We start from the raw sequence: 115,343 nt of genomic DNA, 5'->3' as shown, positions 1-115,343 counted from the left end.
CATCTTTCACAGGTCCTAGCACATTATCAACGTAATGTACGGACTTATAGAAACTACTTTCTGGAACTAGTGTGCAATCTTCTGCTCTCTTAGCAGGTACAACTCCATATTCAACGTACCTTTTAAAGTATCGATATACTGACATTACCCTCTCCAAATCATAAATATGCAACATAGTCAATAATGATTAAGAAATAGTTTATAATAAATATGTTTTAAGATACCTGCCTGTAACACTTTCTGGAATTTTTACCACTTCTTCTGGAGTTCCAGTAGCAATCACTTCTCCGCCTTTTATTCCGCCCTCTGGTCCGATGTCTATTATATAATCTGCAGTTTTTATAACGTACAAATTGTGCTCGATAACTATAACAGTGTTTCCCAGATCGACTAATCTATGGAGTATTTTTAGTAAGTTATTTATATCTTCAAAGTGTAATCCAGTTGTTGGTTCATCAAGAATATACAATGTTCTTCCGGTAAATCGTTTTGATAGCTCTTTAGATAGCTTTATTCGTTGTGCTTCCCCCCCAGACAACGTTGTTGACGACTGTCCGAGTTTTATATAGCCAAGTCCCACTTCCTGCAAAGAAACCAACTTTTCTTTTACCATTGGAAGGTTTTCAAAAAAAACACAAGCTTGATCTATCGTCATATCAAGCACATCAGAGATTGATTTTTCTTTATAAGTAACTTCCAATGTTTCCCGATTATACCTTCGCCCTTTACATTGCTCACACTTCACATAAACGTCCGGTAGAAAATGCATCTCTATCTTTAAGTGCCCATCACCTTTACAAGCCTCACACCTTCCCCCTCTGGTATTAAATGAAAACCGGCCTATATTATATCCCCTTGCTTTTGACTCCGAAAGACCTGCAAACCAATTTCTTATATGAGTGAACATACCAACATATGTTGCTGGATTTGACGCAGGAGTTCTACCAATTGGCGACTGATCAACTTCTATAACTTTATCTATATATTCAAGGCCTTCTATTCTATCACACTGACCATACCTTGCAGACGAATGATGTATCTTATGTGCTGAATATTTATATAACGTTTCTATGACTAAACTTGATTTTCCCCCTCCTGATATTCCAGTAACACAAATAAGATTCCCTATAGGAAATTTAACGTTCACATTTTTTAAGTTATTTTCACATGCATTTATTACTTTTATGAACTGAGTTGCTTGCTTTCTTCTCCTTGGAATTAAAATTTTTTTCTCTCCACTCAAATATTGCCCTGTTATGCTCCCCGAATTTCTTTGCACCTGGTCTGGTGTTCCTTCTGCAACAACTTTTCCACCATTTACGCCAGCTCCAGGACCAATATCAATCGCATAATCAGCAGCCATTATTGTATCTTCATCATGCTCAACAACGATTACAGTGTTACCCATGTCTCTTAAGTTTTTTAGTGTGGCAATTAACCGATCATTATCACATTGATGAAGGCCAATCGAGGGTTCATCAAGAACATATAAAACCCCCGTTAATCCTGAGCCAATTTGCGAAGCAAGTCTGATCCTCTGACTCTCGCCGCCAGAGAGAGTGCTAGATTCTCGATCAAGCGTTAGGTAATTCAACCCTACATTCTTTAAAAATGTTAGCCTCTTGATTATTTCACTTAGTATTTTATTTGAGATTTGCTTCTGTTGTTCTGTGAGCTTGTCTGGCAAATTTTCAAACCACTTAAGGGATTCATCGATACTAAGCCCTGATATTTCACCTATATGTTTGCTATCAATTTTTACTGTAAGCGCTTCTTTTCTCAATCTATAGCCAGTGCATTCTCTGCAGTGAGTAACAGAGCAATATCGCTCAACAAGCGTTTCATCATAATCCATCTGGTTTTCTAAGATACTGACCAAACCTTGAAATTTACCGAAGCCAAAGAGTATCATATCTTTTACTTCTTGATCTATGTTCTTCCACGGAACATCAAGGCTAAATTTACAATTTTCAGCCAGTGATAGAATTGCACTTTTTAAAAATCCATAACCTGTGTGCACTTGACGGAACATTGATCCCACTGGCTTTAAAGCGCCTTCAGATATTGAAAGAGTTTCATCTGGCACTATCAGCTTCACATCAATAGCCAGCTTTTTACCAAGCCCATTACACGAACCACATGCACCGTAAGGGCTGTTAAAAGAAAATAATCTTGGTTCTATTTCCTCAAGAGTGAAACCAGACTCGGGGCATGCAAAATTCTCTGAAAAAGTCAGAATTTGACCATTTTTATACTCGGAGTGATGGTTGTCAGGTAGGTTTACTATTTCTACATACATTAGACCATTACCAAGTTTTAGTGCGGATTCTATACTACTTGGCAGTCGATTTCCTATATCGCCCAATATTGATATTCTATCTGCAACCACAAAAATGTCGTGTTTCTTGTTCTTATCGAGTTTAGGCAAGTCATCTACATTGTACACTTCACCATCTATTTTGAACCTTACGTAACCTTGTCTTTTAATTTCCAATATCTCTTTAAGATGTTCTCCCTTTCTACCACGCACAACAGGGGCAAGTATATATATCTTAGTTTCTAAAGGTAACGCAATTATAGTATCTACAATTTGAGACACCGTTTGTTTTGTTATTGGTAATCCAGTTGCAGGTGAATAAGGAACTCCTATTCGTGCATATACTAAGCGCAAGTAATCGTAAATTTCGGTAACAGTTCCAACTGTTGACCTTGGATTTTTTGAGATCGATTTCTGGTTGATAGATATTGCAGGAGAGAGACCTGTAATCGACTCAACATCTGGTTTATCCTGAATGTTGAGAAATTGACGCGCGTAAGCTGACAGGCTTTCAACGTACCGGCGTTGGCCTTCTGCATAAATCGTATCAAATGCAAGGCTAGACTTGCCAGAACCACTTAGCCCAGTTATAACAACTAGCTTATTTTTCGGTATATTGACGTCTACACCTTGCAGATTATGTTCCCTTGCGCCCTTAACTCTGATAAAATCGTCCATATTATACCATATAGCGTATTAACCATTATAGCCTCAAAATACGTGAATTTATAGTGATATATTGATTTTCTATTGATTTTTTCAACTGTTACGGAGAATTAAGCAGCGTTTGATAAATCGTCATTCCGCTACTTGTTAGCGGCTGAGATACCGCGACGGTATGACGGTTAAGTAGGCCATTGCCCCTATGATGTCATCCCAGTGTCAAGCACATAGCTGTACGAACGTTGTAGTTTAGGAGCAATTCCCACCAGTGGGCCAGTGCCCAGACACTGGTTCTATGCAACTTAATTAAAAACGTTTGTTTTAGCGTAAGACAACTACCTTTAGCTCATCAGCTCAGTTATAAGCAAAATTTCTGGATTCCAGACTGGAATGACACCATTTGCTGTGCAATTTACCTTCAAAAATGAATGTTCGTACAGCTATGTGTCAAGCACTGGGATGACACCATTCTTTTTTCTGGATTCCAGTGTCTGGGCACTGGAATGACACCCCCCTGATAGGCTCAAATCATAGTGTTTGTACAGTTGTGGGTTTAGGCTACCTATAAATTCTAAACTGTTGTTACGTATTAGGACCACCAAATACACCCCCAGGACCCAAAGTCAGTTTAGCTATATCAGAAAACAGGTTATGTGGAAATCTTAAAATACTTCTTGTTCGCCAAGCAAAATAAATACATTCCTACAAACAAGCAGATGCTCAATACTGACACATAAGAAAACTTAAAAATTAAATCTCTAATGTATATTGATAAGCATTTACCTGCAGAAAATTTGTATAGTAATCCAACACATACAACGGCACTATCAACCACTGATGCTATAATTAAAGTAATGAAATTTGCCATATGAAAATTCAACTTGGACTTCAATTTTTCAAAAATAATTATGCTTGAGAGAAGAGATACTAAAATTGCAGTATATGAAATCAATATCATCAAATTAAAACTTTGCCATTTAAAAACACAACATAGCGCTATACACACTATTAAGTTGTACGTAGCTTTGCTTCTGCCATAAAATTCAACCATTGAATTTACAACTAAAGCAGCTCCCACAAATAAGGCAGCACATATCATCAATTTATTTGAAGTGTTGAGTAAAGAAAGACTGATAAACAGGAGTATCGATAAAATAGACATAATTACCTACCCAAAATTAATAACATACATTCATTCTAAATAAACATTACATATAGTAAAAGAGTTATTTAGCATAATAAGAAAAATATTTTATATTAGCATGCCACATCTTTCAGATCTACTTTTAAAACATCCTTTATGTTTAGCACCTTTTTCTCTGTTACTTTGCCAATACATGAATAAACTGCACCTTCAAACAATTCTTCAAACCTCTTCTGATTTTGTGGTGCAATAGTAACCAAAATTCTACTTTGCGATTCAGAAAACATTATTATCTTGTTTATTATGTCTGTATTTTGTATTTTTCCTATTGGCACTAGTGAAAGATCGATTTCAGCACCAAGGTCTCCTGCAATTAGCGATTTTGCCAGAGTAATAACTAATCCGCCTAAGTTTGGTGCAATTGCAGAGGCAATTATGCCATCTTTTATTGCTTGGTTGTAACGCTCATACAACTTCCTAGCGCTCTTTGCATCAACTTTTGGTACGTTGTTATTACCTATTCCACTATATAACTGATATTCAGATCTACCAAGTTCATCAAGTGTTTCTCCAAGCACGTATATTAAGTCTCCCGGCATTTTCACATCAAGCGATACCGCATTTTCAATATTTTCTATAATTCCAATTGCTGAAATGAGTAATGAAGGTGGTGCAGATATCATCACTTTCTCGCCATTTTCATCATATCCCTTAAAGTCGTTAAACATACTATCTTTTCCGGATATGAATGGTGCTTTAAATGCGGTTGCGTAATCATAACAAGCCTCTGCAGCTCTCTTTAGCTGCCATAGCCTTTCTGGATTATAAGCGTCACACCAGCAAAAGTTATCGAGCAACGCTAGATGGTCTATATTTCCTCCTGCGGCTACATAGTTACGTATGGCAGTGTCGATCGCACATGCTGCCATATGGTAAGTGTCAATTTCCCCATAACTCGAGCCAAACCCTTGCGATTTTACAACACCTTTATTTGAAGAAAGGATTGGCCTTGAAACAATAGCTTCACTGCACACTCTTCCCTTGCCCTGCAGTGGTTTCAGCACTGACGACCCTTGAACCTCATGGTCATATTGCACCACTATGAACTCTTTACTGCATATGTTTGGTCTGCTCAGCATTTCTTTTAGTTCAACATCTATTGAACTAAGTGGGAGCTCAGAAGCTCGGTCTGGTGTCATGCAAGTAGCTATCCACTCTCCAGTCCACGGCTTTGTCTGTAAATGCATTTTAGGATTACCGTCATGCAGAAATTCAGTTTCGATGTCCATTATTACTTTCCCTTCAGGACATTTAACAACAGCTTTACCACTCTCATTGAACTCTCCAATCACACAAACCTCCACATCATGTTTTTTCATAATTTGCTTAAACATAGGAAGATTTTCTTCTGGCACTGCTAAGGTCATTCTCTCTTGTGATTCTGATATCCATATTTCCCACGAAGCCATACCATCGTTTTTAAGGAGAACCTTGCTCAAATCAACTTCAAATCCGTCTTTTCCCATTTCACCAATAGACGATGATAGACCACCTGCTCCGTTATCCGTTATTGCATTATAAAGACCAAGATCTCTTGCTTTTATGACGGCATTGGATAGTTTTTTTTGTGTTATGGGGTCACCAATTTGCACAATTGTTGAAGGGCTGTTTCCCGACAAAGCCTCTGAGGAAAACGTTGCGCCGTGAATTCCGTCCCTTCCAACTCTTCCACCAATAATTACGATTTTATCGCCATTTTTTGGTCCTTTAATGTGTGAAGGTGCGTTATTTATGTTGCGCGGAATAATTCCGACACTGCCAACAAAAACCAGCGGCTTGCCACAAAATCTATCGTCAAAATATACCGATCCAAGTTGTGTTGGAATACCAGAGCAATTACCAGCAACATTAACACCATGGATCACTTTTTTCATTATATATTTTGGCGGTAAGATCTCATCAGTGCGCTCTTTATCCCTATAAAATTTGCCTTTTGCTTCTTTGGCAAAGCAAAAGTAATAGGTATTCATTATAGGCTCCGCGCCTTTCCCGAAACCAACTACATCACGATTAACTCCAAGCACTCCGGTCATTGCTCCACCAAATGGATCAAGAGCTGAAGGGCTATTGTGGGTTTCAACTTTATCTACAATCAAGTAATCGTCATCAAAAATTATTCCTCCTGCGTTGTCAGAGAAAACTGACACACATATGTCAGAATTTATCTCACGCGTTGCACGCTTGATATAATGTGCGTATAGGCCATCTTTTATTTCATCAATGGGAGAGCAAAAGATATTGTGCTTACAATGTTCAGACCAAGTCTGTGCCAGAGACTCAAGTTCAATATCATATGGATTTCTATTAAGTTTTTTAAAGTAATCCTTTATAGCTTTCATTGCTGCCAGAGAGAGCCCTAAAGTGCCATTACCATCGATTCCATCTCTGCTGATTTTCTCAAGTTCTTGGTCACTTACATTTAGGTTAACAGACTTAGCCCCATTACTACTTGATATCACTCCAGTGCTCTCTTTTGTCATTCCTGTTTCCCCCTCTGTCATTCCAGTGCTTGACACTGGAATCCAGTTTTCATTATACAATTGCTTGAAATTTTCTGGATCCAAGTAGTCAAGCACTGGGATGACGCCTTTTAACTTACCGTAATGCCTCCAATAGTAATTGCCGTTTTCTTTATAAACAAGCGTGCAATACTCAGTGATAGGGTTGAATTCTTGCTTTATATCATCTTCAGTTGCTTGACTTAGAATCAATTTTGAACTTCTTGCTTTTATACAAACATTTTCATCAATGTAGTCCTTGTTTATTAAATATTCTCTAACAATTTGTTTCGCTGTGTTGCCTACATTATCGGTCATGCCAGGTAAGAAGCTTATTTCCAAGCCCCACTTTGCTTGTGGTTCTATGAAATCATACGGAACTTCTTCAAGGTTTTCATTGTAGGAATAATAACGGCAGTCTTGTATGACTTTATTATAAAATAGCCCGCAAATTTCTTCATATAATTTGGATGGTAATCCTTTGCGTATGTAAATCGAGTAAACGTTGACTAACCATCTGCATCCAATTTGCTCGCATTTATTTAAAACTTCTATTCTAATGTTTGCCATGTAATGTTATAAAAAATTTTAATATATAATAGCATACAAGCACGTTTATATTTTGAATAATTTCTATACAATAAAATATTGTATTAATTGTTACTGTTAGTGGGAAGAGTTTTTACCGTTAATGTGGATGAATCCCTTTTTGATGTGCTGGTTCAGCACATATTTTCTGAATATGAAAGAGAAAAAATTCCCGAGATAAAGGTCATACTTCCTTGCAAGAGGGATGTGATAGCGTTACTCAATGCATTCAAGAATTATAACGCTGAAAAATGCATAATTTTGCCAGAGATAGTTTCGCTAGAGAACATTGATGAGGAAGATTTAATATTAAATCTTGATAGAGTTAAAGTTATAAGTCCAATAAAAAGGACGCTGCTACTCATTCAATTCATATTGGAATGGAATAGAAAAAATAACGACAATTTCCCAGTTGATTTAGCTTATAGCCTGCCATCACTGCTTGATAAAATTCAATCTACCCAAACAACGGATTATGATCAATTTAATGAGCATTCAAAAAAAATAGAGAATTTCATAAGCTTACTCACTGAGACTTGGAGTAAAACTTTAAAAGGTTTAGAAGTAGTAGATATATTAAAACATAAGAGTGATTACATAAACAATATGATAATCTCTTTACAAAAAGACCAATATATAATCTTTGTTGGAATTGGAAAGGATAAGTCGTTAATTAAGGCTATATATGACCTGCCATTTGGAAAAATAATTTTGCCTAACCTGAATTTGAAAATTAAAGAGAAAGACTGGAAATTGCTTGATAAAAAACACTATCAATATTGTCTGAAAGATCTGCTCGATTATTTAAATGTAGATAGAAGGGATGTTAGCTGCTTGAACACTATAGAGAATGAAATAACTAACTATGTCTTTGATACAACTGCCGATCTAAGCAAAGTTAGTAGTGGACATGTTGGCAATATTGAAGTCATCACTTGTGATTCCAGAGAGGAAGAAGCACAAGTGACATCATTAATTATAGAAAATGAAGGTTATGAAAACATTTCTTTGGTCGTCTTTGATAAATTACTTGCAGCTCGTATAGCATGTTTATCAAGGCAACACAGTGCCATACCGGAAAATTACCCTTATATAACGCTTCTGCTTTATAGTATCGAAGTTTTGACCTCAAATTGGAGCAGTGTGTCATTACTTTCGCTCCTTAAACATAGGCTAGTGACTTTTGGTTACACTCAAGAAGAGTACACTCGGATTTTATCTGAATTTGAAATAGAGGTATTACGCAACTTTAGTACAAATGGCCTGAGCGATATTATAAATGCTATCAATGCCCATAAAAAGCTAAAACATAAAGAAGATATATTACTTATTATCAGTAAGTTAGAGGTTGTATTTAATCCTTTGCTTAACATTATAAATTGCCCTATTTCTGATGTGGTGGCAACTCATTTGCAGTGTGTTAATATGCTATCTGGTATAAATTTTTCAGAGCTAAATGGTGAAATAGGTAATTTCACCTGTAATTTCTTGAATGCATGTGAGGGTGTAGAAATTAAGTGCTCCTTAGAGTTATATAACCAAATTCTGACCTTATTTTTAGAGAAAGAGTTTTTCTCTGTAGCAAATGACTTAAATAAATTCAGCTTATATCACAACAAGGTTGTAATACTCGCTGGGTTTAATGAAGCGCCAAGCTTTCAAAGTCCGCTTTTGAATGCACTTACGAGAGAAAAATTTAGTCTTCCTTCTGCGCAAGAAGAGCAGGGGTATTTTTTTTATACTTTACACAATTTGTTTTGTGCAAGTAAGGTTTATATTACAAGATCGCTAAGCCATAGAAAACCAATTCTATTGCAGCGTTTGGAAATTATGTTACAGGGGTCAAAATATCCTTATCGTGATTGGCTAAGGATATTAAATACGCCTGAATGTACTGTTCCATGTACTCAGCCTATGCCAAAACCTCAAACCGAAGTTAGAAAAGAAAAAATGCAGGTGATGTCTTGCAGTGCAATAGAAAAGCTAATTCGTAATCCTTATTCATTTTACGTTGAATATATACTGGGCCTTAAACAATTAAGAGACTTGAATTTTAAGCCATCGATGTTGGAATTTGGCACTATGGTGCACAACATTCTTGCAAGATATTTACGCAACAAAAAGTCGCCAATGAGCATTGCACGAGAAACATTCTCGACTAGTCAGTTTAATTTTTCAAATATGTGGTGGATAAGACTACAGAGGGTAATTCAATCTTTTGTCGAACTTGATGAAACTCGAAGCAACTATGTTGAGTTGGAAAAGAGCTTTTCCTGTCCGATATTTCATATTCCAGTGCGTGATGCTGGTTCTTGTGATCAGTATGAAACTGCTGGGATGACAAATAGGCCACAAGAAATTTCACTGACAGCAAGATGTGATAGAGTTGAGTATCTACCAAGTGGGCAAGTGGCAATTATAGACTATAAGCTTGGTACACCACCTTCCAATGAAGAAGTAATGTCGGGATTTTTTCTGCAATTAATTTTACAAGCCTTAGCGGTAGAACATATAACAAAAAGAGAAGTCTCAGAACTTGCTTATTGGAAACTTGATTATGATAAAATAAAAGTTATTTCTATACAAAATTATAGATACAAAATGCAAGAATTAAAAAATGATCTGCCTGGTTTTTTATCTAATTATTTAAGTAATTCCACACCCTTTATTGCCTCTCCATATTTTGATAAATTCCTGAGATTTAACAGCTATAAACAGCTAGAAAGGGTAGGAGAGTGGTTGTAAATGGTGTCATCCGAGTAGCTGACACTGGGATCACCGCGAACCGTTATACCGCCACGAACCGTCATATCAACTATGTTTTTTTTAAATTTTTTGAATTTAGTTTTATTACAACTCTTGTTTATAATTTTGTATTTTTATTCAATTAGAAAATGCATTTTTGACAATAAACACCCTAATTTATCATAGAAAAATTTTATATCAAACAACAGTTACTGCTTAGATTTTATGGTTTGTGCTTTAAGTGTGTGTGGACGCACATATTCGTTAACTTATTTCCTATGCAGATTTTTTTAATTCATATTAACTGCTTCTTTAAGCCTGGCATTAGCAATAACCATAATTTTACGCATTAGAGCTTACCATCTTCTTCTTACCACTTTCAATGAGCTTGGAATAAAATGCACCAAGTGCAGATTTGAGCAGCCATTGCAGCCGTTAGTACGAACATTGCTTCTACCGCCTGTTATTCTTCGATAACCAATAGCTTTTCCACTTTCTTTTGGATGCGCCAGCAAGACTTGCTACTTCTTTTCTGTTTAAGTAGCCAAGCTCTGGCATTAAACACAGAAAGTCTTGAGATAACTTTTCCAGGAACTGTTTTAAGGATTTTTTGACGTTGTTGTAACTCACGGCTTTCATCAATAATTTTTTGTATAGTATTATTGAGTTCATCTATTTGACTATTAAAGAATCCGATAGTTTTTTGACAACTTTCTTTTATATGGTTGTTTTCAGGTGCTTCCAGTCTACATTTTTCCTGAGTTCTCATTTGCGTAATGTCATCACGACGTTGACAAAGTGCAACCAAGGTTGATTGTTTTTCAGAAGTGGGGAGAGAGAGTTCCATGACGCATATTGAGCAAGAGCCCTTGCATCTGATTTATCGGACTTTGCTAAAGTTCCGTGTGACAAGATGAAGCTTTTTACTTTACGGGTATTAGCTCGATGTACAGCGATATTCTTGTCAATAAGAAAATGCGATAAACCAATTTCCTGTATTTTCTAAAGTTACTAAAGAATTAGGTAAGATATCTGAAAACTTTTTAAACAATTGTTGCCAACCAGAAGCATTATTATCAAATTCGACACCACTCTTCTGTGTGTGAACCGCAATAACATTTTTAAATTTTCCGATGTCAATACCAATAAAATTTTGATAAGATGTAACCATATTAATAACCTCGATAGTTTATTGATTTAAGATTGTAAACGGGTGCATACATATGTCCCATGCAACTATTCAAACGTATCGAGGGATAGCCTTGATATAAACGGTTGTCAACGCCGCGTCGGTCGCACACGCCCGCTATTCCTATAGTGAGTAGTTCCCTCTTGTTTCTTTTATAACATATTTTTAACTTACAGCCGCCGCGGTATCTCTTAGCCGCTAACACGTAGCGGGATGACGAGCTTATCGTCACGCCGCCACGAACCGTCATACCGCGATTCATTCGCGGTATCTCGGCAATAGATCCCGCTAACACGTAGCGGGATGACGGTTGTCGTTTAGCCATAAATATTAAGAAATTTACCAAATAAAAAAAAGGCAAAAGAAGCCCTGGGGTTATTATCTGCTTTAAAATATTGGCGTTTTTTATGTTTTAAACGCTTGACAAGCAAGATTTAGCTGCTTTTAATTGCAACTAACCTACGCTGCAAATGTTTAAGAAATTTACTAAGCAGAAAAAAGACAAAGAATCCCCGAGTTAGCTAGTCTTTTACTATCTCTGTCGAGTATTGGCATTTTTTGATGTCTTGTAACGCTTTATAAGCGCGTTCAGCTTATTTAGATAAAAATCTAGATGTAGATGAAGTTTTGTAAAGACATACAGTATCTATATACTGCAAAAAATTGAATATAAGACGCCGATACATTAAGTAATCCTTACCTTTTAATCTGCAGATTGGCGAAAGCAAATACAATAGCTTCAGTTTCATGATAAGGGGGCTAGCGGAGTTTGTCAAGGGATTTTTGACGAAATGATTTTGAAAGTAAAGAGCGGGAGAAGGGGTTCGAACCCTCGACCTCAACCTTGGCAAGGTTGCGCTCTACCAACTGAGCTACTCCCGCAATTAAATTAACCTAAATTTACTTAATTATAGGCATATACAGCAATTTGTAAACCCCCGTGTACACGAAAAATGTGAGAGCCCATAAACTTGTGTGGTTCCTTCTATGATCTTTTCGTATACTTAAGGCTTATTTTTGATTATCATAAGTTTTTAATTATTCCACAAAGCTTTATGGGAATATTTTTATATAAAGACGACTTGCCAGCTAGTTCAATACCAGATGATGTAAGGTCTATAGCTGTTGATACCGAGGCAATGGGGCTACTTCATAGCAGAGATAGATTATGCCTTGTGCAGCTCTCTTTTAATGATGGCAACGCTCACTTAGTTCAACTCAAGAACGATTATACAGCGCCAAATTTGAGAAAAATATTAGAGGATAAAAATATAACTAAAATATTTCACTTCGCGCGATTTGATGTGAGCATAATACGTTATTACTTGGAAACTTGGGCACTTCCGTGCTATTGCACAAAAATAGCTTCACGTTTAGTTCGCACTTACACAGATAATCATAGCTTAAAAGAGTTGTGCTTAGAGCTGCTTGATACCAAACTAAATAAGCAGCAGCAATCTTCTGATTGGGGAAATGAAAATTTAACAGACAAACAAAAAAGTTATGCTGCATCTGATGTTTTGTATCTCCACAGGATAAAGGAAAAGCTAGACTTAATGCTGGAACGTGAAAATAGAAAAGAATTGGCCCAAAAGTGCTTTGAATTTCTTCCTACTCGTATTGAGTTAGACTTAATGGGTTGGGAAAACGTGGATATCTTTAACCACCAGATGTAATAGAAGTTTTTTGTTTGTGCAAAACACTTTAGGGCAATTTTTCAAGCTCTGCGGTAAGAATTTAGTTGATTAACTGCTAATAGATATGCTATATTTTACAAAAATTTAGGTATTTTATGAGTGATGATATTACATCGGTAAATGATCAAAATTTCAAATCTGAAGTCACTGACTATAAAGGGTTTGTTCTGATAGACTTTTGGGCAGAATGGTGTGGGCCATGTAAAAGTCTAATGCCACGTATCGAACAATTGGCTAAAGACAGAAAAGGCAAGATTAAGATCTGCAAATTCGACATAGATGAAGGGACTGAAGTGCCAAGTAAGTATGGAGTGAAATCTATACCCACTTTAATCATATTTCAAGATGGTAAGGAAATTGCACGCAAAATTGGTGCAACAAATGATTTGTCAAGTTGGGTTGATAGTGAAATAAGCTAATAGACAAATTTGCTTTTGTGTGTATTATAAATATTGATAAAAGGGATTGTAGCTCAGTCGGTTAGAGCAGTTCGCTCATAACGAATTGGCCGTAGGTTCGAGTCCTACCAATCCCACCATTGTTAGCATGATCGTAACAATGAGAAAGCTGTAGTATATGAACTATATGTTGATATAATGGAGGAAATAATGAAATTTACTAAGTCTCTAAATAACAAGTTAGATGAATTGCACTTACTAAATCATCCATTTTACCAGTCATGGAATACAGGAAGCTTAAGCTTGCAAGCTTTACAAACCTATGCTAAAGAATATTATCACCACGTTGCTGCGTTTCCTCGTTACATCAGTGGTATACATTTTTTGTGCCCAGATCTAAAAATGCGACAGGTTTTACTTGGTAATTTAATAGAAGAGGAACAAGGTGATGAAAATTATCCAGAATTATGGCAACGTTTTGCTGAAGGGCTTGGCGTTGCGCGATCTGATCTTCGTGAAAGTGCACAGATTAAAGAGACACAGGAGTTAGTTGATGGTTACTTTGATATTGTAAGATCAGGTTTTGCGGCAGGTCTTGGAGCCTTATACGCTTACGAACGTCAAACTCCAGAGGTTTCTAAGTCTAAAATTGAAGGTTTAAAAAAACACTATTCAATAAGTGATGAGTGTTCTCTTCAATTTTTTACGGTTCATATGGAAGCTGATGAGTGGCATTCTGAGGAGTGTGCAAATCTTATTGAAGATCTAGATGAAAAAGAGCAAGATAAAGTTATGCAGGGTGCTCAAAAGGGAACAAAGCTCTTGTGGGGTTTTCTTGATGGGATGATAAATGCCAGTGTGTGTTAGTAGTTGTAAGTAGCTTAAACTCAGTGATGTTGGAATGCAATGTCTGCATGTAATCTTCTTATATCTGACTTACGGCTTTGGGTTCATTTAGGCTATAGTGCAGAAGAGAAGTATCATTCTCAATTAGTTAGTGTTAATATTGATTTTACCTTTAAATCCCCCCCTTTAGGACTTACAACTGACCGGCTTGAGGATACTATATGCTACTTGGAGGTAGTTCAGAGTATTCAATCTCTCGTTCAAAGCAAGCAATTCAACTTAATCGAGCATTTAACTCATGATATATACAGGACCATTAATAACCTTGTGATGCAAAAAAAGCTTATTATTTCTTCTATAGGCGTAACTATTCACAAAGTTGCACCACCTGTCCCCAGTGTGCATGGAGGTGTTTTCTTTACTTATCGTAATGCGTTGCAAGAATGATTTACATTTCTATTGGCTCAAATATGGGGAATCGCTTTTCCCATTTACAAAAGGCTGCTCAGTTACTGCAGGAACGCTATTTTAAAAATTTAAAATCTTCAATTATTCTGGAAACTAAGGCTATTTTACCAAATGATGCTCCACCTGGGTGGGACAGGCCATTTCTAAATATGGTTGTGTATGGAAGTTGTTCTTCTTCTCCTGAAGAGCTGTTAAAGGGCCTTAAACAAATTGAGTGTGACATTGGCCGCCCGCAGGTCTATGAAAAATGGGCACCTCGCGTTATTGATTTGGATATTTTGTTATGGGATAACCTGACACTTGATACATCCTACCTTAAGATTCCTCACCCAGAATTGATAAACAGACCATTTTTGCTTCACTTGATGGCAATGCTGAGTCCCATGGCAGTAGTTAACAAAACGTTTGGTACTATTAACCCTAACATTAAGGATTGCTTTTTAAGGAGTTTTACGCTTTCACCAGAGCTTGTAGGTATTGTTAATATTACTCCTGATTCATTTTCAGATGGTGGTCTTTATTATGATGCAGATCAAGCAACCAAGCAAGCAAGCACTGCAACTGGTATCAGACGGTGCAAGTATAGTTGATCTTGGTGCTCAATCAACAAGACCTGGCTCCTCAATACAAACTCCAAAAGCAGAATATGCACGCTTAAAACCAGTGCTTGATAATCTCAATCAGTATATGAAAGTTGGTGATATTAAAGTCAGCATTGATAGTTTCTGGCCAGACGTTATTTTAAATGTTTTGGAACACTACAACATTGCCTGGATAAACAATCAGAAGGGAGATCTAGATGATAATACCTTAAAAGCAGTTGCTAGTAATGGTTGCAGCATCGTTATTATGCATTCACTTTCAATACCACCACATAGAGACAACATTATTCCAGACGACACTGACCCAATTGATATCATAAATAATTGGGCAGAGAAGAGCATTAGCAGGTTACTTACCCTAGGTTTTGATCAAAGCTCGATAATTATTGATCCTGGTATTGGTTTTGGAAAATCTCTATATCAGAATATCTGGCTTTTATGCAATATAGAAGCATTGCAAAGTTTTGGCTGCAAAGTTCTGGTTGGCCATTCTAGAAAGTCATTTATTTCTTCTTTTTCTACAGAACCTGTCTTTAACCGAGATTTAGAAACAATTGCTTTATCATCTGCATTGCACAACAAGGTTGATTTCCTTCGAGTGCATAATGTGCGTGATCACATGCGATTCTTTGTAGCTCAAGCTGCTTTACAGGGATGATAGTTATCGGAATTATGGCTGTTGATCCCAAGGGGGTAATTGGAATAAATAATGGATTGCCCTGGCATTATCCAAGTGAGTTAGATCATTTTCGTCAGGTGACTGACAAACAAGTTATTGTTATGGGAAGAAAAACATTTGAAACTATGTCTCAAAACATATTAAAGGATCGTATCCCTGTTGTTTTTTCTCGTGACAAATTAAATTCTTGTTTTAACAGAGGAGTAAAATGCACTATTATTTCTTCTATGCAAGAGTTTTTGTCAATCCAAAGTAATTCTAAAGTCTTCATGATTGGTGGAGCACAAATAGCGCATCTTTTTTTGGAGTATGATCTAATCTCAGAATTTATCATAACAGAAATTCACAAACCCTATAAAGGTGATGTATATTTCAACTTAACACTTCTTGATGGATGGCATAAAACTATTCTCACCAAAACGAAAGATTATACTATATGTAGGCTAATACGTTAATATGCATGTTAAAGCAATTTATACCCACCGCATTGAATGTGGGGAAGTATTAGAGCAGGTTCTTGATCGCTATGTTTCAGAGTTGCTAGGAGAGGAAGTTGTTCTTGCTATCACATCAAAAATCATTTCTATTTGTCAAAAACAAGTGGTTTGCAAAACTGCTTGTTCTAAAGAAGAGCTAATCAAAAGAGAAGCTGATGCAATTGTTGATGTAGACCATAATTCTTACGGCATCTATTTAACAATCAAAGACAATATCTTAATTCCATCTGCTGGTATTGATGAATCAAATGGTAATGAAATGTATATTTTATACCCAAAGGATGTTCAGAAAACAGCTCTATCAATATGGAACTATCTCAAGACAAAACACTGCATAAAACATCTTGGTATTTTGATTACAGATAGTAACATAACACCTATGCGCCTTGGGGTTACGGGCGTTGCTCTTGGTTGGTGTGGATTTGAACCATTTTATTCCTATATAGGCAAGCCAGATCTTTATGATCAACCACTGCAAGTAACACAAGTCAATCTTCTTGATGCGCTGGCAACGTCTGCTGTTTTAGTTATGGGAGAAGGGGCGGAGCAAACACCAATGGCAATAATTAGTGGCGCACCAAAGATTCACTTTCTTACTCGTCTGCCAACTACAGAAGAAGAAAAAAGTGTGAAGATATCTATGGAAGAGGACCTTTACTCTCCTCTCCTCATGCGAGCCCGCTGGTTAAAGAGTTAAAGAGGAACTTAAAAATTTGCTATTAGACTTCTTATACCAATTCCTGCTACACAAGTAACGGATAGACAATAATAGAAAAAAAGCCATACTGAAGTAAGTAAAGTAGCGAGGTTTAAATGGCATTAAGATCAAAATTATTGGATGAAAAAGTGGTGGAATCAGCAAAAGAAATGCTGAAGAAAGTAAGAAATAACGCATATGTTGCAAAAAAACTAAATGCTGTAATTGCAGCAAAAAAGCACAGTATAACAGCCGTAGCAAAGATATGCTGCATTTCAAGAAAGGCACTTACTGCATGACCTAAAATTTGGCAGAGAAGAAAAATTATTTGCTCCGCCTCAACGCCGTAGAAAAACTATATTGAATCAAAGTCAACGTGAACAAGTTGAGGTGTGGATAGAGGAAAACCCCAATATTACTATAAAAGAAATGAAAATAAGAATTCAAGAAAAGTTTGGTTTGAATATCAGCAAATCTACAGTACACCGTAATATGCAAAGAATGAAATTCTCATATATCACACCAAGACCAGTGCATAACGGACAAGATAAAAGTAAACAAGAGGAATTTAAAAAAAAATCTTAATGAAACTATTGTCATGTATCCTGAAAAAGAGCTATTTTTCTTCGATGAATCGCGGTTTGGCACACATTCAAAGATTGGACACGGGTGGTTTAAAAAAGGCATTAGGACACAGGTTAAGGTAAAACTAGGTAGGCAAAATTTTTATCTCTATAGTGCAGTTAATCCCAGAAATGGAGAAAGTTCTAGCTCAAACGTCAATACTGATTGTATGAATATATTCCTTGAGCAGATGTCACAATATTTAGGAACAAGGGAGGCATTTCTTATCATGGATTGTGCTAGTTGGCATAAGTCAAAAAATTTAAAAGTACCTAAAAATATCGACATTATATACCTACCACCATACTCACCTGACCTCAATCCTGTTGAGAGGTTTTGGTTATATATAAAACAGAACATTTTGCGTAACAAAATCTACGACACAATTGCTTTGCTTGAGAGCGCTTTGTGCAAATTTATTACCTCTCTTTCTCACTCCACAATTAAAAAACTCTGCAATGCCGCTTATTTGATTCACTAGTAATGAGAATTGGTATAAACATGTTGCCGTCCACTTCCGCCTAACAAGTATAATGCGGCTTGACAAATTTATTGTCATCTCAGACCGCGGAGAGAACCATATGCTACTTTTAACTTATGTAAAATTACCAAGGATTATGGAGAAGATATGCTGTTTTGATTTGTGTGAAAATTATTGTTGACTTATGTGCAATTAGAGAACCTAAGTCACTTTAGCTATATATAAAAGGTTTAAGTGGTTGTATTGATGTATCTTTGTATTAAAAAACACCCAATAAGCAGAGTTGTAAGTGGAATAAACCACAAAATGTAAGTGCTAGATTTTATAGGCGGTACGATTATAATTGAATTGCCGTAAGAATTTTTTAACTCTGAGATTATCTCTTCATCTGTGTATCCATCATTGATTTTTTTACGAATTGCTTCTCGCATATCATACGCGATCTGAGATCCAGATTCAGACAATGATTCGCCAGAACATATTGGACACCTTATTATTTCAAATAAACTGGTTGCTCGTTTTTCCATGCTTTTATCTCTGAGTTTATTATCCAGAGTAAAAGCGTTTACGCCTGAGTGGAATATCAATATGAAAAGTAAACTAACTACTGCTCTCATCCTTGGTTAATTGGGTTATTTTACTGAGCTGGTTCATAAAATCAGTGGTGGATAACTTTCCAATAAAGCTTGACCCTACATCATCATCGTACTTTATTGAAAATTGAATGCCATCATCAGTTGTTTTTTCTGATAAGGAAGACATTAATTTTTCAAACGCATCTGAAGTTTTTGAGTCACCAATCATAAACGAGATTAATTCTTTATAATTTGATATAGCCACGTTGATTTTGTCTTTAAATGAAGACGTAACCAAATTATAATTTCGCACTCCACCATCTGCAGCAAGAGAAAAATTATTACTTTGAATTAAAAATTTCTCTATGTTGAAATTAATTCTGGAAGCTGAGATGTGGTTTACAAATTCGTAATCAAATTTAGTGTCGATACTAAGGTAACTTTCAGGACTTGCAGTATTTTTATACCGATAAGTATAAAAATCAAATCCTAGTTTAGTATTTCCACTTGGTTCTTTATCGAGGTGAAATTGAATGTAATTGCTTTTATCATTCACTTCAGTTATAACACTTTGCTGATTTTCTAAAACATCACATTTTAATCCATAATCTTCGTAACGAAGTGTATCTATATAGTCTATCACGGTACTATTTTTGTTGAATCGCAATGAAGATGGTAAATCGTTTAGTCTAACAACAAAGTGGCTGCTATCGTTTGTGTGGCATTTTATATTCTTTTTCTCATCATCATGAACAGCAATGTTGACTTCATTGCTTGGTATGTAGATATATACTGATTTATCAAACAATCTATTTTTTATCAATAAAGCATCAGATGAGATGGTTAATTGCTCATTGGAAAATTTTGGGTTTGTCACACGGAAAATTAGGTTAGAAGGAAATCCACTAAAATCATGTGAAATATCAAATTTTTCGTCGTTAATGTATAGTATTGTTTCAGCTAAAAGATTTTTTACCTTACATGCAGAAAAATACCAAAAACCACTATACGCTACAGGAATAAACAAAAGTAAAGAGATGATAATATAGATAAAAATCTTACGCATGATTCCCCTATTTATCTAATGATATGTTTCTTGTACCCCTTGGTATGGTTACACACAAGCCGTCGATATCTTTTGTGATTTTTATTTGGCATCCAAGCCTCGACGTCTCTGTTAAGCCGAAAGCTAGGTCTAACATATCATTTTCCTCATCAGATATAGGGTTATGTATTTCTACAGCATTATAAAACTTTGGATCAACAATTACATGGCATGTAGAGCAAGCAAGAGAACCTTCACATGCACCTTCAAGCAGATCTGGATCACTTCTGTGGGCTAAATTGAGCAGAGTTTCTCCCTCTGCAGCTTCATAGCTTTTCTTACTCCCATCAGGTAAAATAAAAGTAACAGATGGCATATTATTCCTATTAAAATCCTTACTAATTTCTTTATATCCTACAGGTAATAACTAATATTTGCAAACTCTTTACAATTCCAGTACCTATATTTCTTGTTATCCAAGTATCTCCTTTAGCATAGATCCCGCTAACAAGCAGCGGGATGACGATTGTCAGGGTGTCATCCCAGCGCCCCTCTGTCATCCAAGTAGCTGACACTGGTTCCTTTATGATGGTAGCGCCCCTATGATGTCATTCCAGTGCTCCTTTCTCGTCATCCCAGTGTCAGCTACTTGGATGACAGAGGGGGGTGGGATGACAGAAGATGATGGAGTGACAGGGAGTAATACAAAAAGTTTCGTCATCCCCATTGAATCGGCTTTAAAATCGATGTTCAAAGTTGAAATTTCCCTAGAAGATGCGGGGAAAATCAGAAAAGGTCAGGAAGTTGTATTAAATAACTTGCGTAATTTAAAGAATCATGATATTTGTTGTACGGTGGTGGGTAGTGTACCTATTGCAATCTGCAGTTTTATTTATGGTTGTGTGAAACCTATTCGTGTTTTTAATATTTAAAATGAGGTTTAGATGTCGATAACATCCGAAAAGAAAAAGAGTTTGATAAATATATATGCAATTAAAGAAGATGATACAGGCTCATCTTTTGTACAATGTGCAATTTTGACCGAGAGGATCAGTAACTTAACTGAGCATTTTAAAGTGCACAAGCATGACCATCACTCTAAGCGTGGTTTACTTATATTGATAGGTAGAAGACGCAAGCACTTAAATTATATAAAGCGTAAATTTGGTAATGAAGCCTATCAGGAATTAATAGAGAAGTTAGGCATTAGAAAATAATCGAGGAATTTAATATGTTTAAAATTATAAAAAAATCTATAGAGTGGGGTGGTCGTGCCTTATCTTTAGAAACAGGAAAAATAGCACGCCAAGCTCATGGTTCAGTAGTTGTAAATTACGGTGATACTTCTGTTTTAGTAACTGTTGTACGTAAAAAGAAGGAAGAAAGCGTTGATTTCCTACCTTTAAATGTGCAGTTTATCGCAAAAAGCTATGCCATGGGTAAGATCCCTGGCGGGTTTTTTAAAAGAGAAGGCAAGCCATCTGATAGAGAAACTTTAATCTCAAGAGTAATAGATAGAAGTATAAGACCACTATTCCCAGAAGGATTTCATGATGAAATTAGTGTGGTGTGCAATCTATTAACTTATGATACAGTCAATCCTCCTGAAGTGCCAGCATTGATTGGTGCTGTTGCAGCTCTTGCAATTTCTGGTGTTCCCTTTCACTTTACTATAGCTGGAGTGATGGTTGGTTGTGATGAAAATAATAACTATATACTCAACCCTTCTGTTCAAGAGATGAAAGCAAGCAGCTTGGATCTGTTTTTGTCTGGTGATGAAAATTCAATTTTAATGGTTGAATCAGAAGTGAAAGAGCTCTCTGAAGAAAATGTTTTTAATGCAATAAAATTTGGCCATGAACACCTTAAGCCTGTCATTAAGCTCATAAAAGAGTTTGCTGATACAATTGGCAATAAACCTGAGAGCTTTGCCCCTATTGATGCATCAGATATAACACAAGAGCTCGAAAAATACGGTAAAGATTTTGAAAAAGCATATTCGCAAACAGTAAAACAAGAGCGAGTTCAAGCTCTAGAAGCGATCAGAGAGAATATATTGAATACTCTTAAAGAAACTGGAAAAGACGAAAAGTTAATTACGTATGCAGTAAAAAATTTTGAAAGATCTTTAGTACGTGAAATAATTAGGAAGAAAAGTGTAAGGATAGACGGTCGTAAGCATGATGAGATACGTCAGATAGAAGTTGAAGTTGATATTCTGTCCAAAACTCACGGTTCTGCACTATTTACAAGAGGCAATACTCAGGCACTGGTTGTTACTGCTCTTGGCACCACTCAAGATGAGCAAATTGTGGATGATATTGAAGGGGATAGACGTGAGCATTTCATGTTGCATTATAACTTTCCCTCATTTGCTGTTGGAGAAACTTCTGCTGCGCGTGCACCAGGAAGAAGAGAAATCGGTCATGGCAAACTTGCTTGGAAAGCAATTCATCCTGTTTTACCCGATAAGTCTGAATTTCCTTATACAATAAGAGTAGTGTCCGAAATTTTGGAGTCTGATGGTTCTTCTTCTATGGCAACAGTTTGTGGGACTTCTCTTGCTTTAATGGATACGGGTGTGCCAATAAAGGCCCCTGTTGCTGGAATTGCTATGGGTCTCATCAAAGATAAAGACGAGTATGTAATACTTTCCGATATACTTGGTGATGAAGATTATCTTGGTGATATGGACTTTAAAGTAGCAGGAACTAGTGAAGGGGTTACGGCGCTACAAATGGACATGAAAATTTCTGGTATAAGCTTTGAAATTGTTGAAAAATCTTTAGAACAGGCAAAAGCTGGAAGATTACTTATTTTAGAAAAAATGAATGCAGTGATTTCAGAACACAGTGATGATGTCAAAGACCATGCACCAAGGATGTTATCATTTTACATAGATAAAGACAAAATTTCTGCTGCTATAGGTTCTAAGGGGAAAAATATACGCAGTGTGTGTGAAAGAAGTAATGCAAAAATTGAAATAGGAGATGATGGTAAAGTTTCTGTTTTTGCTACGAGTGGCACTGAAGCTGAAATTGCAAAGAGTATGATGATTGATTCAATAACAGAACTAGAACAAGGTTCTATAGTTGATGTCAAGGTTGCAAGAATAGAGAAGTCTATTGTAGAGCTTGAATTTCTTAATGGCAGAAAAGGAAAAATGCACATAAGTGAAGTAGCTAATGAACATATAGATTCTATAGAGAGCGTACTTAAACAAGATGATACTTTCAAAGCACTAGTAATTGACTTCGAAAAAGGTGGGTGTCCAAAGTTGTCAAGACGTCGGGTTGATCAAGAGACGGGAGAGTTTTTTGAAGGTGAGCTTTACAACGAGGAAAGGAAAGATGGTCCAAATGACAGGGATAATTATTACAATAATTCATTTAGTAGAAAACCTGGAGGAAGTCACCATAAGAGGCCTCCTCGTCCTCGTTCTGGTTTCAGCAACAGAAATAGGCCGAAATTTGGTAATAATGATTCATCATCAGGTTTTTATTAAGAGTAAACTTCTTGCGTTACCTCTCGTCATTCCAGTGCTTAATACTGGAATGACACCCTTTCTGGTGAAGGTTGTTCTCAAATCACAATGTTAGTACAATTGTGGTGTTAGCTATAGCTAACCCAAGGTATCCGTTCAGCGGAGTGGTAGAATAAGGTAGACAAAGTGATCTAAAAAGATAATCATAGAGCAAAAGTGAGGTAATGTGGTAAACCTTTTAGAACTTTGCAAAAATTTACAGCAAAAAATAGAAAAACTGAAAGCAGAGATAGAAAACTTAAAAGCAGAAAATAAAGCTTTAAAGATAGAGAACGCTGAATTAAAGGAAAGGCTTGGTTTAAACTCGAAAAATTCATCTCTACCGAGCTCTAAAGAATTGTACAAAACAAAAAAGGACAAGCCAAAAAGCGAAAGGAATGTTGGCGATCAGGTTGAGCATAAAGGAAATTTTCATGCTACAATGGAAGCGGATAAAGTAGTAAAAATAGAGTTGCCTAATATTTGCGAATGCGGAGGAGAGCTTGTAATATGCGAAAAACCTTATGTTCACCAAAAAGTTGATCTTCCGGAAATTAGGCCTTATGTAGTAATTGGAACATGGTCGTTGTTGGAGATGCAGAAAAAGAAAAAGTAGCAAGTTACCAGAAGGTGTTACGCCAGATACATTTGGTCCAAGGGTTAAGTCTATAATTGCAGCACTCAGCGGATTTTACAAAAACTCAAAGCATGAAGTGGCTAGTATCATAAATGACATTTTTAATTTGAACATAAGTGTTGGCAGCATATCAAATAGTGAACACAGAGTTGCATTAAAATGCGAAAAAACATATGAGCAAATCGAACAAGAAATAAGCAGAAGTGAGGTTTTGCATATCGATGAAACCAGTCACTATAACAAAGGAAAACTTGGCTGGTGTTGGATGTTTGCAAGCAATACGGCAAGTTTTGTAAAATTGACAGAATCAAGAGGAATGAAGGTTTTGCAAGACAGCACATTTTGCAATCGCAATAGTTTGATAGTAACTGATAGATATTCAGCCTACAACTACTTTAATGATAAGAAAAGGCAAATCTGCTGGGCTTATTTAATAAGAGATTTTGAGAGGCTGGCTCATAGCTGGAACATTGAAGTTAAGATTCTTGGCTGTTATGTAAGAGATGTCACTACTGAATTATTTGCACTAAAAAAAGCTTTACTAAAAAATGAGATAGACATTTTAAGATTTGCCAGACGTGCAAGAAAATTGCGAAAACGTACAAGGTATTATTTGAAGGAAATATCTCGCTTACCTGAAGCAATTGGAGCTTCTCGAGTTGCAAAGAATATTTTGAAATCTGAAAGAATGATGTGGAAATTTTTAGATGACCCAGAAAATATTCCGCTGACAAATAACCATGCTGAACAGCAAATTCGGCATTATGTCGTTTATCGCAAAAATTCATATTTTACCCAATCGAAGCGGGGAAATGCATTCCTTGAACGGATAATTTCATTATACTTGACATGGAAACAAAGGGGTCTCAATCCTTTCCAAAACCTCTTATCTATCATCTCTTACACCGCTTAGCTGAACGGATACACGTGAATGTTGCAATTACAAAAGCGATCTCTACTAGGAGGATGTCATTTCAGTGCCCCTGTGATGTCATTCCAGTGCTCCTTTTTTTGTCATCCCAGTGTCAGCTACTTGGATGACAGGGGAGGGAGGTGCTACCCTGACAATCGTCATCCCGCTACGTGTTAGCGGGATCTAGAGATACCGCGAATGAATCGCGGTATGACGGTCTGCGGCGGTATGACGTAGGGCTGCACTAGCTATATCATGCATTTTATTAACCGACACTATAAACAACATCCTTACAATTATGAGATTGAACCACAACTTGCTCAAGCGTTAAGCTGCTGCGTTTAGCGTCTTTACCGTGGTTTTCCCCAAGAACATTTGTTCTTTCGTGTTTTATTTCTTCAATGAATTTCTTGTTAACGCTTTCAGGGTCAATCTTTTCCTGCGAATATATAAGATTAGTGCAATTTGTTTTTCTATAATAATGTATGCCAAAACCCACAATGAGTAATGCAAGTATACCAGAACCTATAAGTAATGATAATCCTATGTTATTAGTCAAAGGGTTTTGGTAAAATTTTTGTACACCATTAACACCATGTGTTGCAAGTAGCCCTAGAGGAAACGCTATATTTGCAGCAACTACACCAGTAAATAATGCAGTAAATATTGGTCTGTCGTTAATTACTGATTTTATTTTATTAGTTCTAGTAATTACTTTTTCGTCAATGTTAGTGAAGCCTTGTTTAGCTTCCCAAGCATTAAGTACAAAATTTGAATGAGTGCCATTGCTATATTCCAGTCTTACAGATTTTATAGCTTTATCTTTTGGCTGGTGCTCCAACACCTCAGCTAAAATTTTATCCGCATCTTTTTTTTGAATGGAATGTTCTTCAGTATCTATAAATTGCCTTGTTGCAAAAAATATTGGACCAATTGCAAGCAATGCAGCAAGTGCGATAACTGGTATAGTGATATATTTTGGGCTGTTTGTAAAAAATGCAATAAATTTTGCTTTATCTTGTAAATATAATAAAGCTGCAGATATACTGAGTATAATAGCACTTGCACCAAAAATTATAAAACCCTTCTGCTGCATGGCATACTTTGCTCTTGGCAAGAATCTGTTTGTTTTTTTATTTGTTGTGCTACCTATATCAGAATTTAGTGACAAAGACTCTTCAGAGTCATCTTTGCTTTTATACGATGGTAAAGTATTTGAAGACGCACCTAAATCATCTTTTGAGTTTTGACCACCTATTCCACTGTCTAAACTCTTTTTCGAAGATTTTGCATTTGGGTCTATAGCTGCATAAATATGTTCTTCTGATCCATTACCAGATAATCCTCCTAAACCTAAACTTGCTGTTTGTGATACCCAATCATGAGTCTCACCTTTTGTTTCTTCTAGGGAAGGAGGTAGTACTTCAGTACTAAGACCAAACAAATTTTTGTCTTCTTTGTCTTGTAAACCTGGAGCTTTTGGCAAAATCGGTGGTGCTCCATCACCATCTTTTTGTCGATTTACAGATGCATAAGTAGGATCCACTTCCTCATCATCTGATTCTTCATGTGACATTCCCTGCACACGTGGTACTACATTCAGTACACTTGAGATAGCATTTCCTGCTTCTTCAGGCGATGGTGGATCTTTTAGTGTTATCTTGCTATTGTCACCTGTTTGTTCGTAAGAAGTTAATTTTACTGTTGATTTTTCGACTGACCCATGCATATTCACTCCAAAGTTAATTACTATGCTGCATTGATTACGCTATAGTTATTAAGATGTAGTAAATACCAATTTACAGATAATGTATCTGTTTAGCAGAGTGGCAAAATAAGGTAGACGAGAAAAGACAACTATAGGAACAAATGGGTGTCATCCCAGTGCCCAGACACTGGGATCCAGAAAATTTGATTGTGTACTATACAACATTTTTGATCAAAAGCTGGATTCCAGTGTCAAGCACTGGAATGACATCACAGGGACACTGGAATTTTTGTTTCAATATTTGTACATTAGCCATGTATCTGAACAGATACATTATTAGTATAGAAATTGTCTATCAAAGATTCTTTCATTCAGAGGGTAATCTTTGTCAAAAAGCAAAGTGATTGTGTTCTCATGGTCTTTTTGTATTTTTATCTGTGATATATCATGAAATTCTTTGTAATCTGATACTACAAGTGCTGGACGGTTTTTTGTGTCGTTAATGTCAATTTGTACGATTGTATCGTTTGATATTAACGCTCCATTCCAATGCCTTGGGTAATAGCTATTGATAGAGGTTAATGCAAGTAAATTTGAATTTAGCGGCAAGATTGGGCCACCGGCAGAGAAGTTATATGCAGTGCTACCTGTGGGAGTAGATAATATTACTCCGTCCCCTCTAAATTTTTCTACTTTTAGCTTATCATTAATAGTGATATTCATTTCTACTATTTGGTTTGCTTTTCTAAAAACATATACCTCGTTTACCGCTATGTAGTGATACCTCTTGCCACTTGTGTCTGTTGCTTCCATTTTTAGCAAAGTTAACTGAGTTGAAGTTGCATGTTCTATATGATCAATTAAATCTTCACTGCGGCTAAAGCATTTATTCATCAAAAACCCAACATTGCCGGTATTTACCCCATACACATGCATGTTTTTATTTTCTATAACGTAATTATGCAAGGTGCGTAGCATAAAGCCATCACCGGCAACAACTATCAATAGATCGATTTCGGACTTATTTTCTTCTGTTATATTGATAAAATTAAGTTTCTTTAATAGTTTAGATACTTCCTGCGATTTTGGTGATGGAGAAGCAACATAGCCTATATTTTTGTATTTATGCATGCTTCAGTAAACTCTCTAAAACTTAAAGAGGAGGAGAATTAGAAAATGCTTCCATATTTATCGTTAAACTTAGCTAATTTGCTAGTTTTACTTGCTAACCCGCTTGTCAAACTTCCAGTCCATGCAGGGTGAGTAAGAGGATCTCTATCAAGTTTTACCCTATCTCCCTCCTTTCCATAAGTGGAACGAGTTTCAAACTCTTGACCGTCTGTCATAACTATAATAATTTTATGATAATTCATTGTTGTTTATAAACTTTTAGTCAGTTAACATTCTAGTGAACTTAATTCACTAAGTCAATCATTATTCTAAAATATTGACAAAAAATAAATAAAATGTTATACTTAATAAGGAATAAGTAATAATTATCATGATTTTCGCTTTCCCTGGTCAGGGCTCTCAGTTTGTAGGAATGGGCAGGAGCTTATATAGTGAGTTTTCTGTTGCAAGACAAGTATTTAATGAAGTAGATAGCATATTGGATGGAAAGCTGTCTCATTTAATCTTCAACGGTCCTATTGAAGAATTAACCATTACAGAAAACGCTCAGCCAGCTATAATGGCAGTATCAATTGCAATGCTACGTGTTATGGAGCATGTGTTTGGCAAATCTCTTTTCACTGATCACAATGTTAAATATGTTTGTGGGCATTCAGTTGGCGAATATACAGCGCTGTGTGCTGCAGGAGCGTTAACGCTTGAGTCTGCAATCAAGCTGCTGAAAGTTCGCAGCGAAGCAATGCATGAAGCTTCACTGAAATGTAAAGGCGGAATGGTTGCGTTGCTTGGAGCAGAGATAAATGAAGTGGAAGATATATTGAAATCAGTTCAAATTGACGGAATTTGTGAAATTGCAAACGATAACGGTGGCGGACAAGTGGTTATAAGTGGCACTAGAGAAGCTCTTGAAATGTTACCCGATTTATTCAAAAACTCGAGTGTGAGGAAACTAATTAAATTACAGGTTAGTGGGCCTTTTCATTCATCTCTTATGAAACCTGCTGATGAAAAAGTTTTGGAGTTTTTGAAGGGTATTAAAATAACCCGTCCTATAGTTCCTTTGATATCAAATGTTACAGCTAAAGAGGAGAGTGATCCCAAAGTTATAAAAACTTTACTCGCCAAGCAAGTTGTAAGCAGAGTGAAATGGAGAGAAATGGTTTTGTATATGTCAAGCCGTGGCATTAACAAATTTGTTGAAATTGGCCCTAATAAAGTTTTATCTAATTTGGTCAAAAGAATTGACCAATCTATCAGTACAAAAAATATAGATAGTATTGGTGATATTGACAGCTTCTTTAATGAATCATTAGTACTAACAGCGAAAAATTTAAAAGTTGGATTAAGTTAAAACACATCTATTTGATGTCATTCCGGTGCATAACGCTGCCTAGCTGGAATGACAGAGGGTAATGCAAGAAATCAACGAACTGCCTGTCATTTCGTTTGGTTTTTTAATTCCAAGTAGCTGTAAAATAGTAGGGGCAATGTCAGATAACCTTCCGTCTCTTAGTTTTAGATTATCGCAAGACACAATAAATGGCACTTTATTTAGAGTGTGTGCTGTGTGAGGTGTATTATTTTCTTCATCGAACATACATTCCACATTACCGTGGTCTGCAGTGACAATTAATGCGGTGTTGCTTGACTTTTTAACAGCACTCAGCACTTTCGCAAGACAATCATCTACAGCTAGCACAGCTTTCTCGGCTGCTTTTATATTACCTGTATGCCCTACCATATCAGGATTAGCGTAATTTACAACTATCAGTGCGAATTCTTGGGAGTGAATTTTTTCTACAAGCTTTTCTGTGAGCTCGAAGGCTGACATTTCGGGCTGCAAATCGTAAGTTTGAACTTTTGGTGAGGGAATGAGTATTCTTTCTTCACCAGAGAAAGGTTCTTCTTTTCCACAATTGAAAAAGAAAGTCACATGAGCGTATTTCTCGGTTTCGGCGATACGTAATTGTTGCAATTTATTGTCTGCTATTGTTTGTCCTAGAGTATCAGCGAAAGAAGTAGGAGGAAAAATATGAGGAATTTTGAGATCTTCTTTATATTTCATCATGCTTAGAATTGAAGAGAGTTTTGCTACCTCAATATAGTCTGTTTTGCCTAGCAAAATACTTGCTAATTGTATCATTCGATCAGCACGAAAGTTAGCCAACAGCACTCCATCTTCTGGTTTTATACCTTGATAGTCACCTATTACTGCAGGCCTGACAAACTCATCAGTTATGTTATTTTGATAATTTTCATCAATCAACGATACTGCATTATCATGACGAGGTGCCTTTGCAAATGCGATAGCCTCATAAGCTTCAATTGTTCTCTCCCACCTGTTATCACGGTCCATAGCATAGTAACGCCCAGAAACAGTAGCAATTCTTATGTCATTTCCCTTTATACTCTTTATAAATTCTTGAATGCATTTTTTTCCTGAATTTGGCAATGTGTCTCTGCCATCTAAAAATGCATGTATCACCACTTTGATTCCATGCTGTGATATTTTATTTGCTAAAGTTGAAATATGCTTTTGATGCGAATGAACACCGCCATCTGACACCAATCCCACTAGATGGCATATACCATTCTTACTTTTTAGATCATTAATAAAACTTTGTAGATTTACATTGTTTTCTATTGTTCCAATCTCTTGATTAATGCGCTGAAGGCTTTGCATTACTACTCTACCACTGCCAATATTCATGTGGCCAACTTCTGAGTTACCTATCTGACCACCAGGTAACCCAACATCAGTTCCACAGGCGGATAAACTGCATTTTGGATAATTAGAGCTAATGTATTGCCAACAAGGTGGATTTGCGTTGCTAATAGCGTTGTATTTATTATTCTCTATTCCATTTCCCCAGCCATCTAGTATACATAAAACCACTGATTTAATGTTCATATAAAATCAACACTAGAATTTCACAGAGAAACGCTCCCCGGGCCGGATTCGAACCAGCGACCAATTGGTTAACAGCCAACTGCTCTACCACTGAGCTACCGAGGAATAAACCGTTTTTAATTTACCATGTTGAACGTTGGTTGTAAACGTTTTTTGTGTAGACTTTAAGTCCAACTGGTCACAGAAACGAAAAAACTTACTTGACAAACTCCGCCAGCCCCCTTATTGTAGTATTAAGAGTATTTCTGACTCAAAACTTGTTTTTGATCCGCGCGGGTTCAATAACAAAAATTCAGTAAAAAACTTGGAGTATCTATTGGCGGATTACATAAAATTATAGCGGCTGCATGTCTTTTTAATTTTTTCTACATTCAGCCAAATCGCGCTTATTTTAAGCGTTAGCACATTATTACAGCGCCAATTTAAAGTATTAGAGGGTCAAAACTCGCACCACGGGGCTTCTTTGCCTTTTTTTTTATTTGGTAAATTTTTTAACGTTTGTGGCTAAGCGACAGCCGTCATCCCGCTGCTTGTTAGCGGCTGAGATACCGCGAATGAATCGCGGTATGACGGTTCGCAGAGGCATGACGGTTCGTGGCAGCACGATAAGCTCGTCATCCCGCTGCTTGTTAGCGGGATCTCTTGTTAGCGCCGCGGCGGTATATTTGTCATCCCGCTAGCGGGATCTATGTTGAGAGATACCGCGGCGGTATGACGGTTTGTGGCGGTATGACGATAAGACACAAAGCCTAATGGAAAAAACTGCGAACGCCAGTGAAAAACATAGCAATTTTATTTTCATTTGCAGCTTTTATCACATCTTGATCTTTTAGCGAGCCACCGGGCTGAATTATAGCTGTAATTCCATGTTTTGTGCTTTCTACTATGCTATCTGGAAATGGGAAAAATGCATCTGAAGCAAGCACCGCACCTTTACATTTTTCACCTGCTTTTTTCACTGCAATGTTCACACTATCTATTCTGCTTGTTTGCCCTGCGCCGATGCCAATAGCACAACCATCTTTTGCTATAACTATTGCGTTGGATTTCACATGCTTACATATTTTCCAGGCAAAAATAAGATCTTTTTTTTCTTTGTCTGTTGCAGTGCATTCTGTTACTTGTTCTGCTTTTATTGTGTGGTCATTATTTTCTTGCACCAAAAACCCACCAACAACATTTTTAGTTTGGTATTTCACATTTTGTTGAAAAGATTTATGAATAATCACTCTTAAATTTTTCTTTCTTTGTAAAATTTTTAGTGCCTCATTGTTTACCGATGGTGCTATCACTACTTCTAAAAATATCTCGTTTAATTTTTCCGCTAGCTTTAAATCTATCTCCCGGTTTAAGGCAACTATACCACCAAAACTGCTTACTTCATCGCACGATAGAGCTTTTTCATATGCCTCCAAAGCATTATTACCAATAGCAGCGCCACATGGGTTATTATGCTTGATTATCACTGCTGCAGGTTCTTCGAATTCAGAAGTTATGTTAAGTGCGGATTCTATATCTACTATATTATTATAACTCAACTCTTTTCCATGTAGTTTTTCCAACGGATATTCTGTAAATTGATTACTATAAAATGCAGCTTTTTGATGGGGATTTTCACCATACCTGAGTTCTTGTACTTTATGCCCGTATAGAGCAAAAAACTCTGGTAACTCATTATTTTTACTCTGGGATAAAAACCAACTGTGAATATTAGAATCGTAGTGTGCAGTGAGAGCAAATGCTTTGGTTGCTAAGTGTTTTCTATATTCCAATGTTGTTTTATTGTTATTTTCTATCATCTCAGCTTTCAGTGCTTCATAGTCTTGAATGCTAGAAATAACTGAAGTAAAACGAAAGTTTTTTGCTGCAGCTCTAATTAATGCCACTCCGCCGATATCAATTTGTTCTATAATTTGCTCTTCATTTGAGCTGCTACTTACTGTCTCCCAAAATGGGTATAGGTTAGTTATAAGCAGGTCTATTGGCTCAATTTCTAGATCTTGCACTTCCTTTTTGTGCTTTTCTCGATCATAAAGTATTCCTCCATGAATTTTAGGGTGTAAAGTTTTTACTCTACCACCCAGTATCTCTGGAAATTGCGTATAATCTGATACTTCTTGCGTTTTTATTCCGGCATCAGATAGTGCTTTATAAGTATTTCCTGTTGAAAGAATTTCTATTTGTTGCTGCATTAAAAACGATGCAAGATCAATTATATTCGTTTTATCATATACCGATATTAAAGCTCTTTTGATTTTCATTTTTGTACAGAAAATTTTATAAGATTATATCTAAGAAAAGGAAATTTAGCTATTACATTTCTACACTAATTTAAAGCAGTCTATTCTATAAATTTTTTTACCATGCTTGATTTCAAGCCACGAATAAAATCTTCAATACTGCAAGGATTTCTCCCTTCCATTTGTACAACTTTAGGAATTAAAGTGCCACCTTTTAAACTTATGTGCATATTATCGTTAACAATCTTACCTTGTTCTGAAGCGAGAGCTTCAAAGTCAGCATCAAGTATCCTGATACGTTTATTTTCTATCTTAATGAATGCTTTTGGGTAAAACGCTTTAACCTTTCTATAAGCAACTTCACAGGCATCACTTGCATAAATTTTATAGTCTTCCACTTTGTTAGCGTAACATGCATCGTTATCGTTCTGTTTTAAGAGAAGCTGTTTTTCAATTTCGTTTAGCACTTCCAGCAGTAAATCACTGCCTAATTCAGACAATTTATCATGCAATGTCTTGTAATTATCGTTCTTTTCGATAAGAAATTTTTCCTGTTTTAAAATAGGGCCGGAATCTAATCCTTCATCCAGTTGCATAATGCTAACCCCGGTTTCTTGATCTCCTGCTAAAATTGTGTGCTGTATCGGGGCTGCACCACGCCACCTTGGTAGTAATGAAGGATGAATATTAATACAACCATATTTTGGAATATTCAAAATTTCTCTTGGAAGTATCAATCCATACGCAGCTACAACTGCAACGTCTGGTTTGAAATTTCTAAATTTTTCTTGCTCTGCCGAAAACTTTAGAGAGATAGGAGTACATACCTCTATGTTACTTTCTTCAGCGATAACATGTACTGGAGATTTCGTTGGCTTCTGTCCACGCCCTGAAGGTTTTGGAGCCTTGGTGTATACTGCTACTATTTTATTCTGTGATTTCAATAGTAAGTTTAGCGTACTAACAGCGAATTCTGGTGACCCCATGAAAATAATTCTCATGGTGTCTTTGCTTTAAGAATTCTCTGCTAATTTACCACTTACAGCTTCTACTAATTTGGCAAAATCATCCTTATAATTAACGGCCATCTCAGCAAGAATCTTTCTATTTAAATCAATGCCGGCAAGTGTAAGACCATGCATAAACCTACCATAAGTAAGCCCATGCTCTCTTACTGCTGCATTAATACGTATTATCCATAAACCACGAAAATCACGTTTACGATTTCTTCTGTCTCTATAAGCATATTGCAGTGCTTTTTCAACTCTTTGTAATGCAATTCTATAACAACTTTTTGCGCGCCCTCTATAACCCTTTGCCAGTTTCAATATTTTTTTATGACGAGCGTGAGTAGTGACTCCACGTTTTACCCGAGCCATTTTATTTTACCTCCATTTTATTAAATACCATAAGGCATATAAAGCTTAACTATACGCGAGTCAGATTTACCAAGAATCGTTGTACCGCGCTGATTACGAATATTAGATTTACTTCTCTTTACCATGCCATGCCTTTTGCCTGACTGAGTAGAAATGACTTTACCCTTAGCTGTAAGGTGAAAGCGCTTTTTGACAGAGGATTTGGTTTTTAATTTTATTTTCTTCATATTCTAAACAAATTTACAAGCACTACTATTGAGTTCTTTAATAGTAATTAAGTAGTAGTATAAATAATTTTATTAAAGAATCAAATTAAAATTGTATATTAAAGGAGTTTAAAAGTAATTACGCCCAATATATGTGTTATACCTTCTTTATTCCCAAGTGGCAACAATACTTGCCTCATTTTAACACTTTCACTTTCTTCCTCTTCGTTGATTGGACATTTACTCTCTATTACAGTATCAAGTTTATCAATGACTGCATCTATTTTATATAGTCGCAAAAATGGTGCATCAATTGCATACTTATTATCAATACGCGTCTTGTTCTCAAAACCATAGAATTCAACAGCCTTTTCTCCTGCATTTTCGCAAATATAACCTTGATCTTTGACTTCAATGATAAAACAATGCTGCCATGACTCCATTATTTCTGCAGTGTCTATTTCATGCCTTTCTGGCCAATCTCTGTCTGATCCTTTTATGTCATTCCAGTGTTGAGTCACCACATTTGCTATTCTTTTTTCTTTGCCTACATAAATTTCCATTCCAATTTCCACATATAAAACACAGATATGAGGTAAATTTATCGTGAATATATTGATTTTTTCTTACCACAAGGTGCATGTCACTAGAAGTTCTGAGATCTAGAGAGTGGTATTGATTTTATTTCCATTACAACTTATTATTTATAGATAACCTCAATAAAAACGATGAAGCTAAACGAAATCAGAGAAAGATTTATAAAATTTTTTGTAAATAATGACCACGAGCAGGTTTCTTCTTCTCCTTTGATTCCAGAACATGACCCAACGCTCATGTTCACAAATGCTGGTATGGTGCAGTTTAAAAATATTTTTACTGGTGCTCAAAAAACTGAAATGAAACGTGCTGTCTCAAGTCAAAAGTGCCTAAGAGCAGGCGGTAAACACAATGATCTGGAAAATGTTGGCTATACAACTCGGCATCACACATTTTTTGAAATGCTCGGAAATTTTAGCTTCGGTGATTACTTTAAGGAAACTGCGATAGAATTTGCGTGGGAATTTATCACTAAAGAGTTATCTCTTGATAAAAACAGACTATCCATAACCGTCTACCATACTGATGATGAGGCGTACGAGATTTGGCGTAAGATAAGTGGCTTTTCAAGTGATAAAATCATAAGAATTACAACGGATGATAACTTTTGGAGTATGGGAAGCACTGGTCCGTGCGGTCCATGTTCTGAAATTTTTTATGACCATGGGAGTCCTAATTTACAAGAGGGCGATAGAATTGTTGAAATCTGGAATCTGGTATTCATGGAGTTTAACAAAGATGAAGAAGGTAATTTACACAAATTGCCAAAAAAATGCATCGATACTGGAATGGGTCTTGAAAGAATAGCGGCTGTTATGCAAAACGTCCATGATAACTATGATATTGATTTATTTTCTGCTTTGATAAATAAATCTCAAGAGTATTGTGGAAGAACAGAAAATAAAATAGCGCATAAGATCGTAGCAGATCATCTTCGCGCGGCTGCATTTCTCATCGCAGAAGGAGTGCTTCCTGGAAATGAGGGCAGGAATTACGTATTACGCAGATTAATTAGGAGAGCCACACGTTATATTCACCTGCTTGGATATAATGATTCCCTACTCCATCGTATTTTTCCAGTGTTGATAGATAGCACGAGTTCGGCTTATATGGGAGCTGAATTAGTCAGAGCTAAAAGCTTAATAGAAACGACGTTAAAATCAGAGGAAGAAAACTTTAAAGACACTTTGATGAAAGGCATTAGTCTATTGGAAAAATTCACTGCAGATTTAAAACCAGGTGACACTCTGCCTGGAGAATTAGCGTTTAAGCTATATGATACTTATGGATTTCCTTTGGATATTACACTTGATATTTTAAAAGAGAAAAAAATAAATTTTGACCAGAAGGGTTTTGATGATGCAATGGGAGAACAAAAAGAGAGAGCACGTGCTAAATGGGCTGGATCTGGTGAAAAATCTGTTGAGCAAGTATGGTTTGATTTGATCGATAAATTTGGCAAAACAAAATTTGTTGGTTATGAGTTCAATGAAGTAAATGATGCGAAAATACTAGCTATAGTTTCCTCTAAAAATGAAGTAATTGATTCTGCAAAGGAGGGAGAAAAGATAACCATTATACTTGATAAAACACCTTTTTATGGCGAGTCAGGTGGACAGGTGGGAGATACTGGCAGTCTGATCAAATCTGATAGAAGTATTATTATAGTCGAGAATACCAATAAGGTTAATGACCTATATTTGCACAGATGCATAGTTAAGTTCGGTTCAATTTGTAAAGGTAACACAGTTGCAGCAAGCATTGACAAGGAAAGAAGGCAAACCTTAAGAAGAAATCATTCAGCTACACACCTTTTGCACTTTGTATTGAGAAAAATCTTGGGTGACCATGTCACTCAAAAAGGTTCCCTAGTTGCACCGGATAAGTTACGATTTGACTTTAGTCATAACACTCAAGTTACTCAGGATCAGCTATTCTTAGTAGAAGATATGGTAAACTCTCTAATCAGAGAAAACCTTTCTACGTCTACAAAAATTCAGAGCATGAATCAGGCAATAGACGAAGGAGCTATGGCGTTATTCGGTGAAAAATATGGCAACCAAGTAAGAGTAGTGAAGATTGGAGATTCAAGAGAACTGTGTGGTGGCACGCACGTTGAACATACTGGAGAAATTGGTTTATTTAAGATAGTAACAGAAAGTTCTGTTGCTTTTGGAGTGAGAAGAATTGAAGCTTTAACTGGTCAGGAAGCAATCAATTATGTACGTGATAATGAAATTAACTTAAAAAAAGTTGCAGAATTCGTAAAAGCACCAGCAAGTGAAATAATAAACCGATTAAATATTTTAAATCAAGAGCGCAAAGAATCTGAAGCTAAAATAAAAAATTTATATAAAAAACTTATAAGCGCAGAGAGCATAAAAAGCACTGAAATAAATGGAATAAATTTTGTAAGTCATGCTTTTACCAATATTCCAGCGAATATAATAAGAGAGTTTGTTTTGCAGCAACAAAAACCAAAAACGATAATAGCTTTCACGGCAACAGAAAAAGATAAAACAGTCTTGATTATTAAAGTAAGTAAAGACTTAGCTAATAAAATTAGTGCAAAAGAACTAGTATCAATAGCAGTTGAAAAAAATTGTGGTGGGAACGCTGAACTTGCACAAACAGGCTGTGATAGCAATAAAATAGATGATGCCATTACAGCCATTTGTAGCAAAATAGCAGCTTCTAAGCACTCTACGTCATACCACCACGAACCGTCATACCGCCGCGGCGCTAACAAATAGCGGGATGACGGTTGTCGTTTAGCCATAAACATTAAGAAATTTACCAAATGAAAAAAAAGGCAAAAGAAGCCCTGGGGTTATTATCCGCTTTAAAATATTGGCGTTTTTTATGTTTTAAACGCTTGAAAAGCGAAATTCAGCTGCTTTTAATTGCAACTAACTTACGCTGCAAACGTTTAAGAAATTTACTAAGCAGAAAAAAAGACAAAGAATCCCCGAGTTAGCTAGTCTTTTACTATCTCTGTCGAGTATTGGCATTTTTTGATGTCTTGTAACGCTTTATAAGCGCGTTCAGCTTATTTAGATAAAAACCTAGATGTAGATGAAGTTTTGTAAAGACATACAGTATCTATATACTGCAAAAAATTGAACATAAGACGCCGATACATTAAGTAATCCTTACCTTTTAATCTGCAGATTGGCAAAAGCAAATACAATAGCTTCAGTTTCATGATAAGGGGGCTAGCGGAGTTTGTCAAGGAATTCTTATTAAAACTAAAGAGCTCAAATGAAAGGAGGTAAACTCTAAAGTATACATTTAGTAGCGCTTTCTATGAGAGAAATCGTATTACCTATTCCGTAAAGCTTTATGAAAGATCCCATTCTTGGACCGGTTTTTTGGCCAAGTAACGTTTCATATAATAGCTGAAACCAGTCACGTAAGTTGGTGTAATCATATTTTTTTCCAATAGAAAATACCTGAGATTGAATTTCTTCAGCAGTAGCAGTTGTAGATAGAGAATGTAAAGTGTCCTTCAAATCTAGTAACGCTGCTTTTTCTTTTTCATTTGGAGTTTTATATGATTTTGTTGGCTTGATAAAATCGTGATAATACTTTACTGCGAAGTCTGAAAGTCTATCAAGCATTTTATTATTTTCTGGTGTAACGTTTGGTGCATAAGAGGATATAAAACCCCATAGGATCTCTTTGTTTTCAGCATTACAAGCTGCTGCTAGGTTTAAAAGTAGTGAGAAATTTATGCCTGAAGTTTCTATACTGGGAACATTGCCCTGGTGAATGTGCCAAGCAGGATTATTTATATCCTTTTCTTTGTTCTCATGATAACGCTTTACAAATTCTAAATATTCATCAGTTGATTTTGGTATCACATCAAAATATAAACGTTTAGCTTTTTTAGGACTCTGAAAAATGTACAATGCTAAGCTCTCTGTTGGTGCGTAAGTTAGCCACTCTTCAATTGAAATGCCATTTCCTTTTGATTTTGATATTTTCTTTCCTTCTTTATCAAGGAAAAGCTCGTAGCAAAACAGAAGTGGTGGCTTTTCTCCAAGTATTTCACATATTTGACTTGAAAGCACAGCAGATGGAGTTAAATCTTTTCCGTGAGCTTCGTAATTTACTCCAAATGCGGCCCACCTCATTCCCCAATCAGGTTTCCATTGCAGTTTACATTTTCCTTTTGTCACTGGAACTTCTATTTTTTCCCCGTTTGGGTCTTCATATGTGATTGTTCCTTTCTCTGTATTTGTTTCAATTACTGGAACTTGTAAAACTTGAGAAGTTTTTGGGCATATTGGCAAGAATGGACTATAAGTCTGCTGTCTTTCTTCCCGAAATGATGGAAGCATTACGTCCATCACTTTATCATAATTTTTCAGTAAGAGTAAAAGTTTTTCATCGTAAACGCCAGATTTATAACACTCTGTTGCACTCCTGAACTCGTATTCAAATTCAAACATATCAAGAAATTTACACAACAATGAATTCATATGATGACCATAACTCTGATGAGTGCCAAATGGATCAGGTATCATAGTCAATGGTTTATTTAAGTGCTCTCTTAGCATCTCTTGATTTGGCACATTATCTGGTATTTTTCGCAAACCATCCATATCATCTGAAACTGCAATGATTTTGGTTTTTATACCAGGAGCTATTTTTTTTAATGCATTTACAATAACTGTAGTGCGGAAAACCTCTCCAAAGGTTCCTATGTGGGGTAAACCAGAGGGTCCATAACCAGTTTCAAATATTATTTCTTTTTTATTAGGAAACTCTTGCAATATTTTTTCTGCTTCTTGAAATGGCCAACTTGTCATTATCGGGATTAAATAATGTATCTTAACTTAAAGTGCTACTAGTTTCAATGGATTTTTAATATAATGATATAGTATTAGTGTTAGAGCTATTATTAGAAGGTTAAAGATATGTCCACAGGTAGTATACAAACAGATCAATTATTTAAAGGTCTTACAAGACCTGCAATGCTCTTTGGTGTGAGTTATATGTTTGCAATATTAAACGTCCTGATTTGCATGCTAATTTTCATTAATTCAAATGATTTAAGAGTGATTCTCTTAATGTTACCAGGTATACATGGACTTGGTTATATAGCTTCTGCAAAAGAACCGTTGTTTATTGAATTATTTATGGTAAAATTGGGAAAGTGCTCGAAATGTTTAAATCGTTTTTACCATGGAGCCAATTCTTATGATATTGCTTAACGTTGTGTGATGCTGAGGTTTAGGGCTATTCAATCAAAGAATAAATCTACTCTGAACAGGGAAGTTCACGCTGCTGAATTTATTCCTTATTCTTGCTATTGGAATAGCACAACCTTGATGACAAAAGAAAATTGGTTGGTTAAGGTTATAAAATTAAGTGGTTTTGCATTTGAAACTGCCGATGACGAGGATTTAGTCATACAGAACAACATCAGGAATCAGATGCTAAGAAGCATTTCATCTCCGGCATTTAGTTTGTATTTTCATACTATCAGACGTAAGAAAAATATTTTTTCTGATGAATTTGCAAGTCAAGGTTTGCCGAATTTTTTCGCTAATCACGTAAATCTAAAATGGAGAGAAAAACACGCAACAAGGCAATCATTTATTAATGACCTATACATTACGATTATCCGTAGAGCGGACACAAAAGGAGTAGAATTTTTGTCACATCTACTAAAAAAATTCGGACATGTAACTTCAAAACATGCTTGGGAAAGTGATATACGTGCCACGTATGAAGATTTAGAGGAAACGACAAATCGTGTAGTGACAAGCCTTAGAAATTATTCGCCTAAAATTCTTGGAGTAAAAGAAACTCCAGATGGTTTGTTCTGCGAAATAATGGAGTTTCTATCTAGAATCGTAAATTGTGGCTTCGTTACAAATACGCTTTTTCCGCTAAGAACTGAAATATCAAGATACTTACCAGTACATAGGTTATTCTTTGGCCGTAAGATGATACAGGTTGTGACTCATAATGAGAGTAAATATGCTGGAATAATTAGTATCAAAGAATATGGAAATCATACTTCTGCAGGAATGCTTGATTCGTTTTTACAACTTCCTCACGAGTTTATAATTACGCAATCTTTTCAATTTATAAACAGGCAAATGGCGATTGGAAAAATGCAGATACAGCAAAATCGAATGATACAGTCTGCAGATAAAGCTATTTCTCAAATAGCAGAAATTTCTCAAGCGCTTGATGACGCAATGAGTGGTAAGATTGCGTTTGGTCAACATCACCTGACTATTTTATGTATAGAAAAAAGTCCTAAATCATTGGATAACGCTCTGTCGTTGGTAGAATCAGAGCTTTCTAATTGCGGTGTTTACCCTATACGTGAGAGAGTTAACCTTGAACCAGCATTTTGGGCGCAAATTCCTGGTAATTTCGATTATATAGTGAGAAAAGCTACAATAAGTAGTCTTAATTTGGCTGGATTTGCATCTCAACATAATTATCCTACTGGTAATAAATTCAATAACCACTGGGGAGATGCCGTTACAGTTTTTGACACGACATCTGGTACTCCATTTTTTTTCAACTTTCATATAAGGGATGTTGGACACACTATGATAATTGGCCCAACTGGTGCTGGTAAAACTGTTTTAATGAATTTCCTGTGTGCCCAAGCGATGAAGTTTTCTCCAAGGATATTCTTTTTTGATAAAGATCGCGGTGCAGAGATTTTCTTAAGAGCACTTAGTGGTATCTATACTGTAATAGAACCAAGAACTAAAACAAATTTTAATCCTTTACAACTTGATGATACCTCTGATAATAGAACATTTTTAATGGAGTGGATAAAGTCTTTAATTTCGGTATATAATGATAAATTTACTTCAGAAGATATTGCACGAATTAATGATGCAATTGAAGGAAATTTTAAATTAAGAAAAGAAGACAGATTCTTGAGAAACCTCGTACCGTTTTTAGGGCTTGCAGGTCCTGATACTCTAGCTGGGGCAATATCTATGTGGCATGATAATGGTTCTCATGCTGCAATATTTGACAATAAAGAAGATTTGCTAGATTTTTCACGAGCAAGAGTATTTGGTTTTGAGATGGCTAGCTTGCTCAAAGATCCTGTTGCTCTTGGACCGGTCTTGATTTATTTATTTCATAGGATTAGTATATCTCTTGATGGCACTCCATCTATTATCGTTCTTGATGAGGCATGGGCGTTAATAGATAATCCAGTTTTTGCACCCAAGATAAAAGACTGGTTGAAGGTACTGAGAAAACTAAATGCTTTTGTGATTTTTGCTACTCAGAGTGTTGAGGATGCAAGTAAAAGTACTATTAGCGATACGCTTGTACAACAAACAGCGACACAGATTTTTTTACCAAATCTGAAAGCTACTAGTGTCTATCGGGATGTTTTTATGTTAACTGAACGTGAATATATATTAATTAAGCACACAGATCCGAGTACTAGATTCTTTTTGGTGAAACAAGGAGTCAATGCTGTAGTAGCTAGAATAGACTTAAAAGGCCTGGATGATATAATCAACGTATCATCCGGACGTGCAGAAAGTGTCCTATTGTTACACGATATATTAAATGAAGTTGGGGACAACCCAAAAGTATGGTTGCCTATATTTTATCAGAAGGTAAAAAATGTTTAAGACTAAGCTGTCATTGCTATTAATTGCGATATTTTTACTAAATATAGACTTTTTACTCTCATATCCAGTGCTTGCAGATGGAGTAAGTGGTACTGACAAGACAGAATTTGTTAGCAGATTTAATTCCACTGGCAGTTTTAGTCGTGCCTCTAATCCTGATTGTGGAGCGTTTAAAACAGCTGCAGCACTTGCTGGAATAGCGATTGCTGTTGGCGCAATATTTACTGGCATTGTTTTGATCGTTTCTTCTGCTGGTTTGTTTACCGCTCTTGTTATTGTTGGAATGATAGCTGCAATTGTTGGAGTCTGGAAAGCTATAGGAGGACTTGTTGTTTGTGAACATAGTTTTGTTAAACACCCAGTTGCACGTGACCATGATGGAAAATACAAAAATTTTAAATTAGAAGACACAGGTTATAGTGGCTGCACCAATGAAAATTACCAAACAGAAGAGGAATATTTTTCTTGTTTGCAAAATAAAGCTCGGGAAGACGTGAACAAAAAAGATTATGACGGGAAAAGAGCAGAAAAAGAAGCCTTAAATTCTAACGTTCAGGAGAGTACAGAGAGTTATTACTGGCCAAAAAATGGTGTGCAATACAGTGAATATATAGAAGTATGTCATCGAAACCCTTTAACTTTTGGTAATCTTTTTAATAAGGTAGACTTTAATTCCAGAGGAAAACCTGGATACATAGACTTTGATGTCAGGGAGAAAGACACTGGATACGTAGATGGGTCATGGTCCTCGAAGGTTGATGGTGGTCTGGAATGTAGAGTTCTCAAAGCAGGACAGAGCGAACCCATACATGGAGCTACATTCAAAGCAGTGAGAAAAACGGGCAGATTATGTGTGGAGTTAGCCAGTGTTAGCATGCTTGGTATCGAAATGACTCCTTGGCCGCAAGGGGTTGATATGGGGTGCACGGAATTGCCACCTGACCCACTTGCTCCTATGTGTGAAAAATCTGTGATGATATTCAAAAATAAAGATGGTACAGGAGAGGAAAAAGTTACTATTGGTAATAATGATGACTATAAAACTATTATCAGATCTAAAGAAAAAGGACTCAACGGACAAGGGGGGAAAATTTTTGTAGGTTATGATAATGCTGGCTGTTTTAGCTCGTATGTTTCTGAAGCTTGTTATAACCAGGCAGGGAGTAAATCATTAGCTCCTATTCCCGTAACTTCTATGATAGTGCAATGCATTAAGGAATCATTAGATAATTTAGTTGCAGGTAAAGGTGCACCAAATGGTGAGAGTTTTATATCTGTAGCACAGAAAAGGCTGAAAAACACTGTAACTGCTGTTTTAGTTTTAGCTTTAATACTGTTCTCTATAAAAGCCATGTCTGGTGGAGTTCAGAGGCCTCAAGAAATGTATATGTTGATCATAAAATTCGCTTTAGTGATTTACTTCACAACAGGCAGTACCATGTCTCATTATTATGGAGAATTAACTCGTCTCTCAAATGGTTTGTCAGAGATAGTGCTAAAAGCATCATCTGAAAGTAAAGGCATATGTAATTATAAAGCAGGTACAGATTATGAATATACTCGTGCAGGAAAGAGGGTATCTTACAGTTATCTTGCACCTTGGGATAGGCTTGATTGTAGAATTTTATTTTATTTAGGTGCCCCTTTAGATGGAATTGGTGGCAAAATTGGTACTGGAGGTGTTGCAACGTTAGCAGTCTTGCTTGGTGCTGCTCCTGTCTTATTAGTTGCAGGTTCGGTAATCGGTATTATTTTTGCTGGTGGACAAATTTTAGTAGCTCTTGTCTGTATATTTATGGCCGTTCTGATGATGATGGTTATTTTGTGGCTGTGCTATGTATTTATTTTATCTCTAGTTGCTTTAAGTGTAATCATCATTTTATCACCTTTGTTCATTCCTATGGTTTTATTCCAACACACCAAAGGATATTTTGAAGGCTGGGTGAAAGAGTTGATTACCTATAGCTTATACCCGGTTATCCTTTTTGCGTTTTTGTCCTTTATGTTCATAGCATGTGATAAAATCTATTTTAAAAATTTAAATTTTGAACTGGACGAGTCATATAAAAATGAACAACCGGACAAGTCATATGAAAAGAAACAAGCAGAAATCTCATATAGTAAGAAAAAACAGTGGTTTAAATTGAAAGATGGGGAATGTGATAAAAATGAAACTACTCTTGCATGTATGATGCAAAATTATAGCTTTAAAAAGAGCAGCATACTTGGTCTATTCGACTTTACATACATGGAGTTTGGCAGCTCTCTCATCGGAGAATTATTAAAATTGTGTTTAGTATTATTCCTCTTTTACCACTTTTTAAACATTCTTCCTGGCATGGCTGCTGAACTTGCTGGTAACCATAGAGCAGCACTTGGCTCAGGTCAGACACCTGGACAAATGGTGGGCAAAGCTTTATCTGCTGCCAAAGCTGCTGCTGGGGGAGTTGCTGGAGTTGCTGGTGCTGCTGCTAAGAAGTTGAGTGGTGGAGACAAGAGTAAATCTCGAGGTTCTGGTTCTAGTAGCTCCGAGAGTGTTAACAAAAGCACTGAATGAGTTGGATTTATGCTAAAATTTTTGCTGATAATACCGTTTTTTTTTCTGTCAGGCTGCGGGGAACATCACTGTATTAAGCCAGAAAATTTATCAGGTTTGCGTGAAAAACTAGATATAGTGTCAATAGAGCAGAAATGGGTTGATTCTGGTGTTAATATCTCAGATAGAATAAGAGTAACAGAGATTGATATAGTGCCTAGTAAGGTTAATTTTTGTCCTAAGCAGTATGCAGATTTTGCAATTGGGCCTGGGAGAAATGACGTTGCATTACCATTTGCACTTAAAAAAGGCGATACGATAAGCTTTAGTGTGATTGGAAGTAAAGTGTGTAAAGATAAAGAGAGTGAGACAAAAATCAGGTATTTGAAAATCGACGAAAAGTGTAGCGAGCAAGAAACGGAACATTTTGCACATGTTTTAAATCAAGAGAAATGCCAAGGTGGCAAGGATGGGATATGTCCTAATAAATATATAATAGGCGATGCGCAATGGTTGAGTGGAAGAGAGTACTGGTTTTCGAAGTTAGATCAAGATGAAAGAAAAAAGGAAATTGAAAATATTATTAACTCTATAAAACAAGGAGAGAATATAGATTGCAGCAAGCTTTCAGAGAGCAGTGCAAGTAAGATAGATACGCACATTTTAAATTCACTCTGTAGACGTATATGTAAATTTTCTTCTGGTCGTAGAGGCGAGGATTGCGTGTATATTGAATATAATAATATAGAAATTGAGCTATTCAATGCTTTAAATTCTAGTGGTGAATCTGTTGTTGCTGAAATTATTAGTAACGTATTAAAGGGAAAACAGGTAAAAACTGACATTACATTTCTAAAAGTTGGTATGGATAATGAAACTCTTGAACACATTCCAGGTGGTGGTTTATGTACTAGTTGTGATCATAAGATGGAGAATGACCATCAAATACCAAGTTTAACTTTTAGTCTATGTAGCAGAAATGACAAGAGCTGCTACAATACAAATGACAAAGGCGGGTTCAACATAAGAGTAACGAAGAACCATAGTCTGGAAAATAGCTTGTATATAAGTGTTTCCGATAAATTCCCTGAGCATAAGCCTGGTGAAAATCAAGCGGATATATCTGTAGATATCAGCAAAGTTCATGACATGGAAAACTTGAAAGGAAAATTAAAAGACAAAACAGGCACCATATATTACGGAATAAGAGACCATGGCTGCGATTACAAAAATGAAGGTCAGTTTAGCATTAACCTAACAACTCAAGAGCCACCTACAAAAACTTTTAGTGCAATATATAATTTCTTTGATGAAAAAGTGAAAACTGCATTTTTCGGCTCTAATTATAAAGACCCTAACGCAATTCACTCTGATACTAGTCCTGTAAAGTCTCTTTACGAAAGTTTTATAAAATCAAGCAGAACAAATACCATTAGATCTACTATAATATCACTATTAGTACTATATATAATCTTATATACTCTTTATTACTTTTTTGGATTAACTCATATTTCTATATATGAGTTTTTAATTATATGCGTAAAGATAGGAATCATCGCTCAGCTATTGCAGGATAATAGCTGGGACTTTTTTTATAACAACGCATTCTCTATATTTATTAACACTCCAAAACAACTAATAGAAATAGCAAATTTTAGAGGCACTACTTCAAATGTTTTTGAGTTTCTTGATTTGCCGCTCAATAGGTTCTTGTCATCGCATTCAGTATTGTTAATAGTATCTCTTATATTTTCTGGCCCTTTGGGCATTGTATCTTTTTGCTTGGTGATTTGGGGTTTAATCACAGTGAGCTTATCTATTTTTAATGTCTTATTTTCTTTTATTACATCTATAGCAATAGTTGCGTTATTACTTTCTTTAGCACCTATTTTTATTATTTGTCTTTTATTTGCGTATACTAGGCAGATGTTTCAAAACTGGGTTAAAAATTTAGCAAGATTTGCAATTCATCCAGTGGTCCTTTTAATTTTTATATCACTGATAAGTCAGGTTATGGATTATATTGTGTATTCAGTATTTGATTTTGAGGTCTGCTCTACATGTATACTTAATATTAACCTAAAGATTTTTAACCCTTGTATTTTTTATGGTTATGCTTCCAAATATACACCTAATATTACCGCTATGATGGCTTTTGTTATTTTGGGACACGCTATGAAAGCTTTAGTTGAAGCTTCTTCGGCAATATCTGACTCGTTGTTTGGTGCTTATGTAGCAAGCGAACCTGGAAGACAGTATCAACAAAGCTTAATGGGAACAGTAGGGTTAGATGAACGAAGCGTTCAAAGAAGAGAAAGAGGAGATGCCTCTCAACAGTCAGGTACGTCAAGACCTCAAATACCACAAGGGACTCAAAGGTCAACGCCTCAGATACCACAACCAGGAAGACAGCAATGATAAGTAAAAGATCACTATTATTGATACTGTGTCTTGCAATCACTGGTTGTAATATGGATTGTGTCGAGCCTGGGTTGCAGAGCAAAAACACCAGCGTTAATGTGGATGTTCCAGTTCGTAAAGCCGATAAAATTCATTGGGTTGATTCTGGTCAGGTAATTAGTCAGGGTGAGAAAATCAAATTCACCCTCGATGGATCAGTAAATTTTTGCCCTTTTAAAGAAGACAAAAATCCAAGGAAAGTACTTGTGCCAGCTAGCTTTTGTGCTGATGGCTCAGAACCAAATTATAGTAAGGCTGCGGATATTAATAGTGTACCTAACAATTATGGTGTTAATGAAAGTAAAAACGAACTATGTGGTGGCAAAGGATTTGGCAGCAATAGACGTTATGTGGACACTGGAATTAAAGTAAATCCTGGTGACAAGTTAAGCTTCAGCTTAGTTCCCAGAAAAATAACAATTGATTACGACAATCCAGAAGGGAAAGGCATCAATTTTGATGACAATTGTTATAAAGCTGTAGAAAATGACCGTAAGGAAACTGTATATAAGAAAGCTACAGTGAGTGAAGTACATCAGGGGGGAGAGTTTTTTTGTGATGGTAAAGATGGTACAAAAAATAAAATACAATTTTTACCTCTTGATAAAACAAAAGCAAAGGAAAGCAAAGTGCTAGTTGGCAATGGGTATACCCCATATGATAATAAGGTGCATTTTAATAAAGGTTATATTCAAGACAACGAACCATGGGTATATGGTTCACTACTTGATTTACGCCGCGCTAAAATAGGATTGAACGAGTTATGTGATGGAAAAAACTGTAGTCTTGATGAGAGAAAAAAGTACTCCTCCTATGAGCTTAACTGTTACCATCAAAATATATGCTATACTGAGAAGGGTATATGGAACTATGGTTTAGGTCAAGCAGGAGAACGGAACTGTGTCTCCTCTATAAGGTATAAGAAGTACGATAAAGGAAATAAATGTGATATGTATTCTTATCTAGAAAAAATGGAAGGGAATGTTAAAGCAGGTAGTTTTACTGAAGATGATAAATCTTGGGCTGAGGCTCTTGTTGCAAAAATTGGTGATCCTGATGATAAAAATATCGCTAAAGGTATTCAATGTCTTCCAAAGAAAGAGGGTGCAAAAGGGGATAATATGTGTTTGCAAATTGGCGATAACAATAAATTCGAGGATTTTTCTCTGGAATTGAACAATGATTATCCAGTAAATGACGAGGTAACGCCCGGTAGTAGTGTGATGCTCGCTATCGCAGATTATGGTCATTATTGCTATAATAGAGGAGGGTACCATGTTAAGGTGACTAGATCATGTGAATATATTAATGGCGAAAAATTATATGTATATTTAGGTGATGAGCCACCTAAAGATTTGCATGGTGTGGGAACTAATGATTTTAAAGTGGTAGGAGTGAGAGAAAGAGTAAACGGAAAAGATGAGTACACCATATTAGATGTAATAAGCGGAGAACACTTTCAGAACGAAGAATCTAAGAAGATATATTTCGGCATCAATGTAAGCAACGTAGAGAGAGATGACATTACAGATAAAAATGGCAAATATTATGAAAATAATAAGTACACAGTAACTTTATTTGTTAAAAGAAAAATTAATGATTTTATTTCATCGAATGTAAACGGGGTATTTAAACTTATAAAAGAAGAAGTAATTGGGGACAGCGTTAAAGATTCATACAAAGGATATGCAAGAGGTCTTCTTCAAGGGGTAAGAGCTTTGCTTACTCTATACGTTATATTTACTGTCGTTGGCTATATGCTTGGAACAATACAGCTAAGTAAATTTGATTTCATTGTAAGAATGTTCAAGATAGCATTTATAGCTTTTGCCTTTAGCAATAGAAGCTGGGAACTTTTTGGTACAACTTTATCCAGACTTTTTATAGATGGTAGCACTTATTTAGTTGATAGTTTTTCTGGCTATGTAGGAGAAGGGGAGAGAAAATTTGCATTCTTAGACTTGACAGCAGGAGTATTATTCACAGCAGAAACTTGGCTAAAGTTTTTATCGTTGATGCTTTCTGGTCCTTTTGGCGTTATTGCATTTTTGGCAATACTCTGCGCTACTTATGCGTTTTTAAAATGCATTATTAGTGCTACATTGAAATATGTAATATCTACTGTTCTAGTAGCGTTTTTACTGTCATTAACACCTTTATTTATCGTATTTATTCTATTTCAAAAGACTAAACCCTTGTTTGATAATTGGATAAAAACGTTGGCTCATGTTTCATTAGAACCAGTCATTTTATTTTCATTTTTATCTCTTTTAAATCAGTTGATGTATTCAGTTTTATATAACCTCACAAATTTTTCTGCATGCTATCAATGTTTAATTAGCGTAAATTTCTTATCGTATGATCTGTGCTTGATGAAATCAATACTGCCTCTTGGATACAGTCCTGGCACTAGCGTTGATGTTGCACTCAGTACCAGAGAAAGGGCTGGTGGACACTTTGCAGCATTACCTATAGACCTAATCCAGGCGTTTATATACCTCATTATTGCCGGTGCAATGGAAGCTTTTGTTTCTATATCGGAAACTATGGTACAAACACTATTTAGCTCTGGTTATGGAGTTACTGGCGGTGTTGGTACAGTTGCTAAGAGCGCATCGCAAGCTATGCTGTCAACCGTTGGCCTTGATGATAAGACCCAAAGTATGATACAGAGTATCAAGCAGAAAATGAGTAAAGATCGGGGAAAAATTGAGGCTAAATTACCTAACACACCAAAGCAACCAGACAAAAAAGAAGATTCTAAAGGAAGTTCTGATAAAACAACGAGTGATAGACCTAAAACATTAAAACAATCAGATCAGCAAAAAAATTTTGATGAAACAATAAGAAGTGATCCTAGTGCTAAAGCTAAAAACAAGGAAGAAAATGGAGAGGAGTAAGATATAAATGATATTATGGAGTAACTAATTAAAAAGATATTTTAAGTAAAGTTTTAGAAATTTATTCTGTATTTGGAAAAAGTTTAGATATGCAATCACGTTTAGGCAAATGTTGGTTTAGGGTATTACTTCTTGCAGCTTATGTGCTGATCACAGGTTGTAGTAAAAACGATATGCCTTTTCCAAGGTGTATATCTGCTGACTATTTTGGTCCTAAACCTATTGCAGTAAGCGCTCATTTTTCAAGCGACCACGATGCGTTTATTCCAGGAGATGGAGAAGTTGTTGATCCTGAAACTGGTGAAATTAATTATGGTTTTCACCATAACCAAGTGGTGGAGTGGGAGGATACCGGGCTCGAAACCAATGGAGATAGTTTAAAAGTGCGAGTGAATGGTGCATGGACATCTTGGAGTAATAATAACAAGAAGGAATCTAAAAAAGGCAGTTATACCTTACAAAGCTTGGAGCAGTTAAAATATGCAACTAAATTTGAAGGCAAGTCAGGTGATAATAGTCTACCTGACTTTCACTTAGTTTGTAATGATTACAAACCTAGTGCGCCACAGAAAATTTCAAGTAAGTCTAATGCAAGTTGCACTGTAAAGTGCAAGTGCATTAATGAAGATGATAGCGCAAATACAGTATCACGTGGTGCTCCATGTTGGTTTACCAACGGTCATGGTGCTTATCTTTTGTTTCAAAGGCCTGGTGACGATAGTCCTAACAAAGATTTGAAATCTATGCGCAATCCTTCATCTCCTACTGTACATCTAGGTTACAACTCCGTGGCAGAGAATGGGAGCGGTCTTTTTGCTTTAGACAGAGATAGCACTAAATTAAAGGACAGAAATTGTGACCCGGTGAAATTAAAAAAGGGATGGAAAATATATGTAAAAATATTAGATAGATATTACTTAGATAATGTAGGTGGCTACTCTTTTGAGTTCTTAAGTGGAGTGCGGCAACCGAGTGGGGTTGAGTTTTTTGATTATATTTATAACTATCTAAAATGTGTATTATTGATTAACGAAAATTGCAAAGAACATTTTAATAGCAATGATCCTGCAGTTGCACAAGCTATGTTCGAAAATATAGCTGAAAAAAGTACGAGCTTTCACAATTTTGTTCTTTCCTTGCTTGTTCTATTTGTAATGATTTCATCGCTTCTTTATCTTTTTGGCATGATACAAGAAACTAAGCATGATATGCTCATCAGAATGATGAAAATCACTCTAGTAATAGTGCTTATATCTCCTGGAAGTTTTAGATTTTTCTATGATCATTTTCTTGTTTTATTTGTTAAAGGTCTTGAACAATTGATAAGTATAATTACTAATTTTGCTCCCAACATGAACACCGGAAGTATTGTTCAAGGAGATGAAGCTAAGTTGTTTAGCTTCATGGAGGACATGTTCAATAAGTTTTTTGCTTATTCTGTTTGGAAAAAGTTTGCAGCGTTTTTACATTACCAAATGTGGGCAAGCCTTCTTATGATACCGGCAATTTTCATAGGGATTGTGCTATACTTCTTGCTGTGCTTATATGCTTACATAATATTTCTCTCTGGTTTTATGGGTATAGCTTTTCTTATAGCCATTATGCCACTGTTTCTAATTTCTATTTTATTTTCACCGCTGAAAAGTCTATTTGAAGGTTGGATAAAATTCTGCATCAGCTTTTGTTTACAGTCGATTATGATATTTGCTCTCTTGTCATTACTGGCTTCCATTATAATGAATACCTTTTATAGGCAGTTAGGTTTTACTGTATGCTACAATAAATGGTTCGAGGTAAAGTTATGTGCTCCAAAATGGGTGTTTGGTGGTTTTTGTATCGTTGATAAGCAGTACTTTGGTTGGACCCCAGGGCAAATTTTCGTACCTTACACTCTTGGAGAAGCTTCTCCGCTGAACGTAGATAAGAACATAGAAGGTATAGAAAAGATAAGCAGAGAAGGTGGTACAATAAAATTTACTGGCGGTGCTGGGTATATCCCTCTTCCACCGGATTACATTGAAAAAGGGTTTCGTTATATAGATTATCCTTTCTTTAACCCAATTCCTGGTACTAAAGAGAATCCAGCAGACCATTATATTGCAGAAAGTGATATGGTAGTAGATAATAGCTGTAGTGTAAAAGATTTAGTGCGTTTAACAAATAGTTTATCCCATGCATCAGAAAAAGCTGATATCTTATTATTGATTAATAATATAAGTAAAAAGACAGAAATCTATTGTAAGCAGCCAGGAAATGAAAGCAGGTGTACTAATTACAAGGAAATCATAGAAAAAGTAATTCTACAGCCAAGTTTAAAAAGTGAAATAAAGTCTTTAGTGCAAGATATAATTAGACAAGATGGGAGCTGCCAATCACAGAATTTTTATAAGGTAAATAGAAACTATCAAGAAAATAGTGATTACCAAAGGGTGCAAGACATACAGAGAGGTTATTTAATCAATGCAGGGGAAATCTTTGTATTATTCCTGCTTTCATTTTTAATGTTCTCTTTACGCGAGTTCGTACAACAAATGGGCTCAAGTATCGCTGGTGGTGGATTCAGCGTTTACAATATATCTAGTATGTATCAGGCATCGCCTTTGACTGGCATAATGGAAGAATTCAAACAGCAGTGGCAAAATTTTGCTGGTAGAGGACTTGAGTCTTTAGGCAGTTGGGCTACTCATTTACCGGATAGATTAGCCGGAGGTGCAGCTAATCTGCTGGGGAGAGTACCAAGAGTTGGAGGAGTGCTGAAATACGCTATTGATGTGCCACGTAAATTTGTAGGTGCTACTATTGAAGCAACAAAATTTGCAACATCACCTAAAAATGACGTTGATAAACTTGAGGAAAAGATCTACAGGGCATTTGGAGTTGATAAGGAAGATATTACACACAGAAGGATCGGTAAATATTTAGATTATTATAAAGGATACGTAGGATCACATTTGGGCTATACAATAGAAGATGCTATGAAGTTTACTTGGGAGCATGGCCTTGATTCTATAGGAGTTAGCCGTCGTACAGGAGAAAAAGATGGTTATCCAAATAACTTACTTTTTAGAGCAAAATCGCATAGGCAAGATTTCTTGAATAAGCTTCATGATGACACCATAGGCCGTAAGAGAGAACCAGAAAAAGACAATCCTGATCAATCAAATAAGGTAGAACGAGAGTTAGGCACGGAACTAGTAAGAGATAACCATGATCAGCCACTAGAAGAAGGCGACCCTCTTCGACTACGAGGGGGAGGTCAGCCAGATAAGGTAGTACGAGAACTAAGCACAGAACAAGAAGACAAGCCTAATCAACTACAGCATGATCAGCCAACAGAAGAAGATAAGCCTGATCAATCAAATGAAGTGACACGAAATTTAGGCACGGAACCAAAAGGTTCAGATGAAATTGATGATTTTGGATCTGCTTTTGAAGGTATGGAAAAACGTGCTGAAAGAGAAGGCAGAAGAAATCAAGATAAAGTTTATAACCTCTCACCACTTTTTGAAATGAACACTCCAGAAGCTGTAGAAAAACGTGCTGAAAGAGAGGAAAAAAGAAATCGAGAAGACAGTAAAAGGAAATTACCGGAACCAATGAGGAAACCAGATGCAAAAGGAGATGAGAAGAGGATTGAAGATGAAGACTAATAAAAATTTCAAAGGCCTTGATTATTATAAATTGCAGCAAGACAAAGATGGCAACATAAAGTTAAATGACTACGACGACATTTTAAATGCGCGTAGGGCAAGGATAGACTTGTTGCGGGATAACACATCACTTGACAAGGATGTCAATTTTGCTAAATTGAATAAAGCTTTGAGTGAGAAATTTGTAGATAATCATAGTTTATTGTCTGAATTTGATAAGGAAGACAAAGAGATTGTACAAGAAAGGATTAAGGTGTTTAGTATTTTAGAAAGTCTTGAAGACCTTAAAAGCGTGAAAAGTGAAGATCTGTTAGAGGTTAGCTTACTGCTGTCAGATCTTAGCTTCATAGAGAGAAATGTTGTACTAAATACCGATCAGAATTCTGATCTAGCAGGATTTAAAAACCTATTTATTGAAAAAAAAGCATCTGGTGAAGAGTATAGTGAAGAAGAATGTAGAGGCTTTCTTGATAATATAGATAAAATCAATACTATAATTAAGTTAGAGTTAGAAAGCAGAATTGAAGGGCTAAATCATGATGAAAAAAATGATCATGATGATTTACAAGATGAGATTGGTCAAGCAATTAATGCAGCAGGCAAATCAGAAAAAGATAACTGATGAGTCTTGTGTTTGTGTTTTTCTTACAAGCGACTCGATAGCTTCTCTCTATTAAACTGCTAAAGCCATATTGACATTAATCATATAGTATAAATAATTAATTATTTTGGAGCTTATTTAATATGCTACGCATCATTGCAGGCAAATATTGCGGAAGAAAAATAACTACAGGTAAGCATTTAGCTGCACGGCCAACTATGAGTATTGTCCGAGAAGCAATATTTAATATGCTTTCCTCAAGAAAACCTATTTATAACTTGAATGTACTTGATTTATTCTGTGGTAGTGGTTCTTTTTCATTTGAAGCGCTTTCTCGCGGCGCTAAACATGCATTTATGGTAGATTCAGATTATTACAATTTGCAATTGCCTAAAAAAACAGCAGAAGATTTTGGAATTACGGACAATGTTACGCTAATTTGCTGCAGTGCTAACTGCTTACCACAACCTATTTCAAAATGTGACATAGTTTTTATAGACCCACCTTACAATAGCAATCTAGTTGAATCAACGTTGAATGGACTAGCTCACTCAGGCTGGTTAAGTGATGATGCATTGATAATTCTAGAGATTAGGAAAAACGAAGATTTTGAGTGCAATAAAAACTTCAGTATAATCTTGGAACGCACCTACGGTACAGCGAGAATAATTTTTCTTTCTCTATTAACTTGAACTTGCATATACTTTTCATTGATGAGTTCCAGTTCTATTTTCGTCAAGTTTCCGGAGAAATTACTTATTCTGTACTGCCCTAGATCAAAATTTTTATTAAATTCAGAGTCTATTAAATATTCATGTGCTTCTTCAATAAATTTATTTTCTTTTTCTTCGTAACTGGTGTATTTTGTTGTACCATTATTATCCTCACGATAAACTAAATGTTCTTTATGATCAGCATGAATATTTTTATTTTCACAAACCTTTTCAGGATCGTGCTCAAGTACTTTTCTACCAACAATCAATAGCTTATAAGAAATTTCCTATGATTCCTTTTAAGCGAGTTTTGAATTTTTGAAATGTCATGACATTGTTGATACGGTTATCAAGAAACGATAAAGTATCCACAAAATCTTCTGAATAATCATTGATAAAAAAAAGTATCGTACTTAAGTACACTCCAGCTAATATTGCTCTTTTTGTATAGTAGTTAAAATCTGTTGATTGGTCATGAATGCCATACCAAATCGCACTAATAGTTCTGTATAAAAGTTTACTAGAAAAATATGTATTTTTTGGTGATACGGAGAATGATAAAACATTTTTTAAAAGTTCTCTATAATTCGGTAGCTTAGCATAGTTTGAAAGGTGTATTTGAATAGCTAACTTTACTCGCTCTCGCACTTTCATATCTTCTAAATTAGAATTTCTTAATTCAGCTTCCATTGAGCTATTTAAGTCCTCTGCTATGTGCTCCAAAGCGCTATATATTCCATTCTGAAATTTGCAAAAGCTATTAGCTAGATTAAGGTCAGTGCACACCTTTAATAGGGTTTCATCGCTTATCCCTTCAAATGGAATAACCCTAATTAGCTTATCTATTATTAACTTTTGTTCCACGCAACATCATACTAAACAGCATGTGTGATTGTACCTGAGATTTTCAAACATTCTACAAAATGCTTCACCACGTTCCTCGAAATTTTTCCATTGATCAAAAGAAGCACACGCGGGAGAAAGTAATATTGTTACTTCTTCTGCGCTATTTAAGGCCTCTTCAAAAGCCAATCTGAATGCATCTTCTAGATTGCAACATTTAACATAATCTACTTTATTCTCCATAACATTTGCAAAAGCTTCGGTTGATTCTCCAATAAGAAAAGCTTTTCTAACCCTTGTAAAATGCTTGCTTAATGATTCTATTCCACCTTTTTTGCTTCTTCCACCAGCGATCCAATTTATGTTTTCATAAGATAAGATCGCCTTTTCGCTCGATTTTGCATTAGTTGCTTTGCTATCGTTCACGAAAAACACATTTCTTATTTTGCCAAGCAGTTCATTCCTATGCCTCAGTCCTGAAAAGGACTTGATTCCATTGATAATAGTGTTGCTATCTACTCCAAGTACCTTACATACGGCATATGTGGCTGCTATGTTTTCTGCGTTGGATATTAGGTTTATTTTCACGTCGCTTACTGATAAGCTATGATTCTCTAGTTTTAACGAGATCTTCTGGATCCCAGTGCCCCTTTTGTCATCCAAGTAGCTGACACTGGGATCCAGATAATTTCGATCTATACCAGTAATCTGTTCACTATAATCAAGCAAATTGTTACCTGCCAATGATATTAGATCTCTTGCACCACCCTCTGTCATCTGAGTAGTTGGCAATGGTTTTTCTTTTCTGGATTCCAGCGTCACGCGCTGGAATGACATCGGGGAATATGTTACTGAGATTGGAATTTTGTCTCCAGTGAATTTGTTGAATATATCAGCAGTAATCTCATTGTCACATCCTATTACGGCAACCTCACTACCGTTTATCAGTTTTAATTTAGTTGCTATGTAGTTCTCCATACTTCCATGCCTATCTATGTGATCTGGTGTAATATTGAGCAGTGCTGAAATGTCCACGTTAATTTCATTCATCAACTCCAATTGAAAAGAGGAGAGTTCGATTACATAAATTTCTGCATCTCTTTCTAGATCCAAAACAGGAACGCCTAAATTTCCACCAATAGCTACTTTTTTCCCTGCAGATTTTAATATGTGCCCTATTAGTGATGTAGTGGTTGATTTACCATTTGTTCCTGTGACGCCTATTACCTTCTGGTTCGTAGTTTTAGCTTCAAGAAATAGCTCAATGTCTGATTTTATTTTGCAATCAAATCTCCTTGCAAGTTTTACTATCCAATGTGGCTCTGTTGGCACTCCAGGGCTTAAAACCAATGCACTGATCTCATGCCAATTGTATTCCTTGGGATGAATAAAATTACATTTTTTATACATCATTTTTGTATTTGCTATTTGCTCTTCATGATCATCCCATGCATATATTCTTGCACCACTCTTTGTTAGAGCGTTAATGGCGGATAAACCAGTTTTACCAAGACCAAAAACCGCGACGTTTTGATTTTTGTATTTGTTTAGTTGCACTGCTAGATAACTTATGCGAACCATTTTATAAAGATATCGTACAAATTACAACAGACTTCTTTCGTAGGTTACAACTGTCATTCAATAGAAACAAAAAACTTCCTTGACAAACTCCGCCAGCCCCCTTATCATGAAACTGAAGCTATTTATTTATCTTCGCAATCTGTGCAGGTTAATGACAAAAAACTTAGGGTATTTGGCGTCTCATGTTTAATTTTTCGCACTACGTGCATCGCATGTCTTTAAAAATCTCTGGGTTTTTACCTATATAAGCCGAAACGCGCTTACAAAGCGTTTAAGACAGCAAAAAACGTCAAATTGACAAGGGAGAATTTGAATGCTAGCTACTACGGGGTTTCTTTGCCTTTTTTCCTGCTTAGTAAATTTCTTAAACACTTGCGGTGTAGGTTAGTTGCAAGTTAAAAGCAGCTAAATCGCTCTTAATCAAGCGTGTTAGAATAAAAAAAACGCCGATATTTTAGTACATGGTAAATAGCCAACCACCACGGGGTTTCTTTTGCCTTTTTTTTCATTTGGTAAATTTCTTAATGTTTATGGCTAAAGATTACACGAATGTTGCAATTACAAAAGCGTTTCTACTAGGAGGGTGTCATCCCAGTGCTTGACACTGGGATGGCTTTGTTGCATAGCAACTGAAAAAATCTGGTGGCTACTGACAAAATTCATTATAAAATAGCCATTTAACCTTGAAAGAAAAAATATGCCACAAAAAATGAGGGTCAGTAACCATAGCGAATATAACAAATTTCTAGAAAAAAGAGGAAATATTTTTCATTATATCAACGAAGCCATAGAAAAGTGGTACGAGAATGGTCCAAAAATACCAGGTGGCAACAATATTTATAGCGATAAAGTTGTAATTTTGGTGCACATAATAACTTGTTTATTTAGAATAGGCCTGAGGCAAACAGTTGGGTTTATAGCAGGATACCTTGAGCAAATTGGGAAAAATTTGCAAGTTATCAGCTATTCACAATCATCAAGAAGGTTTAAGAAACTCAATATTAAGATCAATGATTGCAGAAAATAATATGGAAGATATCGAAATTGCTATAGACAGTACAGGAATTAGTATATACAACAACACTCCTGGTCATAGCAAAGAAAATAGCGAAGATAGAAAGTATTGCAGCTATGAACAGACAAGAAAATTGCATGTAATGTTGAATACAAACAGCAAAAAAGCCATAGCTGTAAAATACAGTAACGGCTGATCACTATGGAGCTTGTGATTTGCTAAAAGAAGTCGATTTTCAGTATGTCATAAAAGTACTATATGCAGATAGGGCATATGACAGAGAAAAGCTCTATAAGCTGTGTAATCAATATGGTATAAAAACGAAAATTCCTCCGAAAAACAACGCAGCAGAGCATCCAAAGTTAGACTATATGGCTGAGAGAAATTCTGCAGTCAAGCTCATAAAGTCATATGATGAAGATGGTATAAAGAAGTGGAAAAAAGAGATGAGTTATGGAAAAAGATCTTATATAGAAAGTTTTTTCTCGCGACTGAAACAAACATTCGGGTTTAGTTTTAGGAATAAATCTGAGACAAATAGAGAGAAGGAACTACTTGTTAAATGCTATTTGCTCAATAAGTTCACTGATATTGGTATGGCTAAATTTGAGATAGCTTCATAAATTTATTGTGCGTTACCTACTATCCGAAGAGCGATGCAACAAAGCCATCCCAGTGTCAAGCACTGGGATGACATCGGAGAGTAAGTTGTTGTGTTTTTTTTAGTAAGTTGCTCAATTGTCACTGATTCATTTTCTCTAAAGTCACCTACCATAGTTCTTCTTAATTTTGTAATGTGTCCAAAACAATTTAATGCAATTCCAAGATCACGAGCAATTGATCTTACATATACACCACTACCGCATATCATAGAAAAATTTGCACTATTATTTATCTTACTATTACCCACAAATATAAATGTACTTATAAATAAAGTATTACAATATTAAAGTTTGCAAATATTGAGGGTATAAAAATGGCAAACGAGAGTAATGAATGGGCTAAAAATGAATTTGGAGATGCTGTACTTGGAGATAAAAGATTAACTGACCGATTAGTAAAGATTGCTGATAGTTTGATAAGTTTACCTGAAAGCTCAATTAATGAGGCATGCGGAAGTTGGTCAGAAGCAAAAGCAGCATAACGTTTTTTTCAAAATGAGAACGTAAAAGAAGTCGATATTCTAGCTTCACACATTGATAAAACAGTTGAAAGAACAAAAGCTCATAAAAGAATTCTTGTGATTCAAGATACAACTTATATTTCATACTCAAGCCATAAGCGGATTGGGAACTATTGCTGGAAAAGGAGCAGTAATGCATACAGCCCTTGCTGTTAGTACGGAAGCTGGGAATACTGGATCAAAAGATTTACTCGAGGCAACTCATTTCTGAAGAAGAAAAAAGACTAAAGAGCCATCGTAACAACGTTCATATTGAGGATAAAGAAAGTATGAAATGGCTAGAAAGTTTAAAGAAAACAAATAATATTATAGATCTGGCCCAAACCGAAGCTATAACTGTATGTGACAGAGAAGCAGATATGCATGATTTTTTTGAACTTGCACATAATCTTAACTCAGCAATTTTAGTAAGAGCTCGCCACAACAGAAATGTAAATAAAAAATTCATGCATACCAGGAACAAGCAAAAATTATGGTCATTTATCCAAGGCCTCCCTTGCGCTGGAAAAGTAGAAGTTGAAATCCCTGCTAGAGATAACAAGCAAAAAAGGACAGCGTTTTTAGAAATTAGATTCGGAAAATTTATCACATGAAGGCCATATAAAATGTAAAGAAGGTCACATAAAATATAAACCGACAGAGTCTACAACTTCACGCAATTCATGTTGTTGAAAAAAACTCTCCTCCCGAAGCAAGTCCTCTAGAGTGGATGCTTTTTTCCGGTCAGTACTTTTGAAGAAGCTGTTGAAAAAGTTAGTTGGTATTGTTTGAGATGGAAAATAGAGATATTGCATAAGATTTTAAAATCTGGTCTCAAAGTTGAGGAATGTAGACTTGGAACAGCAGAAAGATTAATGAGGTATTTAACAGTCATGAGCATTATTGCTTGGAGAATTTTCTTTATTACATCAATTGCAAGAACTAACCCAACATTACCATGTACTGCCTTATTAGCTGAGGAAGAATGGAAAGTTTTATATGTTAAAATACACAGGAAACCATGTCCAAATATAGCCCCTACTATAAAAGAAGCCGTTTCGTGAACTTGGAGGTCATTTAGCAAGAAAAAGCGACCCAAAACCAGGACCAATTACTCTTTGGAAAGGGTGGAGACGTTTCTTTGATCTAGAAGAAGGATGGCGACTTGCTCACGAACCTCATATTTGTGGGTAATAGTAAGATTTGATATGCTGCCAACACTTATGTTCAAATTAAAAATGTCATTTATGATACTAGCCACTTCACGCTTTGAGTTTTTGTAAAATCCGCTGAGTGCTGCAATTATAGACTTAACCCTTGGACCAAATGTATCTGGCGTAACACCTTCTGGTAACTTGCTACTTTTTCTTTTTCTGCATCTCCAACAACGACCATGTTCCAATTACTACATAAGGCCTAATTTCCGGAAGATCAACTTTTTGGTGAACATAAGGTTTTTCGCATATTACAAGCTCTCCTCCGCATTCGCAAATATTAGGCAACTCTATTTTTACTACTTTATCCGCTTCCATTGTGGCATGAAAATTTCCTTTATACCCAACCTGATCGCCAACATTCCTTTCGCTTTTTGGCTTGTCCTTTTTTGTTTTGTACAATTCTTTAGAGCTCGGTAGAGATGAATTTTTCGAGTTTAAACCAAGCCTTTCCTTTAATTCAGCGTTCTCTATCTTTAAAGCTTTATTTTCTGCTTTTAAGTTTTCTATCTCTGCTTCCAGTTTTTCTATTTTTTGCTGTAAATTTTTGCAAAGTTCTAAAAGGTTTACCACATTACCTCACTTTTGCTCTATGATTATCTTTTTAGATCACTTTGTCTACCTTATTCTACCACTCCGCTGAACGGATACAATTTACTAAACAGAAAAAAAGGCAAAAGAAACCCTAGGGTAGCTAGTTATTCACTATCCATTTTTTAAGTTGGCGTTTTTTAATGTTTTAAATAGCGCATTTCAGCTTATATTAGGTAAAAACCTAGAAATTTTATAAAGACATAAGGTGCACATAATGCAAAAAATTAAGCATGATTTACGCCAAATACATTAAGTTTTTTGTCATTAATCCACTGCAGAGATTGCGAAGATAAATAAATAGCCTCAGTGTTATAATAAGGGGGCTGGCGAAGCTTGTCAAGGAAGTTTTTATGATTTATCTAACGAACTTTACACTTGCTAAAGTTGTACCATCTTGGTAACTTTAACTGAAAGAAGTTATTTTTTATCCAATATGAAAAAAGCCTTTATATTCACATCCTTAATAGCAATTATATTGATAGTTATTACTTATTTATACAGAAACGACGGAACTAATGACTCACAAGTGGTAAATGTTTATTCATCGCGCAAAGAAGAATTAGTACGTACTTTGTTTGATGAATTCACGAAAAATACAGGTATTAAAGTACGTTACATCATTGATGATTATTCTCAGCTACTTTCACGAATGGAAAACGGTGGTGAAGCTGACTTATTTTTGACTGCTGATGCAATCAACTTAATTCTAGCAAAAAAAAGAGGACTTTTATCTCAAGTAGATTCAGAGGTTTTAAAAAGTGTTATACCTGCAAGATTTAGAGACAGTGAAGATTATTGGTTTGGTCTTACAAAAAGAGCTAGGATATTGGTTTACAATAAAGAGTCAGTAGACCCTAAGGACTTAAGTACTTATGAAGATTTAGCAAATGAAAAATGGAAAGGAAAAATATTAGTGCGTTCTTCTACAAGTCCATATAACAGATCGTTAATTGCTTTTATGATTGCAAATAATGGTTTTGAAAAGACGAAAGAATGGGTAAGCGGAATTGTGAGCAATATGGCAAGAAAACCAAGTGGTGGTGATACTGATCAAATTTACGCCGTAGCAGCGGGTGAGGGAGATGTTGCAATAGTAAACAGCTACTACTTTGCGAGAATTCTTTCATCAGAAAATAAAAAGAATGTTGCAGACAAGCTAGGGGCTTTTTTTCCTAATCGCAACGATCACGGTGTAATGGTAAACATCAGTGGTGCAGCAGTAACAAAAAACGCAAAAAACAGGGAAAATGCTATAGTCTTATTGGAATTTTTAGTAAGCAAGCAGGCTCAAGAGTTATACGCTAAAAAAAACCAAGAATATCCTATTATTGAAGGCGTTGAAACTTCCGATATACTAAAATCTTGGGGAAATTATTCACAAAGTGATTTGCCTCTAAGTGAACTTGAGAAGCATCTTTTTGAGGCTGTTATGATAGCGGATGAGTGTAAGTGTAAGTAATCTCCAGTGCCACTAAACATTGGGATGAAAGATTTATGCTAATGTACCTTACTCTTAACTTGCTGAACTTTTTCTTCCTTCTAACTTGATTTTGACTTTACTATCTTTTTCCGTTCTTCCACCAAAACAATTGCTGCACAAGAGGTCTATTGAAAAACGATAATAAGAAAGTAGAATTGGTTCAAGTAGTTGGATAACAATTGCATGTTAAAAGGAAATTATGAACAAGAGAAGGAATTTGTTAAACATCTCAGACCTTACAGTCGATGATGTAGAAAATATAACTAAGTTGGCCAACCAGTACCTTAAAAAAGAAGTTGCAAATAGTCATATCTTGGAAAATAAGACAGTAATAAATTTATTCTTTGAAGATTCAACGCGTACACTTGCGTCTTTTGAAATAGCAGCAAAAAGCCTTGGAGCAAATGTTGTAACTTTGCCAATAAGATCTTCTTCTATTAACAAGGGAGAAGATCTAAAAGACATGATCAAAACATTAAATGCAATGAATCCTGATTACATAATAATCAGGCATAAAAGTAGTGGTATCATTAATACACTGGCAAAGTATGTTAACTGCTCGCTAATCAATGCAGGCGATGGAAGTAGTGAACATCCAACTCAAGCTCTTGCAGACTATCTTGTAATCAGCAATCACAAAAAGCAAATAAAGGACCTCAAAGTTGTGATATGTGGAGATATTCTGCACAGTAGAGTTGCAAGATCAAATATAAGATTGCTAAAAATGTTTGGAGCAGAGATAAACTTGGTCGCACCACCAACTTTGATTTGTAAGCATTTTCCTGAAGTAGATTCAGTCCATTATTCATTAATTGAAGGTATAAAGGATGCTGACGTAATTATGCTTTTGAGATTGCAGAAAGAGCGCATGAATAATAGTTCTTCAGAGAAAGAATATTTTCATTTGTATGGACTTGATTTACAAAAGCTATCATACGCAAAACCAGATGCGATTGTTATGCACCCAGGGCCAATAAATAGAGGGATTGAGATTAGCAGCGATGTAGCAGATTGTGTTATTTTACAGCAAGTAGAATTTGGATTGGCAATACGTAAGGCAGTGTTGCACTATTATAGGCCTTGCTAATATTAAAAGATGCTACACAACTAATGCAAAAAGGGGGGGCATGAAATGACAAGGCTTGTAAATGGTTTGAGAATGGCCATTAAGATGTTAAGGCCGAGGATATGGTGTGGAAGTTTTTACGAAAGCCTGAAGTCAATCAACAACCTTGCAGAACGGCAAATTAGACGGCTATCGTAAAAACAGCTTTTTCACCTGGTCGGAACATGGAGAAAGATTTGTGGAAAGAATGTTGTCGATATTTTTGACATCACGTCTCAATGGCCAAAATCCCTTCCAAAAGTTACGACTGCTTAGTTCTTTATTCATTCTCACAATCCGTGAACGGTTACAACCTGGATTCCAGTGGGCTTTGTTGCATCGCTAGCTATGATGGATTAAAGATAAAAAAGATAGGGAATATCATTAGCTTATTATTCTGGTATTTATAACAAGAACGGTCAATGAATACCTAAATTTGAGTAAAAGAAATTTCACTACCATTTACCAATCCGGCTAAAATTCAAGAATTTCAATGCTTTAGCTATTTTCAATAGAATTAAATTTATTAATATAAATAACAAATTACTATTCTTAAATTTGATCAGATTGATTGCAAAAAAACAAGATTTTCAATAAGTTGCTTATAATCCTAACTATAGTTAGCCTTTCATAAGTAGCGATGCAACAAAGCCATTCCAGTGTCAGCTACTTTCATAACACCATATTACCTTAACAAAAGCAAATGTTCGTACAGATGTGCATCAGCTACTTTCATCTGCCACCTGCAAATTGCAATGTTCGTACAGTTATGTGTCACGCTACTTGGATGACACCGTTGAAAGAAATGAACCGCCTTTTCAAAATCGTTTTGAATAGAGGAATAACATTCACAAGTAAAATTTCATATTACCATTTTTTAATTTATGTATTATAATAAGCTTAATCTATAAGAAAAACAAAGTTGGAAGAACTAAGCAAAAACTGGGTGATAAGAACGGGAAGATTTTTATCTTCATTGTTTTTTTTACTGTTGATTGCGCTGTCAATACGTAGTTTTTTATTCGAGCCATTTCATATACCTTCTGGTTCAATGAAAAGCACCCTACTTGAAGGGGATTACATTTTTACTAGTAAATATTCATACGGTTACAGTAAACACTCATTTCCATTTTCTCCAAACATTTTTAGCGGCAGGATTTTTTATACCCCTCCAAAGCGTGGCGACATAGTAGTTTTCAAACCCACAAGAAATGACAGCATCAGGTTTGTTAAGCGAGTAATAGGAACACCAGGTGACAAAGTGCAAATGATAGAGGGAGAATTATACCTAAATGATCAGAAAGTAGAGCGAAGGCAAATTGAAAGTTTTTTTGATTATGAGTCAAATCGTAACATACCAAGATATATAGAAACGCTTTTAAGTGGCAAGGAACATGAGATTTTGGTAGATGACATTTCTAATAAGCTATCATATAACACTCCGGTTTATTATGTACCTAACGATCAATTTTTCGTTATGGGAGACAATAGAAATAATTCTTTGGATAGCAGGTTTCCTGAAGTTGGTTTTGTACCAATGGAAAATATCATTGGGCGTGTAAGTATAGTTGGTTTATCGTTTAAACTGGGGAAGGTCGATTGGTTACCATTTAATTTCAGGTTACCTGTTGCTTTGAGATTAAATAGGGTATTGCACAAGGTTGTGTAAGCTTTTTCTACCTATTTGTTAATTCACACAACTCTAAAGAAGAATTTTCTAACTCGGCGATAGTGTTGTTAATTTCATTCAAGTCATTGCCTTGTAAAGCGTTTTTTGCATTTTGTAATAGGTTTTTCAACTTTTGATCAGTGGAAAGGTTATTATTGTTTTCAACCAAGTGTATGAGTTTATTTCCATTAATTTTAGCGCCTGCAAGGGAACGAGCCTTCATATCTTCATCAAAGCTGTTTATTGACTGGTTAACCATATTTTGAACATCAGCTTCACTCAAGCCAAAACTTGAATTTACTTCAACTGTCTGCTCTATTCCAGTAGTTTTTTCTCTTGCAGTAACAGTCAAGATTCCGTCAACGTTAACTGTAAATTCTATTTCAACTCTTGCAGAACCTGCAGGTAGTGGCGGTATACCTTTTAGTTCAAACTGCGCTAGAGATTTGTTATCCTCTATCATTTCACGTTCTCCCTGACAAACGTGAATTTTCATTGCTGTTTGCCCATCAAAATAAGTTGTAAACTCTTTTGTTTCTGAAACTGGTAGTGGCGTATTTCTTGGTATGATTTTTTCAACTATGCCTCCCATAGTTTCTATGCCAAGTGATAAAGGTAGAACATCCAGGAGAATATTCCTATCTTTTGAGCTCGAAGTTAAATCATGAGCTTGCAGAGCTGCCCCAATGGCAACTGCTTTATCTGGATCCACGTCATTCAGCACTTTATTTCCAAAGAGTTTGACTAGTGAATTTTGAACCAATGGTGTTCTAGTTGCACCACCAACTAAAATTACTCCTTTTATATTATCAATTTTAAGATCTATGTCGCTTATAGTACGAGTGACTATATTGATAGTCTTATTGACCAAAGAACTGATTGCCTGCTCGAATTCTTCTCTGGTAATTTCACATTCAAATGGCTTGCCGTTAATGCTGAATTCAAAAATGCCTGAGGTGTTTTTGCTCAGATATTCCTTCACAGAGCGTGATTCGATAAGTAAGGAATTTAGTTGCTTGGCCGTCTTTTCTCTATACTTATCAATCACAATTGAACTCAGCAAATGATCAAAATCATCACCGCCGAGTTTGGTGTCACCACCAACTGCAAGAACTTGAAACACTCCTTGATGCAATTTCAATATCGAAATATCGAACGTTCCGCCACCAAGGTCATACACTGCATATATTCTACTGCTATTGTTCTTTTCAATGGAGTAAGAAAGCGCTGCAGCGGTTGGCTCGTTAACGAGGCGAAGAACTTCTATTCCAGCTAATTTTGCCGCATATTTAGTTGCGTTACGTGCTGAATCGTCAAAGTAAGCTGGCACAGTAATCACTGCTTTTTTTACTTCCAGTCCCTTAGACTTTTTTACCCTCTCACATAAAGCTTTTAATATCTCAGCAGAAATCTCAACAGGAGTAAGATACTTTTCCTCTGCGCATTTTATTCTAATAACTTTTTCGCTTTCATGATCTATTTCAAAATTGACGCCTTCTTTATTTAATTCTTCAACACTTTTACCCATTAAACGCTTTATTGAGTAGATTGCATTTTGACCGACATCGTAGCCAGTTTTTAATGTATTATTTTCATATGAAAGAGCAGAAGGCAGCAGTTCTCTTCCTTGTTCATCTTCAAATATCTCCACGTTACCAGCTTTATTTACCATAGCAATCAAAGAATTGGTAGTACCAAGATCTATACCAAAAATTACTTCACTTGAATTTGGTTCAGAAATTTGAATTGGTTGCATTCTTTTTCACCTCCTCAAATGACTTATATAAATATTTCAATCTTAAGACTTGTGTAGCAGCTCCATCAAAATTCTTTATAGCAAAAGTGTTAATTAGGTTTTTAACGCAATCTTTTATTTTTTCATCAATCATCCTGCTTGCAAATTGTAAATCATCGCAGTCCAGCAAATATTCTCTTATTTCCATTGATTCACTTAATATTTCAGAATTTAAGTGGTCCTTTTGGCTTTTCACATCAAAAAAATCTAGCAAATGCTCGGCACGTTTTAGCGGTGACTTTAGTATCTGATAAGCTCTGTTAATATTTTCCATGTTTTGGGACTGTCTTTCATTTATATCAGTTTTGCTTAGCTCAATATATTTTTTCTCTAACTCATCAAAGCTGATATTGAAAGTTGGTTCAATTTCAAACAATGTAAAATAGCTGCTAGACATGAAAACTCTCTCCACAACCACATTTTCCTTTCTCATTAGGATTTTTGAAAACAAAACCCGATGAAAATTTTTCTTCTACATAATCCATTTCAGAGCCAAGAATAAACATGACGGATTTTGGATCGATCAACACTTTAACTTTTTGGTCATCACTGCAGTTTTCCTCAATTATCGACTCTAAAGGACGAGTATCATACGCATATTCAATATCATATTTTAAACCAGAACATCCTTTTTGCTTAATTAGCACTCTTATTCCTATTGCTTCTTCCGGTTTCTCAAGGTTAGTATGCTTCTTTTGGTCCAATAAATACCTTATCCTTTCTACTGCTTCCGCAGTTATAGTGATAAGTTTTCTATTCTTTTTTACAGTTTCACCTCCGCCTACTTCTTGATATTCACTCATGCTTCTTAATTCTTTTGCTTACTTTGATAATCATGAATAGCAGCCTTTATAGCATCTTCAGCAAGTACCGAACAGTGTATCTTCACTGGAGGTAAAGACAACTCTTCCACTATTTGAGTATTCTTTATCTGTGTAAGGTCACTGATGGTTCTTCCCTTTATCATCTCTGTTAACAAGGAACTTGAAGCAATGGCAGAACCACAACCAAAAGTTTTAAATTTTGCATCTTCAATAACACCTTTGTCATTGACCTTTATCTGCAATTTCATTACATCACCGCACGATGGTGCACCAACTAAACCAGTACCAACATTTGGATCATTTTTATCCAGAGAGCCAACATTCCTTGGATTTTCATAATGATCTAAAATTTTCTCATTATAACTCATAAAATTACCTATAAACTGCTATTTTACATTATAACATATTTAGGTTAAAAACTAAAGGAAAACAATCGTTTTACGTGATTTTTACTTTCAAAATTCCCGTAAAACGATTGTTTAACTTTACAAATACACATAATACGTGTATTTCTTTACAATCAGCGTCTCTATGTTGTCATTAAGTTTATAATTTAAAAAGGAGTATTCCCTTGAGTTTGTTTAGTAACCTTTATAAAGGCTTGTTAAAAACTTCTTCTCGCTTTAGCGACGGGGTGAAAAGTATTTTTTCTGGCAAAAAAAAATTAGATCAGTCGCTTTTAGATGAATTAGAGGAATTGCTAATTAGCATGGACATTGGTCATAAAACTTCTAAGTTGATTATCGATAGGCTCACAAGCATCAAGTTTGACAAGGAAGTTGAACATAATATTATCTCGCAGCAGTTAATGAACGAAATAGAAGCTATATTGAGCCCAGTTGTACAGCCGTTAATTTTAAATAAAAAACCACATATAATAATGGTATGCGGAGTAAACGGTAATGGTAAAACCACGACTATAGGTAAGCTTGCATATAAATATAAGGAGATGGGAAAATCCGTTATGCTTGTTGCGTGTGACACATTTAGAGCTGCTGCTAGTGAGCAGTTAAACATTTGGGCAGAACGTTCTGATTGCTTGATTGTTACTGGAGAGTACGGTAGCGACTCTGCAAGTGTGGCATATAGAGCTGTAAGTCAAGCTATAAAAGATAACGTTGATGTTGTTCTAATTGACACAGCAGGAAGGCTGCAAAATAATGTGAACCTTATGGAGGAGTTATCAAAAATATATAGAACGATAAAGAAATTGGATGATACTGCCCCTCATGACGTTATTTTAGTTCTTGACGCAACTACCGGCCAAAATGCTTATAGCCAATTAGAGGCATTTAGTAAGATGGTCCATGTTACCGGGCTAATCGTAACAAAGCTAGATGGCACCGCTAAGGGCGGAGTAGTAATTGGACTTGCAGAAGCTTATAAGGTAAAGTTACATGCTATAGGAATTGGCGAAAATATAGAGGACTTAAGGGAGTTTACTAGTAAAGAATTTGCTGAAGCATTATTTAATTGTAATTAAAGACTTCTCTTAATTCCCTTACATGACCAAGCTTAATTATCTCAATATCATGAGAAGAATAATTGCCATTTTTAGGCATAATTGCTTTTTTGAATCCTAACTTTTGTGCTTCTTTTAGTCTGAGATCAGCATGCGAGACATTCCTAATTTCTCCTGAAAGTGCAACTTCACCGCAGATTATTGAAGAAGTTGGCAGCGGTAAATTTACTACACTTGAAATAAGGGAAGCAGCAACAGCAAGATCAGCCGATGGTTCCTGTATTTTGAGTCCCCCTGCAATGTTTAGGTATACCTCTTTATCATGCAAAAACATTTTGCAACGAGCATTTAGCACCGCAATGATCATAGCCAATCGATTAATATCCCACCCAACTACTGCCCTTCTTGGGGTTGCCATATTAGTCCCTGCTATTAATGCTTGCACTTCCATTAAAATTGGTCTTGAACCTTCAATTCCTGCAAATACGGCGCTGCCAACTACTTCTCTGTCATGGGCCATCAGAAACAATGATGATGGATTATCAACAGGCACAAGTCCTGCTTCAGACATCTCAAAAACACCAATTTCATTTGCAGGGCCAAATCTATTTTTAATAGTACGCAAAATGCGACATTGATTGCTATTTTCACCTTCAAAATATAATACCGTATCCACCATATGCTCCAGAGTTTTGGGTCCAGCTATTTGTCCATCCTTAGTTATATGACCAACTATTAAAAGAGAAACACCATATTGTTTCGCAAGAATAGTTAATTCATGTGCGCAAGTACGAACCTGAGTTACAGTTCCTGGTGCCGATGTAATTCTGCTATCATACATTGTTTGTATAGAGTCAATTACTAAGAATTTAATACTTTTGTTTTCCTTTATTGTTGCTACTACATCAGTTAAAGACACTGTAGATAAAAGCTTAATTTTAGGTTCATTTATCTTAAGACGCTTTGCTCTGAGACTCACCTGCTCTAAAGACTCCTCGCCGGATACATAAAGACATTCAAAAGAGGAAAGTTGCACAACATTAGCTGCAATTCTAAGCAAAAGGGTGGATTTTCCAATACCAGGTTCGCCACCAATTAAAATGCTAGCACCTTGAACGATACCCCCACCAAAAACTCTATCTAATTCTTCTATTCCTGTTAAAAAACGACTTGGAGTGATAATTTCGCTACCCGATAACGTCTTTATTAAAATTGGTGCAGATATACTTCTTTTGCCCGTTTTTACTGCTATTTCCTCAACAATTGTATCCCAATTGTCACATGCGATGCACTTCCCTACCCACCTACCAGTGCTGTGACCACAGGATTGACATACATATACAGTTTTCATCAAAGCCAAAATTATTTTGTTGTAATTGTAATAAAAATTAGCTGAATATGCGAAGTAAATCTATAGCTAACCCAAGAAAGGGTTCCCTATGTCATACCGCGATTCATTCGCGGTATCTCTAGATCCCGCTAACAAGTAGCGGGATGACGAGCTTATCGTCACGCCGCCGCGAACCGTCATACCGCGATTCATTCGCGGTATCTCAAAGCATAGATCCCGCTAACACGTAGCGGGATGACGAGGTCATGCCACCGCGCGAACCGTCATACCGTCACGGTATCTCTAGATCCCGCTAACACGTAGGGGAATGACGAGGTCATGCCGCCACGAACCGTCATACCGCGATTCATTCGCGGTATCTCGGCAATAGATCCCGCTAACACGTAGCGGGATGACGGTTGTCGTTTAGCCATAAATATTAAGAAATTTACCAAATAAAAAAAAAGGCAAAAGAAGCCCTGGGGTTATTATCTGCTTTAAAATATTGGCGTTTTTTATGTTTTAAACGCTTGACAAGCAAGATTTAGCTGCTTTTAATTGCAACTAACCTACGCTGCAAATGTTTAAGAAATTTACTAAGCAGAAAAAAAGACAAAGAATCCCCGAGTTAGCTAGTCTTTTACTATCTCTGTCGAGTATTGGCATTTTTTGATGTCTTGTAACGCTTTATAAGCGCGTTCAGCTTATTTAGATAAAAATCTAGATGTAGATGAAGTTTTGTAAAGACATACAGTATCTATATACTGCAAAAAATTGAATATAAGACGCCGATACATTAAGTAATCCTTACCTTTTAATCTGCAGATCGGCGAAAGCAAATACAATAGCTTCAGTTTTATGATAAGGGGGCTGGCGAAGGGTGTCAAGCAAGTTTTTTGTTTCTATTCCCAATGTTATATGGTTATGTAATACCAATTCTCATTACTAGTGAATCAAATAAGCGGCATTGCAGAGTTTTTTAATTGTGGAGTGAGAAAGAGAGGTAATAAATTTGCACAAAGCGCTCTCAAGCAAAGCAATTGTGTCGTAGATTTTGTTACGCAAAATGTTCTGTTTTATATATAACCAAAACCTCTCAACAGGATTGAGGTCAGGTGAGTATGGTGGTAGGTATATAATGTCGATATTTTTAGGTACTTTTAAATTTTTGACTTATGCCAACTAGCACAATCCATGATAAGAAATGCCTCCCTTGTTCCTAAATATTGTGACATCTGCTCAAGGAATATATTCATACAATCAGTATTGACGTTTGAGCTAGAACTTTCTCCATTTCTGGGATTAACTGCACTATAGAGATAAAAATTTTGCCTACCTAGTTTTACCTTAACCTGTGTCCTAATGCCTTTTTTAAACCACCCGTGTCCAATCTTTGAATGTGTGCCAAACCGCGATTCATCGAAGAAAAATAGCTCTTTTTCAGGATACATGACAATAGTTTCATTAAGATTTTTTTTTAAATTCCTCTTGTTTACTTTTATCTTGTCCGTTATGCACTGGTCTTGGTGTGATATATGAGAATTTCATTCTTTGCATATTACGGTGTACTGTAGATTTGCTGATATTCAAACCAAACTTTTCTTGAATTCTTATTTTCATTTCTTTTATAGTAATATTGGGGTTTTCCTCTATCCACACCTCAACTTGTTCACGTTGACTTTGATTCAATATAGTTTTTCTACGGCGTTGAGGCGGAGCAAATAATTTTTCTTCTCTGCCAAATTTTAGGTCATGCAGTAAGTGCCTTTCTTGAAATGCAGCATATCTTTGCTACGGCTGTTATACTGTGCTTTTTTGCTGCAATTACAGCATTTAGTTTTTTTGCAACATATGCGTTATTTCTTACTTTCTTCAGCATTTCTTTTGCTGATTCCACCACTTTTTCATCCAATAATTTTGATCTTAATGCCATTTAAACCTCGCTACTTTACTTACTTCAGTATGGCTTTTTTTCTATTATTGTCTATCCGTTACTTGTGTAGCGGGAATTGGTATTACCACGAAGTCTAACTAAGTTCTTGCTTGTCCCTTCCATCGGCATTGCTATCTTTATTTTCAATAAAATTATTGTCCTATGCTCTTTTGATGTTTATTGATAATAAAATTCTGTTTTATCAACCAACATCCTATGCATAATTACAGCTAATTTTCTTGCTACTGCTACAATTGCTTTTTTCATTCCTTTTTTCTTCGCAACCCCAGTTTTTTAATTTAAATGTCCTCTTGGTAACTGTAAGCATTGTTTGTGCAGCTTCATATAACATACTTCTACATTCCGGTGGTCCCATCTTTGATATGCTGCCATGCCGATCAACTTCTCCAGAAGAATATTGCCTTGGTGTCAACCCTATATACCCCAGTTGCGGATTAGCCAACGAAGTAAAGCTTAGAAATGCAGCGGCTGTATGGAATATGAAACAAGCGTAGAAAAAATGTGTACCAAAAAATTTATCGGTGATCTATGGCGAGTATGCTCAATCTCAAATTTGTTTTTCAGAGAGCCAAAAACTGTCTCAATAATCGATCTTTTTCTTAACAAAATCTTCTCATTTAGCGCCATTAATGAGTTTTTCGTACCCTTTTTTATACTGGTTACAAGCTTTAACCCTCTATCGAATAATTCGTGAAAAAGATCTTTTTTGATATATCCTTTATCTCCAAACAATAATCCAGTCAATTTCTTAGTTAAATTTGGCACAGGTATCAACGTTGCCTTTTATCACCGTAACCCCTTGAATTTCGCCAGTTTCATTGATTACTAGATGTACCGAAAAACCACCCATAAGTAGTCTTTCCAATCTTTGCCAACCCTTTGAAAACTTTGTTTCTCGAGGTCCTTTTTGGATGGCAAACAGCGATAGATGTTGCATCTATGTACGAAATCCCTGTCACTTTTGACTGTTCGCAAAACCATTGCATTAAGAGCGCTAAATACCATAAAATCCGCGATTTTAACCTGATAAACCTACTATAGGATGGCAATTTTGGAAACGCTGATTCGTATAATAATTTCAAATAATGCACATAGAAAATTTTAAAATTGTCGCACTTGATATAGCAATATTATGGTAAAAATCTCTGAATGCGTAATCTCTGGCGTCCTGGTTGGTTTTTTGCCACTTGGTAGAAGTTTTTCTGCAAAATTTTCATCGACTGTATTGCGAAAATCATCGACTATACAAAAGATTTCTGTTACTTTCTCTTTCATTGGTAACCTCCTATTTTAGGAATGAATATCAAATACCTCGGAGTTTACCCTATTTCCTTACCTTTTCTATTTTTTCTAATTTACAACTGGGGTTAGCAGTGCTGTGAGAATGGTTGAAAGCGCAAAAGAAAACCTCTCGGAAGTTAAAAATATACTGGTCGATGCAGGTTATACAGGAGAAAATTTTGCAACTAAAATAAAAACGATTATTGGAGCAACTGTAGAAGTAATAAAACGAAGTGAATTACATTCCTTTGCTGTATTGCCACAAAGATGGGTTGTAGAGCGATCTTTCGCTTGGTTAGAAAAATGCAGACGATTGTGGAAAAATTGCGAGCGAAAACTTAACACTAGCCTACAAATGGTCGTTCTTTCCTTCATTTCTCTTCTATTGAGAAGATTTTAAACAGGTTCTAAATCTTTATTTTAAAAATGTCATATTGACCACCGGTACCTGAAAATACTATTCCAATTGATCAGAGCTATCCATTTCCTTAATTTTTGTAACGTTGTCATAGGAGTACTATAACTTTAGTATCAACTATGTTTTATTGTTTTTGCATCTAAAAAAATTTAGCTTATTCAAGCAGCATTTTGCCTTTTTTTGGATGTAGGGATTTTTTAGGAATTGTCTTCTTGAATTCTATGGTATTTTGTTTAACATTGAAACAAGATTCCAGTGTCAGCTACTTGCATGACATTGTTGGTTAATGTTTTATGGCTTTACGATAGCTATACAACTTATCTTAAAAGCAATATAGTGTTTACTATACAATGAATCAAAGATAGTAAGTAAAGTCTATGGAATTTCAAATCGCTACACATTTTCAACCGGCTGGGGATCAACCACAGGCAATCGATAGCTTAATTGCAGGGCTAAATAGCAATAAAAGAGATCAGGTTTTGCTTGGAGTTACTGGTTCTGGGAAAACTTTTACTATGGCAAATGTTATTGCAAGGACAAACAGGCCTGCATTAATTATGGCACACAATAAAACTTTAGCAGCACAGCTTTATGAGGAAATGAAAGGATTGTTTCCCCATAATGCTGTTGAATACTTCATTTCTTATTATGATTATTATCAACCTGAAGCCTATTTACCACAAACTGATACTTATATCGAAAAAGATTCTGCAATTAACGAAAGAATTGAGATGCTGCGTTATTCCACCGTCTGCTCCCTTTTGGAGCGCAGGGATACGATCGTAGTTGCCAGTGTTTCCTGCATATACGGTCTTGGTTCGCCTGAGAGCTACCGCAGCATGATCATACCGCTTAGTGTTGGAAATAAAATTCGTATTAATGATTTCCTGAGCAACTTAACTGATCTTCAATACAAGCGCTCTGATGCCAGGTTTGAGAGAGGATATTTCAGAGTGCGCGGCGATATTATTGATATATTTCCTTCCCATTATGAAAATAAAGCTTGGCGTTTATCGTTATTTGGCGATGAAATAGAAGAAATTTCTGAAGTTGATGCTATAACGGGCAATGTTACCAAAGGCGTAAATAAAATCACCATTTTTCCAAATAGCTATTACATAACCCCGCGTGAGGCTTTGTTGCAGGCAATTGAACTAGTCAAAAAAGAGCTGCATGAACGCTTGGATTATTACTACTCGCAAAATAAGATTGTTGAAGCAAAGCGCCTCGAGCAACGCACTAATTTTGATATCGAAATGATGAGAACAACAGGAATATGTAAAGGTATTGAAAATTATTCGCGTTATCTCTATGGAATGGAAGCTGGGGATCCACTGCCTACTTTGTTTGAATATTTACCCAAAGACGTAATTTTATTTGTTGATGAGAGTCATGTCACCGTTCCTCAGGTTGGTGCGATGTACAGTGGTAATGAGGCGCGTAAAAAGAAATTGATTGACTATGGCTTCAGGCTCCCTTCCGCTTTTGATAATCGTCCATTAAAATTTGAAGAGTGGGAGGGAGTTAGGCCGCAGACTGTTTACATTTCAGCCACTCCAGGAAAGTATGAGTTGGCAAAGACCAATAATGTATTTATAGAGCAAGTTATCCGTCCAACAGGGCTTACAGACCCAATCTGCATTGTAAAACCAATAGAGAGTCAAATTGATGATGTAATTCATGAGGCACAAGTGACAATAGGGAAGGGATTTTGTGTTTTAATCACTACATTGACGAAAAAGATGGCTGAAAATTTAGCTGAATATATGAGTGAATTGAATATGAGAGTGAGTTATTTGCATTCTGATATTGCTGCGCTGGAGAGAATAGAAATTATATACAAATTGAGATCTAAAGAAATCGATGTTTTAGTAGGTGTTAACTTGCTGAGGGAAGGTCTTGATATTCCAGAGTGTGGGTTGGTTGCAATTTTGGATGCTGATAAAGAAGGATTTTTGCGATCGGAAACTTCATTAATTCAAACGATTGGTCGTGCTGCACGTAATGCTGAAGGTAGAGTAATTTTGTATGCAGATAAAATCACTGGTTCTTTAGATCGTGCATTGAGAGAGACCGAAAGAAGAAGAAAAAAACAAGAAGAACATAATATATTGCACAATATTATCCCGAAGACTATAATAAAACCTATATCAAACACCTTACAGGAGAGGGCAATAGCAGAACCGAAAGTAAATACTAATAAGGATGATTTGAGAAAGCAAATGATAGAGCATGCTAAAAATTTGGAGTTTGAAGAAGCAGCAAGAATAAAAAAATTATTGTAAGGTTAAGTAATATATGATGCTACGGGCATAGCATGAAAGTGTAAATAATTTTATTGATATCTTTATATTAATACTTTTTAAACATTTAGTACCATGCAATACTTACAATGGATGAGAAAAATTAACACCAGTGCTCTCAGGGTCAGCTAATAAAACACTTAGGTGGCTGAGAGCAGTGGATTAGGTACAACTGTTAACTTTTTTCTCCTGCAAGTATTGCTCGATCTTAGTAGCATCCATTTTAGTTCTAACAGTGGAAGTACTGGAGTTCGATGAGACTGACGACCCACCACTAGCTTCTAGTCCATCTTCATCACTTCCAGTATCACTAGTCGATTTTTGTGAAGACGATCCTGAATAACCACTATCTTTAGAATTTGTAGAAGTGTTACCACTAATTTCTTGTTCATCAAAGAACTTAAAAAGTAAGCCTTTTTCTGCCTCCGAAGGTAAACCTGGGTGTAGTTGCTTTCCCTCCTTCTCAGGAGAAGAAAGGAGTAAGTTTAGCTTCTCTTTCCCACCAGGAGTATACAGCAAGTATTTTAACTGTGCATCCTCAAGAGAGTTGGAATCTAGTTTCTTCTGCAGCTTAGGACAAAGAAATGGGCGTAGTTCCTTCTTCTCGTCATTAGTAAGAGGTTTTTCTTGAGGAGAAGCCACTTTTGAGAGTGAAGAATTACGGTGAAGCCATTTTGCTAATTTGTCACGAAATGAACGGTGTGACATATTTTTAGGTTCTACACGAGAATAAATAAGTAAGGATATTATATTGCCTGCTTCAGGAGAGAAAGGTTTGGATATTCGCTCTCCCTCAGGAGACAAAAGTAAGGGTAATCGCTCCTTCCCTTCAGGAGAAAGAACTAAAGGTATCGTTTTTTGCCCCTCAGGAGAAGGTGAAAACAGCAGCTCTTTTCCCTTAGGAGAAAAAAGTGAATGCAGTTGTTGTTTATTCTCAGAAGAAAAAAGCGAGCATAGTTGCTTATTCCCCTCAGTAGAAAAAAGAAAGTCTAGTAGGTTTTCCTGTTCACGAGGATCCGAAATCGAGGATAACTGCTTTCCCGCCTCAGAAGAAAGAAGTAAGGGTAGTTGCTTCTTCCCTTCAGAAGAAGAAAAATAATCTAGAAAACACAAAAAAGCTTTTACTGTTTCATTACTAGCACAAGTAGAAAAATCCGCAAGTGGCAGTGACTGTGGCCGCTTATTGTCTACGGGAGGATTTAGATCTTTCCTTGATTCAGATATCCCTGGAACAGTACTAGTAGTTATAGAAGAATTCGACTGTGGCCGCTCAAGCGACCCTAAACCACTATCTACAGAAATTTTAGAACTACGGTACCCGGGCACATTTGGCTTGCTTACGGCATCTTGTGGCAAGTGTTCTGGAATACCACCAAAAGACGTGTTCTCTAGAGACTCTAATATACTAGATTGTCGTACCTTTGATGGAGTGCTACTACCTGAAAACGAATTACTTTCTGACCCTTTCCGGCTACTCGGAGATTCACTCTGTGGCTTTGCTTTAGAACACTCATCGTTACTTTCTAGATCACTTTCATCAGTAACTTGCTGTTTTTCAGGTTCCTCATTAGAAGCCACAGAATTTAAGGACATTGAATCATTCCATGCTGTAGGAAAAGGAGTCAATGATGGCCTATAGCTCACTTGCTGACCCTGAATCTTTATTAGCATACTTTCATCATCTGCCTGATCACCTTCCAATGCTCTCACACCCACCTGTGAGCAAGCCCCTTGCTCGCTTTTATCATGTTCTTCAGATTTCATACCCAAAATGTTCACATCTTTCAAACATGGAGAACGTGCAGAAAACTCAAGACTTGAGGACTTTTGATCATTCTTTGTCGTAAGTAGAATTGGTTTCGTCGATATTGTGTAATGAACTGGAGGAGTTATAACACGTGGAAAAGAAGTTAACGTTGATGGCAAAAAGTACGAATCCTCTGGCATACTTTCATCTCGTTTATCTATGTACGCGTATGAACTGGATGGCATGTCCGTTTGCTGAGAAGAAGTACTAGCCTGACCTATCTCTTCCCCCAGCACCAACTGAAACAGCCCCCCCTTTTCCTCCCTCTCTTTCCGATCCTTGCCTGGGATGCTTCTCTAACCCTTCACCACAACTTCGCTTGGGAAACTCCTGTGTCGGTGATGCTTCAGCTAATAGCGTTCGAGGAAGCCCAGGATCAATCTCTATTTGACCATCTTTATTGATTACAGAGTTTTCTATAATTACAGGAATTAAAAGAGCAATCTGTCTATTGGAAAAAGCATATACACCACCAAATCTACCTGATCGTGTGGTTTCAGTTTGACCTTTAATATCAGTCAAAAGATCATAACCAAATTGAGCATTAATCTTATTTGCCTCACCACGATTTAGGTACCTTGAAATATTACCCTCTTTGATTGTAGGTATAAAAGCAAAGCGATCTCCATTACTTATCTTGTCTTTATCGATAAACTCATCATAGTAATACCTGTGGATTGATATTTCAGTTAAGCGAAAGATTAGCTCGCCTATAGCATCCTTGTAGTGTTTAGCTTTCACTTTTAAATTATCACTGTGCTGAAGGTAAAAATTATACCCCACCTCTTTTTTAGAAGCTTCTGTTATATTTCTAATGAAACCAATATTTTCAACATCTTTAACATATACCTTATTGCCATCAATATGATAGAAATCTGAATAACTACAACCATGCTCCTCCATTTGTGCTTGAAGTGCCATCACAAAATACGTTTGCAGATTTGGGCCATTAAACAACAGACATTTTATATAACTAGATGACGGATCCATTTTTGCCTGCTTTATACTTGCGTTTAAAGTCTCTTCAATGCGTTTTTTACCAAGATGATGTTTTTCATCAATTTTCTTAATCACTCGGTCTTCGACATCATTTTCAAATTCCTCAGCAAAGTGCACCTTGAGATTAAAAATTACTCTAGAGTCTATAGGAACTGTGAGCTTAGTTATTCTTGTTTTCTTGTCATACTTTAACCATTTCTTATCAAAGTGAAATGGAAAAGATTCAAGATCAAAAACGTGACAAGCTACAAACTCATCAGAATAATATTCTCTTACTAAGTCTCTTGCCATCTGTGATAAGTACCTCTTTGCAGAGCGCCGACCACAATTAAACTTAACGACGATATTATCGCCCTCCACAACAAAATTAGTGTTGACTTTAGAGCCGTAATTACTAACGTTAAATGCATTAACCAGCTCCTTAACAAAATCTAAACTAGTCATAACTCCTCCCCTATCAAAATATTACTTTTCTTTATTTTTACTCCCAGCCTTATCAGCTTTAGTACCACTCATCCTCGTATAAGGATACTTACCACAATCATCAAACCTACTACGACCCTCGTGCATGTCTGGTCCACCACCTTCTCTAGGATTAGCTTTTAGCCAGGCAGCAGAATCATACCCACCAGAGCCTACCTTAAAACGAGGATCTCCTTGTGAACTAGAGCTCGCTTGTTGTTTTTTATCCATAATACCCTCCGTTAATAAAAATATTATGTAATCTATATATTATAAATAAATCATAAGTGCAACAACTTTTTTGCATTTTCATAAATTTTTTTTTCATTTCCCTTTATAACCTCCTTTAGGCTGAACATTTATAGAATTAAGTTCTGATTCTGGTGAAATTTGATCCTGCTCAGCAAGTAATTCACCGCAAATTTTATCTATATCAATTGTTTCTTTGCCAGTATTACTACTCTTTTGTCCACCAATTGACCCTACTGTTTCTTTGCTAGCATTACCACTATTTCTCATATTTTGCTCACCAGTTGACCCTACTGTTGGTGTCTGCCCGCTAATATTCATGCTTTTCTTTTCTGATTTTTCACTAGACCGCCCTGTCTTTTCAACAAATATTGGCCCCTTCTCCGCAGGTTTCTGTGGACACACCTCTTTCTTCTGTTCCTCCGGCTTCGCTTTTTTCTCTTCTTTGTCCACTTTTTGTTTTTGTGAATTTTCATGAGATTTTCTTTCAAGCTCAGTAAGACGCAATAGATGTTTCAAAGGATCTGACACAATTTCAAGTTCTGGTTTGCTCAGAACAACCGGCCTTACAAATCCTGGTGAAATTTCAAAAAGGAAAACTGGCACTTTAGGTTTTTCTCTTTCATCCACTTTCATTTCTACGTTTTCGCAAACTTCTTTATTTTCTTCCTTTAATGATGTTTTTTCTGCTTTTTTATCTTCTTTTTCTGTAGATGCCTCTACCGCAGCCGCCAACTCAACTCCAAACATCTCTGCGAACATTGTAACAATCCATCCGACAACAGCCATTTGTAACCTGAGTTTCAGATCTTGCAATGCAGTTAATCTTTCTAACGCCCTTGCAAACTCTTCTTCTGATAACTCACCACTGCCTAATTTCTCCTGCAATTCTTTTATCTCTTTGTCCAACCTCTGATTGAAACTTAAATCGCGTGCAAAAATCTTCTTGATTAACTCCTTAAGCTTATCACGCAAAAACTTCATTATCGCAGCAATCAGGTTTTTTTCTTTCTTCTCCTTGAGCATTTGGTAGATTTTCGGATCATCTACATCTACTTCAAAAAGGGTAAAGAGAGATTCAAAGAAATTCCAGAAATCTCCGAGTACTCTTCCTTTTTCACCAGTGAAGTAATCCTCATCATCACCTTGCCCGATATGTAGCTCTGCTTGAGATGATATTTCATCGATACAACTAGAAGCCTGACGCTCACACTCGAGCCTCCTGAGCAAATCTTGTCTGGTGAGCTCCTCTACGCACTGCCTCTATTGTCTGATATAGCTAAAGTGACTTACGATAATTTGAAAAACAAAAATTCGTCATTCCGCTACTTGTTAGCGGAATCTATACCGCGAATGAATCGCGGTATGACGTAGGACTGCTGTCATCCCAGTGCGTGACACTGGGATCTCGTTCCTTAACTTTATAGTGTAAATTATTTCAAATTGTGTCTAGCTGCAAGTATAATAATTTCCATTTATAGATAAAGTATGTTGCAAATGTTATGCCAAAGAGTATAATAAAATCTATATCAAATACTTTACAAGAAAAAGTGGGATAGAGGCAAAAGCAAATATTAATAAGGATAATTTAAGAAAAGTGCATGCTAGAGTTTGAAGAAGCAGTAAAAATAAAAAATATTATTGAAAGGTTAAATAGCACATGATATAATATATATATAGTGTAAAAATGTAAATAATTTTATTGACATCTTTACATTAATAGTTCTTAAATATTTAGTACTGTAGAATTAAATTATTAAGTTTTATGAAGGAAGTAAAAATGGTGGAAAGCTTTTCAGGTAACAACAAAGGCAGTAATTTTATTGAGGAGGCAAAAATAATGGAAAATTTTTCAGATAATAACGGAAACGGTAGCTCGATCTTCCAAGGAAAAATCAGGGAGCAAGATTTCTCTGCAGAGCAGAAGCTAAATGAACTAAAAGCAGCCATAGAGGAGCTCACCAGACAAGATTTGCTCAGGAGGCTCGAGTGTGAGCGTCAGGCTTCTAGTTGTATCGATGAAATATCATCTCAAGCAGAGCTACATATCGGGCAAGGTGATGATGAGGATTACTTCACTGGTGAAAAAGGAAGAGTACTCGGAGATTTCTGGAATTTCTTTGAATCTCTCTTTACCCTTTTTGAAGTAGATGTAGATGATCCGAAAATCTACCAAATGCTCAAGGAGAAGAAAGAAAAAAACCTGATTGCTGCGATAATGAAGTTTTTGCGTGATAAGCTTAAGGAGTTAATCAAGAAGATTTTTGCACGCGATTTAAGTTTCAATCAGAGGTTGGACAAAGAGATAAAAGAATTGCAGGAGAAATTAGGCAGTGGTGAGTTATCAGAAGAAGAGTTTGCAAGGGCGTTAGAAAGATTAACTGCATTGCAAGATCTGAAACTCAGGTTACAAATGGCTGTTGTCGGATGGATTGTTACAATGTTCGCAGAGATGTTTGGAGTTGAGTTGGCGGCTGCGGTAGAGGCATCTACAGAAAAAGAAGATAAAAAAGCAGAAAAAACATCATTAAAGGAAGAAAATAAAGAAGTTTGCGAAAACGTAGAAATGAAAGTGGATGAAAGAGAAAAACCTAAAGTGCCAGTTTTCCTTTTTGAAATTTCACCAGGATTTGTAAGGCCGGTTGTTCTGAGCAAACCAGAACTTGAAATTGTGTCAGATCCTTTGAAACATCTATTGCGTCTTACTGAGCTTGAAAGAAAATCTCATGAAAATTCACAAAAACAAAAAGTGGACAAAGAAGAGAAAAAAGCGAAGCCGGAGGAACAGAAGAAAGAGGTGTGTCCACAGAAACCTGCGGAGAAGGGGCCAATATTTGTTGAAAAGACAGGGCGGTCTAGTGAAAAATCAGAAAAGAAAAGCATGAATATTAGCGGGCAGACACCAACAGTAGGGTCAACTGGTGAGCAAAATATGAGAAATAGTGGTAATGCTAGCAAAGAAACAGTAGGGTCAATTGGTGGACAAAAGAGTAGTAATACTGGCAAAGAAACAATTGATATAGATAAAATTTGCGGTGAATTACTTGCTGAGCAGGATCAAATTTCACCAGAATCAGAACTTAATTCTATAAATGTTCAGCCTAAAGGAGGTTATAAAGGGAAATGAAAAAAAAATTTATGAAAATGCAAAAAAGTTGTTGCACTTATGATTTATTTATAATATATAGATTACATAATATTTTTATTAACGGAGGGTATTATGGATAAAAAACAACAAGCGAGCTCTAGTTCACAAGGAGATCCTCGTTTTAAGGTAGGCTCTGGTGGGTATGATTCTGCTGCCTGGCTAAAAGCTAATCCTAGAGAAGGTGGTGGACCAGACATGCACGAGGGTCGTAGTAGGTTTGATGATTGTGGTAAGTATCCTTATACGAGGATGAGTGGTACTAAAGCTGATAAGGCTGGGAGTAAAAATAAAGAAAAGTAATATTTTGATAGGGGAGGAGTTATGACTAGTTTAGATTTTGTTAAGGAGCTGGTTAATGCATTTAACGTTAGTAATTACGGCTCTAAAGTCAACACTAATTTTGTTGTGGAGGGCGATAATATCGTCGTTAAGTTTAATTGTGGTCGGCGCTCTGCAAAGAGGTACTTATCACAGATGGCAAGAGACTTAGTAAGAGAATATTATTCTGATGAGTTTGTAGCTTGTCACGTTTTTGATCTTGAATCTTTTCCATTTCACTTTGATAAGAAATGGTTAAAGTATGACAAGAAAACAAGAATAACTAAGCTCACAGTTCCTATAGACTCTAGAGTAATTTTTAATCTCAAGGTGCACTTTGCTGAGGAATTTGAAAATGATGTCGAAGACCGAGTGATTAAGAAAATTGATGAAAAACATCATCTTGGTAAAAAACGCATTGAAGAGACTTTAAACGCAAGTATAAAGCAGGCAAAAATGGATCCGTCATCTAGTTATATAAAATGTCTGTTGTTTAATGGCCCAAATCTGCAAACGTATTTTGTGATGGCACTTCAAGCACAAATGGAGGAGCATGGTTGTAGTTATTCAGATTTCTATCATATTGATGGCAATAAGGTATATGTTAAAGATGTTGAAAATATTGGTTTCATTAGAAATATAACAGAAGCTTCTAAAAAAGAGGTGGGGTATAATTTTTACCTTCAGCACAGTGATAATTTAAAAGTGAAAGCTAAACACTACAAGGATGCTATAGGCGAGCTAATCTTTCGCTTAACTGAAATATCAATCCACAGGTATTACTATGATGAGTTTATCGATAAAGACAAGATAAGTAATGGAGATCGCTTTGCTTTTATACCTACAATCAAAGAGGGTAATATTTCAAGGTACCTAAATCGTGGTGAGGCAAATAAGATTAATGCTCAATTTGGTTATGATCTTTTGACTGATATTAAAGGTCAAACTGAAACCACACGATCAGGTAGATTTGGTGGTGTATATGCTTTTTCCAATAGACAGATTGCTCTTTTAATTCCTGTAATTATAGAAAACTCTGTAATCAATAAAGATGGTCAAATAGAGATTGATCCTGGGCTTCCTCGAACGCTATTAGCTGAAGCATCACCGACACAGGAGTTTCCCAAGCGAAGTTGTGGTGAAGGGTTAGAGAAGCATCCCAGGCAAGGATCGGAAAGAGAGGGAGGAAAAGGGGGGCTGTTTCAGTTGGTGCCGGGGAAAATAGATTCAAGTCAATCCACTGGTGATCAATCACAGCTATCTTCCGGGGAAATAGATCTAAGTCAATCCACTGGTGATCAATCACAGCTATCTTTAGGTGCTGGTGAAGGTACGCTAACAGAGGCTAATATTCAGGATCAGAAAAGATCATCATCGATTCCTTCTTTTAGAGCATGGGATAGTTCAACATTCTTAAATTCTGAAGATTCTCTAAAAGATACGGAGAACATTTGTAATGAGGAACCTGAAAAACAGCAAGTTACTGATGAAAGTGATCGAAAAAGTAGTGATGAGTATTCTGAAGCAAAGTCACAAGATAGTAAATCTCCGAAGAAACATGGGGGTGGTGTTCAAAAAATAAAAAAATTTTTCTTTTCACATTTTAAGAAGCAACATGACGTAAACCTTAAGCGACATGATGAAGGGCGTGATTTGGTGTGTTCGATATCTTCAAGTGTAAGTGCTCCTGGGGGTTCTGTAAGTAAAAAGCCACCTATTTCTAAACGACTTTCATTACCAAATAGAGTAAGAGCAGAAAATAATTCACCCTCAAAAGAGACTTCTCCTGTAAGTTCTCTAGATGGTGATCCAGGCCCGTCACAAGGTACTATTTCGGGGAAAGGGGAGGTACTACCTGTAGAGTATAGATCTGATAACTCTAGTTCTAAAAAAGTTGATAGAGATAGTGGTTTTTGTTCTATGGGTTCTCCTGATGTGCAACATAAGGGAAGTGTCTCTTCAGAGCTTAAACATCCGCAACAGGTAAAGCATACGTCAGAAGCTTTGGGGAAAGAAATTTAGGTTTTTAGATATATCTTAACCACCCAAGTGTTTTATTAGGGTTGGGACCAAAATCCCTGACCCTGAAAGCACTGGTGTTAGTTTTTCTCATCCATTGCAGATATTGCACCGTACTATCCACTTGATCATCGTAGCGAGCTTCTGGGAACATTAAAATTTCGTACTCAAAATCATTGAGCCATACCGCTTGATGCGGCAGAAAAACCCTGCCAGACTCTATCACCGGAACAATTTGATAAAATCGAGTGAGTTTGTCATTGTGTGGCACAATTTCAATAATCGGTAGATCGCTATTTGCTTTTAGCTCTTGTGTTAATTGTTGACTACTCGTTTTTGCTTCGATCAAAATTGCGTGTGGTGCCCATCTTGCAGCTAGTGACAGAACTTGCTCTTTAAGCTTTGGGTACTCAAGCTTTGCTCGATATACATCAAGTAAATAGAATTTATTATCTATTTTTGCCCAGGTGGTGCAGACGCTAAAGTCGCTGGAATCGTTTGTTGAAACTGCAGTGTCCCAGCTTTGAGTTACATGTGAGAGATTATCAGGGAAATTTTTATAGCGCTTTAGCCACTCTTGTTTTATTATACCACTTGAAAGCGGCAGGGGGTTTTGTTGATATTGAGCAGCAAAAGCGTAACTCCCGAGTTCAACTTTTATCATCTCAACTTCTTCTCTTCCTCCCTCCAGGGGATATAATAACTCATTCTCTTCTCTTGAATATAAACCTTTTTCTTGTGTTATAATTGAGTCGATTATCTCCACTTTTTCAGAAATCATTGGCAAACAAATGTGATGCCATATGTTTTTTGGCTTGGATAAGAGGTGCCCTGTTAAGTCTTCCAGGTGGAGCCTATGCATCACAAGCACAATTACTCCTTTTTTTCTATCGTTGAGTCTCGTTACTAAAGTCTGATCGAACCAGTTTGTGGCACGTTTTCTAAATGTTTCACTCAAAGCTTGAGCAGGGTTAAGCGGATCATTCACAATAATAAAGTCACCACCTTCACCGGTTAATGTTCCTCCAACTGATGTTGCGATTCTGTATCCTCTCTGTACTGTTTGGAATTTGTATTTAGTGTTCTGGTCTTTGGATAGTTCTACCTCTGGAAATAGCTTTTTATACCAATCAGATTGCATTATGCACCTGGTATCGAGCGAATGTTTTTCACTAAGCAACTTAGAATAACTTGCAACTATTATTCTTGCAGTTGCCCAGTATCCATGCGGGCCACGCAACACTCATACATATGGACTTCATTGAACGCGGAGGCATATTGAATATTATGCGCCTTACTTCGCCAGCATTCGCTGCTTCCAGCCTGTCTGCTATGACTTTTATGTACTGATAATCATTATACTCACATCCCGGCACCACTGTTTGAAAGCACAGTTCAATGAATTTTAGAAAGTTCATGTTAGACCTCCTATAGTATCACCCAAGTAACCCCTATGGTGTCATCCAAGTAGCCGACACTGGTTCCTTTATGACGGCGTCATGCAAGTAGCTGACACTGGAATCCAGTTTTTATTATACAGCTGCTCAATGTGCTCATTACAGTGAAGTTTCCAGTGTCTGGGCACTGGGATGACATCCTTTGGTTTTTTATATGGTTATGCAAGAAATCTAGTGTAGATTTTAATTTATTTTATAAGATTGAAGTGTTACAGTAGCGAGCTTACAACACTACTGTTTTGTAAATTTAGTGAATAAAATTACTTCTTTAACTTTATTGAAGCGAAAAATTGATTTCCATTGCGGTAAATGAGCAACATTATTGAATCTTTACCGTTTTTCTTTACTGCTGAATCAACTTGTTTTTGAAAATCATTAGTATTTTCTATATCGGTTCCATCTAATTGGATAATAATGTCTCCTTTTTTAATACCACGCAACGTGGCATTACTGTTACTATCTACATTGGTAACTATCACACCTTTTGTAGGTACATTATTTTTACTTTCTTTTGATTCTTTTGGCAGATTTGAAACAGTTAAACCGGTTACATAATCAGATGTTGATTTATTTTCTTCTTGATTGTTATCTTGGCCATCATTTGTAGATTCTCCGATCACAACTTTAATATTAACCTCTTTGCTCTTTCTAAGTAACTTAACTTGCACTTTTTTCTCAGGTCCAGCTCTTGAAACCATTTGAGGTAATTGTGTCATTCTATCGATTTTTTTACCGTCAAATTCTAATAATATATCACCTACTTTAATCCCACCTTTTTCTGCAGGACTATCCTTTACTATACTTGCAACCAATGCGCCTTTTATATCTTTTAAACCCAAGGACTCAGCAAATTCTTTCGTTATAGGCTGAACTTGCACACCAAGCCAACCATGTTTTATTTTTTTGCCACTTTTTAATGTGTCAATAATTGACATAGCTAAATTAGATGGTATGGCAAAACCTATACCCACATTGCCGCCAGACTCAGATGGAGAATAGATAGCAGTATTAATACCTATAACTTTTCCATTTAAATCAAATAACGGTCCTCCAGAGTTACCCCTATTAATTGCAGCATCAGTTTGAATAAATTCATTCATAGTGCCAATACTAATGTCCCTGGACCTTGCAGATATAATTCCTGTGCTTACAGAGCCACCCAAACCAAATGGGTTACCTATTGCCATAACCGTATCACCAACCCTTGCTTTATCAGAATCACCAAATGCAACAGAAGAAAGATCTTTATCAGAATTAATCTTAAGCACAGCAAGATCAGTTCTTGCATCATAGCCTAAAACTTCTGCTTTGAAATAAGTATTATCGTTCATAGTAACTGTGATATCTTTGGCGTTTTTAATAACGTGATAATTGGTTACTATAGTTCCACCTTTATCTATAATAAACCCAGAACCAAGCAACACCACCTCTTTGTTAACACTAGGGCCCCTATCCATAAAAAACTGATCAAAATGCTCAAAAAACTCTCTAAAATCATCAAAAAAATTGTTTCCTGGCATAGATGGAACTCTAGTTCTGCTGTTATTTTCTTGTTTGATGATTTGTTCGCTTGAAATATTTACAACCGCAGGAATGAGTTCTTCCACTAAATCGGCAAGTCCTTGATTACAGTTGCATGCAGTAGTGCTAGCATCAACGACCTTTTTTGCATTCCAATCAAACATATTAGCATACGAAGAAAACGCAATTAGAAAATATGCAAATATAGATAAAATAAATGCCTTACTTTTCATAAATTATTTCCATCCTTTATTTAAAATATCTAAAAAATTATTGTTTGGTGAAAGTACAAATTTAGTATTATTTTCGGCAAATGATTTACTGTAAGCGCTCATAGAGCGATAAAAGTTAAAGAACTCTTCATCAACCTTAAATGCCTCATTATAAATTCTAGTTGCTTCAGCATAACCACGGCCCCTTATTTCGTACGATTCTTTTACTGCACTGGAGATAATTTCCCTTTTTAATTTATCAGCTTTTGATCTAACTTCCTGCCCAGCTTGCTCTCCTTCTGCTCTAATTTCTTTTGCTTCTTTTTCCCTTTCAGTTTGCATACGGCGAAATATTGCAGAACTATTTTCTTCTGGTAAATCTGCTCTCTTAATTCTTACATCTATTATTTCTATGCCAAATTTTTCAGCTTCAGAATAAACTCCACGCTGAATCAATTGCATAACCTCTGATCTTTTTTCATTCAACAAGCTAATCAACGAAAATCTGCCTATATTTTCTCTTATGTGAGCTTCTATAACCGGATATAATCTTCTAACCAGACCTGATTCATTCCTCACAGCCTGGTAAAAAGTAATAGGATTCGTTATTTTATATTTTGCATACGCATCTACTATAATACGTTTTTGATCTGCAGTTATCACTTCTCTTGGAGTTTTGTCAGGACTTAAATCTAAAACTCTTTTATCAAGAAACTCTACACTATTTATGAATGGCAACTTAAAATATAAGCCACTTTCCCTAACATCCCTTACAACTTTACCCAGTTGTATAACTATTGCTTGCTTTGTTTCTTGCACAACAAATATTGAATTAGATAAAGCAATCAATAAAACAACAAATACAGAAACAAAAACAATTTTAATATTACTACTCATGGTTATTTTCCTAAATTTGTAAGAGGTAAATAAGAAAACATACCTTTCAGATCATCAGTTACAACAACTTTGTCTACCTTACTGAAAATATTTTCCATAGTTTCAAGATAAATACGATTCTTAACGAGAGAAGGATTCTGTCTATATTCCTCATAAAGAGATAAAAAGCGATTTGCATTACCTTTTGCTTCATTTATTACTTCATTTTCATATGCTTGTGCATCTAATTTTATCTTTATCGCTTCACCCTTTGCTCGAGGTATAATATCATTATTATAAGCATATGCTTCGTTTATAGTACGCTCTTTGTCTGCACGAGCACTTTGTACATCTCTAAACGAACTGATTACTTTTTCTGGTGGATCAATTTTTTTCATTTGAACAGATAAAATCTCTATACCCATTTGGTATCCATCAAGAATCTGCTGCAATAGAATTCTAGTATCTCTAGAAATTTCTGGTCTGCCTTGACCAAGTGCAAAAGAGATCGTGTTTTTACCTATTATTTCTCTCATGGCACTTTCAGCAGCATTTTTAACACTGAAACCGGGTTTGTAATCCCGCACTTTGAATAAATAGTCCTTAGCATCTCTAACGCGCCATTGAACCTCGAAGTTAACGTTGACTATATTTTCATCTCCAGTTAGCATCACGCCTTCACCGCGATCTGTATCTCGCCCATAAGAACTACTTACCCCAATTTCTTCACGATTTACTTCCTTAACGTTCACTTTAAAAACCTTGCCAATAGGGTAGGGGAAGTGATAACGCAAACCAGGTGTTTCCGTATTAGAATATTTACCAAAGGTAAGTTCTATACTTTCTTCACTAGGATGGACAATATAAAAGCCAGTGCAAGCATAGAACAGCAAAATAATGAAAATGATGAAATAAGGTTTTTTGCCCCTGTTTCTGGTTAATCCATTAAGAAAGAACCTTATATCAGATACAGCTTTACTTAAAATATCTTCATTATTAGGAGTTTTGTTCCCTACCGGTTTCTTTCCCAGATTCCAAGGATTATTATCATCAAACATAATGATTGATTCTATAATTAATACGCTAATATTACTTCTTTAATAAGAAAATGCAAACATAAATTGCTATTTTATTTACAAATTAATCATCAGGATGGAAAACATGATTGTACACTTCCTTTTCTCTATGTAATATGGTCGACTCTATGGAATTTTCTGGCTTTTTTTTGAATTCTTTGTTGTCACTCTTTAAGTGCACTACGTCTTTGTGAAAATGGGAATTATACCTAAATAGTAAAGCTATTATTATTAAAGTTATAACAGCCAAAAAGATGAGTGTTCTTTTTCTATACTTCATAAATGCTGCAGCTTCTTGACCTAATTTTCTATGTTACCACAAAACACGTCAAGCGAAATTATTTGAAGACAAATAAATACTGGCAATCAATTTAACACTAACTTAAGAATCAAGGAATACAATTATAATATATTTAATTAATAGTGAGGTTTAAAATGTTACATAATGAAAAAAATTCAAATTCTGTTGGAACTCAACAAAACCAACCAGAAGATAGTTTTGATTTGAATAAAACGATGCAAAATCTACCAAATTCAGATATTGCTAATGATCCCAAGAAGCTAAAAGAAAGAATTACTGACCTGTTAAAAGGGGATACAGAATTCTCTAAGATGAAACAAGGAGATAAGATTCTTGTAGTAAGTGCAGCAAGTGGATTATTTACGGCAGTACTACCACTTTTGGCAGTTGGTGCAACACTTGCTATACCAGGTGCTATAGTTGGTCTTGCTTTATATTTCGCTGTAAAAGTCGCTGTAAAAACAGTTCAATCTGGATATAAAGGGCTCAAGTGGTCAGCAGAAAAAACAGTTGATGGGGCAAAATATACTGCTGGGAAAGTTAAGGACGCATCAACATATGCTGCCGGAAAAGTTAGAGATGGTGCTGTGCATGTTAAAGATAAGGTGAAAGAAGGTTATGAACATTCAGTAGATTCACTGAAAAAAGGCGCTAGTTTTGTAGGCGAAGGAGTGGCAAATAAATTCCATAAGGCATCTGGTGAGACGGACTATTTAGATAAGGTAAAAAGGTTTACTCCAGATGCAATTAAGAAATCTGACGAAATAAGAAATGATATGAAAGCAATTTTTGCTGATAAAGGAAATAATTCTGGGTTAGTGAAAAATGTACTTTCTGGAATATCGTCAGAAATTGATTTAAAAATGGCAGAGAAGGCAAAATCAGGGGAGATTGAACATACTTCTGGATGGCAAGTACAGAAAGAATTCATTAATAATTTAAATGAAAAAAGCTTGCATAACTTGTTAACACAAAGGTCATTACCTAAAGGTAGTTATTTCATCGACAGTGTTTTCTCTGAACATTACGATGAAATTAAGAAGGTTATTAAAGAATGTAGAGAAAATCATTTGTACTCAAGCGTAAGCAATATGTTTGACAGAGCAGAGAAAAAAGCTAACAGGCCTTCTGTCAAAAGTTTAACTAGGTCTGTGTCATCATCATTCTCTTCACTGGGAAGAAAAGGCTCTGAACAATCTAACAGCTTGTCAAAAAGCAATTCACTAAATTCTGTAAAGACTGACAGTACTGTTAGCAGCGAAGCGGAATTGTTAAATCCTGCGGAGCATAAAGAAGTAAAAGCACCTTCTTCACTTTGGGATAGGGTTTCATCACCTTTCAAAAGTGGCAAAAAGTCAGAAAAAACTTCTGAAGTTAAATATCAAGTTCTTTCTGAATCAGACACGTTGCCTAGAAAAATAGGAAATAGAACTTTTTACGTTGATACTCCTACTCCAATTGAGAATACTAATAAAACTGCAACAATAGGAGGAAGACCAGGAGTTGCACGACGTAATAGTACTAGCAACCTTACTAGGGTAGGAACTCCAGAAGTACCAACTAGAAGCGCCTCATTGACTAACTTAAATGGACAAAGTTCTTTCAGTGAAGATGTTCTCAGTGATCCTAAAGTAAACCAATATCTTGGTAATTCGAATAAAGGAACTCTAACTCGCAGTAATTCTTTTGATAGTGCAAGAGGTTCATCTGGTCCTTCTACACCAACAAGCTCATTAGAAAGATTGGAACAATCTTTCAGTAAAGATGAAGTTGGGGCAGCAATGGAGAAAAACTTAAAAGAATTTAGTTTAAGTGCTAAAACTGAATCTACATTACACAATTCTTTTAGTAATCGTAATGGTTCTGATAGTGGATTCAATTCACCAACTTCTTCTCCAACACATACAATGTTTACTGAAAATGGCAAGGCAAAAACCCAAGCTGACTTAAGAAAGACAGGTCATCTGGACAAACTGGTGGGACAGCCTTCTACGAAAGTAGCTGTTGACACTGACGTTCAACAGCAAGCTGCACAAACAGCTGTGAAAACGAACTAAACAAAGCTATCCACCTTCTCCAAAAGGATGTTACTCAATGAGTAACATCCTTTTTTGTTTTTAAATTATAGAAAAATCCTAGATCCCAGCGGTATGCGTACAACCGTATGAACATTGTGATTTCTCTGCTAGGAAAGGTGTCATCCGAGTAGCTGACACTGGGATGGCTTTGTTGCATCGCTCAAGTGAAAAGAACTGGCAGTTACTGACAAAATTCATTATAAATAGCCATTTAACTGTTGAAGAAAAAATATGCCACAAAAAATGAGAGTCAGTAACTGCCATGAATATAACAAATTTCTCCAAGAAAGAGGAAGCATTTTTTGTTATATCAATGACGCCATAGAAAATTGGTACGAGAATTGTCCAAAAATGCAGGGCGGCAACTATATTTATAGTGATAAAGTTGTGATTTTGGTGCATATAATCGTCAGTTTCTTTAGAATTGGTTTAAGACAAACAGTCGGGTTTATAAAAGGGTATTTGCAACAAATAGGAAGAGATTTGGCAGTTATCAGCTATTCACAAGCATCAAGAAGGTTTAAGAAACTTAATATTAAGATAAATGATTGCAGAAAATAATATGGAAGATATCGAAATTGCTATAGACAGTACAGGAATTAGTATATACAACAACACTCCTGGTCACAGCAAGGAAAATAGCACTGACAGAAAATATCGTGGCTATGAGCAAACGAGAAAATTGCACGTAATGTTGAATATAAACAACAAAAAAGCCATAGCTGTAAAATACAGTAACGGTGTCTACTCTGATCACTATGGAGCTTGTGATTTGCTAAAAGAAGTTGATTTTCAGCATGCCATAAAAGCACTATATGCAGATAGAGCATGTGATAGGCACAAGTTTTATAAGTTGTGTAATGAATATGATATAAAGACAAAAATTCCACCAATAAACAATGCGGCAGAACATCCAGAAATAGATTATATGTCTGACAGGAATGCTGCTATTAGGTTAATAAAATTATACGGTGAAGATGGCATGAAAGAATGGAAAAAAGAAGTAAATTATGGGAAAAGATCTTATATTGAAGGGTTTTTCTCAAGATTAAAGCAAATATTCGGATTTAGTTTTAGGAATAAATCTGAGATAAATCGAGAAAAAGAACTGCTAATCAAATGCTATTTGCTTAATAAATTCACTGATATTGGTATGGCTAAATTTGAGATAGTTACATGAATTTACCATAAATCACCATCTCATAAAGTGTGATGCAACAAAGCCCACTTGGATCCAGGAAAGTTTGCTTGTTTACAAGCAAACTAGCATAGAAAGTGGTTACAACGTTTTCGATGAGATTATATGGAAAACTGGATTCCAGTGTCAAGCACTGGAATGACATCACAGGGGCACTGGGATGACACCTTTACGTTTGAGGCAAACTAGCTATAACACTTAACATACTACCTTTGCAAACAAATGTTCATACAGTACGCGCTGGCGTTATTTTCTCTTGATGAATAAACCTCGGTAGAGTATAGTAGCAGTGCGTTTATATAGATTCTAATGAGTAGTTTAGTTTTGATTTATACAACTTTTTCAAATTTTGAAGAAGCTAAAACTATTTCTGAAGAATTGTTAAACGAGAAATTAATTGTATGTGTAAATATATTTCCCGAAGTGAATTCTCTGTATTTATGGGAAGGTAAAATTAGTAATAGTTGTGAAGTAGTAGCAATTATGAAAAGCAAAAATGATCAAGTTGATAAAATTGTAGAAAAAATTGAAGCAATGCATTCTTATGATCAGCCAGCTATTGCTGTGATGCCCATAGAAAAAGCAAATAAATCTTTTACTAATTGGGCTAATAGTGTTATTGATGTAAGTAGTATTGGGGTGTAGCCAAGTGGTAAGGCAGCGGTTTTTGATACCGCCACGCGAAGGTTCGAATCCTTCCACCCCAGCCATGTTGAAGTGGGTGTGAAATGATATCACTTTTCTATAAATTAAGATTATTGAATTATATATTAGGTAGTCTAAAAGATATAATTGTGAAACTGTTTCTCTTCACAATGTATCTTTACACATTCAGCATTGTGCTCATGTTTCTCAGCAATGGTTTTTGGTATGCTGTAGAATTTTGCTCTTTCAAAAATGCGTTTTACCGTTTGTTTCAATATTGCAAGTGGTATTATGAAAATAGGGAAGACCTCGGTTACGGAATTTCTATTCGAATATTAGTGGCGTTTCTTACTCCGCATTTTCTCTATAAATTATTACTTGGCACAGGCTGGAAGTCCTTTTTAAAGGAAAAGATAATACAGATACTCAACACAAGAAGAAAAAAGGGTAGTGAGTTCAGTAACAGTAGCAAACCAAGTGGCAGTAGTTATAGTGATAAGAATAATTACAGCAATAACAGTGGTAACAATGAGCGTCAAGCTCAAGATGCAAAGCGAAAAGTAAACATGATAAAGCAGCTATTAATCAAAGATATAGAGGCAACTATAGATAGGAGATTGAATTATATTTTTTTCGGTAAAAGGAGTAAACCTCATTAAGTATATAAAAAGGCTTTATCTAGTAAGGCTTTTTAAGGTTGGCTGTATTTTATTTTTTACGTATACCGGATCACAATCAGCCAATATACATGTGTGCACAAAATCTTGACTAAAGTCTGATAGCCAAGAAATTGCCTTACGTTTTTCTACCAAGCTTTCTGTTTTTTTGCAGTGACTTGCTGCATCAATCATTGCCTGCGCTATTACTGATTTCCACAGCAAATAATACCTTTGTATATCATCTGACGTACTATTTGTTTCATAGTGGTTAAAAAATTCTTTAAAATTGAAGTTGTTTGACATAATGATACCTCTTTGGATTGAAATTTGAAATGATTTGAGTTTATGTCGCCACAGCAGATTCCGCTAACAAGCAGCGGGATAACGAATTACTTAACCGTCATTACACCGTCATACCGCGATTCATTCGCGGTATCTCAGCCGCTAACAAGAGATCCCGCTAACAAGCAGCGGGATGACGAATTACTTAACCGTCATTACACCGTCATACCGCGATTCATTCGCGGTATCTCTTAGCCGCTAACAAGTAGCGGGATGACGAGCTTATCGTCATGCCACTGCGAACCGTCATACCGCCACGAACCGTCATACCGCCGCGGTATCTCATCAGCTAACAAGCAGCGGGATGACGGTTGTCGTTTAGCCATAAACATTAAGAAATTTACCAAATAAAAAAAAGGCAAAAGAAGCCCTGGGGTTATTATCCGCTTTAAAATATTGGCGTTTTTTATGTTTTAAACGCTTGACAAGCGAGATTCAGCCGCTTTTAATTGCAACTAACTTACGCTGCAAATGTTTAAGAAATTTACTAAGCAGAAAAAAAGACAAAGAATCCCCAAGTTAGCTAGTCTTTTACTATCTCTGTTGAGTATTGGCATTTTTTGATGTCTTGTAACGCTTTATAAGCGCGTTCAGCTTATTTAGATAAAAATCTAGATGTGGATGAAGTTTTGTAAAGACATACAGTATCTATATACTGCAAAAAATTGAACATAAGACGCCGATACATTAAGTAATCCTTACCTTTTAATCTGCAGATTGGCGAAAGCAAATACAATAGCTTCAGTTTCATGATAAGGGGGCTGGCGAGGTTTGTCAAGGAAGTTTTTTTGTTTCTGCGGGCTACCTGGTTTTTCTACTGAAATTTTGAAAAATGTAATCTACTCCTATATTCAAATATATCAAGCAGTAATTCAAAATCAGCCATTGCGCCTTTTGCGTTATTATACGCGAGATTGAGCAGCTCTTTGTCCTGATATAAATCAGCAAATTTAAATTCCATACATCCTGATTGTTTTGTGCCTAAAATATCTCCACTGCCTCTTAGCATCATATCCCTTTCAGCAATGTAAAATCCATCTTGTGACTCACACATGATCTTTAACTTTGAAGATGAGCTTTTACTTAAATTATCGTATAATAATACACAAAAAGATGGCTTGTTTCCTCGCCCTACTCTGCCTCTTAACTGATGCAATTGTGATAACCCAAATTGCTCTGCATTTTCTATAATCATGATGGTTGCATCTGGCACATCTATACCAACTTCTATCACAGTGGTTGCAACAAGCAGAGAAAATTCATTCCTTTTGAAGGAAAACATAACTTGATCTTTCTGCTCCTGAGTCAATTTTCCGTGTATTATCCCGACTTTATCAAGAAATGTTTTTTGTAATTCCTGAAAACGCATCTCTGCTGCAGCAATATTGGTCTCTTCGTTTTCTTCTATATATGGACAAATCCAATATGCTTTTTCGCCCCTGTTTATAGCACCTTTTAGCTTTTCAATAACATCTGGCACCCTACTAATGTTCATAGTTACAGTTTTTATTGGCAATCTGGATTTTGGTTTTTCTTTCAAAATTGAACATTCAACGTCACCATACATAGCTTGCTGCAAAGTTCTTGGAATGGGAGTTGCAGTAACGAAAAGTATATCGGCATTTTCTCCTTTTCCTACCAAGCGATTTCTCTGCATCACTCCAAATCGCTGTTGCTCGTCTATGACTGCAAGCCCTAAATTTTTAAATGTAACGTTAGCTTGAAATAGTGCATGAGTGCCAATCACTATATTTAAAACACCACTTGCAAGTTCGTTCATGATAATCTTTCTTTCCTTGCGCGAAGTTTTACCAGTAAGCAGCGCAACTTTTATATCGGTACAGGATAAAACTTCCTCAATCCAATTATAATGTTGCTCCGCCAAGATAGTAGTCGGTGCCATTAGAGCTGCCTGCATGTTGTTTTCTACCACATTTATCATTGCAAAAAGTGCAACTACGGTTTTGCCACTACCAACATCACCTTGCAGCAAGCTTATCATGCGATACTTGGATTTTTGTCTCTCTGAGATCTCATCTATTGCACGAGTTTGATCATTTGTTAATTGAAACGACAATTCATTTAAAACTTGCTCTTTGTATTTACTCAATATTATAAATTCTCTTCCCCTTTCTTTCACATGATTTTTTCTTGCAAGTTTCAGCGCTAGCTGATACGCAAACAATTCATCATAAGCAAGCCTTTTTCTACAAACCTCAGCTTCCACCAATGAGCTTGGTCTGTGCAACTTTATGATGCTTTCCCTCCAACTTAACCATTTTTTTTGCTTGATTAATGTATCATCTATCCACTCTGGTAAATCAGGCAATTCCTTTAGATTAGAGCTTATTATGTTCCCAATGCGCTTATTGGTAATGCCACGGCATAATTGGTAAACTGGCTCTATGCAAGCTATTTTTTTAAATTGGTTGATGTCAAGCGACACGTAATCTGGATGAGTAATTTGCCAATGTTCAGCAAATTTTTCGAGTTTGCCACTGATGATCACATTCGCTCCAATTGGAAATAGTTTATATAAATACTTAACTGAGTAATTAAAAAAGACTATGAATATATACTGACTCTCACTTTCAACGACTATTTTATATGGTCTACCTCTAAAAGTGGGCGACTGATGCTCATAAACTTTTGCAATGAAAGTTGTAAATTCTCCAACTCGAGCATCAGATAGTAACTTGCTTCTATCCACATAACTAAGTGGCTTATAAAACAGCAGATCCACCACCTTGTCCCCACCACAAAGTTTAGGCAATATTGCGGAATGGAACTTAGGTATATTCTCCAGCCTGCTATTTAGAAAAATCTGATTGCTCATTGAGATTCATACATGTGTAAAACTGTTATAGAGCCTTTTTAAAATCTTGTCACCTTATGGTCAGGTATGCACTATAGCTAGCACAGCTCTCTAACGTTATACCGCGATTCATTCGCGGTATCTCAGCCGCTAACACGTAACGGAATGACGAATTTGTTGTTTTTAAAGTCATCGGTAAGCCTAAGTTACCCCTAACTATATTTGCTATCATAGGGCTTATAGTAGGTATTTTATTAACTTATTAATCATTTTTATGTATTATTATACTATCAGCAGTCTATATCAAGGTATTCATAATGAGTAGCTCTATATCAGAAGAAAAGGAAAATCCAGTAGTTACATTAAGAGCTCAAGCAGAAAAGTTTGGTTTTAGCAAGTTAAGAGCTGGTAAAGACAATGCTGAAGCGAATTCTGGTAATACAGCGTTCTTAGATTTTCAGAGAATGGATTTTGTTATTAACGGCAAAAGTATAAGTAGAGATTTGATTGCCGAGCTATACAAAGAACATGATAGTTTACTGCCAAAAAGTGAAGGTAAAAATGAAGACTACCGCCCATTTGCAAGAAAAGTTTTTAAGGAGATGTTCAAATACGCTAAGGCAGAAGTTCCAAGTGACTCTATCTTGGAAGAATTAGTTATCAATTGTAATCAAGCAGGATATGAAGCTGGTGTACATATAGAGTTTCAAGGTGCACTTAGCCAGCATTCATTCATAATAGAAAGACCTGAAAAAGTGATAAGTATTGACTGTGTTAGCCAAAATAATGTGAGTGTTAAATCTGATATGACATTACCAATATTTTTCCAAAGGAGCGACGGTACATTCGGTGACAAGGTGTGTGATCTATCCAGCTCACTAGAATTCACGCTTAAGTCTCAAGATGATAAAAATGTAACATACACAAATGGTAACTTGTCACTTACTGTTCCTGAGAGACTGAAGGACTATAATATAGGTGATAAAAGCTTATTTGACATTATAAAAGAATACTTTCAGAAATTGTGCGAGAGGCTTGGATTTTTTAAAATAAAAATAGAGCATGGTTTAGGCGATCCACTAGAAGTAAGCGACCATCTGGAAAATATGGAACCCCCTATTCGTAGTAATGAGCACGGCCTGAATTAAAATATCTTGAGCTTGTTTGCACAATCAATCACTTCAGCATTTAGAAATTGTTTTTTAAACCAGGTATACTGACGTTTCGCGTAGTGTCTTGTGTTTGTTTGAGCAATTTGTATCGCTTCGTCTAAAGTAATCTCACCTTTCAAGTACTTTATAATTTCTGGCACTCCGTGTGCTTTCATAGCTGGCAAATGTGGGGCTAGGTTCATGCTAAGTAGCTTTTTTACTTCATCAATTGCTCCATTTTCAATCATTGTAATGAAACGAGAATTTATTTTTCGGTATACATCTTCACGTTTAGGCAGAATTGTATATATCTTAAAATTATTGAATAAAGGAGGCTGTCTATTCTCTTGCCATACAAAAATTGACTTGCCAGTTTCAGTGATAACTTCAAGTGTCCTTGAAAGGCGGTGCGAGTCATTCATGAACACTTTACCTTGAATCCTTGGATCTTTGCTTAGCGCTAATTTGTAAAACTCCTCTTTACTTAAATTTTTCCTGAGCTCACTTACGTTTTTTCTCACTTTCTGACTTATTTGTGGCATTGATGATAAGCCTTTGATTAAACTGCTGATGTAAAGCCCGCTTCCTCCAGTGATGATAGGTATTTGAGCATTTTCTAATGCGTGATTAACTTCTTTTTCTAAATCTTCTAACCATAGACCCACGGAATAATTTTCTTTTGCTGAAACATAACCATATAGTTTATAAAATACTTCTTGCTTTGGTGGTTGAGCAGTAATTATGGGAATTTCTTCATATACCTGCTTTGAATCACAATTTATTATACTAATATTTCCATATTTTTCTATCAGGTTATCGCATAATTCTGATTTACCTGAGGCCGTAATTCCTGTAATAATTACTATATTATTTTTCATTTATATTAATTTAATTAACATATGATAAAGTGTAGTAAAAGTTTGGATTCTACAATCTAAAGTTTGGAGATTTTTATGGCAGAAAACAACGACAATAATTCATTTACTAAGCGTTTCACAAACAGGACTCCTGGCGGTACAGGGGAAGGTTTTTCCAGTAAGTATTCGTCTCAAAACACCAAAGAACGGGCATTAGGGGAAAAAGGAAAAATTTCTGAATTAGCAGGCAAAAAAACCGAATCCAAGGAAGCTTTTTCTGAAAGTGGCGGCATAAAAAGTAAAAGCAGAACTGTCAATGAAAGATCTTTTGCTGATGCAACAAAAAGAAGTAGGTCAGATCTTGTATACTTAGTCCGTGGTAAAGATCGTGGAAAATCAGCGTGGCATTATGTGTTAGTTGATAAAGAGAAAAGAGAAATGTTTCTAGCAAAAAGCAGAACTGGCTCTATAGATGTTGCAGACTATGGAGAGATTTTGTATTCAGGATGGGGAGAGGATCCACCACAGGCAATAATTGATAAAGTCAATGAAGAGTTTGGGTTGTAGCAAATCTGCATAACAAATGGTAAGCTGCGTTGCATTACGTTTACAAAAACTAGCAGTTACTATATAAGATACAGTGCAACAAAACTGATCTAGTTGTTATGAATAAGTTTTTAGCTATATGGTATCTAAAATAATAAATGCAATACAGAACAATTTATTAGTGTGTTTTCCAACAGAAACAGTGTATGCTCTTGCTTGTAATGCACTAGATAATGAATCTATAGGAAAAATATATCAGATAAAGAAACGCTCTCAAAATAAACCACTGTCTATATTTGTTAGTGATATTTACAATTTGACAAAAATAGCAAAGGTAAAGGAAAGATATATTGATTTAATAAACCACTTTTCTCCTGGACCAATTACCTATATTTTACCACTTAAAAACAACAACATATTGCCAAACGAATTCTTTAAAGATAGTATAGGTATCAGAATTCCTGAGCATCCTATTGCAATTTTAATACTAAACAAACTGAAAGTTCCAATAGTTGCAACTAGTATAAATATTTCAGGAGAAAAAAGTGTATGTAAGGCAGACGATATACCACAATCCATTAAGCAACATTTATCTGCAGTGATTGAAGATGACGAATTAGTTTCTGGTATAGAATCTACTATTATTGACTTAACCGAAGATAAGATTAAGGTTTTAAGGGAAGGTGCAATTTTATTACAAACAGTAAACAATGCATTTTCAAACTAAGATCTATAGAAGAAAGAATGAAAAAAGTAATAGGTCACAACCAGGCCAAAAAAAAATTAATGAACAACTTATCTGTTCAGTCTTGGCTGATCTGTGGTAAAAAAGGTATAGGAAAAGCAACACTTGCAAAATCCTTCTCCAATTGGTTACTCATAAAAAGCTATAATGAAGTAGCATTGGACTTACACATTGTTGAAGGTGATACTATCGGAATAGAAAAAGTCAGAGAAATGAAAAACTTTCTACACTTAAGTCCCATTCAATCAGAACACAAAATAGCTATAATAGATAGCTTAGAGGCAATGACTAATAACGCTAAAAACGCAATATTGAAAATATTAGAAGAGCCGCCAAAAAATTCTAAGATATTTATAATTAGCCATAAGCCATATGATATACAAACCACTATCTTGTGTAGGTGCTTTCAGCTGAATTTACTCCCATTAACTTATGATGAAACAAAGCAAGTTGTTTCATCTCAATGTAAATTTGATGATCAAATATTTGATGAAATCATTACTTTATTTCCTGGAATGCCAGGAATGATAATAAATGCAATAAGTAGTGATGCTTATGAAGCATACAAGTACTTTTATAAATTTCTTCATGATTTAAAGAATCCCAATATGATTAATAAAGTAATTAATAGCGAAATCGAACTAGAACTAGCATCATATATAATTCAGGCCTTCATTTTAGAAAGCATAAAGAGAGAGGTAAATGATGTTGAAATTCTGCTAAGTCAGTGGAAAAAAATAGATGAACTTTTTGTTGTTGCTAAGCAACTCCACTTAGATAAAAAGCATGTTTTAGCTAATGTAGTTAATATCATGACATAAGTTTACAAAGTATAATACTTTTAACATAAATTCATGATAAAATCCTGTTAATTTAATACTTGAAGTATATAATTTGACTGATAATAAATTAACTGTATGGCAATCAATAGAAGTTTTGACGAAAGCTATACTGAATATGCAGAAAGAATTGAGTTCAATCAAGAATATAGCTTTAGACCAGGACGTCACCTTAGAAAAAGGAAAGGAGTTATTAAGTGGCATCTATGAGGCAAATTTTAAGCTAAACAAGGCAATCAATATAGCCACTTTGCCAAAAATTGGCTATCATATGCTAAATGGTGAGTTTGTTGTACGTAATCATATCACGGAAGAGGAAGTAAGGATTCCTAGAGATTTTCATTACCTTAAAGTCGTAAAATCCGATCATGATAATTATAAATTAACGTTTTGTAATTTTTTAGGTAATGAGTTTTTTGAATATAAAAAGTATGATCCACAATATTCTGGCGTTTCAGATGAATATAAGTTTGTGGATTTTGGTAGTGTAAAAAAGACTCATAATCTAAAATTTAAGGAATACGTTGGTCATGCACCTAAATTTTTTGCTGCAGAAGGGCCTATTGAGCCTGGATCCCAAAACCATGTAATTGATCTATTTGAGCTAGTCAAAAGTGGTAAAGGTAGAAAAGTGGGAACCTTTGCTGATGAATTTGGTTATTTTGATGATCAAAATAAATTACATTATTATAATTATCACAAAAGTGTAGAAAGTAATACTTATGATCCTGAAAATTTCAGTGTAAAAATGATAAATATAGATGTGAGCAAAATCGATAAATTCTACCTCATTGCAGAACAAGGTGATATAATCATTCATCCTATTTGGGAAAATTTAGACATATTTTAAAGTTTTTTTTAGAGTATCTAAGCTTATTGTTATTATAATGATCCGATTAGGTCTGGTAGTATTGTGTTATGGAAGATAAATTGCTTGAATCAGTAAAAAACAAAAGTTATTTCAGTAAAGCAGTCGAATGGTACTGCCATAGGTATCTGTTTTGTGTAGCAGAAAGATCTTGGATGGCATTAATAGTATCGCTTCTCCTAGTATGCTTATGTTTATTAACATTAAACATATACCTGTTATTTCCTGTTAAAAAAGATTTAAATTTTGTGAAGTATATGAACCACACAGAAGATGAGTTCTCTGCAATGCATAAGCTTAGTTTCAGTAAAAAGGAAGATGAATACACTTCCACAGCGAGGTACTTAATAAGTAAATACATTGAAGTATACGAGTCCATTAAGACCGTTGAACCGAAGTACCAAGAAAATTTTATAAGAAACAATTCTATACATAAAATCCATCAAGGCTTTCAGGAAAAAACGAATAATGAAGCTGTTTCATCCAAAAGAAAAATTACCAACATAAACGTAATAACATTATCTATTGACCGATCGACCAAGGACCTAGTTACATTTGCTGGAAATGCTACTGTAGTTTTTACAACCGAGCAAAATAAGGAGGATACTGTGGAGATTAGCTTCACTTTGTCGAATATAAAAGCAACTCTGGCTGGTATAATACCATTTAAATTTATTGTTAATGGTTATAAATACAGATTTTAAAATATTACTTGGTAGCTAAAAAAAATAACCAAAGTGCATGTAGCAGTAATAACTGGAGGTAAAACTAGAAGAATTGGTGTTTTTTTAATAAAGTAATTCTGAGAAGGTTTTAAGAAAAAGGCGTTGTAAATTATCGGTAAAAAGTACAGAGCGTTGAGTATAGTACTAACAATTAACACTAGAGTTACAAACACAGAAAGTATTACATTGCCAGAGTTGAAAACAGCTTGAAAAATGAGAAATTTACCCCAAAAAGTCGGAGCAGGCGGCACCCCTATCATAGACAACGCACCTATAGCAAATGCTGTCATGCTAATTGGCATACTGCGTCCTATACCGTAAATCTTATCTATATACTTCTCACCTGCTCTTGTTATTATTGCTCCTGCAACGAAAAACAAAGTGATTTTTGCAAATGCGTGGCAAACTAATTGGAAAATTGCAACCCTCATGCTGAGCTCACTAAAAATTGAAGCGAATAATATAATATACGACAATTGAGAGATGGTAGAGTAAGCAAGCAATTTTTTTAATTCTTTTTGCTTTAATGCAATCAATGATGCAGTAATAATAGTAAATCCAGCAGCGTACGGAAGCCACCCTCCAGCAAACCAACTTTGCTGCGCAAAACGTTGCATGTTACCGATACCGAAAGTGTATAATATAACTTTTATGATGATGAAAACTCCGGATTTCACAACAGCAACAGCATGCAGTAGTGCGCTTACAGGAGTTGGTGCAACCATTGCTTTTGGTAACCAAAAATGCATTGGCATTAATGCAGCTTTTCCTATTCCGTAAATCAGCATAGCAAAACACACTGCAATGAAAGTGATGAGTGAAGTATCAAATTTGAATATTCCACCACTTACAAAGTCTAAAGTATGAAATTCATTATATAAAAGGCCTATTGCAGGAAAAAACAATACCAAAGAAGAGAAAAATAGCACGCCAAAGTAATAGCGCCCTGCAATCATTGATTCATTTGTTGAGTTGTAAGTAACCAGAGGGTATGTACTAATAGTTAGAAGCTCATAAAAGACAAATGTAGTGAGCAAATCTCCAGAAAAAGCAATAAACATTGCACAGCTAATTGATATTGAAAAAAAGCATAGAAAACTTGAGTGATTGCTATCAGCATAGTTATTCTGCATATAACATATTGCATATATACTGGTCAGCACCCATAAAAACGATATTAATAAACTGAATATTACTCCGGTAGACTCTAGCTTTAAACTAATGTGCAAATTATTACCAAAATCCATGAGGATAAATTGAGAATGATCACCATACACCCAATATAAAGTGCACAGACACGTATACGTAAACAGAAGTACAGAAGAAGTGACAGTAATACTATTGTTCACTCCGGGCCATTTACCAGTAAAAAAAATAACTAACGCACTTAAAAGTGGAATCAACGCAGTAATTAATAAATAATTCTCAGTAATTGAAAATGGTAAGGAAAGATACATTAAGATATAGTCCATTAAATTTTTTGTTTAGGTAAAGCTAGAATTATACTAAAATCATAGAAAAACTGCTATGTTTTTTTAGTTGTTGCATATGCTATAGCTATACTGCCGCGGTATCTCTAGATCCCGCTAACACGTAGCGGGATGACGAATTTGTCGTTACGTCATACCGCGATTCATTCGCGGTATCTCATCCGCTAACTAGTAGCGGGATGACGAGCTTATCGTCATGCCACCGCGAACCGTCATACCGCCGCGGTATCTCAGCATAGATTCCGCTAACTAGTAGCGGAATGACGGTTTTTCAAATTGTTGTAAGTCGGTTTAGCTATATAGATAGCATAAAGTCAACTGCATAAATTGAAACAATATCTGCTAGACGCAAATTACAACAAATGCAGTAGCGTAATCTCCATCGTCACTCAGAGAAAGATGAATTTTGGAGATAAAATCCTTGCTAACGGTAAGATATGGCTTGCCTCTTACATCATTGTATATTTCTATATCTTTCATTATAATACCCTGACCACTACCTCGTGCTTTAACAAAAGCCTCCTTTGCCGCAAAACGCTTAGCGAAATACCTTGCTCGCATTTCTTGACTATTATACTTTCTACTTAGCTCTATTTCTTTCTCAGTGTAGATTCTATTGAGAAATTTTTCCCCGTATTTTTGTAATATCCTCGATACTCTTGGTATATATACTATGTCAGTGCCGATACCGTGTATCATTTTGTGCTAAAGTGATTTATTGCTTCCTCAATCTGCATTTCCTTTACCTCTCCAGTTGCTCTATTTTTTACTTCAACTATCTTTTCATCTATTGCCTTTTTTCCGACAATTATTTGCCACGGCAAGCCTATCAGATCCATTCTAGAAAATTTTACTCCTACACTTCCTTCCGTGTCATCGTAAAGCACTTCATCGCTCTTCAAAGCTTTGTATATTTTATCTGCAGCCTCCGTTACTTTCGTTTGTAAATTGATTAAACCAATTCTGAAAGGAGCCACCGATTCTGGCCAGATAATTCCTTTATCATCATGAAAAGCTTCTATTATTGCACCGACAAGCCTTGAAACTCCAATGCCATACGAACCCATATGTATATTGACATTTTTTCCATCTTGAGAAGTAACACTTGCCTTCATAGGCTTTGAGTATTTGTCGCCAAAATAAAAAATATGCCCTATTTCAATACCTTTACTAACATTTAACTGCTCTTGTGATATAGGGCAAGTCTCAGGATCATGCATATCATCTGCAACTGCGTATATACTCTTCAAACTTTCAACATCTTCGCTTTCTAGCAACTCAGAAAATTTGTTGTCGTAATATAAAGTGCTTTCACCAGTGTTTGCCAATATATGAAACTCGTGGCTCAAATTTCCTCCAATTGGCCCCGTATCAGCTCGAACTCCAATTGGGGTAAGTCCCATGCGTTTGAAGATTTTTATGTAAGTTTTGTACATCAAATTATATGAATTCAGTGCACCTTCGTAATCTACATCGAAGCTATATGCATCCTTCATCAAAAATTCCCTGCCCCTCATAACGCCATAACGTGGTCTTACCTCATCACGAAACTTCCATTGAATTTGGTATAAACAAAGTGGCAAATCTTTGTAACTTTTTACCATATCTCTAATTAGATCAGTTGCCACCTCCTCGTGCGTTGGACCAAAAAGCATGTCTTCCTCATGCCTATCCCTTATACGTAACATTTCCTTACCGTAATCATCGTAACGCCCTGATTCTCGCCAAAGATTTGCTGGTTGGACACAAGGCATCAACACTTCAATAGCACCGGATTTGTTCATTTCATCTCTGATAATGTCTTCAATATTTTTAAGCACTAAGAGACCAAGTGGTAACCAGGAATAAATGCCAGATGCTATCTGCTTTATTAAACCTGCACGTAAAGAATATTGATGGGAGATAATTTTAGCATGAGCAGGCTTTTCCTTTAGAGTTGGTAAGTAATACTTGGATAAACGCATATAATAGATCTGATTGTATTAAACAATCTTAATACAATCAGATCTATAGGTAAACTTATTTTGAAAAAGAAGGGAAGTGTGTGGTGCTTTCCTTAACGTACTAATACCGATCCCCTCTCAAATTTAGTAGCCGCTCCACCAAACATTTTACAACGGTCCTTAACAGAAGAAGCTGGTAGCTTTCCTGCTTCATTAGTCACTGTTGTTGCAGGAAGAGCTTCAGGTTTCGTTTTTAAATTAACAGGCTTAGGCGATATCAGTGGTTTATCTGCCTTTGGCGCAGAATGTGAGGGAGTGTTAAATAAACCATACGCGTCAAGTTAAGGAAAAGTGTAAGTAAAGTTGATAGAGTGAAGGAAAATAATAAGGTATAAATTCTCTTGGATATATGAATGAGAGAACTTACAATGGACAGAATAGCTTGCTTATCAAAAGACCTCAATGAATTCTTTAATGAAAAAGCAGACGAAATATCAATTGCAGTAGGTTTTATAAAAAGAAAGAGAAAACTTAATGGCTCATCATTCATAAAAGCTATGGTTTTTGGTAACATAGGAGTTGATGATTGCAGCATAGAAACAATGTGCCAATTGCTAAATGAAGACTCGATAGAAATTACAAAACAGGGTTTAGATTTTAGGTTTAGTGAAGAAGCAGTTGAGTTCATGAAAAAAATGTATAACGAAGCTTTGTGTTTATTTAAAAAAAGTCTACAGATTGATTGCAAAATTTTACAGCAATTTGGAAGCGTTAAATTATTGGATAGCAGCTACATTAGCCTGCCCAGTAGCATGGAAGATATGTACAAAGGATATGGCAGTAGCTATAGAGATTGTGAGAATAATACCAAATCAGGAATAAAGCTACAGTTAGTCTTTGATTACCTGAATCAAGCGCTAGATAAGTTAAATTTTATGGAAGGAATAAGGTCGGATCAAGGTTATAGGGATTATCTGAACGGTTTATCAGCCAATGATTTGCTAATATTTGACTTGGGCTACTTTGTGCCTAGTTCTTTTAAACAGATTGATGAAGCAGGTGCATATTTTGTTAGTCGTTATAAGTCTGATACCAATATATATGATATAGAAACAAATCAAAAAATAGAGCTATTGGAGTATTTGGAAGGTCAATTATCTTCAGAAAAAGAAGTATTATTAGGAAAGGAAGTAAAAATTAAGGTAAGAATTATATGTCAAAAGCTAACTGAAGAACAGTCTATGGCTAGAAGAAGAAAGGCTAATAAATTAGCAAAGTCACATGGATATACATCTTCTCAAAAGAATCAAAAGTTATTAGATTGGTCAATATTTATAACTAATGTTCCAGAGAGTAAAATTAATGCTGAACAAATATTGACGGTTTATAGAGTAAGATGGCAAATCGAATTACTATTTAAACTATATAAAAGTCATATCAATCTTGATAAACTAAAAGGAAAGACAAATCCATTTAGAGTATTGTGCGAGCTATACGCAAAATTATGTGCTATTCTCGTATTTCACGGAATGATTGGCTGTGTAAAACTAAAAAAGAACACGGAGCTCAGTTTAACAAAGGCATTTATTGAATTGAAAAGGCGGGTTAGAGAGCTCTTTTTGATATTAAACAATATTGTCAATAATTTAAAAATTTTTCTAAAAAAGCTTACTATAATCTGGTCAAAGTTTTCTTTGAAAGACAGATATAGGAAGACCAGGGTATCTACTTTAAGCTCTCTACATTCCTTAACTTGACGCGTATGTGTCTCCCAATTTTCATCATCAGATACATTACTACTATCACTTGATACACTACTACTACGACTCCGTGGTGGTGGGATCATAGCTAACACTTTACTGAATGCCCTGCCCAGGTGACTTGGCTGTTGTACGTCGCTCCCTTGCTTTCCATTAACGCCTGCCCTTCGTTTCTGAAGTGCTTTACTCAAATCAGCCATAAGATCTTCATTTTTTTCTTGTTGCCCACCTCCTTTATTGCTTGACTTCTTTGCTGCCTGTTCCTTTAACTTCTTATCACGCTCTTCCTTGCTCATGAGATTTGGTTTTTGTTGTGTTATTTTATTAAATACAGCGCTCATGTCAGGTTTAACGTCAGGATCACTAGGACTACTAGCATTCTTTGATGAAGAAGTTCCATTTGAACTTGGAGGTGGTGGCGGAGGTGCATTATTATTTTGAGGAATTGCTGTACCAAGTGTTAGCGGAGGTTGTTGAGGAGTAAGGTTCGGAACATGTTCCGAACTTCTCACTTCCGTCTGTGATCCACTATCTTGCTTAACAGACAATCCTTTTCTAATTAGTTCACTGTCCAGATTATTACAATTTTTACACGCAGATTTTTATGGTTCTTGAGATGCAGTATGGCCAAATTCCTGTCCATTAAGACCTGCTTCTTTCTTATTATCATCTCTAGAAACGGCAAGTTTAATAAGATATGCTACTGAAGCCAATGCAACAACCACAGAAACAGCAAAGATTGCTAAAGGAACTGCTGCAATGGCACCAGAACCAGAAACTGCTGCAATAACATAAGGGAGATGTATATAAATTGCAACGGCAGATACACATAATGATAAAGCAGCAATCGAAATTTTAAGGTTAGATGTAGACATTTTTTACCTCATTAACCACTAGAATATTAATAATAACTAGATTATCAACAGTGTCAATAATTAATTATGAAAAATAAAGTCAAAATTTGAATAGATAAACTATAAGTAATATACAACCGGCAATAGCTATACAATAGACTTCTTGCATAGAAAAAAGGCAAAATAGCTCCAAGTTGTATCCGTTTAGGAAAGCGGTAAAATAAGGTAGACAAGGTAGTATAAAAAGATAACCATAGAGTAAAAGTGAGTTTACAACAAATAGTGTCATGCAAGTAGCTGATACTGGAATCTAGTCTTTATTATGCAGCCACTTATTTAAAGTTAAGTTTTCTGGATCCAAGTAGTCAAGGCACTGGGATGACATCATAGGGACACTGGGATTACACCCTGACAATCGTCATCCAGCTACTTGTTAGCGGCTAAGAGATACCGCGAATGAATCGCGGTATGACGGTTCGTGGCGGCATGACGATAACCTCGTCTCACTGCCATTAAGTTAAGGAAAAAAGATAGATTTTATGGGATAATGATGTATACCAATAAGTTTAAAGGTAGTATGAGTAAAAAAGGCAGTAATAAAATTTATTCAAAATGAATTGGCAAGTCTAGAATTTATAGAATCCCATAAATCATCTTCAAAAGATTTTATGAGAAAGAGGAAGTTATCTTTTATTGACATATTTATCTTAATTTTAAGAAAAAGTGTAAAGTCGCTGCAAGTAATACTAAACGAATTTATTTTATATAGGAAAAAAGACTATACCGTTACTGCTAGTGCTTTTAGTCAAGCAAGAAAAAAAATGAAACACAGTGCATTTTCAGAAATTAACGAAGGTGTGGTTTCCTTGTACTACCAAGACCAAAAATTTAAAACTTGTTTTGGCTTTAGAGTGTTAGCTCTTGATGCCTCCAAAATCATTTTACCAACAAGCGTTGAAATAAAAAATGAATTTGGCTCAAGAAAAATACGTAACCAAAAACCAAAAGATTTAGGTGATTATGCAAGTGCAACCTTTGCGGTTTGTTAAGATGTGCTAAATAATGTTGCCATAAGGTCAGTGTTAGATAGAGGTAACACTCATGAAATTAACTTAGCAGATGAAATGCTTAAAGTTGTAAATACTAATGACTTACTGATTTGTATATTTATCTTATAAATTTCTTTCTAGCCTTACAAAAAGAAAAATTGCTTATGTCATTCGATGTCCCAGATCATCTTTTAATGAAGTGAATGCTATGTTTGAAGAAAAAAGCCCATCTAGTGTTGAGGTTACCATATGTGCTCAGCGTAAGATAAAACAAGAAAATAGTGGAATAACGCTTCAAAGTGGTACTGCCATCTGGTGAAATTGAAGTGTTAGCTACATCATTAATGGATGAACAAAAGTTTCAAACTGGAGGATTTAAGGAGTTATATTTTTTACGCTGGGGAGTTGAGACATTTTTTGCAAAACTCAAAGGAAGACTAAGTCTAGAAAATTTTACAGGAAAAAGTGTTGAGTCTGTTAAACAGGATTTTTGGTCAGCTATCTTTATTAGCAACCTAGAAAGTGTTATGACAGAAGATGTAGAAGAAGCGTTGAATATGGACTTAACCGATGATAAGCTTAAGAGGAGCATTAACAAATCTGTCTCATTTAACGCGATCAAAAACTTGGCTTTCGACATTTTTGCTACGGAATCAGATACTGACTGCATTATGGATCAATTATCAAAGCTATTTTTGATGAACACTTTGGCGGTAAGAAAGGGAAGGAAAGTTGATCGTCATAAGGTACCTTATCTTCGTTCGTTCAATTACCAAAAAAGGGTTAGAAAACACATATTTTGACTAGAGGTAGTATTCATATCTTCTGATAATAACTGGGTAGCTTATTGCCATAGCTCCTGTAAAATGACTTCTAAACAAACTATTTCTTAAGTAATTTACACTTCAGAGTTTATCTGCTTTAAAGTTTACTCTATTCTGTTTCAGCATTTGTCATAAATCCTTAATTATTTCTGACTTTTTAGTTCAGTTTTTAACCATTCTTTCCTTAACTTAATGGCAGTGAACCTCGTCATCCCGCTACTTGTTAGCGGGATCTCTTGTTAGCGGCTGAGATACCGCGAATGAATCGCGGTATGACGGTTCGCGGCGGTATGGACGTAAGAAAACCTTTCTTGGGTCAGCTATAGAGACTCTCATCTTTAGCGAGCTTCAAGGTAATTGGTTGCTATTTGCGAAAATATTCGCATAATTTAAGTAACATTACTTAATAAAAATTAACTATGGAGCTTAATAAGATTGCAGCATCGATTTTACTTTCTGGGCTAATCATTATGATAGTTAGTAATGTAGTTGATATGCTTTACAGTCCAGAAGAATATAAGATTGAACACCAAACGATAGTAGCTGCTGGCAGCAATGAGTTCCAGCAAAAAATCGAGCAAGTGGCGCTTGATATTGGAGCGCTCATGCAGAATGCTAGCTTTGAGAAAGGTAAATCAGCAGCAAAAAAATGTATAGCCTGCCATAGTTTTGAGAAAGGTGGAATGAATAAAGTAGGACCAAACTTATGGAACATAGTTGGAAATAAAAAGGCCCATCTTGGTAACTCATTCAATTACTCAAAAGCAGTGCTTGACAGAGGTGGAAAATGGGGGTATGAGGAGCTATTTGCCTTTTTAAAGAACCCAAAAGCCTATATAAAAGGTACACGTATGGCATTTGCAGGTATTTCCAATCCACAAGAAATTGCAGATCTAGTTAGTTATTTGCATCAATTGAGTGATAGCCCGGTTGCTTTGCCAAAGTAGTATGGATTATTGTAAATTGTTTGATGGAAATAATGGTCACATAGCATATCGAAAGCTACAAGGAAAGAAAGCTTCTGTAGTTTTTTTCGGTGGATTTGCATCCAATATGGATGGAACTAAAGCAACTGCTATTTACAAATTTTGCCAAGAAAATGACGTAGCACTTGTGCTATTTGATTATTTTGGTCACGGTCATTCAAGTGGTAATTTTATTGATTACACGATAAGTGATTGGCAAAAAAATTGTGCTAAAGTAATGAGTGAATTAACTAGCGATAAACAAATAATTATAGGTTCAAGTATGGGAGGATGGCTGATGTTGCTCACTGCCCTTCAATTTCCAGAAAAAATTGCAGCACTAATTGGTATATCGTCTGCTCCCGATTTTACTGAAGATTTGATATTCAAGCAATTGTCAGGCAAGCAAAAAGAAGAACTAGATTCTAAAGGTGTAATAGATTTTACTTCAGAGCATTGTACATACAAAATAACTAAAAATTTGATCGAAGATGGCAGAAAGAACCTTCTTTTAAACAAAAAGACAATAGATATAAACTGTCCTGTGCGCTTGCTGCATAGCATTAATGATAAAGATGTTCCTTATCAAACTTCATTGAATTTAGCTGAAAAAATTAAGTCAACCGATGTTGAAGTACACTTAATAAAATCAGCAGAGCACAATATGTCTGACAATCATTCACTGGAAGTTTTATTTAAGACCATTAGAGAATTTTGTAACCAGACTGCATTCTGTGATTTTTAGCAAAACACGATTTTTCATTTGAGCTTTCTTCAACTTAAAATAAATACAGAAAATTGCTGCCTATAGCTAAACTGACTTAGATTTACCGACAATTTGAAAAACCGTCATCCCGCTACGTGTTAGCGGCTGAGATACCGCGGCGGTATGACGGTTCGCACCATCACACTTTGGAACCTTACAGATATTGAGCAAATCCAATAATATCCTTGATTTCTTTT

Annotated in this window: 80 protein-coding genes, 4 tRNA genes and 17 pseudogenes (2 of these 101 cut by a window edge); 51 read left to right on the top strand and 50 right to left on the bottom strand. The window is 35.7% G+C overall.

Annotation, left to right across the window (positions count from 1 at the left end; all coding sequences use genetic code 11):
- The 4 genes from WHA_RS04160 to WHA_RS04145 form a co-directional block, all read right to left on the bottom strand.
- Positions 1–145, bottom strand: the start of a protein-coding gene (locus WHA_RS04160) for a hypothetical protein (RefSeq protein ID WP_015589275.1). 500 nt of this gene lie to the left of the window's left edge; 145 of the gene's 645 nt are visible here — the first part of the coding sequence; its start codon is at positions 143–145; its stop codon lies beyond the left edge, outside the window.
- Positions 146–199: 54 nt separating this feature from the next.
- Positions 200–2,995, bottom strand: coding sequence for an excinuclease ABC subunit UvrA (gene uvrA, locus WHA_RS04155; RefSeq protein ID WP_015589274.1), 2,796 nt, complete (start codon positions 2,993–2,995; stop codon positions 200–202).
- A gap of 634 nt (positions 2,996–3,629) precedes the next feature.
- Positions 3,630–4,142, bottom strand: coding sequence for a hypothetical protein (locus WHA_RS04150; RefSeq protein WP_015589273.1), 513 nt, complete (start codon positions 4,140–4,142; stop codon positions 3,630–3,632).
- 95 nt (positions 4,143–4,237) lie between these two features.
- Positions 4,238–7,252, bottom strand: a complete 3,015-nt coding sequence (locus tag WHA_RS04145) for an AIR synthase-related protein (protein WP_015589272.1) — start codon at positions 7,250–7,252, stop codon at positions 4,238–4,240.
- A 99-nt stretch (positions 7,253–7,351) separates the two neighbouring features.
- On the opposite strand from WHA_RS04145, the gene WHA_RS04140 reads away from it, so the two are divergent.
- Positions 7,352–10,015 carry a PD-(D/E)XK nuclease family protein gene (locus WHA_RS04140; protein WP_015589271.1) on the top strand — a complete coding sequence of 888 codons (2,664 nt, stop codon included), beginning with the start codon at positions 7,352–7,354 and terminating at the stop codon, positions 10,013–10,015.
- A gap of 290 nt (positions 10,016–10,305) precedes the next feature.
- Here WHA_RS04140 and WHA_RS04135 read toward each other — a convergent pair.
- Positions 10,306–11,186: pseudogene (locus WHA_RS04135) on the bottom strand (IS110 family transposase).
- Between the two features lie 827 nt (positions 11,187–12,013).
- Positions 12,014–12,086 (bottom strand) — tRNA-Gly (locus WHA_RS04130).
- Positions 12,087–12,259: 173 nt separating this feature from the next.
- Here WHA_RS04130 and WHA_RS04125 point away from each other — a divergent pair.
- From WHA_RS04125 to WHA_RS06520, 9 genes and pseudogenes are all read left to right on the top strand, one after another.
- Positions 12,260–12,880 carry a ribonuclease D gene (locus WHA_RS04125; protein ID WP_015589270.1) on the top strand — a complete coding sequence of 207 codons (621 nt, stop codon included), beginning with the start codon at positions 12,260–12,262 and terminating at the stop codon, positions 12,878–12,880.
- Positions 12,881–12,996: 116 nt separating this feature from the next.
- Positions 12,997–13,320 carry a thioredoxin gene (gene trxA, locus WHA_RS04120; protein ID WP_015589269.1) on the top strand — a complete coding sequence of 108 codons (324 nt, stop codon included), beginning with the start codon at positions 12,997–12,999 and terminating at the stop codon, positions 13,318–13,320.
- A 42-nt stretch (positions 13,321–13,362) separates the two neighbouring features.
- Positions 13,363–13,439, top strand: a tRNA-Ile gene (locus WHA_RS04115).
- A 70-nt stretch (positions 13,440–13,509) separates the two neighbouring features.
- Positions 13,510–14,166 carry a CADD family putative folate metabolism protein gene (locus WHA_RS04110; RefSeq protein ID WP_015589268.1) on the top strand — a complete coding sequence of 219 codons (657 nt, stop codon included), beginning with the start codon at positions 13,510–13,512 and terminating at the stop codon, positions 14,164–14,166.
- A gap of 39 nt (positions 14,167–14,205) precedes the next feature.
- A complete protein-coding gene (locus WHA_RS04105) occupies positions 14,206–14,592 on the top strand; it encodes a dihydroneopterin aldolase (protein ID WP_007548841.1) in 387 nt (128 codons plus the stop codon).
- Positions 14,589–15,873: pseudogene (gene folP / locus WHA_RS07300) on the top strand (dihydropteroate synthase). Before WHA_RS04105 ends, folP begins: the two are co-directional and overlap by 4 nt.
- Positions 15,870–16,349: a dihydrofolate reductase gene (locus tag WHA_RS04095; RefSeq protein WP_015589265.1), complete on the top strand. Its 480-nt coding sequence runs from the start codon at positions 15,870–15,872 to the stop codon at positions 16,347–16,349. Before folP ends, WHA_RS04095 begins: the two are co-directional and overlap by 4 nt.
- A gap of 1 nt (position 16,350) precedes the next feature.
- Complete coding sequence (locus WHA_RS04090; RefSeq protein ID WP_015589264.1) at positions 16,351–17,088, top strand: putative folate metabolism gamma-glutamate ligase; 738 nt, start codon at positions 16,351–16,353, stop codon at positions 17,086–17,088.
- A gap of 116 nt (positions 17,089–17,204) precedes the next feature.
- A pseudogene (locus WHA_RS06520) lies at positions 17,205–18,193 on the top strand (IS630 family transposase).
- 230 nt (positions 18,194–18,423) lie between these two features.
- Here WHA_RS06520 and WHA_RS04075 read toward each other — a convergent pair.
- The 3 genes from WHA_RS04075 to WHA_RS04065 are packed head-to-tail and all read right to left on the bottom strand — an operon-like array spanning position 18,424 to position 20,189.
- Positions 18,424–18,810: a cytochrome c-type biogenesis protein gene (locus WHA_RS04075; RefSeq protein WP_015589263.1), complete on the bottom strand. Its 387-nt coding sequence runs from the start codon at positions 18,808–18,810 to the stop codon at positions 18,424–18,426.
- Positions 18,794–19,834: a hypothetical protein gene (locus tag WHA_RS04070; RefSeq protein WP_015589262.1), complete on the bottom strand. Its 1,041-nt coding sequence runs from the start codon at positions 19,832–19,834 to the stop codon at positions 18,794–18,796. The genes WHA_RS04075 and WHA_RS04070 overlap by 17 nt, the downstream gene beginning before the upstream one ends.
- A gap of 7 nt (positions 19,835–19,841) precedes the next feature.
- A complete protein-coding gene (locus tag WHA_RS04065; RefSeq protein ID WP_012673282.1) occupies positions 19,842–20,189 on the bottom strand; it encodes a ferredoxin family 2Fe-2S iron-sulfur cluster binding protein in 348 nt (115 codons plus the stop codon).
- A 226-nt stretch (positions 20,190–20,415) separates the two neighbouring features.
- Between WHA_RS04065 and WHA_RS04060 the strand changes: the two genes are divergently transcribed.
- From WHA_RS04060 to tnpC, 4 genes and pseudogenes are all read left to right on the top strand, one after another.
- A complete protein-coding gene (locus WHA_RS04060) occupies positions 20,416–20,745 on the top strand; it encodes a hypothetical protein (RefSeq protein ID WP_227738555.1) in 330 nt (109 codons plus the stop codon).
- Positions 20,746–20,757: 12 nt separating this feature from the next.
- Positions 20,758–21,030 (top strand): 30S ribosomal protein S15, encoded by a 273-nt coding sequence (rpsO, locus tag WHA_RS04055; RefSeq protein WP_006279944.1) that lies wholly within the window; start codon positions 20,758–20,760, stop codon positions 21,028–21,030.
- A 14-nt stretch (positions 21,031–21,044) separates the two neighbouring features.
- Positions 21,045–23,318, top strand: coding sequence for a polyribonucleotide nucleotidyltransferase (pnp, locus tag WHA_RS04050; RefSeq protein ID WP_015589261.1), 2,274 nt, complete (start codon positions 21,045–21,047; stop codon positions 23,316–23,318).
- A 205-nt stretch (positions 23,319–23,523) separates the two neighbouring features.
- A pseudogene (tnpC, locus tag WHA_RS04040) lies at positions 23,524–24,886 on the top strand (IS66 family transposase).
- A 265-nt stretch (positions 24,887–25,151) separates the two neighbouring features.
- On the opposite strand, the gene WHA_RS04035 reads toward tnpC, so the two are convergent.
- The gene (locus tag WHA_RS04035) at positions 25,152–26,615 is read right to left on the bottom strand and encodes a hypothetical protein (protein ID WP_015589260.1); all 1,464 of its coding nucleotides are present in this window, start codon (positions 26,613–26,615) and stop codon (positions 25,152–25,154) included.
- A 146-nt stretch (positions 26,616–26,761) separates the two neighbouring features.
- On the opposite strand from WHA_RS04035, the pseudogene WHA_RS07555 reads away from it, so the two are divergent.
- Positions 26,762–26,869, top strand: a pseudogene (locus WHA_RS07555) (WPE palindromic element domain-containing protein); the annotation flags it as partial.
- A gap of 61 nt (positions 26,870–26,930) precedes the next feature.
- On the opposite strand, the gene WHA_RS04030 reads toward WHA_RS07555, so the two are convergent.
- Together WHA_RS04030 and rpmE are read right to left on the bottom strand one after the other, a co-directional pair.
- The gene (locus WHA_RS04030; protein WP_015589259.1) at positions 26,931–27,725 is read right to left on the bottom strand and encodes an NAD kinase; all 795 of its coding nucleotides are present in this window, start codon (positions 27,723–27,725) and stop codon (positions 26,931–26,933) included.
- 38 nt (positions 27,726–27,763) lie between these two features.
- Positions 27,764–27,967, bottom strand: coding sequence for a 50S ribosomal protein L31 (gene rpmE / locus WHA_RS04025; protein ID WP_007548602.1), 204 nt, complete (start codon positions 27,965–27,967; stop codon positions 27,764–27,766).
- Between the two features lie 128 nt (positions 27,968–28,095).
- On the opposite strand from rpmE, the gene fabD reads away from it, so the two are divergent.
- Positions 28,096–29,076 carry an ACP S-malonyltransferase gene (gene fabD / locus WHA_RS04020; protein WP_015589258.1) on the top strand — a complete coding sequence of 327 codons (981 nt, stop codon included), beginning with the start codon at positions 28,096–28,098 and terminating at the stop codon, positions 29,074–29,076.
- Positions 29,077–29,115: 39 nt separating this feature from the next.
- On the opposite strand, the gene gpmI is transcribed toward fabD, so the two are convergent.
- From gpmI to WHA_RS03985, 7 genes are all read right to left on the bottom strand, one after another.
- Complete coding sequence (gpmI, locus tag WHA_RS04015) at positions 29,116–30,636, bottom strand: 2,3-bisphosphoglycerate-independent phosphoglycerate mutase (protein ID WP_015589257.1); 1,521 nt, start codon at positions 30,634–30,636, stop codon at positions 29,116–29,118.
- A gap of 33 nt (positions 30,637–30,669) precedes the next feature.
- Positions 30,670–30,741 (bottom strand) — tRNA-Asn (locus WHA_RS04010).
- Positions 30,742–31,385: 644 nt separating this feature from the next.
- Positions 31,386–32,897 (bottom strand): bifunctional phosphoribosylaminoimidazolecarboxamide formyltransferase/IMP cyclohydrolase, encoded by a 1,512-nt coding sequence (purH, locus tag WHA_RS04005; RefSeq protein WP_015589256.1) that lies wholly within the window; start codon positions 32,895–32,897, stop codon positions 31,386–31,388.
- 80 nt (positions 32,898–32,977) lie between these two features.
- Positions 32,978–33,877 carry a methionyl-tRNA formyltransferase gene (gene fmt / locus WHA_RS04000; protein ID WP_015589255.1) on the bottom strand — a complete coding sequence of 300 codons (900 nt, stop codon included), beginning with the start codon at positions 33,875–33,877 and terminating at the stop codon, positions 32,978–32,980.
- A 12-nt stretch (positions 33,878–33,889) separates the two neighbouring features.
- A complete protein-coding gene (rplT, locus tag WHA_RS03995; RefSeq protein ID WP_015589254.1) occupies positions 33,890–34,255 on the bottom strand; it encodes a 50S ribosomal protein L20 in 366 nt (121 codons plus the stop codon).
- A 20-nt stretch (positions 34,256–34,275) separates the two neighbouring features.
- Positions 34,276–34,482 (bottom strand): 50S ribosomal protein L35, encoded by a 207-nt coding sequence (rpmI, locus tag WHA_RS03990; RefSeq protein WP_015589253.1) that lies wholly within the window; start codon positions 34,480–34,482, stop codon positions 34,276–34,278.
- A gap of 98 nt (positions 34,483–34,580) precedes the next feature.
- Positions 34,581–35,024 carry a PAS domain-containing protein gene (locus WHA_RS03985; RefSeq protein ID WP_015589252.1) on the bottom strand — a complete coding sequence of 148 codons (444 nt, stop codon included), beginning with the start codon at positions 35,022–35,024 and terminating at the stop codon, positions 34,581–34,583.
- A 165-nt stretch (positions 35,025–35,189) separates the two neighbouring features.
- Between WHA_RS03985 and alaS the strand changes: the two genes are divergently transcribed.
- Entirely contained in the window at positions 35,190–37,811 is a 2,622-nt protein-coding gene (gene alaS, locus WHA_RS03980; RefSeq protein WP_015589251.1) for an alanine--tRNA ligase, read from the top strand.
- 525 nt (positions 37,812–38,336) lie between these two features.
- On the opposite strand, the gene WHA_RS03975 is transcribed toward alaS, so the two are convergent.
- On the bottom strand, positions 38,337–39,872 hold the full coding sequence (locus WHA_RS03975) for a lysine--tRNA ligase (RefSeq protein ID WP_015589250.1): 1,536 nt from the start codon (positions 39,870–39,872) through the stop codon (positions 38,337–38,339).
- 108 nt (positions 39,873–39,980) lie between these two features.
- Here WHA_RS03975 and WHA_RS03970 point away from each other — a divergent pair, with 108 nt between their 5' ends.
- The 8 genes from WHA_RS03970 (at position 39,981) to rsmD (ending at position 55,531) form a co-directional block, all read left to right on the top strand.
- The gene (locus WHA_RS03970) at positions 39,981–40,277 is read left to right on the top strand and encodes a type IV secretion system protein VirB3 (protein ID WP_007548615.1); all 297 of its coding nucleotides are present in this window, start codon (positions 39,981–39,983) and stop codon (positions 40,275–40,277) included.
- Positions 40,278–40,286: 9 nt separating this feature from the next.
- On the top strand, positions 40,287–42,692 hold the full coding sequence (locus tag WHA_RS03965; protein ID WP_015589249.1) for a VirB4 family type IV secretion/conjugal transfer ATPase: 2,406 nt from the start codon (positions 40,287–40,289) through the stop codon (positions 42,690–42,692).
- Positions 42,685–45,249 (top strand): TrbL/VirB6 family protein, encoded by a 2,565-nt coding sequence (locus WHA_RS03960; RefSeq protein WP_015589248.1) that lies wholly within the window; start codon positions 42,685–42,687, stop codon positions 45,247–45,249. The genes WHA_RS03965 and WHA_RS03960 overlap by 8 nt, the downstream gene beginning before the upstream one ends.
- 9 nt (positions 45,250–45,258) lie before the next feature.
- Entirely contained in the window at positions 45,259–47,646 is a 2,388-nt protein-coding gene (locus WHA_RS03955; protein WP_015589247.1) for a TrbL/VirB6 family protein, read from the top strand.
- The gene (locus WHA_RS03950) at positions 47,643–50,588 is read left to right on the top strand and encodes a TrbL/VirB6 family protein (protein WP_015589246.1); all 2,946 of its coding nucleotides are present in this window, start codon (positions 47,643–47,645) and stop codon (positions 50,586–50,588) included. Before WHA_RS03955 ends, WHA_RS03950 begins: the two co-directional genes overlap by 4 nt.
- Before the next feature lie 89 nt (positions 50,589–50,677).
- Positions 50,678–54,238 (top strand): TrbL/VirB6 family protein, encoded by a 3,561-nt coding sequence (locus WHA_RS03945; protein ID WP_015589245.1) that lies wholly within the window; start codon positions 50,678–50,680, stop codon positions 54,236–54,238.
- Positions 54,228–54,860 carry a WD_0853 family protein gene (locus WHA_RS03940; RefSeq protein ID WP_015589244.1) on the top strand — a complete coding sequence of 211 codons (633 nt, stop codon included), beginning with the start codon at positions 54,228–54,230 and terminating at the stop codon, positions 54,858–54,860. Before WHA_RS03945 ends, WHA_RS03940 begins: the two co-directional genes overlap by 11 nt.
- Before the next feature lie 122 nt (positions 54,861–54,982).
- Positions 54,983–55,531, top strand: a complete 549-nt coding sequence (gene rsmD / locus WHA_RS03935) for a 16S rRNA (guanine(966)-N(2))-methyltransferase RsmD (protein WP_015589243.1) — start codon at positions 54,983–54,985, stop codon at positions 55,529–55,531.
- On the opposite strand, the pseudogene WHA_RS03930 reads toward rsmD, so the two are convergent.
- The 3 genes and pseudogenes from WHA_RS03930 to WHA_RS03920 all read right to left on the bottom strand — a co-directional run.
- Positions 55,489–55,803 (bottom strand): annotated as a pseudogene (locus tag WHA_RS03930) (hypothetical protein); the annotation flags it as partial. The gene rsmD and the pseudogene WHA_RS03930 sit on opposite strands and share 43 nt — an antisense overlap.
- A gap of 22 nt (positions 55,804–55,825) precedes the next feature.
- On the bottom strand, positions 55,826–56,416 hold the full coding sequence (locus tag WHA_RS03925; protein WP_010082414.1) for a COQ9 family protein: 591 nt from the start codon (positions 56,414–56,416) through the stop codon (positions 55,826–55,828).
- Between the two features lie 6 nt (positions 56,417–56,422).
- On the bottom strand, positions 56,423–57,976 hold the full coding sequence (locus tag WHA_RS03920; RefSeq protein WP_015589241.1) for a Mur ligase family protein: 1,554 nt from the start codon (positions 57,974–57,976) through the stop codon (positions 56,423–56,425).
- A 697-nt stretch (positions 57,977–58,673) separates the two neighbouring features.
- Between WHA_RS03920 and WHA_RS07550 the strand changes: the two are divergent.
- Positions 58,674–59,614: pseudogene (locus tag WHA_RS07550) on the top strand (IS5 family transposase).
- A gap of 47 nt (positions 59,615–59,661) precedes the next feature.
- On the opposite strand, the pseudogene WHA_RS03900 reads toward WHA_RS07550, so the two are convergent.
- A pseudogene (locus WHA_RS03900) lies at positions 59,662–59,886 on the bottom strand (tRNA pseudouridine(55) synthase TruB); the annotation flags it as partial.
- An 81-nt stretch (positions 59,887–59,967) separates the two neighbouring features.
- On the opposite strand from WHA_RS03900, the pseudogene WHA_RS06500 reads away from it, so the two are divergent.
- A pseudogene (locus tag WHA_RS06500) lies at positions 59,968–61,347 on the top strand (IS4 family transposase).
- 7 nt (positions 61,348–61,354) lie between these two features.
- Here WHA_RS06500 and WHA_RS06495 read toward each other — a convergent pair.
- Positions 61,355–61,940, bottom strand: a pseudogene (locus WHA_RS06495) (DUF6444 domain-containing protein); the annotation flags it as partial.
- Positions 61,941–62,394: 454 nt separating this feature from the next.
- Here WHA_RS06495 and WHA_RS03880 point away from each other — a divergent pair.
- The 3 genes from WHA_RS03880 (at position 62,395) to lepB (ending at position 66,215) form a co-directional block, all read left to right on the top strand.
- Complete coding sequence (locus tag WHA_RS03880; RefSeq protein ID WP_015589240.1) at positions 62,395–63,420, top strand: extracellular solute-binding protein; 1,026 nt, start codon at positions 62,395–62,397, stop codon at positions 63,418–63,420.
- Positions 63,421–63,640: 220 nt separating this feature from the next.
- Positions 63,641–64,528 (top strand): aspartate carbamoyltransferase catalytic subunit, encoded by an 888-nt coding sequence (locus WHA_RS03875; protein ID WP_015589239.1) that lies wholly within the window; start codon positions 63,641–63,643, stop codon positions 64,526–64,528.
- A 940-nt stretch (positions 64,529–65,468) separates the two neighbouring features.
- On the top strand, positions 65,469–66,215 hold the full coding sequence (gene lepB / locus WHA_RS03870) for a signal peptidase I (protein WP_010962911.1): 747 nt from the start codon (positions 65,469–65,471) through the stop codon (positions 66,213–66,215).
- A 7-nt stretch (positions 66,216–66,222) separates the two neighbouring features.
- Here the strand turns inward: lepB and hscA are convergent, their stop codons facing one another.
- The 4 genes from hscA to iscU are packed head-to-tail and all read right to left on the bottom strand — an operon-like array spanning position 66,223 to position 69,202.
- Positions 66,223–67,971, bottom strand: coding sequence for a Fe-S protein assembly chaperone HscA (hscA, locus tag WHA_RS03865; protein WP_015589238.1), 1,749 nt, complete (start codon positions 67,969–67,971; stop codon positions 66,223–66,225).
- The gene (locus WHA_RS03860; RefSeq protein ID WP_015589237.1) at positions 67,949–68,407 is read right to left on the bottom strand and encodes an iron-sulfur cluster co-chaperone HscB C-terminal domain-containing protein; all 459 of its coding nucleotides are present in this window, start codon (positions 68,405–68,407) and stop codon (positions 67,949–67,951) included. Before WHA_RS03860 ends, hscA begins: the two co-directional genes overlap by 23 nt.
- Positions 68,400–68,813 carry a HesB/IscA family protein gene (locus WHA_RS03855; protein WP_015589236.1) on the bottom strand — a complete coding sequence of 138 codons (414 nt, stop codon included), beginning with the start codon at positions 68,811–68,813 and terminating at the stop codon, positions 68,400–68,402. Before WHA_RS03855 ends, WHA_RS03860 begins: the two co-directional genes overlap by 8 nt.
- A gap of 5 nt (positions 68,814–68,818) precedes the next feature.
- Positions 68,819–69,202 (bottom strand): Fe-S cluster assembly scaffold IscU, encoded by a 384-nt coding sequence (iscU, locus tag WHA_RS03850; RefSeq protein ID WP_015589235.1) that lies wholly within the window; start codon positions 69,200–69,202, stop codon positions 68,819–68,821.
- Between the two features lie 203 nt (positions 69,203–69,405).
- On the opposite strand from iscU, the gene ftsY reads away from it, so the two are divergent.
- A complete protein-coding gene (ftsY, locus tag WHA_RS03845) occupies positions 69,406–70,317 on the top strand; it encodes a signal recognition particle-docking protein FtsY (protein WP_015589234.1) in 912 nt (303 codons plus the stop codon).
- Here the strand turns inward: ftsY and radA are convergent.
- The 4 genes and pseudogenes from radA to WHA_RS03820 all read right to left on the bottom strand — a co-directional run bounded on the left by radA (position 70,304) and on the right by WHA_RS03820 (position 74,855).
- Positions 70,304–71,647 carry a DNA repair protein RadA gene (radA, locus tag WHA_RS03840; RefSeq protein ID WP_015589233.1) on the bottom strand — a complete coding sequence of 448 codons (1,344 nt, stop codon included), beginning with the start codon at positions 71,645–71,647 and terminating at the stop codon, positions 70,304–70,306. The genes ftsY and radA overlap by 14 nt on opposite strands.
- 924 nt (positions 71,648–72,571) lie before the next feature.
- Positions 72,572–73,559: pseudogene (locus WHA_RS06480) on the bottom strand (IS630 family transposase).
- 214 nt (positions 73,560–73,773) lie between these two features.
- On the bottom strand, positions 73,774–73,992 hold the full coding sequence (locus tag WHA_RS03825) for a transposase (protein ID WP_179943635.1): 219 nt from the start codon (positions 73,990–73,992) through the stop codon (positions 73,774–73,776).
- A gap of 22 nt (positions 73,993–74,014) precedes the next feature.
- Positions 74,015–74,855: pseudogene (locus tag WHA_RS03820) on the bottom strand (IS982 family transposase).
- An 85-nt stretch (positions 74,856–74,940) separates the two neighbouring features.
- On the opposite strand from WHA_RS03820, the pseudogene WHA_RS03815 reads away from it, so the two are divergent.
- A pseudogene (locus tag WHA_RS03815) lies at positions 74,941–75,261 on the top strand (transposase); the annotation flags it as partial.
- 395 nt (positions 75,262–75,656) lie between these two features.
- On the top strand, positions 75,657–77,564 hold the full coding sequence (gene uvrB, locus WHA_RS03810) for an excinuclease ABC subunit UvrB (protein WP_015589232.1): 1,908 nt from the start codon (positions 75,657–75,659) through the stop codon (positions 77,562–77,564).
- 180 nt (positions 77,565–77,744) lie between these two features.
- Here the strand turns inward: uvrB and WHA_RS06920 are convergent, their stop codons facing one another.
- The 4 genes from WHA_RS06920 to WHA_RS03795 all read right to left on the bottom strand — a co-directional run bounded on the left by WHA_RS06920 (position 77,745) and on the right by WHA_RS03795 (position 82,329).
- A complete protein-coding gene (locus tag WHA_RS06920; RefSeq protein ID WP_179943633.1) occupies positions 77,745–79,529 on the bottom strand; it encodes a hypothetical protein in 1,785 nt (594 codons plus the stop codon).
- 67 nt (positions 79,530–79,596) lie between these two features.
- Complete coding sequence (locus tag WHA_RS03805; protein WP_015589230.1) at positions 79,597–80,832, bottom strand: hypothetical protein; 1,236 nt, start codon at positions 80,830–80,832, stop codon at positions 79,597–79,599.
- A gap of 21 nt (positions 80,833–80,853) precedes the next feature.
- Entirely contained in the window at positions 80,854–81,081 is a 228-nt protein-coding gene (locus WHA_RS03800; RefSeq protein WP_015589227.1) for a hypothetical protein, read from the bottom strand.
- A 93-nt stretch (positions 81,082–81,174) separates the two neighbouring features.
- On the bottom strand, positions 81,175–82,329 hold the full coding sequence (locus WHA_RS03795; protein ID WP_015589229.1) for a hypothetical protein: 1,155 nt from the start codon (positions 82,327–82,329) through the stop codon (positions 81,175–81,177).
- 550 nt (positions 82,330–82,879) lie between these two features.
- Here WHA_RS03795 and WHA_RS03790 point away from each other — a divergent pair.
- The 3 genes from WHA_RS03790 (at position 82,880) to WHA_RS03780 (ending at position 86,587) form a co-directional block, all read left to right on the top strand.
- Positions 82,880–84,226 (top strand): hypothetical protein, encoded by a 1,347-nt coding sequence (locus WHA_RS03790; RefSeq protein ID WP_015589228.1) that lies wholly within the window; start codon positions 82,880–82,882, stop codon positions 84,224–84,226.
- A gap of 93 nt (positions 84,227–84,319) precedes the next feature.
- Positions 84,320–84,547: a hypothetical protein gene (locus WHA_RS03785; RefSeq protein WP_015589227.1), complete on the top strand. Its 228-nt coding sequence runs from the start codon at positions 84,320–84,322 to the stop codon at positions 84,545–84,547.
- A 21-nt stretch (positions 84,548–84,568) separates the two neighbouring features.
- Positions 84,569–86,587 (top strand): hypothetical protein, encoded by a 2,019-nt coding sequence (locus WHA_RS03780; RefSeq protein WP_015589226.1) that lies wholly within the window; start codon positions 84,569–84,571, stop codon positions 86,585–86,587.
- A gap of 4 nt (positions 86,588–86,591) precedes the next feature.
- On the opposite strand, the pseudogene terL reads toward WHA_RS03780, so the two are convergent.
- The 5 genes and pseudogenes from terL to hflK all read right to left on the bottom strand — a co-directional run bounded on the left by terL (position 86,592) and on the right by hflK (position 91,708).
- Positions 86,592–88,002, bottom strand: a pseudogene (gene terL / locus WHA_RS03775) (phage terminase large subunit).
- Between the two features lie 77 nt (positions 88,003–88,079).
- Positions 88,080–88,184, bottom strand: a pseudogene (locus WHA_RS06475) (WPE palindromic element domain-containing protein); the annotation flags it as partial.
- A gap of 117 nt (positions 88,185–88,301) precedes the next feature.
- Positions 88,302–89,795 (bottom strand): DegQ family serine endoprotease, encoded by a 1,494-nt coding sequence (locus WHA_RS03770; RefSeq protein ID WP_015589225.1) that lies wholly within the window; start codon positions 89,793–89,795, stop codon positions 88,302–88,304.
- Between the two features lie 3 nt (positions 89,796–89,798).
- Positions 89,799–90,671 (bottom strand): protease modulator HflC, encoded by an 873-nt coding sequence (gene hflC / locus WHA_RS03765; protein WP_015589224.1) that lies wholly within the window; start codon positions 90,669–90,671, stop codon positions 89,799–89,801.
- Between the two features lie 2 nt (positions 90,672–90,673).
- Complete coding sequence (gene hflK / locus WHA_RS03760; protein WP_006279849.1) at positions 90,674–91,708, bottom strand: FtsH protease activity modulator HflK; 1,035 nt, start codon at positions 91,706–91,708, stop codon at positions 90,674–90,676.
- 453 nt (positions 91,709–92,161) lie between these two features.
- Here hflK and WHA_RS07295 point away from each other — a divergent pair, with 453 nt between their 5' ends.
- The 5 genes and pseudogenes from WHA_RS07295 to WHA_RS03730 all read left to right on the top strand — a co-directional run bounded on the left by WHA_RS07295 (position 92,162) and on the right by WHA_RS03730 (position 96,607).
- Positions 92,162–94,084: an actin-bundling T4SS effector WalE1 family protein gene (locus tag WHA_RS07295; protein WP_015589222.1), complete on the top strand. Its 1,923-nt coding sequence runs from the start codon at positions 92,162–92,164 to the stop codon at positions 94,082–94,084.
- A 252-nt stretch (positions 94,085–94,336) separates the two neighbouring features.
- Positions 94,337–95,285 (top strand): annotated as a pseudogene (locus WHA_RS06470) (IS5 family transposase).
- A 327-nt stretch (positions 95,286–95,612) separates the two neighbouring features.
- The gene (gene cutA, locus WHA_RS06465; RefSeq protein WP_015589221.1) at positions 95,613–95,948 is read left to right on the top strand and encodes a divalent-cation tolerance protein CutA; all 336 of its coding nucleotides are present in this window, start codon (positions 95,613–95,615) and stop codon (positions 95,946–95,948) included.
- Positions 95,939–96,013, top strand: a tRNA-Gln gene (locus tag WHA_RS03735). Before cutA ends, WHA_RS03735 begins: the two co-directional genes overlap by 10 nt.
- A gap of 135 nt (positions 96,014–96,148) precedes the next feature.
- Positions 96,149–96,607, top strand: coding sequence for a hypothetical protein (locus tag WHA_RS03730; protein WP_022626355.1), 459 nt, complete (start codon positions 96,149–96,151; stop codon positions 96,605–96,607).
- Between the two features lie 15 nt (positions 96,608–96,622).
- On the opposite strand, the gene WHA_RS03725 is transcribed toward WHA_RS03730, so the two are convergent.
- Complete coding sequence (locus WHA_RS03725) at positions 96,623–96,910, bottom strand: hypothetical protein (RefSeq protein ID WP_007549783.1); 288 nt, start codon at positions 96,908–96,910, stop codon at positions 96,623–96,625.
- A gap of 853 nt (positions 96,911–97,763) precedes the next feature.
- On the bottom strand, positions 97,764–99,785 hold the full coding sequence (gene recG, locus WHA_RS03720; protein ID WP_015589220.1) for an ATP-dependent DNA helicase RecG: 2,022 nt from the start codon (positions 99,783–99,785) through the stop codon (positions 97,764–97,766).
- A 296-nt stretch (positions 99,786–100,081) separates the two neighbouring features.
- On the opposite strand from recG, the gene WHA_RS03715 reads away from it, so the two are divergent.
- A complete protein-coding gene (locus WHA_RS03715) occupies positions 100,082–100,912 on the top strand; it encodes a hypothetical protein (protein ID WP_015589219.1) in 831 nt (276 codons plus the stop codon).
- Here the strand turns inward: WHA_RS03715 and miaA are convergent.
- Positions 100,909–101,793 carry a tRNA (adenosine(37)-N6)-dimethylallyltransferase MiaA gene (gene miaA / locus WHA_RS03710; protein ID WP_015589218.1) on the bottom strand — a complete coding sequence of 295 codons (885 nt, stop codon included), beginning with the start codon at positions 101,791–101,793 and terminating at the stop codon, positions 100,909–100,911. The two genes, WHA_RS03715 and miaA, sit on opposite strands and share 4 nt — an antisense overlap.
- Before the next feature lie 75 nt (positions 101,794–101,868).
- On the opposite strand from miaA, the gene WHA_RS03705 reads away from it, so the two are divergent.
- The 5 genes from WHA_RS03705 (at position 101,869) to WHA_RS03685 (ending at position 105,474) form a co-directional block, all read left to right on the top strand.
- Positions 101,869–102,339, top strand: a complete 471-nt coding sequence (locus WHA_RS03705; RefSeq protein ID WP_015589217.1) for a hypothetical protein — start codon at positions 101,869–101,871, stop codon at positions 102,337–102,339.
- A 118-nt stretch (positions 102,340–102,457) separates the two neighbouring features.
- The gene (locus WHA_RS03700) at positions 102,458–103,045 is read left to right on the top strand and encodes an L-threonylcarbamoyladenylate synthase (protein WP_015589216.1); all 588 of its coding nucleotides are present in this window, start codon (positions 102,458–102,460) and stop codon (positions 103,043–103,045) included.
- Positions 103,046–103,062: 17 nt separating this feature from the next.
- Positions 103,063–103,884 carry an AAA family ATPase gene (locus tag WHA_RS03695; protein WP_015589215.1) on the top strand — a complete coding sequence of 274 codons (822 nt, stop codon included), beginning with the start codon at positions 103,063–103,065 and terminating at the stop codon, positions 103,882–103,884.
- A 73-nt stretch (positions 103,885–103,957) separates the two neighbouring features.
- Positions 103,958–104,752: a hypothetical protein gene (locus WHA_RS03690; protein WP_015589214.1), complete on the top strand. Its 795-nt coding sequence runs from the start codon at positions 103,958–103,960 to the stop codon at positions 104,750–104,752.
- Between the two features lie 68 nt (positions 104,753–104,820).
- A complete protein-coding gene (locus WHA_RS03685) occupies positions 104,821–105,474 on the top strand; it encodes a type IV secretion system protein VirB8 (protein ID WP_015589213.1) in 654 nt (217 codons plus the stop codon).
- On the opposite strand, the gene WHA_RS03680 is transcribed toward WHA_RS03685, so the two are convergent.
- The 3 genes from WHA_RS03680 to proS all read right to left on the bottom strand — a co-directional run bounded on the left by WHA_RS03680 (position 105,471) and on the right by proS (position 108,949).
- On the bottom strand, positions 105,471–106,967 hold the full coding sequence (locus tag WHA_RS03680) for a proton-conducting transporter transmembrane domain-containing protein (protein ID WP_041573531.1): 1,497 nt from the start codon (positions 106,965–106,967) through the stop codon (positions 105,471–105,473). The genes WHA_RS03685 and WHA_RS03680 overlap by 4 nt on opposite strands.
- 360 nt (positions 106,968–107,327) lie before the next feature.
- Complete coding sequence (locus WHA_RS03675; RefSeq protein ID WP_007549151.1) at positions 107,328–107,684, bottom strand: holo-[acyl-carrier-protein] synthase; 357 nt, start codon at positions 107,682–107,684, stop codon at positions 107,328–107,330.
- The gene (gene proS / locus WHA_RS03670; protein WP_015589211.1) at positions 107,681–108,949 is read right to left on the bottom strand and encodes a proline--tRNA ligase; all 1,269 of its coding nucleotides are present in this window, start codon (positions 108,947–108,949) and stop codon (positions 107,681–107,683) included. The genes WHA_RS03675 and proS overlap by 4 nt, the downstream gene beginning before the upstream one ends.
- Before the next feature lie 407 nt (positions 108,950–109,356).
- On the opposite strand from proS, the gene WHA_RS03665 reads away from it, so the two are divergent.
- The gene (locus WHA_RS03665) at positions 109,357–110,685 is read left to right on the top strand and encodes an IS4-like element ISWosp9 family transposase (RefSeq protein WP_041573564.1); all 1,329 of its coding nucleotides are present in this window, start codon (positions 109,357–109,359) and stop codon (positions 110,683–110,685) included.
- 605 nt (positions 110,686–111,290) lie between these two features.
- On the opposite strand, the gene WHA_RS07065 is transcribed toward WHA_RS03665, so the two are convergent.
- Entirely contained in the window at positions 111,291–111,563 is a 273-nt protein-coding gene (locus WHA_RS07065) for a hypothetical protein (protein WP_051062215.1), read from the bottom strand.
- A 575-nt stretch (positions 111,564–112,138) separates the two neighbouring features.
- Here WHA_RS07065 and WHA_RS06450 point away from each other — a divergent pair.
- The 3 genes and pseudogenes from WHA_RS06450 (at position 112,139) to WHA_RS03640 (ending at position 115,125) form a co-directional block, all read left to right on the top strand.
- Positions 112,139–113,394 (top strand): annotated as a pseudogene (locus tag WHA_RS06450) (IS4 family transposase).
- Between the two features lie 440 nt (positions 113,395–113,834).
- Positions 113,835–114,362: a c-type cytochrome gene (locus WHA_RS03645; protein ID WP_015589210.1), complete on the top strand. Its 528-nt coding sequence runs from the start codon at positions 113,835–113,837 to the stop codon at positions 114,360–114,362.
- Between the two features lies 1 nt (position 114,363).
- On the top strand, positions 114,364–115,125 hold the full coding sequence (locus WHA_RS03640) for an alpha/beta hydrolase (RefSeq protein WP_012673268.1): 762 nt from the start codon (positions 114,364–114,366) through the stop codon (positions 115,123–115,125).
- Between the two features lie 175 nt (positions 115,126–115,300).
- Here the strand turns inward: WHA_RS03640 and trpS are convergent, their stop codons facing one another.
- On the bottom strand, positions 115,301–115,343 hold the end of the coding sequence (gene trpS, locus WHA_RS03635; protein WP_006280207.1) for a tryptophan--tRNA ligase. It continues 956 nt past the right edge of the window; the window shows 43 of its 999 coding nt (coding positions 957–999); its start codon lies beyond the right edge, outside the window; its stop codon occupies positions 115,301–115,303.

This window comes from Wolbachia endosymbiont of Drosophila simulans wHa (assembly GCF_000376605.1).
Taxonomy (GTDB): Bacteria; Pseudomonadota; Alphaproteobacteria; order Rickettsiales; family Anaplasmataceae; genus Wolbachia; species Wolbachia pipientis.
The sequence above is the reverse complement of the archived record's forward strand: the minus strand, read 5'-3'. Positions and strand labels throughout refer to the sequence as shown.

Bases quoted from the DNA above. Each gene is read 5' to 3' on its own strand.
- uvrA (WP_015589274.1), bottom strand. From the start codon at position 2,995: ATGGACGATTTTATCAGAGTTAAGGGCGCAAGGGAACATAATCTGCAA.
- WHA_RS04150 (WP_015589273.1), bottom strand. From the start codon at position 4,142: ATGTCTATTTTATCGATACTCCTGTTTATCAGTCTTTCTTTACTCAAC.
- WHA_RS04145 (WP_015589272.1), bottom strand. From the start codon at position 7,252: ATGGCAAACATTAGAATAGAAGTTTTAAATAAATGCGAGCAAATTGGA.
- WHA_RS04125 (WP_015589270.1), top strand. From the start codon at position 12,260: ATGGGAATATTTTTATATAAAGACGACTTGCCAGCTAGTTCAATACCA.
- trxA (WP_015589269.1), top strand. From the start codon at position 12,997: ATGAGTGATGATATTACATCGGTAAATGATCAAAATTTCAAATCTGAA.
- WHA_RS04110 (WP_015589268.1), top strand. From the start codon at position 13,510: ATGAAATTTACTAAGTCTCTAAATAACAAGTTAGATGAATTGCACTTA.
- WHA_RS04105 (WP_007548841.1), top strand. From the start codon at position 14,206: ATGTCTGCATGTAATCTTCTTATATCTGACTTACGGCTTTGGGTTCAT.
- WHA_RS04095 (WP_015589265.1), top strand. From the start codon at position 15,870: ATGATAGTTATCGGAATTATGGCTGTTGATCCCAAGGGGGTAATTGGA.
- WHA_RS04090 (WP_015589264.1), top strand. From the start codon at position 16,351: ATGCATGTTAAAGCAATTTATACCCACCGCATTGAATGTGGGGAAGTA.
- WHA_RS04075 (WP_015589263.1), bottom strand. From the start codon at position 18,810: ATGAGAGCAGTAGTTAGTTTACTTTTCATATTGATATTCCACTCAGGC.
- WHA_RS04070 (WP_015589262.1), bottom strand. From the start codon at position 19,834: ATGCGTAAGATTTTTATCTATATTATCATCTCTTTACTTTTGTTTATT.
- WHA_RS04065 (WP_012673282.1), bottom strand. From the start codon at position 20,189: ATGCCATCTGTTACTTTTATTTTACCTGATGGGAGTAAGAAAAGCTAT.
- WHA_RS04060 (WP_227738555.1), top strand. From the start codon at position 20,416: ATGATGTCATTCCAGTGCTCCTTTCTCGTCATCCCAGTGTCAGCTACT.
- rpsO (WP_006279944.1), top strand. From the start codon at position 20,758: ATGTCGATAACATCCGAAAAGAAAAAGAGTTTGATAAATATATATGCA.
- pnp (WP_015589261.1), top strand. From the start codon at position 21,045: ATGTTTAAAATTATAAAAAAATCTATAGAGTGGGGTGGTCGTGCCTTA.
- WHA_RS04035 (WP_015589260.1), bottom strand. From the start codon at position 26,615: ATGCATGGGTCAGTCGAAAAATCAACAGTAAAATTAACTTCTTACGAA.
- WHA_RS04030 (WP_015589259.1), bottom strand. From the start codon at position 27,725: ATGCATAAATACAAAAATATAGGCTATGTTGCTTCTCCATCACCAAAA.
- rpmE (WP_007548602.1), bottom strand. From the start codon at position 27,967: ATGAATTATCATAAAATTATTATAGTTATGACAGACGGTCAAGAGTTT.
- fabD (WP_015589258.1), top strand. From the start codon at position 28,096: ATGATTTTCGCTTTCCCTGGTCAGGGCTCTCAGTTTGTAGGAATGGGC.
- gpmI (WP_015589257.1), bottom strand. From the start codon at position 30,636: ATGAACATTAAATCAGTGGTTTTATGTATACTAGATGGCTGGGGAAAT.
- purH (WP_015589256.1), bottom strand. From the start codon at position 32,897: ATGAAAATCAAAAGAGCTTTAATATCGGTATATGATAAAACGAATATA.
- fmt (WP_015589255.1), bottom strand. From the start codon at position 33,877: ATGAGAATTATTTTCATGGGGTCACCAGAATTCGCTGTTAGTACGCTA.
- rplT (WP_015589254.1), bottom strand. From the start codon at position 34,255: ATGGCTCGGGTAAAACGTGGAGTCACTACTCACGCTCGTCATAAAAAA.
- rpmI (WP_015589253.1), bottom strand. From the start codon at position 34,482: ATGAAGAAAATAAAATTAAAAACCAAATCCTCTGTCAAAAAGCGCTTT.
- WHA_RS03985 (WP_015589252.1), bottom strand. From the start codon at position 35,024: ATGGAAATTTATGTAGGCAAAGAAAAAAGAATAGCAAATGTGGTGACT.
- alaS (WP_015589251.1), top strand. From the start codon at position 35,190: ATGAAGCTAAACGAAATCAGAGAAAGATTTATAAAATTTTTTGTAAAT.
- WHA_RS03975 (WP_015589250.1), bottom strand. From the start codon at position 39,872: ATGACAAGTTGGCCATTTCAAGAAGCAGAAAAAATATTGCAAGAGTTT.
- WHA_RS03970 (WP_007548615.1), top strand. From the start codon at position 39,981: ATGTCCACAGGTAGTATACAAACAGATCAATTATTTAAAGGTCTTACA.
- WHA_RS03965 (WP_015589249.1), top strand. From the start codon at position 40,287: ATGCTGAGGTTTAGGGCTATTCAATCAAAGAATAAATCTACTCTGAAC.
- WHA_RS03960 (WP_015589248.1), top strand. From the start codon at position 42,685: ATGTTTAAGACTAAGCTGTCATTGCTATTAATTGCGATATTTTTACTA.
- WHA_RS03955 (WP_015589247.1), top strand. From the start codon at position 45,259: ATGCTAAAATTTTTGCTGATAATACCGTTTTTTTTTCTGTCAGGCTGC.
- WHA_RS03950 (WP_015589246.1), top strand. From the start codon at position 47,643: ATGATAAGTAAAAGATCACTATTATTGATACTGTGTCTTGCAATCACT.
- WHA_RS03945 (WP_015589245.1), top strand. From the start codon at position 50,678: ATGCAATCACGTTTAGGCAAATGTTGGTTTAGGGTATTACTTCTTGCA.
- WHA_RS03940 (WP_015589244.1), top strand. From the start codon at position 54,228: ATGAAGACTAATAAAAATTTCAAAGGCCTTGATTATTATAAATTGCAG.
- rsmD (WP_015589243.1), top strand. From the start codon at position 54,983: ATGCTACGCATCATTGCAGGCAAATATTGCGGAAGAAAAATAACTACA.
- WHA_RS03920 (WP_015589241.1), bottom strand. From the start codon at position 57,976: ATGGTTCGCATAAGTTATCTAGCAGTGCAACTAAACAAATACAAAAAT.
- WHA_RS03880 (WP_015589240.1), top strand. From the start codon at position 62,395: ATGAAAAAAGCCTTTATATTCACATCCTTAATAGCAATTATATTGATA.
- WHA_RS03875 (WP_015589239.1), top strand. From the start codon at position 63,641: ATGAACAAGAGAAGGAATTTGTTAAACATCTCAGACCTTACAGTCGAT.
- hscA (WP_015589238.1), bottom strand. From the start codon at position 67,971: ATGCAACCAATTCAAATTTCTGAACCAAATTCAAGTGAAGTAATTTTT.
- WHA_RS03860 (WP_015589237.1), bottom strand. From the start codon at position 68,407: ATGTCTAGCAGCTATTTTACATTGTTTGAAATTGAACCAACTTTCAAT.
- WHA_RS03855 (WP_015589236.1), bottom strand. From the start codon at position 68,813: ATGAGTGAATATCAAGAAGTAGGCGGAGGTGAAACTGTAAAAAAGAAT.
- iscU (WP_015589235.1), bottom strand. From the start codon at position 69,202: ATGAGTTATAATGAGAAAATTTTAGATCATTATGAAAATCCAAGGAAT.
- radA (WP_015589233.1), bottom strand. From the start codon at position 71,647: ATGAAAACTGTATATGTATGTCAATCCTGTGGTCACAGCACTGGTAGG.
- uvrB (WP_015589232.1), top strand. From the start codon at position 75,657: ATGGAATTTCAAATCGCTACACATTTTCAACCGGCTGGGGATCAACCA.
- WHA_RS06920 (WP_179943633.1), bottom strand. From the start codon at position 79,529: ATGCCAGAGGATTCGTACTTTTTGCCATCAACGTTAACTTCTTTTCCA.
- WHA_RS03805 (WP_015589230.1), bottom strand. From the start codon at position 80,832: ATGACTAGTTTAGATTTTGTTAAGGAGCTGGTTAATGCATTTAACGTT.
- WHA_RS03800 (WP_015589227.1), bottom strand. From the start codon at position 81,081: ATGGATAAAAAACAACAAGCGAGCTCTAGTTCACAAGGAGATCCTCGT.
- WHA_RS03790 (WP_015589228.1), top strand. From the start codon at position 82,880: ATGGTGGAAAGCTTTTCAGGTAACAACAAAGGCAGTAATTTTATTGAG.
- WHA_RS03785 (WP_015589227.1), top strand. From the start codon at position 84,320: ATGGATAAAAAACAACAAGCGAGCTCTAGTTCACAAGGAGATCCTCGT.
- WHA_RS03780 (WP_015589226.1), top strand. From the start codon at position 84,569: ATGACTAGTTTAGATTTTGTTAAGGAGCTGGTTAATGCATTTAACGTT.
- WHA_RS03770 (WP_015589225.1), bottom strand. From the start codon at position 89,795: ATGAAAAGTAAGGCATTTATTTTATCTATATTTGCATATTTTCTAATT.
- hflC (WP_015589224.1), bottom strand. From the start codon at position 90,671: ATGAGTAGTAATATTAAAATTGTTTTTGTTTCTGTATTTGTTGTTTTA.
- hflK (WP_006279849.1), bottom strand. From the start codon at position 91,708: ATGTTTGATGATAATAATCCTTGGAATCTGGGAAAGAAACCGGTAGGG.
- WHA_RS07295 (WP_015589222.1), top strand. From the start codon at position 92,162: ATGTTACATAATGAAAAAAATTCAAATTCTGTTGGAACTCAACAAAAC.
- cutA (WP_015589221.1), top strand. From the start codon at position 95,613: ATGAGTAGTTTAGTTTTGATTTATACAACTTTTTCAAATTTTGAAGAA.
- WHA_RS03730 (WP_022626355.1), top strand. From the start codon at position 96,149: ATGTTTCTCAGCAATGGTTTTTGGTATGCTGTAGAATTTTGCTCTTTC.
- WHA_RS03725 (WP_007549783.1), bottom strand. From the start codon at position 96,910: ATGTCAAACAACTTCAATTTTAAAGAATTTTTTAACCACTATGAAACA.
- recG (WP_015589220.1), bottom strand. From the start codon at position 99,785: ATGAGCAATCAGATTTTTCTAAATAGCAGGCTGGAGAATATACCTAAG.
- WHA_RS03715 (WP_015589219.1), top strand. From the start codon at position 100,082: ATGAGTAGCTCTATATCAGAAGAAAAGGAAAATCCAGTAGTTACATTA.
- miaA (WP_015589218.1), bottom strand. From the start codon at position 101,793: ATGAAAAATAATATAGTAATTATTACAGGAATTACGGCCTCAGGTAAA.
- WHA_RS03705 (WP_015589217.1), top strand. From the start codon at position 101,869: ATGGCAGAAAACAACGACAATAATTCATTTACTAAGCGTTTCACAAAC.
- WHA_RS03700 (WP_015589216.1), top strand. From the start codon at position 102,458: ATGGTATCTAAAATAATAAATGCAATACAGAACAATTTATTAGTGTGT.
- WHA_RS03695 (WP_015589215.1), top strand. From the start codon at position 103,063: ATGAAAAAAGTAATAGGTCACAACCAGGCCAAAAAAAAATTAATGAAC.
- WHA_RS03685 (WP_015589213.1), top strand. From the start codon at position 104,821: ATGGAAGATAAATTGCTTGAATCAGTAAAAAACAAAAGTTATTTCAGT.
- WHA_RS03680 (WP_041573531.1), bottom strand. From the start codon at position 106,967: ATGGACTATATCTTAATGTATCTTTCCTTACCATTTTCAATTACTGAG.
- WHA_RS03675 (WP_007549151.1), bottom strand. From the start codon at position 107,684: ATGATACACGGTATCGGCACTGACATAGTATATATACCAAGAGTATCG.
- proS (WP_015589211.1), bottom strand. From the start codon at position 108,949: ATGCGTTTATCCAAGTATTACTTACCAACTCTAAAGGAAAAGCCTGCT.
- WHA_RS03665 (WP_041573564.1), top strand. From the start codon at position 109,357: ATGGACAGAATAGCTTGCTTATCAAAAGACCTCAATGAATTCTTTAAT.
- WHA_RS07065 (WP_051062215.1), bottom strand. From the start codon at position 111,563: ATGTCTACATCTAACCTTAAAATTTCGATTGCTGCTTTATCATTATGT.
- WHA_RS03645 (WP_015589210.1), top strand. From the start codon at position 113,835: ATGGAGCTTAATAAGATTGCAGCATCGATTTTACTTTCTGGGCTAATC.
- WHA_RS03640 (WP_012673268.1), top strand. From the start codon at position 114,364: ATGGATTATTGTAAATTGTTTGATGGAAATAATGGTCACATAGCATAT.